The organism is Blastococcus sp. CT_GayMR20 (genome assembly GCF_004570345.1).
The window spans coordinates 1-96822 of sequence record NZ_SPQM01000004.1 but is presented as its reverse complement, the minus strand read 5'-3'; the positions used below and the strand labels follow the sequence as shown (position 1 = coordinate 96822).

Here is a 96822-nt window from a genome sequence, read left to right as displayed (position 1 = left end):
CGCCAGGTGTGCTTCCAGTTGCGCCACGCCTTGCTTGTCGAGGGCGGTGAACGGCTCATCGAGAATCCACAGCGGCGGCCCGGCCAGGTGCAAGCGGGCCAGGGCCACGCGGCGCTGCTGGCCGGCCGACAGGGTGTGGCAAGGCACGTCTTCGAACCCGCGCAGGCCCACCGCCGCCAGCGCCGCGGCGGTGACCGCGGTGTGCTGCGGACGGCGGCCGAGCGCGGCATCGGCCCGCTTCCGCCAGTCGGGTCCGTGCAGCCGGCGCATCAGGACGTCGTCGGCGTTGCCCGCCTGCACCCGCACGCTCACCCAGCGGTCGGTGGGCCGCACCGGGTGGGTGATCCAGCGCTGCCCGCGGACCAGTCGCGCCCCCGTGTCCATCACGCGCAGCGCCAGGTCGGAGTCCTCGCGGAAGGCGCGGGGGAAGCGCTCGTCGAAGCCGCCGACGGCCGACAGGGCCGCCCGTCGGTAGGCGAGGTCGGCGGTGATCCAGCTGCTGGTGGCCAGCCCCGCGGTGCCGCGTTCCCAGTCGGTGGGCCGGCGGTCCTCCGGCAGGGGAACCCGCACCCGGCCCTGGCTGCCGGCGACGTCGGCCGGGAGGTCGGCGAGGTCGCGCTCGAGCTGCTCGTACCAGTCGGGGTCGGGGACGACGTCGTCGTCGAGGAAGGCGATCCACTCGGTGCGGGCCGTGCGCCAGCCGAGGTTGCGCGCCCCCGCCGGTCCACCACCGCCGGTACGGACGACGCGGACGGGCGGCAGACCCGGGCGCTCGGGGCGCAGTGGCTCACCGGACGGGCGGTCGTCGACCAGGATCAGCTCGGCCGGGCGGGGCCCGGAGGCGGCGGCCAGCACGTCGAGCAGGGCATGGAGTGATGGCCGGCCGACGGTCGGCACGACGATGCTGCTCCTCGGGAGCGCCCCCAGCACGATCAACTCGTGCCCGCAGCTGTTCCGGCGGAAACACTACGGGCTCGAAGCGTTCCCCGCGGGCGGCCGGATGATGATCAGGTCACCTGATCATCAGGGGTCCTGGCTCAGTGTCGACGGTGACCCAGGACCCCACCAGGTGAGCCAGGTGGGGGAACCGACCGTCAGGGGCGCGAGCGGGTGGCTGACGACACCCGCGCCAGGGCGTCGGTGACCACCGGGGCGTCGTCCCCGAGCCGGGAGAGCAGGTGGGCGACGAGGTCGTCGTGCGTCCGCGCGGCCTGGCCCACCTTCTGCCGCCCCGCCGGTGTGAGGCGGGCGTGCAGCAATCGGCGGTCGCCCCCGCCGCGCTCCCGCAGGACGAGTCCGTCGGCCACCAGGCGGTCCACCGTGCTGGTGACCCCGGCCCGCGACAGCCCGACCGCGTCGGCGACCTCACTCATGGAGGCGCGCTCCCCCGGCGACTCCGCGATGCGGCGCAGCGCCTCGAAGCCGGTGAGCGAGAGAGAGTGCTCGCGATGGAGCGCCGAGTCGACACGCCGCGTGATGCGGTCGTGCACCTCCACGATCCGCAGCCACGTCTCGGCGGCGCGGGGAGCGACTCCGGGAAGGTCGCCGGCGTCCCTGGGGACGCCGCGCGCGAGCGCGTCCTCGATCGGCTGCACGGAACCGTGGTCCCCGCTTCCCGAGCGGCCGAAACCGGGATTCAGGCGTGCCGGAAGGGCCGGGAACCGCGCACCGTCGACCGCTGCCGGCCGGCGACGGAGACCAGCCCGGCCATGGTCGCGACGAGCGCCACGGCGGCCGCGGTCAGGGGCACCAGGTCGCCGATTCCGTCGTCCGTCACCGGCGTCTCGGAGCCCGCCACCTGCAGCTGGAGGGGAGCGACGACCTCCGACTCGTTGCCGACCAGGTCGAGCGTCGCCGCGCCGGACGACGTCCGGGCGGGGATGCGGACCTCCGCCTGCACGGTGCCGTCGGCTCCGGCGGTCGCCGTCCCCAGGACGTCGTCGCTGCCGTGCAGCTGGAAGGTCACCAGCTCGCCGGGCAGAAAGCCCGCCATCTCGACCGTGAAGGTTCCGCCGGGGCTCACCTCGCGGGTCCCCGCACCCGTTCCGCCGCCGTCGGCCGGTCCGGGGACCGCCGTGCCGGAGGGGCTTCCGGAGGGCTGGGGCGTCGTCGACGGAGCCGAAGGGGTCTGGCCCCCTGCGCTGCCGGTCGGGGTGGGCGGGGCGACGGTCCCCGACGGCGTCGGCTCGGGGTTCGTCGGCGCCGCGACGGCCTCGCAGTCCTCGAAGGTGGGCCGGGTGAAGCTGTACTCCTCGAGCTCGTCGACGTAGCTGAACCCGGAGCCGTCGCGGGCGCTGTACTCGAGGCGGCCGTCGATGGTCTCGCCCCAGTCGACGTCGTCCGTGCGCAGGACCACCGTCTCCCCGGGCGCGAGAACGGCCTCGTCCTCCCCCGAAGGGTTCCGCGTGGTCGCGAGGCGGACGGCGTACGGCGCGGTGCCGGCGACGACCTCGACGACCAGCCCGCCCGGGCGGCAGCTGGGCCCGTGGGTGACGCGCGCGTCGGGCCGGGAGGGGTCGTCGATCGCGGCGGCGGGCGCGGCGGTGACGACCGCGGCGCCGAAGAGAAGGAGGACGAAGTTGCCGACGATGACGCCGGAGACGGTCATCCGAGACGTTCTGGCCGACACCGCCCGGGTCTGGACGGCGCCGCGCTGGATGGTGCTGATGCTTGCTCCCCCGGACCGCAGTACTGCTGTGCGCACAGGATGACGGAAGTGACGCATCGTTGCTAGCCCGTTACAGGTGTGGCGGGCGTGTCGTCCGGCGTGTCGCGAAATTGTCCCCTGCGGACCGGACATGCTCCCCGCCACGGGTCTCACTACGGTGTCCGGGTGACCGAACCAGGAGCGGGCCGGCGTCGGCAGAACGAGGTCTACAGCGCGGGCGTGTACGGCCACCTCCCGCGGGTCCCGGTCGCCGCGCGGAAGCTTCAGCGGGCGGCGAAGAAGGCGCTGAACGCGCGCGCATACTCCTACGTCGCGGGTGGTGCCGGCGACGAGGTGACGCAGCGGGCCAACGAGGCGGCGTTCGACCGGTGGGCCGTCGTCCCCCGTGTGCTGCGGGACGTGAGCCGCCGCGACACATCCGTCGAGCTCTTCGGACGCCGTCTCCCCGCGCCGCTGCTGCTCGGCCCCGTCGGGGCGCTCGAGCTGGTGCACGACGAGGCCGACCTCGCCGTCGCGCGGGCCGCGGCCTCCGTCGGCGTGCCCACGGTCTTCTCCAACCAGGCGTCGGTCTCGATGGAGGAGTGCGCGGCCGCGATGGGCGACGCCCCGCGCTGGTTCCAGCTCTACTGGTCGACGTCCGACGAGCTGGTCGAGAGCCTGGTGGGACGGGCCGAGGCGGCAGGCTGCGAGGCGCTCGTCGTCACGCTGGACACGACGATGCTCGGCTGGCGGCCGCGCGACCTCGACCTCGGGCACCTGCCGTTCGCGCTGGGGAAGGGCATCGCGCAGTACACGTCGGACCCGGTGTTCCGTGGGCTCGTCGAGCAGCGGGCTGCGTCGGCAGGTGCGCGGGAGCCGCAGCCCCGCCCGACGCCGGCGGCGGTGCGGGCGCTGATCGGCATGGCGAAGGCCTGGCCGGGCTCGTTCCGCGACAACCTGCGGTCGCCGCTGCCCCGGGCCGCGGTGGAGACGTTCCTGGGGATCTACTCCCGGCCGTCGATCACCTGGGCGGACCTGGCGTGGCTGCGGTCGAGGACGCGGCTGCCGATCCTGCTCAAGGGCGTCCTGCACCCGGACGACGCGCGGCGGGCGCTCGACGAGGGCGTGGACGGCGTCGTGGTGAGCACGCACGGCGGCCGGCAGGTCGACCGCTCGATCTCGGCGCTGGACGCCCTGCCCGACGTGGTGGCGGCCATCGACGAGCGGGCGCCGGTGCTGCTCGACAGCGGCGTCCGCACCGGCGCCGACGTCTTCACCGCGGTGGCGCTCGGGGCGCGCGCGGTGCTGCTGGGCCGGCCGTTCGCGTGGGGACTGGCGCTGGCGGGCGAGGAGGGCGTGCGGCAGGTGATCTCCGACGTCATGGGCGAGTTCGACCTGACGCTGGGGCTGACCGGGCACACCGCCGTCGACCAGCTGTCACCGGAGATCCTGCGCCGCGTCGGCTGAGCCCGGCCGACCTGGGGTGACACGCCCGGGGAGGATCGACACACCGGTCCGGGTTGACGCGACGGTGTGGCCGGGGTCACAGTTCGGAGGGGCGGGAGAGCCGGCAACAGAGTGGCTATCCACTGCTGGATAGACCGACCAACGCGGCCAGACCGTCAGGCCCGGCCTCCCGCCCCCACAATCTCTCCCGACGCCCGCATCGCGGGCGTCGTTCGTGCTCTACGGGTGCTGCGGGACCCCCGAAGCGCGAACAACACCCCCGAAGCACTCCGCGTCCGGACGACGAAGCGGCCCCGCACTTCCGTCGAAGTGCGGGGCCGCTCGGTGTCTCAACCAGACGTGCACCCGAAGGGATTCGAACCCCTAACCTTCTGATCCGTAGTCAGATGCTCTATCCGTTGAGCTACGGGTGCCTGTGTTTAGTTGTCGTGCGCGGAGGCTCCGGGATTTGAACCCGGGATGGGGATTAACCCAAACCGCATTAGCAGTGCGGCGCCATAGACCGGACTAGGCGAAGCCTCCCGGGGTCCGAGTCGCCTCGTAACCACCGAGGAGAAAGACTACCAGCGGCCCGGAGCCCCCTCCGAGCCCGGGTCCGAGCTCCCGCGAGCTGCGTCAGGCGGCGATCGGCTGTCGCGGACCCCGGGCCGGCACGTCACGACGACGGCCGGGGACCAGCGTGATCGCGACCGCGCCGGCCGCACCCGCCGCAGCGAGCGCCAGGCTGCCGCTCACGCCGAACGGACCCTCGATGAGTCCGCCGCCGACCGCCGCGCCGATCGCCGAGGCGCCGACCGCGATCGTCGACAGCCAGGTGAACGCCTCCGTCGTGGCGTGCTCGGGCGCCATTGCCCCGACCAGCGTGTTCTGCACGGTCAGCGTCGGGGCGATCGCCGTCCCACCGAGGAACAGCAGCACGCCCAGCGCCCACGGGCTGGAGATCCACGCCAGCGGCGCGAGGCCGATCGTCACCCCGAGCAACAGCAGCCGGTACTGCCGGGGCAGGGAGATGCTCAGCACGCGCGCCCCGAACCACAGTCCGCCCACGACCGAGCCCAGCGACCACACCGCGAGGAGGACGCCGGACATGCCCGGCGACCCGGTCTCGTCCGCGAACGCCGGGATCGCGACCTCGAGGGCACCGAACCCCAGCATCAGGGCCGACCCGCTGAGCAGCAGCCGCGGCATGCCGGGTGAGAGGACCGTCGAGAACAGGCCGCTCCGCGGCCCGGCGACCGGCACGTAGGCGCGGGTGGTTCGCGACGTCGCGATTCCCAGGGCGCCACCGACGCCGAGCGCCGCGGCCAGGCCCAGCGCCAGCGCCGGGGTGGCGAGCACCGCGAGGACGGCGACCAGCGACGGCCCGACGACGAAGACGAGCTCGGTCGCGGTGGCGTCGAGGGCGAAGGCCGTCGGCCGCACCCGGACGTCGACCCGCGACCACAGCGCCCGCACCGTGCCCGACACCAGCGGCGTGGCGGTGCCGGCCAGACCGGACGCGGCGATCACCGCGAGGGTCGGCGCCCCGCCGAGGACGACGGCGACGAGCAGCGCGAGCAGGAGCGGGTAGGCCGCGGCCTGGGCGAGCAGGATGGTGCGGGGGCCGCGGCGGTCGGCCAGCCGCCCCAGGACCGGGGCCATGACCGCCGACGCGATCCCCAATGTGGCTGACGCGAGCCCGGCGACGGCGTAGGAGCCGGTCTGCTGCTGCACCATGAGGAGCAGCGCCAGCGGCACCATGGCAGAAGGGAGCCGCCCGGCGAAGCCGGACAGCAGGAGCACCGGGGCGGAGGGAAGCCGCCACACGGTCAGGTACGCACGCACGTCAGTACTCGTCTCACCTTGCAGGGAAAGGAATTCGTAGGGGGTGTAACACAGTTGACCCCCTACGCAGTCCCGAGGCTATCACCCATCGGTAGGGAGTCACATGGATTACGACACCTACGGGTCGAGCGCGATCGAGCTGGCCATCGAACTGGCCAACGTCGAGCGCACGGATCCGGAGTGGGCACGTGCCTTCCTCAGCTCCCACGACGACTGGTTCACGCCCGGGACGAACTTCGACCTCTCCCCCGGCGAGACGCACCGGGCGGCGACCACGGCCCAGTTGGTGCGCGCCGTCGCCCTGGCACGGACCCAGGACGAGGTCCTCGAGCGGCTCAACGAACTGCTGGCCCTCGCCCGGCCGCGGCCTTACGCGACCGACCACGACGGCGAGCTGCACCTGCACTACGCGCGTCCCGACGCCCCGGTGCTCGAGCAGCTCACGACGACGGTCGCGATGGGCCTCTCGCAGGTCGTCGTCCAGCACGGCTGGCAGCGCCTCGGCGTCTGCTCGGCGGAGAACTGCGACGACGTCTACGTGGACACCTCGCGCAACGCCAGCCGTAGGTACTGCTCCAACACCTGCGCCAGCCGGTCGACGGTCGCCGCCTACCGCGCCCGCCAGAAGGCCTGACGGGCCGCCTGATGATCAGGTGACCTGATCATCAGGGCTCCTGGCTCACCATCGACACTGAGCCAGGACCCCCCACGATCAGGTGACCTGATCATCAGCGGGCACCCGCAGCGAGCACTAACGTCCGGCGGGTGTCGAACCCCCGGCTCTGGGATGCGCGCCTGCACGCGTTCATCGGCCGTCTGCCCATGACACGGGCCGACCACTGGCTCCGGCGCCTCTCCACCGCCGCGAACCACGGCCGGCTCTGGATCGTCCTCGGCGTCCTCCTGGGTGCACGGAAGGGCCCGTTGCGGCGGGGTGCGGTGCGCGGGCTGGGCTCGATGGCGTTCTCGAGCTTCGTCGTCAACGCCGTCCTCAAGCGGTTCTTCGGCCGGGTGCGGCCGGACCTGGAGAACCTGCAGACCCACCGCCGGCTCCGCCGGGAGCCGGGCAGCCTCTCCTTCCCCAGCGGGCACTCGTCGTCGGCGGCGGCGTTCGTCACCGGCCTGGCGATGGAGAGCCCGCTCGCCGGCGCTGCGCTGGCGCCCGTGGCTCTGGGCGTCGGCTACTCCCGCGTGCACGTGGGCGTGCACTACCCGGGCGACGTGGTCGCCGGGCTCGCCGTGGGCGGCGCCGTGGCGGTCGCGACCCAGCACTGGTGGCGGGTACGGCCGAAGGACCCCGCGCGGGTGCGCAACGCCCACGAGGCACCCGCTCTGCCGGAGGGCGAGGGGCTCGTCGTCGCGGTCAATCCGCGCTCGGGTCCCGACGACTACGACCCGAAGGCCGACATCGAGCGGATCCTGCCGCGGGCGGAGGTGCTCGAGACGACGCCGGACGTCGGCGTCGACGAACTGCTCCGCGAGGCAGCGGAGTCCGGCCGGGCGAAGGCGCTCGGGGTCGCCGGCGGCGACGGCAGCGTCGCGTCGGCCGCCACGGTGGCCCTGGAGCACGGGCTCCCGCTGGCGGTCATCGCGGCGGGGACCCTCAACCACTTCGCCCGGGACGTCGGCCTGGAGACCCCGCAGGACACCGCGGACGCCGTGGTCTCGGGGCAGGCGGTCAGCGTGGACGTCGCCGACGTCAACGGCACGCCGTTCCTCAACACCTCGAGCATCGGCGCCTACCCCGACATGGTCGACCGCCGTGACCGGTTGTCGGGCCGCATGGGCAAGTGGCTGGCGCTGACCGTCGCGGCGGCACAGGTGCTGCGCACCCAGGCACCGGTGTCCCTTCAGGTGAACGGCCGGCCGCTGAAGGTGTGGATCATCTTCATCGGCAACTGCCTCTACACACCCCGCGGGCTCTCCCCTGCCTGGCGGCCGCGGCTGGAGGACGGGCTGCTCGACGTCCAGTACCTGCGCGCGGACCTGAGGTTCGGCCGCACCCGCGCGGTCCTGGCCACGCTGCTCGGGGTCAGCGAGCACACCCGCAGCTACGGCCACTTCACCGCCGAGGAGGTGCGGATCGTCTCGCGCTCCGGGCCCCAGGTCGTGGCTTTCGACGGCGAGATGGGTGAGAAGGCAACGGAGTTCAGCTTCCGGAAGCGCACCCGGCTGACCGTCTACTGCTGCCGGACCGACTGAACGCCGCCTGCCACACGGGTGGGATTTCGGCACGCAATCGACCGTTCAGGTCACGGACGGTGAGGCCTTGCCGCGCTGCGTCGTGGCGGTCGGTTGGCAGGGACAACAGGTCTTGTCGATGGCCTCCGCGACGGTCAGGGTCCGACTTCCTGAAGCCCTCGGGGGGAACGTGTCCGTCCACGCCAGCACGGAGCAGGCGCCCGGTCGAGCAACCCGGCCGGTCACGCCTCTCGCTGGCTGGGGCCCCGGTACTTCTCCCACCTGGCACCGGCGGGCCCTGCTCGTCGCCGCCCTGCTGCTCGGCGTGTGGGCACTGCTCGCCACCTGGGACGCACCGGCCCACGCCGACGAGCCGGTCGCGCAGGCCTGCGACAGCCACACCCCACCGCCGTTCGACCAACCGCCCGCCGCCGACCCGGCGCCCGGGCACGGATCTCCCCCCGTGGACGGGCCCCCGGGGAAGCCCGCCCCGCAGTGCGGCACACCCGACCAGCCCCAGCCGCAGCCCGAGCCCCGGCCCCAGCCGCCCCTGTCCGACCCGGCCCCGAACGACACCGAGCCGGTCGCACCTCCCGAGGTCCCGGTCGAGGCCCCGGAGCAGCCACCGCCGCCTGCGCTGCCTCCGGCACCGCAGCCCGCGCCCGAGACCGGCGGAACGACGGACCCCCCGGCGGTGCCCGCAGGCCAGAAGAAGCCGGCGGACCCCCCCGCGGAGGACGACGGAACCGGCGTGATCGCCCCCGCAGCGGACACGGTCACTCCCCCTGCGGGCACCGTCACCGGGAGCACACCCACTGTCGATCCGACAGCCGACGCGGCGGTCACGGAGCAGGCCGCCCCAGCAGTGGCGGGGGCTGCTGCGGTCGCCGAGACGGCAACCCCCGCGGAGACGGCAGCCCCCGCGGAGACGGCGACCCCCGCGGAGACGGTCGCCCCGACGGTGCCAGCGGTGTCCACCCCGCCCGCGGTCCCGGTCGTCGGACCGGAGATGCCGTCCCCGTCCGACGTGTGCAACATCGGGCAGCCGGCCGCCGAGGAATTCGTCGGCCTCCTGACGAGAGCATCGGTCTCCCCGACAGCCTCGGCCGCCGGGAGCACCTCGACCAGCACCGGGACCGTCGAGCCCGTGGCGACCGTCGCGCCCAGCGGCACACCGGTCGGGTCCTCCGTCCCGCTGTCCCCGGTGAACCTGCCGGCACCCGCCCCGGCACCGGCGTCCGCCGCCTCGGCCTCGGCGTCCGCGGGCACGACCGGGTGCGGCAACGGCCACAGCGAGCACGTCGACGTCACCTACGCCGTCGTGGACGGCGGATCCGTGATCGCGGATGCGCAGGCATCCGTCGGCACGAGCAAGGGTGTCGCAGGAGCGGTCGTCGGCGGCTCCGACGACCCGGGAGTGCGCCCCGACTGACGGCGGTGACCGGCGCCCTCGCGCGTCGGCATCCCCTGCCGCTCCCCTCGGCCACGGGCCGCCTCACCACGGCGTCCTTCTCCCCTTGCACCCCCGCGCTCGCGGACCCCCAGCGCATGCACGTCGAGGAACACTCAGATGAGTTCAGCCAACTTCTCGCAGGACAGCCTGCTCCCGCTGAGAGCGGTGGCGGACGCCACGTCCGCCGTCAGCCGCGCGGCGCGCGGTGCCGGGGCACTCGAACGGCACGCGTGGCGCGACGCCTACGTGAGCCGCCTCGTCCTCTTCGACCTCGGCTGCGCCTTGGTGGCCATCGCGGCGGCCTACCTGGTCCGCTTCGGGCCACCGGAGGCCTGGACGGCGCCCGCGACCCTCATCCTCACCGTCGCGCTCCCGGGTGTCTGGCTCCTCGCCCTGCTCCTCCTGCGCTGCTACGAGGAGAAGTTCCTGTGGGAGGGGATGGAGGAGTTCCGCCGGGTCATCGTCGCGGCCCTCCTGCTCCTGGGCGGCATCGCCCTGGTCTCGTGGGCTGCGGTCCTCGAGCTGTCCCGCGGCTTCGTCCTCGTCGCGCTGCCGCTGGCGACCGCGCTGACCCTGGTGCACCGCGGGCTGCAGCGGGAACGACTGCGCCGGCAGCGGGCGAAGGGGCGGTTCCTGCAGACCACGCTCCTCGTCGGCCGGCCCGAGGGCATCGCGGCGCTGCACGAGCAACTGCGGCGTGAGTCCCACTACGGCTACCGGGTCGTCGGCTGCTGCCTGCCCGCCACGGGGGCGGGCAGTCGGTCGTTCGACGGACTCCCGGTACTGGGAGGGCCGGACGACGTCGCCGACGTCGTCCGGCGGTTCGGCGTGGACACGGTGGCGGTCCAGCCCTCCCCCGAACTGGACGGCGCGGCGCTGCGCCACCTGGGCTGGGAGCTGGAGAAGGACCGGGCCAATCTCCTGCTCGCCCCCGCGGCGACCGAGCTGGTCGGACCGCGGTTCCGGATCCGGCCGGTTTGCGGGTTGTCCCTGCTGCAGATGGAACGGCCCGAGCTGCGGGGAGCCCGCCGCCTGGTCAAGTCGACGTTCGACCGCACGGGCGCGGCGGTGCTGCTCCTCCTGCTGGCCCCGGTCCTGGTCGCGAGCGCCCTGGCCGTGAAGCTCGAGAGCCCGGGACCGGTCTTCTTCAAGCAGCAGCGAGTGGGCCGCGACGGGCGGCTCTTCCCGATGGTGAAGTTCCGCAGCATGGAGGTCGGTGCCGATCGCGTGCTCGACCGGCTGGCGCCGATGAGCGACGGCAACGGGGTGCTGTTCAAGCTGGTCCGCGACCCGCGGGTGACCCGCGCCGGCAAGATCCTCCGGCGCTACTCCCTGGACGAGCTGCCGCAGCTGTTCAACGTGCTGAAGGGCGACATGTCGCTGGTCGGCCCTCGTCCGCCCCTGCCGACGGAGGTGGCGAGCTACGGCGTCGACATGCGCCGGCGCCTCCTCGTCAAGCCGGGCCTGACCGGCCTGTGGCAGGTGAGCGGCCGCTCGAACCTCTCCTGGGACGAGTCGGTCCGTCTCGACGTCCACTACGTGGAGAACTGGTCGCTGCTCCTCGACCTGATGATCCTGTGGCGGACCGTGGGCGCCGTGCTCCGCGGGGAGGGCGCCTACTGACTCTGCCGGGCGAGCGTCCGCGCAGGTGGCTACGGTCGTCGCAGGGATTGCCCGGGCGGTCGTCCGGGCAGTGCACGTCCGATGCACGCCAGGTCATCGAGGGAAAGAGGTCACCATGCTGGTCCGCCGGATCGCCCGGCCGTTGCTCGCCGCCCCCTTCGTCTACGGCGGGATCAGCACCCTGCGCAAGCCGCAGGACCGCGTCCCGGGCGCGCGCCCGGTCGTGGAGAAGATCGCCGAGACGGCCGACAAGCAGCTGCCCGTCCAGGTGCCCCGCGACGTCCAGCAGTGGGTGCAGGCCGACGCCGCCGTCAAGGTCGCCGCCGGCGCCCTCTTCGGGCTCGGCAAGCTGCCCCGGCTGACCGCGCTGGTCCTGTCGGCCTCGGTCGTGCCGACGACGCTCGCCGGGCACCGCTTCTGGGAGCACACCGACCCGACCGAGCGCTTCGGGCAGATCTCGAACTTCCTGAAGAACGCCGGCCTGCTCGGTGGTCTGCTGCTCGCCGCCGTCGACACCGAGGGCAAGCCGTCGGTCGGCTATCGCGCCCGCCGGGCGGCCAAGAAGGCGGCCAGCTCGACCGAGAAGAGCTTCGAGAAGGCGCAGCAGCGCGCAGCCAAGGCCCAGAAGAAGGCCCAGAAGCGGGCGAAGAAGGCCAAGAGCTGAGCACTCCGCTCCCGCCCGCGGCCGCGCTCCGGAGGATCGCCTTCCTCCTGGAGCGCGCCCGCGAGCCCAGCTACCGCGTCTCGGCGTTCCGCACGGCCGCCGCGGTGGTCGACGGCATGAGCGACGACCAGCTCGACCTGAAGATCCGCACGAACACGCTCAAAGACCTCAAGGGCGTCGGCCCGAAGACGGCGGCCGTCGTCGTCCAGGCGCACAAGGGCCAGGTGCCCGAGTACCTCGCGAAGCTGGAGGAGGCGCACGCCGAACTCGTCCCGATGGCGGACGACGTCGCGGAGTTCCGGGCCGCCCTGCGCGGCGACCTGCACACGCACTCGGACTGGTCCGACGGCGGCAGCCCGATCCGCGAGATGGCCGAGGCCGCGATGGCGCTGGGTCACGAGTACCTGGCGCTCACCGACCACTCCCCGCGGCTGACCGTCGCGAACGGGCTCTCCCCCGAGCGGCTGGAGAAGCAGCTCGACGTCGTGGCCGCCCTCAACGAGGAGCTCGCCCCGTTCCGGATCCTCACCGGCATCGAGGTCGACATCAACGTCGACGGCAGCCTCGACCAGACCGACGAGCTGCTCGGCCGCCTGGACGTCGTCGTCGCGAGCGTGCACTCCGACCTGCGCGCGGACGCGAAGAGCATGACCGCGCGGATGCTCACCGCGGTCGCGAACCCGCACACCGACGTCCTCGGGCACTGCACCGGCCGGCTGGTCATCGGACGGCGGCAGCGCGACGGCACGCAGAAGCCCCGGCCGGAGAGTCAGTTCGACGCCGAGGCCGTGTTCAGCGCCTGCATCGAGTTCGGCACCGCCGTCGAGATCAACTCCCGCCCCGAGCGCCTCGATCCGCCGAAGCGGCTGCTGTCCCTCGCCGTCGACCTCGGCTGCGAGTTCGCCATCGACACCGACGCGCACGCCCCCGGTCAGCTGGACTGGCAGTACAACGGCGTCGAGCGTGCGATCGAGACCGGGGTGCCGGTCGAGCGGGTCGTCAACAGCCGGACCGCCGACGATCTGCTCGCCTGGACCCGCGCGTAGCTGTCCCGCTCGGCTGCACCGGCCTCCGCGCCGCCGTCGGGCCGGCCCACCCCCCTACGAGTGACGACAAGGACGTCGTCCGACGACGAAGATCCCTGCTCACAGCAGGAACGACCCAGTATCGGCACCGAGTCGTCTACGGCCGCCCCGCTGACGCGCAGCTGACGGACCGGTCTGGTCCGGGCGAGCGCGAGGTCATCTACGGGGAGAAGCGTGACAACCAAGACTGCCGCCGACTCGCAGGCGCGTCCTCAGGACGCTGCCGCCACCCGGCGGCCGAGCCACTTCCGGCGCGACATCGAGGGTCTGCGGGCTGTCGCGGTCGGCCTGGTGCTCCTCGACCACGTGCTCGGCTGGCCCGCCGGGGGCTTCATCGGCGTCGACGTCTTCTTCGTCATCTCCGGCTTCCTGATCACCGGTCTGCTCGTGCGCGAGCGACGCAAGACCGGCGGGATCTCCTTCCGCGACTTCTACCGGCGCCGCGCCCGACGCCTGATGCCGGCGGCCGTCGCCACCCTGGTCGTCACGAACCTGGCGATGTGGACGCTGTTCCTGGACTTCCGCGCGCTCCAGGCCACCAAGGACTCGATCTGGGCCCTGCTGTTCGGGGCGAACATCCGCTTCGCGCAGGTGGGCACCGACTACTTCCAGACCACGTCACCGCCCTCTCCGGTCCAGCACTTCTGGTCGCTGGCGGTCGAGGAGCAGTTCTACCTCGTCTGGCCGCTGCTCATCCTCGCCGTGTTCGCCGTGGCCGCCCGACGTCGGCGATCGGCGGTGCGGCTGCTGGGCGGGGTGGTGCTCGTCGCGGCCGCGGCCTCGTTCGCCTGGTCGGTGTACGCCACGGACGTCTCCGCCACCACGGCGTACTTCTCCACGTTCGCCCGGGCGTGGGAGCTCGCCGTGGGCGCGGCCGTGGCCCTGGCCGCGGCCCGGCTGCACCGGCTCCCGCACGCACTGCAGGTGGTCGGGGCCTGGGTCGGGCTGGCCGGTGTCATCGCCTCGGCATTCGTCATCGACGTGGCCACGCCGTTCCCGGGCTGGGCGGCCGCGCTCCCCGTCCTGTCCACCGCCCTGATCATCGCCTTCGGCCACGTGCGACAGGGCCCGGGGACGACGTGGGCCCTCGGCAGCGGCGTGATGCGGTACCTCGGCCGCATCTCCTACTCGCTGTACCTGTGGCACTGGCCGGTCGTGGTGATCCTCCGGGACCTCTTCGCCGACTCCCCGGCCCTCTACTACCCGGCGGCGATCGGCGGCGCCCTGTTCCTGGCGAGCGTCTCCTACTACGTCATCGAGCAGCCGGTCCTGCACTCGGGATGGCTGCTCGGCAAGGAACGTGACACGCCGATCCGAGGTTCGGATCGGGTGTTCCGCCGGGCCCGGGCGGTGGCCTTCGGGACGCTGCTGGCCGTCGGCGTGCCGGCGATCGCCCTCGGCGTGCTGTTCCCCCCGGGTCAGCTCAGCCCCCAGCAGGTCGCCGCCGCCGAGCTCGCCGTCGAGGTCTCGCCCGCCGGCGACTCGAGCGACGAACCGGCCGAGGACCCGCTGATCACCGAGATCCGCCAGTCGATCGGGGCGGCCACCTGGCCGACCCTCGACCCGCCGCTCGAGCGGCTGTCCGGCGCCCGGGCGCCGGAGTGGGTCGACGACGAGTGCCTGAACGTCACGCCCTCGCGCGAGGACGAGTGCCGCTACGGTCCGGCGGACGCCGCGAGCACCGCCGTGCTGCTCGGCGACTCCGTCGCGATCAGCTGGCTGCCCGGACTCCGGGAGGCGATGGAGCCGAAGGGGTGGTCTATCCAGCCGCTCACGTTCGAGGAGTGCCCGAACATCGCCGCCGAGGTGAAGCACGGCACGAGCAGCTCGGCCTATCCGGAGTGCACCGAGCACCGGACGTGGGCGCTGCAGCGGATCGCCGAGCTCCGGCCCGACATGGTGATCCTGAGCAACTCCTACGGCGCCCAGCTCCTCGACGAGGACGCCGACGTCTACTCCACCTGGGGCGACGGCCTGGAAGAGGTCGCCGGGCAGATCACGGCCACGGGGGCCAAGGTCGTCGTCCTGGGCATGCCGCCCAGTGGCAAGAGCCTGCAGGAGTGCGTCACCGCCATCAGCGACCCCAGCGACTGCAACGGCCCGCCCTCGGAGGAGTCGCGCCGCCACATCCGCGTGGAGAAGGCGGGAGCCGAGGCCGCCGGAGCCACGTACGTGGACCCGACGCCGTGGTTCTGCTTCCGGAACACCTGCCCGGCGGTCGTGGGGAGCACCCCGGTGTTCAGCGAGGGTGTGCACCTGACCCCGCAGTACTCCCGGAAGCTGGCTCCGCAGCTGGAGAGGTCGCTGCTGGGCGACCCGGCGGCGCCTGCATCTCCGGCAGGTTGACCGACACTCACGCCACGCGGCCCGCCGGTCAGAGGGCCGTGCTCGTGTGACCGGTGAACACGAATCCGGCCCACGCGTCCGTTCCCCCGAAGTCGCGGCCGTCGGGCTCCAGAGCGCTCAGCTCTGCGTCCAGGAGGCGGTGGGCTGCATCCGGCACCCGCCCGTCCGCGCGCATCCGCCGCAGTCGGTTGCGCAGCTCCACATTCGTGGCGTCGCGCATCTGATCCTGGGCGTCGGCGAGTGCCGCAGCCGGGTCCTGGCCGAGTGTCGGCTGACCGTAGAGCAGGGTGACGAGAATCAAGGTCGACAGATCCGGAACCTGCCACAAGGACGAGATGACGCCATCTACTCCGGCGGCGAAGAACGTCGAGCCCAGGGCGATGACTTCGTCGGGCGCCCCGGCGCCGGGGACACCGGTCTCGCACGCAGACAGGACAGCTAGACGCACGGCGCTGAGGTCCATGCCGGCGAGCCGTTCGACGGTGAGCATGGCGTCATCGCGAAGCACGACTCCACTCGCGCTCGGTCGAAAGAGGTCGGCGCGGCCATGACAGGCGATGTGCACCGTGCGGTGCGTCGGCAGCGCCTCGAGCACTGCGTCGAGCGTGGCCTGAGTGCCGGGAAGTAGCAGGGCACCGTCTGCCCCCGCCGCGGCCACCGCCACCGCCGCCTCCGCAGCCGCGAACGGCAGCGCCGGCTCGCTGGTGGGATGGGGGTCGACGATTGCGAGAACCGTGCTGGGCCCGGCAGGGGTCGGTTGCCGTCGGGCGGTGACGACGGACAGCGCGGTGGGGGCGTACTCCACCACATGCTTGCCGACGAAGCTCCACTCCCCCGCGACCGTGCGTGCGGCGTGCACCGGGAGAAACGCCAGCGCGCCCGTGGGAACGACGGTCAATCGGCCGGGAGGCAGAGCGGCCACGGCTGGCGAGATCGCCTCACCGAGCCATGCACCGATGCGGTCCAGCGTGCGCTGCCACGCCTTGGGGTTCGCCGACGCCCCGGTGGCCGCCATGTGGAGCGCCCGCGCCCGCCCTCCGACCGCCTCCTCGCTCAGGCCTGCCAGTTCCACTGTCGTCACGTTGCGCCCGGCCGGGTCGATGAGCAGACCGAGCCCGTCACCCGGAGCCGGCACGAGGTAGAGCAGGGGCTGCGTCATCGCCGATGCGACGACCTCGAACCCGACCCCGGCCAGTGCCGCACTCTGCGACCCCCTGCTCAGAGAATCGAGCAGGAGCAGCCCGCGCGCCCGCTCCAGAGCCATGACGGCCTCCTCGGCGCGGCCACACCGGGTCAGCGCTTGCGCGGCTCGGGTCGCGACGCCAAAGCCTTCGGCCAGCCAGTTCTCCTTCGCGGAGACGGCCCGGTTTCCCTCGACCAGGTCGCGCAGGGCCCCGATCGCGGCGCCGTACGCGGTGGCGGCGGACTCCCAGTCCTCGACCGCCGCCGCCCGATGTCCCCAGTCCCAGGCAACGCGCAGCTGGGCTTCCGGGGACGAGTTCGAGGCCCACCTGACGGCGCGTGCACTCCAGCGGGCCGCCCGACGGAGCTCGGACGACCTGACGGACTCCGATCCCCGCCGCAGGGCGCGGCGTTGAACGGCGGCCGCGAGCTGGTTCGCTGCATAGACCCGGTTGGGAAGGGTGCGTTCGAGATGGCGGACGGCGACGCACAGCAGGCGGATCGACTCCTCGATGGCCTCCCCGTCGTCCCCGAGACGCAGCAGGGCCATCCCGAGGTTGAGGGACGCCACACCCCGCTGAATCGGCGCATCGAGCGCGAGCACCTGGCGCCAGTCCAACATCGCCGCCTCGAGATCTGCGAGGTCTGAGGACCTTTTCCAGAGATCGTCGCGGACCGAGGCCCGGATGCTCAGTGCCGCAGCCAGCGTCTCGGGATCGGTTCCGACGGCGAGGGAAACCGCCTCCTCTGCCATGCGTCGGGCGGTGGCGAGATCTTCGCCGTCAGGAAGGCGCTGCGCTCGCATGCGGAGTGCGGCGATGGAGTTGCTCAGCGTGCGCACGCGCTGCTCGGGGGGCGCCTCGCCGGACTCGCCGACCGCGTCCAGCGACGCCGCAACCGCGGCACTGAGCGCCTCGAGATCTCCGTACGTCTCGTAGTAGAGCAACAGGAGTGCACCCACCGAACTCCACGCGGTCGCTCGGTCGAGCTTGTCGATGCCTGGCTGGTTCACGGCCGTCCGTGCCGCATCGAGAGCGACATCGAGATCCGTCCTGTTCCCTCGCGCGACGAAGCGCTCGTACAGGGCCACAGCGAGTTCGTTGCTGCGCCTGCTGAGCGCTGGTCCGTCGTCCAGAGCAACCGCGGCGCGCAGGAGCGAGATGCGCACATCGAGTCGCCGGTCGGGCTCCAGACCGGACGCGGGCTCGACCACGGCACCGGCCAGCCCGTGGAGCCGCTCCGCCACTGCGCGGGCCTCGGGGTCACCAGTGAGCCGGCGCAGTGCCTCGACCCCGAGATCGACAAGATCCGAGGCGCGGCGGCTCACCTCCGGCTCGAGCGCGTCCAGCAGCCGGGCAGCCACGGAACCGGCCCCCGGCTCGATCATGGTGTTCGTCGCCGAGACGACGTCGTCGAGGCTCCCCCGCTCGATGTAGCGGGCCAGCAGGGCGGTGGCCAGCCCGGCGCGGACCTCCGGCGGCACGGGCTCCGCCTCCGCCAGCGCTCGCTGGAAGGCCTCGGTGGCGACGTCCAGCCAGGAGGGTGACGGTGCCTGCAGGGACGCCAGATGGCCGGTCCAGGCAGCCCGACCTCGCAGCTCGAGAGCCCGTACCCGGAGGCTCGTCCCCGGCGGCTCGGCCGCCGCGACCTCGCTGAGCTGAGTCGCTACCTGCTCGAGCGAGTCAGGGCCCTCGTACCCCATGAGGACCGCGGCCTCGAGTTTCCAGGCCGGGAAGTCCGGAGCCGACGGATGGGTGAGGCCTAGCGTGCCGTCCAACAGGGTCTTGGCTCGTTGGAGATCAGCGGGCTGGCCGAAGACGTCGTAGCGCTGCCTGAGCGCTACGGCGAGCCGCCCGGCGAACCGGGACAGGCGAGGATCGAGATGCAGGCGGCAGTGCGTCGGCCGGGCGTCGTCGCTACGGAAGGCCGCGAAGACCTGCTCGAGCAGACCGATCAGGTGATCCAAGGTCTGCGGATCCGGCCGCTCGACGAGCGCCGCATCGTGCAGCGCCACACCGTCGCTCAGTAGGCTGAGCCGCAGTGCGGTCGGCAAGCGCTCGAGCCGGTCGGACATCGCCTCGGTGATCCACGCCTCCTCGGCCTGGAACAACGCCTCGGCGTCGCCTCCCAGCCATCCGGCGAACGCTGTGTCGATGCCGGCCAGTCCTGGCGCGAGGTCAGCGGGCGCGGCCTCGCGAAGCGCTCGGGCGTGGGTCGCGAACGCCTGCTCGACGCCACGCGCCGCAGCCGACGACAGCGCCTCGGCGAGACTCCGGTGTGCGTCGGCGCCAGCCACGTCACCCGAGGACTCGTCGAGCGTGGCCCACGCCTGGAGGCCGGCCGCGGCGCCTGAGAGCGAGAGCAGCATGGGCAGGTCGTGCCACGTAGTGACGTCGCGCGCTACGCACAGGTCAGGATGCGAGAGCGCCAGTGGCGCACTCATCCGAGCAGAGCGTCGTGGATCCTCTTAGCCACCACGCGATCGGAGAGATAGCCGGAGATGCCGTGCTGGTTCGGGGTGCCGTTGTCGACTCCGCCGTAGTTCTCCACCTCTGGCTGGACCGGGAAATGCCCAGGGTCGAGCGGGTGCAGCGCCACGACATCGTGCTCGTCGTAGGCGTTGAACCAGTCGATGACACCCTCCGGCCTGCTTACGGGAGCCAACGCTTCCACGACCGGACGGACGCCCAACGGGGACCCCACCGTGATGAGGCTCGGTACGGTCCACTTCTCGGCGGCGGCCCTCCGCTGCAGCACGTTGTAGGCGATGACCGAACCGAGGGAGTGACCGACGACCACGCACTCTTCGGCGTCCGCGAAGGCCTCCAGCACACCCTGCTCGATCCGGGTCTGGATTCCAGGGCTGTTGAGATAGTCGTAGACGTCGCGGGTGGCCAAGGCCAAGGTTGCTGCGCCGGCGCCGGGAACCTTCTCGATGACCCGCAGGGCAGCAAGGACCCAGGGCCAGTTCTGCGGTCCCATCTCCACAAGCTCGCCGTCCGGCATGTGCGCTCTGATGTCCTCGTCGCTGATGTTGTATGTCGCGACAGCGTCCTCCACGACCGCTCCGAGGAAGGCCTTCTCCGCGGCGTCCGCGTCCCCCGCGCTCTGGATGACGACCTGGGCCGAGACCGCCTCCGGGTCTGCCGACAGATCTCTCAAGGCGTCGCCGTAGAAGGGGAAACGGACCGAGTCCTCGAGGACCTTCAACTCGAGGTCTGCACGGCGGAATCCCTCCTGGAGGGCGTCCAGCCACTGCAACTTGAGCTGCTCGTCCCTCCGTCCCTGCTGGGAACGGCCGTGGACGAACACCAGGGTTCGCATCAGAGGCTTCCTTCCGTGTCGATGTACTCCCGGAGTTGCTCGAAGCTCCCCGGACCGAACAAGGTCCATGGAGATTGCACCCGCCGCGGAACAGCAGGCCGGTCGGCGATGCCATCCGCCCCCAGCAGCGCCCACCCGCGGGAGAGGAGCGGCAGTGGGGGGACTGGCGGGGCGGTGAGGTCCTCGGCAAGCAGCGCCACGTCGAAAGGCGTCTCGCCGTCCTCGGTCATGGCGAGCAGTTGCGGCAAGAGATCCCGCCGACCGCTGTCGACCAGGCCATACGCGACGTAGACCGCAAAGGCAGGATCGTCTCGAACAGCCGGCCGCCAAGTGCCCAGGGCGCCGGCCGGTGGATACTCCTGCCACCAAGGGACACCGAACCGGGTGGTCCCCGCTATTCGCGCCCGGACCGCATCGAATGCATCGCCCATTGGCTGCGTCGCCGGTTCCGCGCTCGACGACACCGGTCTGTAGCGGACGTCCACCAGCACGCCCTCCTCCAGAGTCAGCGTTGCGGTTCGCCCACGGAAGACGGGGAGGACGGCGCATCGGCCCGTGGAGAAGGACAACAGCATCGAGCCGGCCTGGGCATCGTCGGGCAGGAGCACCTGGACGCCGCCGCCTTCCGCTTCCCAGAGAATGCCCGCGCTGTAGACGCTGACGAGGTCGTCACCGACGACGTGCAGGGCCGCCGAGATCTCAACCTCCGGCGGTGGGCGCATCTGCACGAGACGCCCTTCGGCCTTCGCTGCCGCGCTCTCCGCTGGGGCCACGACCCTCCGGAGGCGCATGATCCAGTCCACAACTGCCGGGCCACGGCGACCGGGGGACTCCGGCGGCGCCTCGAGCCGTGACACCCACCGGTCGGGATCGGACACGATGGCCGCGTCGGGAACCTGTATGACCGCGTCCGCTGTGCCCAGCTCGTCCATCCGGGAGGCGACGAGGGCGGGAAGTGCCCGGCTCAGGGTCCGCGCTCGCACGACGTCGTACGACTCTTGCCCCATGTCGACGCGTTCCAGGAGGTCCGCGTAGTCCCCGGCGAGTGCCTCTGCCACCACCTCCGAATAGACCGGGCGGAACCCGGTCGGGTCCGTCGAGGGAGCAATCTGCCTGGCTACTTCAGCCAGTCGGCACGCATACATGAAGTCGACCTCATTGCGACGACCCACGTTGAGAGGACTGGGGAAGATCACCGAGCCATCCATGTCGCTCATCTGCACGGTCGTCGTGGCGGAACGACACGCATCGGAGATGAATACGACGTGCGGAATCGTGCCGCGCTCAGCCAGCCGCCTGCTCTTCTCGAGGTTGACTGCCTCGTTGGGGTTCTGCGGGGCGCCGGACAGGAGCCACATGTCGCCGTCGTTGTAGACGCCGTGTCCGCAGAAGTAGACGATCAACTGCCTGACGGTCAGCAGGCGCGTCAGCTTGTCCACAGCGTTGTAGACGTCGACGGTTCTTACCGGCTCCCCGTCCGTGTCGGTCAACGTGATGACGAGCTCGTCCGGAAGACTCTGCGTCCTGGCCCATTCCTGCATGGCCTTGATGCCATCGGGCACAGCAGGAAGCTCCGGAAGACCGGACTTCTGCACGCCGATCAACAGCACAGCGCGGTCCATACGCCCCCCATGGCGCTGCCAATCTCAGCAGTCCTCCGCAATGCGACTGACTCCGTGGGCTTGAGGACATCGGCCAGCCTGTAATCCAATTCCTCAGTGCCGTGCCGCGACCGTAGGGCCGATCGCTGGAACGAGGAAGCCGTTCTCGCACGGTGGTTTCCATGTCGAGCCTGGACCACATCGCACTGATTCGGCTCGACGCCCTGAGTAGCCGCGCCCTACCGGTGGTCGGTCCTCTCCAGAGTCGGAGCCTTCTGCCGACACCTCAGCGGAGGTAGTCGGCGAGCGCGATCCGCCAGTCGCGCGGTAGGAAGCCGGCGGCCTTGATCCTCGCCAGGTCCAGGACGCTGTTGAGCGGACGCGCGGCGGCCTGCGGCTTGTCGGCGAAGTACGTCTCGGTGCTCGTGCGGCTCACGTCCGACGCGGAGCGTCCCCGCGCCTCGAAGACCGCGGCTGCGACGTCAGCCCAGGACCCGGGGTCGCCGTCGTTGGTCAGGTTGTACGTGCCGTAGGGGGCCCGCGTTTCCAGCAGATGGGCAATTCCGGCAGCGAGGTCGCGGGTGAAGGTCGGCCGCCCGATCTGGTCGTCGACGACCGTGGGTGAGACACCGCGGTCGGCCAGGTCCGCCATGGTGCGCACGAAGTTGCCGCCGTCCCCGACGACCCACGTCGTGCGCACGAGGTAGTGCTTGGTCACGTACGAGGCCTGGGCGTCGCCATCGGCCTTGGTCCGGCCGTAGACGGACAGCGGGTTGGGCGGCCAGTCCTCCGGGTGCGGGCCCTCGTGCCTTCCGTCGAAGACGTACTCGCTGGAGATGTGCACGAGGGTGGCGCCGCAGGTCCGGACGGCGCGCGCGAGGTACCCGACGGCGTCGACGTTGGCCGCGCGGACGGCGTCGAGGTTGGCGGGGTCCTCGGCTGCATCCACCGCCGTCCAAGCCGCGGCGTTGAGGACGACGTCGACGTCGGCCCACCGGTAATCGCGAACAGCACGCGCGTCGGTGACGTCGAGCTTCGAGCGGTCGAGCGCAACCGCGTCGGGGAACTGCTGCTGCAGGGCCCGGCCGAGCTGGCCGTCCGCCCCGACGATGACGGTGGTCACTGGCCGCGGGCTGCGTATTTCGCCTCGACCTGCTCCTTGAGCGGGCCCCACCAGGCCTCGTTCTCGCGGTACCAGTCGATCGTGGCGGCCAGGCCGTCGCGGAAGTCGGTGTACTGCGGCTTCCAGCCCAGCTCGTCGCGCAGCTTGGTGGCGTCGATGGCGTAGCGCAGGTCGTGACCGGCGCGGTCGGTGACGTGGTCGAACGCGTCGGCCGGCTGGCCCAGCAGTCGCAGGATCAGCGTGAGCACCTCGAGGTTGTTCTTCTCGCCGTCGGCGCCGATCAGGTAGGTCTCGCCGCTGCGGCCGCGCTCGAGGATCGCGTGGACGGCGGAGTTGTGGTCGTCGACGTGGATCCAGTCGCGGACGTTCTCGCCCTTGCCGTACAGCTTGGGCCGCAGCCCGGACAGCACGTTGGTGATCTGCCGCGGGATGAACTTCTCCACGTGCTGGTACGGCCCGTAGTTGTTGGAGCAGTTCGAAATGGTGGCGTGGATGCCGAAGGAGCGCACCCAGGCCCGAACGAGCAGATCCGAGCCGGCCTTGGTCGAGGAGTACGGGCTCGACGGGTTGTACGGCGTCTCGGGCGTGAACTTCTTCGGGTCGTGGAGCTCGAGGTCGCCGTAGACCTCGTCGGTGGAGATGTGGTGCAGCCGGACGCCGTGCTTCCGGACCGCCTCGAGGATCGTGTACGTGCCGATGATGTTGGTCTGCAGGAACGGCGAGGGGTCGGCGAGGGAGTTGTCGTTGTGGCTCTCGGCCGCGAAGTGCACGACGACGTCGGAACGGCTCACCAGCTCGTCGACGAGCGGCGCGTCGGCGACCGATCCGTGCACGAACTCGATCCCCTCCCGCACCGGTGCCAGCGACGCCTCGTTGCCCGCGTAGGTCAGCGCGTCCAGGACGGTGATCTCGTGCTCGGGGTGGTGGCGGCGCGTGTAGTGGACGAAGTTCGCGCCGATGAACCCGGCGCCTCCGGTGACGAGCATGCGCATCGTCGTTGCAACCTCCGCTGTCGGGTGAGAGCTCGAGGTTAGTTCCCCTGCACGGGTCACCCCGCGCGACGCCCCAGGGCGCGGTAGGACCAGCCGGCGGCCAGCCACGCCTCGCGGTCGAGCGCGTTTCGCCCGTCGAGCACCCGCTTCTGCGCCACGACCGTGCCGAAGGCGACGGGGTCCAGTTCCCGGTACTCCCGCCACTCGGTGAGCACGAGAACGGCGTCGGCACGCTCGGCGGCTTCCTCGGCGGTGTCCGCGTAGTCGAGCTGCGGCCACTGCCTCCGGCTGTTCTCCACGGCGGCGGGATCGGTCACGCGGACAACCGCACCTTGCAACTGCAGCTGTGCGGCCACGTTGAGCGCCGGAGAGTCGCGGATGTCGTCGCTGTCGGGCTTGAAGGCGGCACCGAGGACGGCGACCCGCTTGCCCAGCAAGGATCCGTCGCAGACCTCGCGGGCCAGTTCGACCATGCGGATGCGTCGGCGCATGTTGATGTTGTCGACCTCGCGCAGGAACGTCAGCGCCTGGTCCGCGCCCAGCTCCCCCGCGCGTGCCATGAAGGCGCGGATGTCCTTGGGCAGGCAGCCGCCGCCGAAGCCGAGGCCGGCATTGAGGAACTTCCGCCCGATCCGGTCGTCGTAGCCGATGGCGTCGGCGAGCTGCTTCACGTCGGCACCGGTCGCCTCGCAGAGCTCGGCCATCGCGTTGATGAAGGAGATCTTGGTGGCGAGGAAGGAATTGGCGGCCGTCTTGACCATCTCCGCCGTCGCGTAGTCCGTCTCGACCTTCGGCACCCCCCTCGCGACGATCGGGGCGTACACCTCGTCCAGCAGCGCCTGGGCGGCTCCGGCGTCCCTCCCGGCGGGAAGTCCGTAGACCAGCCGGTCGGGGTGCAGGGTGTCCCGGACGGCGAAGCCCTCGCGCAGGAACTCAGGGTTCCAGGCGAGCAACGACCCGGGCACCTTCTCCTGGAACATCGCCGCCAGCCGCGCGGCCGTGCCGACGGGCACGGTGGACTTGCCGGCGACGAGCTCTCCCGGCTCCAGGACCTCGAGCAGGGACTCGGCGGCAGTCTGCACGAACCGCAGGTCGGCTCCGTACTCCCCGTGCTTCTGTGGGGTCCCGACGCAGACGAAGTGCACGCGCGCACCGGCGGCCGCGTTGATGTCCGTGCTGAAGCTGAGACTGCCCGAGGCCAGGCTGTGCTCCAACAGGTCCTGGAAGCCGGGCTCGTAGAAGGGTGATCGACCGCGCGAGAGCGCCTGCACCTTGCGCTCGTCGACATCGACGCCGACGACCTCGTGCCCCAGCTCGACGAGTGAGGCGGCGTGGACGGCGCCGAGGTATCCGCAACCGACGACTGAGATGCGCATACCCACCTCCCCCACGGCTTCCGAGGCCTCGCTACGAGTGGATCACGCTCGAATGTCCTCCGCAGGTCAACGAGCGCCGCTGCACCGCAGCACAGTTGCATCCAGATCCCGCCGAAATTTTTCCAAAGACCAGGAGTGAACAACGGCACTCCGGGGCATAACGGGCCGTTAACGGAACAACCACCTACTTCGCATCCCCCGGGACCGACAGGTGCCGGGCAGTCACGAGGATCGGGCAGATGACCTGGGTCGTGGTCGCAGCGGTGAGCTGGGTGGTCGTCGGCGCCGTCGTCGCCCTGATCATCGGTCGCTCCGTCCGCCTGGCGGACGCCAGAGCCGCCGCGGCCTCTGAGGCCGGCGCGGCCCTCACCGCGGCGGACGAGGAGTTCCTGTCGCGGCCTGAAGCCGTCACCGCGGGCGAACCGGTGCAGCCACCGCGACCGCCGGCGGAACGTCCCCGAGGCGGCATCCACGAGACCGCCCATGGTCACGGCGGGGCCGGCCTTCCGCCCACTCGGCGCACGAGGCCCACGCAACAGCGCGTCCCCCTGGTGGGGCAGCCGGCGAGCGCCCGGAAGCACGGACGGTCCTGAACCGGCTGCCGGGACGCTGAGCGAGCCTCACCCGGGCGGGTGGCAGCCACCCGCCGCCTGAGCTGCACACACGTACCCTCGAACCGACAGTTCGGCAGACGGGGGTCCGGCCATGCGCAGCGACGACGCGGGGGTTTCCGCGCGCCCCGGGCCGGACGACCTGCCCGACACGAATGCGCCGGAGCGCTCTCGCCGCCGCCATGTCCTGCGCAGGGCCCTCATCAGCCTCGGCGTCCTGAGTCTCGTCCTGGCCGTCGCCATCGGCGGTGGGCTGTGGTTCCTCAGCGAGCGGTACGTCGGGAACATCGACCGCATCGCGAACGTCTTCGAGGACCTGGACGAGGAGGCCCGCCCCGCGCCGGCGACTCCCGCGGCCCCGGTGGCCGAGGAGCCGGTGACGTTCTTGCTCATCGGCTCGGACACGCGTGGGGAGACGCTGGCCGGTGAGGATCCGGACGGCCGATCGGACGCGATCATGCTGGCCCGCTTCAGCGGCGACCGGCAGCACGCGCAGCTGGTGTCCATCCCTCGGGACTCGTGGGTCGACATCCCCGGCCACGGCCGCAACAAGATCAATGCCGCGTACGCGTTCGGTGGCCCCACCTTGTTGATCCAGACCATCGAGCAGCTCACCCAGGTGCGCATCGACCACTACGTGGCGATCGACTTCGACGGCATCACCCAGGTGACCGACGACCTCGGCGGCGTCGACGTGATGGTCGCGGAGACGACGACGCACGGTCCGTACACCTTTCCTGCTGGCATGAACCACCTCAACGGTGACCAGGCGCGCTGGTACCTCGGGCAGCGCTACGGCCTGGAGGGCGGCGACTTCGACCGGGTGAAGCGCCAGCAGCAGTACCTGCGCTCGATGTTCAGCAAGCTGTTCAGCGCCGACACGTTCACCGACCCGGGTCGGCTGGACTCGGCGATGATCGCCGTCACCAGCGCCGTGAGCATCGACGACACCCTCGGCAACGGCGACCTGCTCGCCCTCGCCTATTCGATGCGGAACGTGACGCCGGAGAACGTCGAGTTCTTCACCGCGCCGGTGCTGGGCACCGGCATGGAGGGTCCGGCCAGCGTGGTCTACCTCGACATGGTCACCGCTGAGCGCATGTGGACCTACCTGCGCACCGACTCGCTCGCGGCGAACGCGGCCGAGTTCGGAAACCAGGCGCTTCCCGACGTGCCTCGCTGAGCGGCGCTGCCGTGCGCAGCACCGACGGCGTTACGCGGGCTGGAAAACCTGAGCGTTCGCCTTCGCGCCGCACGCTTGGCACCGGTGGTAGCTGCGAACAACGGGACGCCACCGCGGGTTGAGTCGGTCGAGTCCGGTCCGCAACTGCGTCGATTCCATGACGACGACGTGGTCGCTGGCACACAGGCCGCACGGCTGGTCACTCGTCCCGATCTGCGCTCGACGCCACATACGGTCAGGATGCCTCAACAGAGTGTCAACGGATCGATAGCCGAGGTGTGTCTGCGACGTCCTGGGTCGTCAGTGACTGTTGCAGTGCGACGTCAGCGAATCTCAGGCGCTGACCCGCCCGGGACGCGCTCCGGCAGTTCAAGGGTGAGCACGTCGGCGGACCGGCGCAGGGCCCAGGCTCCCGGAAGCACGAGGCGCGGCGCCACACCCGCAAGAACCGCGAGGAGGAAGGCGACCCCGGCGAGCGCCTCGCCGGATTCCTCGATGAACGTCGCTCCCACTGCCCAGCTACTGGCGACCCCGGCGGCACCGGCGGCGACGCCGGAGAGCGCCGAGAGTCCGACGGACGCGATGCCATAGAAGGCGAGTACTCCGAGGACCCGGCGCCGGTCACGGCGCTCGGTCCGGCTGAGGAAGCCGAGAACCGCGAGGACGGCGCCGGCGAGGAGGACGCTCACGAGGAGGGCGCCCCGCCCCCCGACCGCGCCGGAGAGAGCGCTGAAGGCGTCGGCGTGCACAGTTCCACCGGCCTTGACCGCGGCGATCCCGCCGCCGACCAGCGCGACCGTGGTCCACCACGTGCGGCGGCCAGGATGCACTCCCGCGCCGGCGACCGCGGCCATTGCGGCGGCGGCGAAGAGGGCCGCGACGTACATCCGCGGCAGTGAGAAGGGCGCGTCCATCGACAAGGCGCGGAGAGAGTTCTCCGCGCCGGTCAGGCGGACGACGTAGCCGCCGGTCTCCAGGACGACGGCGAGGCCGAACAAGGCGAGCCCGAACGTCGGCACGGGAATGGCCCGACGGCGTAATACGGGAGCCGGCTGCGGTGCAGTCGAACGCTTACCGGCGATGAGACCGGAGAGCGGTTCCGTCCGTCCCTCGAGCATGTCGGCCCGCCGGATCCCACGACCGATCAGCACACCGAAGACGACGGCGACGACCATCCACACCGCGAGGCCACCCAGGACCCAGACCCACCACACAGGTGCTCCATCGGCAGGCGGAGCGGCGAACGTGAACACACCGTCACGATGTCCTGACAACCGTTCCGCCGAACCTCGACACGCGCGGCCGGTCGTGGGTCGTGGGCACTGGAAACCTCACGGATCCCAAGCGTCGCGCGCGACCGTCCTCGCCGACCGGTGTTTGTCCGGACGCCAAGACGGAGGTGGGCTCAGCCGACGGGAGCGGGTGTCTCCGTCGGAGTCGTAGTCTCCGTGGCCGTCGTCTCGGCCGCAGTGGCCTCGGTCGGCGTGGACGTCTCGGTCGGCGTCGAAGTCTCCGTTGGAGCGGCCGTCTCCGTCGGAGTGCTTGTCTCCGCCGGCGGCGTCGTGGTGACGGGGGTGCTCGTCTCCACAGGCGGCGTGGTCGTCTCAGCCGGCGGCGTCGTGGTCTCGGCGGGCGGCGTCGTCGTCTGAGCGGGCGGCGTCGTGGTGACAGTTTCGGTGGCTGTCTGAGTGACCGTCTCGGTAGCGGTCTGCGTCGTCGTCTCGCCTGAAGGTGCGGGAGCCCCCGTAGTCGTGGCAGCCGTTGGGGCGCTGGTTCCGGTCGCTCGGGGAGTTCCCGGAAGACCCGACGGGGCCGCCGTCGACGTCGAAGCCGCCGTGCTTGCGCCAGCGAAGAGCGCGCTGCGCCCAGGGGCTGCGGGGCCGTCTGGCTGTCTGACATCGATCGTCGCACCGGCCGGATCAGGGGCCCTCGATGCACCACCCGGTGTGAGCGCCGCTGCTGTGCCCCCTGCGGCGCTCGACGCAAGGTCGTCCAGCGCTCCGTATCCACCGAGCGGGTGATCGCCGAGCACACCACGGTTCAGCGCGAGGGGAAGAAGCGCGAGAAAGATCGCCAGGGAGGTGCCGATCAGCGCCACGGCCCAACGCGGTGCGCCGCTTCGCCCCCGTGGTCTCATGGCGGGAGAGGCTATGGGACAAATGGTGCCTATGGGGTTCCGGTCGCTCCGCTGATTTCGACGAGAGCCAGATCCGCCGGCCTGCAGGTAACCAGCAGATACCGCCCGTGAGCGGTCAGATGCCGTCCGCGTTGTCCACGTCCGCTTTGGCCGATGACCTGTCGCCCAGCACCGACTCCTGACCCCCTAACCGTCGGAGCAACGGCAGCAGCGCCGCCACGATCAGTTCAGCCACTTCCTCATGAACTTCGACGGGTTGCCCGATCGGATCACGAATGTCGTCGCCTTCGTCGCTAGCCCGGTGCCGTCGGGCGGTCGTCAACCGTTGCACAACCTGTCGGGCACGCTCACCCGATGGCGCCCCTGAGAACTCGACCTCTGGGACATCGGCCTCCTCCGATCGTGAGAGCAGCGCGGCGGCCTCACGTAGCGCAAAGGTTCGAGCCATCGCCCGAGGGGCGAGGGTGAGCACGGCATTCCGATGCGCGCGGGTCATGGTCAGCACGAGATCGGCCCGATCCACATGCTCCGCCCTGAGCTGCCGGGCTCGGAAGTCCCCGGCCTCGACGCCGAAGCCACGCAGCACCAGAGCGCTGTCGGGATGCATGGCCGATCCGACGACCGCCCGAGTCCCTGCGCTGGCGACGTGGAGGATGCCGACGTCCTGCCCTAGCGTCTCCTCCAGCCACGCGCGCCCCAGCCGCTCGGCGAACGCCGACCGGCAGATGTTGCCGGTGCAGACGAGCAGGATCCTGAACGGGTCCTGATGGGCGGCTGGCACCTGACCAGTGTGGGCGAGTGCTCGACTCACCGTCCGGTCGGCCTACCCCGCAGGGTGACCAGTGACGAGCCGTTCCGTTCGGCAGGTTCTGCCTGCGTGGCGAACGGTGGGACGGCTGCCTCGCTCCGTAGAACTACCGACATGACCTGGCTGCTGCTCGTCGCGCTCGCCTGGACGGCGCTGGCGCTGCCATTCGGCCTGCTGCTCGGTCGCGGCATGCGGGTCGCCGACCGCCGCGACGCCGTGCGGCTGCAGAGCCGCATCCCCGACTTCATTCCCGCAGAGCTCCTGGCGGCAGTTGCTGCTCAGCAACGCCAGCGCGGCTGACCGCGTCTGCCTCAAGCGCCACATCGCCCGCGAGATCCACCACGCCCTCGTCGCTCGGCGGGGCATCGAAGCATCTCAGTCGACCGTCAGAGTCGGTCGACGCTCTCGCCGCGCAGGACCCCTCGGGTATCGAAGACTGCGACGCCGTCGAGTGCACCAGCGATGCACTCGTCGTGGGCCTGCAGCAGAACGACGATGTCGGCGTCCCGCATCGCCTGCCGCAGATCCGACTCCCCCTTGAGCAGCCGCTCCGGGTCACCGTGCTCCGCGGCATTCCTGACGGTTACGTACGGGTCGTGGAACCGCAGGTCGGCGCCCCTGTCCAAGAGCTTCATGGCAAGCGGCACCGCGGGCGACTCGCGCTCGTCGGCGATGTTGGTCTTGTAGGTGACCCCGAGGAGCAGGACGGTCGACCCTCGGACGGCTTTGCCGTCGTCGTTGAGCCGGTCCTGGATGCGGCGGGCCACGTAGGCCGGCATGCCCGCGTTGACCTCCTGTGCCAGCTCCACGAACCGGAACGGGTAGTGCAGTCGTGCCTGAACGGTGTGCGACAGGTAGTTCGGGTCGATCGGGATGCAATGGCCACCCACCCCCGGCCCCGGGTAGAACGCCTGGAAACCGAACGGCTTGGTCTTGGCGCACTCGATGACGTTCCACAGGTCGATGCCGAGCTCGTGGGAGAACCGGGCCATCTCGTTCACCAGCGCGATGTTGATGTGCCGGTAGGTGTTCTCCAGCAGTTTGGCCATCTCGGCCTCGCGAGTGCCCTTGGCCGGGACCACGGTGTCGATGAAACTGGCGTAGAAGTCGACAGCGCGCCGCGTGCAGTCGGGCGTGACGCCGCCGACGACCTTCGGGGTGTTCTTGATGCCGTAGACCTTGTTGCCGGGGTCGACGCGCTCGGGCGAGAAGGCCAGGTTCAGCACCGCGCCCACCCGGAGGCCGCCGACCTCGATCAACGGCTGGAAGAACTCCTTGGTCGTGCCGGGGTAGGTCGTGGACTCCATGGAGAGGCACGCGGGTGGACGAGGGTCGCCGGTTCACCCCCCCAACCGCTGGTCAGGCGGTCACTTCGGCTCGCCCAGTCGAGTCGCCGATGCCGACGACGCAGCGGACGTCCATGTCAGCCAGCGCCGAGACCGGTCCCAGACGTCGCCGCCCGCTGCGGCAGGAGTGACGGGTCCGGGCGGACGTCGTCCAGGAACCCGACGAACGTCCATGTCGGTGTGATGCTGTCGTTGCCGTGACGATGTCGAGCATCTCGTGCCCATGGCCGCCGGTCCCAATGATGCGGGCGTCCGCGGGCGTCGCTGCGGCCCTCCGGCGAGCTCAGCCAGTGGTCCAGAGTCGCGCGTAGCGGTCCCAGACGACGCGCTGGTTGAACTCATGCACCACGCGGGCCCGCGCTGCGGCGCCCATGTCGGCCCGGAGCCCGGGATCGTCCACGAGGCGATGCAGCGCCGCGTCGAGCGCTTCAGCGTCGCCTCGGGGCACCACGAGACCGGTGATGCCGTCGATCACGCTGTCCCGCGCGCCGGTGGCGTCTGTCGTGACGACTGGCAAGCCGCTCGCTGCAGCCTCGAGGACCACGTTGGGGAAGCCCTCCCTGCGGGTCGGCAGCACGAGGACGTCCATGGCTTCGTACCACGGGCGCGTGTCGCTCACGAACCCCGTCACGTGGACGCTGCTCGCCGCCAGTCGAGCCTCGTGCTGCTGCCTCAGGCTGATGTCTTCGAAGTCCCCGACGACGACCAGCGTGACGTCTGCCCGCCGGCCGACACCTCCGGCTACGGCGAGCAGGTCCTCGAGGCCCTTGTCCGGGGCGAGCCTGCCGACGAAACCGATGACCACGGTGTCCGGTGGCGCGCCGACGCTCTCCCGCGCGGCAGTTCTCGCCTCCTGAGTGGGCGGGCGGAAGCGCTCGCAGTCCACGCCGTTGCTGCTCCCGGACCCCAGCACGGATACCCGCTCGCTCGACACCGCCCGCAGCTCTCGCAGCTCGCCGGCGAGGCTCGGGCTGACGGCGACGACGTGGTGTGCGGCTCGGCAGCTCACGACCTCCAGCGCAGTGAGCAGGAGCCGTGTCGCGCCGGTGGCTCCTTCCAGTCGCAGTCCGCGCTGGAGGTAGAACCTGCGCGGGACTCCAGCGAGGGCGGCAGCGAGGCCGACCAGGAGGCCGGCCTTGGGCGTGCTGACGACGGTGACCTCGGGGCGAACACGGCGCAGGAGGCGCACGAGGCGCACGAGCGCCAGCGCATCGCGCCACGCCTGCGGCTCGCGGCGCATGGCCACGGCGTGGATCGTCACCCGTGGGTCGATGGAGGCCAGCGCCTCCCCTGGCGAGCACACCAGGTGGACGTCATGGCCCTTGTCGACGAGATCGGAGAGCTGGCCGGCGAGGAAGGCCTTCGCTGTCACCGGCGCCGTGACAGCGTGGAGTATCCGCACACGGGCACGCTAGCGGGTGCGACTCCCGGCCCCCGAGCCCCCGCTCACCACCAGTCGAGCGGCTAACGCCTGACGCCTGCTCTGGGCGACGCTGCTCGAGCGGAGCCGGAGGGACTCGGAGTGGCTCGATGCGCTCACGACGAAGTTGCAACGGCCGCGTCTCGTCACCTTCGAGGGTGAGATCGTCCTCGGCGCTGAGGCACGAACGCGTGGGACCGGCCACTACAGCGCAGGCTCGGTCCGGCGCCTACCTTGGGCGGATTCTCGACGACTAGCACCACGTCAACCTCGCCTTCGCCGCAGCTCGCGAGGCCGCGCCGTTCCCAGCGCTCTGGACGTTCACGAGGACCCGTCTGATCTATCGATCTTCGAGTTGCCATGTCGCGACCGCGACGCTTCCGACCGCCGAACGCCCGACCCAGTACCGACGGATGACCGCGAGCGGTCGGACAGGCGCCGGCTCGGTGCAGCAGACCCACCCGGTCCAGCGGGTCGTGCGGCGAGTTTCGGCGGCAAGTCCTCGGAGTCGACCACCGCCAACTCCCGGTCGCGGAGCAAGAAGATGGCCAGCATGAGCGGCAGCAGGAAGCCCCGGGGGTACATGTAAGTGGTGGTCAAGTTGATGCCGACGAACGCGGTCAGCACGCCGAGGGCACACACCGCCGCGACAGGGGCCTTCCTGCGACTCGCCAGGGCCACCGCCGCAACTGCAACGATGAAGACGATCCAGCCCAGAAGGGGCAGGATCCCGGTCTCGGCCCACAGCAGCAGTGGCACCACGTGCACACCTTGGGCGTAGATCGACTCTGGTATGAACAGGCCGGGACCGATGCCCGTCAGCATGTGGTCGCCAACGACCCGCCAACCCTCATCGATCAGGTCGAGCCGGATCTCGGCACTCCCCACTGAGTCGACACCGCCTTGGCGCAACGGAGACGTCACCCGCTCCGTGAACGCCTGTCCATACGTGCTGGCTGTGCGACGGTCCACCTCGCTAACCACCCCGTACATCAGCGCCAGGCCCGCGACGAGGGCCGACGCCACTCGAACCGTGACTCCGCGCTGCAGTTGGTCGCGAAGGAGCGGCAGAGACAGCAGGTGGAGGACTGCGACGACGGCGACAGCGGCGATCGCTATCAGGCTCCCGGAGCCCGAGCGCGTGATGATGAGCGCCACCCCAACGGTTCCCAGCAGCAGCATGGCCTTCCGGATCGTGATGTGCCGCCGGACTGTGAGGTAGTAGACGATCGGCACAGCCGCCGCGGCCATCCTGGACAACTCCCCGATGCCCGAGAACAAGCCCTGCCGTCCCGCGTACGTCGAAATCAGCCAGCCTTGCTCGGTAAGGGTGGCAGCGAGCGAAGGCAAGAACACCAGGATGCCCAGGCCGAGCATGACCGACGCCGCGAGGCCGTAGAGGAACGCCTTCGCAGCGCTGACGATCTCCCGCTCGCTCTGCTGGGTGAGCACTGCCGGCAACAGCCAGAAGCCGACCGCGTACTGGCTGGTCAGAGCGATTGTGGCTGCCGACGACGCCATTTGGTTGAACAGGGCGGAGGCGAGCGTCCCAACGACCAGCAAGGCGCCAGGGATCGCGAAGACCGTGAACCACACGCCGCTGCGGCGCCGTGGCGGTCGCCTGGGCACCCGCTTGAACAGGACCACAAGCGCACCGGCGATAAGAAGAGCGTCCCCGACGCTGAACCCCACACCGGGCAGAACGAGCACCCGCATGAACGGCGTGAGGAACACCCCGGCCAAGAAGATCCGCTGCCCTGTCATCCCGGCACCGTAGCCCGAGGTCATCGCGAAACGTCTGTGGACGCCGCTCCGGTCTCCGGCTGTCGTTGCTCGAGGGACGACCGTTGCCACAGGGCCCGAGGCTGAGCTGACGGCGCGGTCAGGCCGTCTGAGGGGTCGCGCGCCGGTGCCGGCGCTGCCTCATGTGGCCGAGCGTCCTTGGCGAGTCGATAGGCCGTCTGGTATGCGCGACCTACGGGGTAGGCTGACACTCTCCCAGAGGACGCGCCCGGCACGTCGAGCGCGTAGCGGTTCGACATGCTGCCGAGCGAACCGAGCCACGCGAAGAGTAGATCGAGACGCGTGTAGTCGGAGGTCTTCGTCCTCCGCCAGTTGCGAAGTCCCGCCCGGAGTGGGCGCGCGTATGCGCTGTGCCTGCCCAGGGGAGAGTCCACGACCAGTGACTCGACGGTCGAGCCGGTCTCGCCGCGCAGCCACTCGCCGTACTTGTGTTGCCTCGAGCGCAGGCGATCAGCACTTGTGTCCCGGACTCCGTCGTACCGCGTGCCTGTGCGGGACCACGGGACGTCCCTCAAGGCAGGGTGCAGCTCGGCGAGCAGCGTGCGGTAGTGCACGTCACCGCGCTGCTGCGGCGGCAGCTGCCACATGGCCGAGTACACCGGAGGGGCGGTGAACGCCTGGTACAGCGAAAAGGGGATGGAGCGCGGACGACATGGTGACCTGCAGCAGCCGGCGCAAGTAGTGCCGTTGCTGCTCCAGCTCCCGGGGCTGCCACTCCTCTCGAGTCCCGGCTGACGGTCGCCACGCGGTCGACTCGCCGCGCAGGGCCGTGCGCAGCGACCGGGTGTTGAGGGCTGGAAAGACTCCGAAGGGATCCACGACCCGCGGCTTGGTCGCTGGCAGGGCCGAGATGTGCCTCCCGGAGTACTCAACCCGGCCGATGGAGTCCCCGTAGGTGCCCGCGACGACCAGGTGCAGGTCATCCATCTGAGCGACGTCAGGCAGACCGTGCAGGTGCAGGGGCGAAACCTCGGCGCCAGCGTCCGCCATGAGCAGGAGGTTCCGTCGCAGCAGGGCGGGTGTCAGCTCGATGTGCCGCCACTGCCAGCCGAGAGCGCGGGCCAGGGACTCGGCGTAGACAGCTGCCCGGCTTCCAGCCGCCCCTCCCACGTGTTACTCACCATGCGAGGCAGCCTCTCACCTCGACGTGGGGTGTGGCTCATCACGTCTCTGCGCGTGCTGCGGGCGCGACCGGGCGTTCGCCCAGACCCCGACGAGCACGGCCACCGAAGCGGACAGGGCCGCCGAGGCAGCGGCACCACGCAGACCGAAGGACGGAATCAAGACGCTGTTGGCGGCCACGCTCGTTGCCAGGGCGAGGGCCGTGACGCGTGTCTGCACGTTCGTGTTGTGGTGCAGCTGAGCCACGATGTTGACGTACTGGTAGCGATAGGCCGTCAAGCCGAACGCCCCGATGAGCAGCCCGACCGTCAGCGGGTCACCCAGACGGAGGTCCTCTCCGATCATCACCACGGAGAGCGCCGGCCAGGCTGCGAACAGCAGCACGCACACGGCCGCACTCGACAGGGCCGCCCGGCGGCGGAGCAAGCGCAGATGCGCCTGCCGATCTTGGGACTCCAGCTGGGCGAAGAGCCTGGGGACGGCGACCAGGCCCACCAGACCCGTCACCAGGGTGATGACGCCGCACAGGATGTCGAACGTCGGGGCGTAGAGGGCAACCTCCTCCTTGCCGCGCAACGCCAGCAGGATGAACCGGTCGACGTAGAGCATCGAGAGGCTGAGCCCGTAGTTGAGGATGAGCGGGCGGCCGTACTGCCACCAGGGCTGCAGGTCCGCGCGCCGGGAGTGGGGCCCCGACACGGCCCGCCACGTCGACGCCGTCGCCAACAGGCTCGAGGCCAGGATCCCGCCCAGGATCCAGCTGAGCTGGACGTCATCGGCGAGTGCACCCGTCAGGGCGACGATGAGGACGAACGCCCCGTTCCGCAGCACGCCTGCGACGATGAACGCTCGCGGGAGGATGCGGGCTCTCAGGAGGATCCACCTGGTGGTGAAGGCGGATTCCGCGAGCGCGTAGGCGACGCAGAAGGCGACGGTCAGCCATGCGCTGCCAAGCGTGACGGCAGCGATGGCACCTGTCAGCAACGCCACGACGGGAGCGTTGCGCAACCAGGCGGTGACCGTCGCCCGGTGCAGCCGACTGGGATCCTCCGCTGGCGCGAAGCGGAGCACCGCCGCGTCGAGCCACTGCGACGGCACGGTCGAGCCGATCGATACGGCGGTGATCACGAGGACGAACGTCCCGTACTCCACCGGGCTAAGAAGGCGCGTGAGCAGCGGGGTCGCGGCGAGGCCCAACGCGGCGACCACAAGCCGCCCGGCGCCCATCGTGAACCCGGCGCGTCTTGTCGCCTGGAGCAGCTTCGAGGCGGCGGGCCGTCCGGCAACTGGTTCTCGCCGGTTCCGCTCCATCAGCGGAGCGTCCCGCGCGACTTCTCCTCGACGAGGCGCTGCAGCGCCTCGTGCCATCGCTGCATCACCGGAGTGAGGTCGTGGCGCGCGCATGTCGCCTGCTGCGCCGCGAGTGCCTCCTCGGTGCGCAGCGCCGCGTCGGTGCCCATAAGGGCGCGCATGCGCTCAGCCAACGCGGCGCTGTCTCCCGGTGGCGCCAACCGGCCCTCGGGCAGGAGCTCGGCCAGGTCCCCGACGTCGCTGGCGACCATGGGCATGCCGCACGCCAGGGCTTCCAGAGCAGCGTTGGGGGAGCCCTCCCACCGCGAGCTGAGGACGAAGCCGTCGTAGTCGTCGAGGGAGCTGTGCCAGTCGAAGGTGAAACCGCGCAGGTGGATCGCGTGGCCCAATTGCCGGTCTTCGATCAGGCGCTCCAGTGCCTGGGCGCCCGGGCCCTCGCCGAAGATGTCCAGGGTGGCGAGATGACCGGCCTGGATCAGCTGGGACATCGACTCGACCAGCAGGTCGTAGCCCTTGGCGTCCGTCAGCCGGCCCACCGCGATCCATCGGAAGGGGCTAGCCGCCTGCCTCGGCCTGACCGTCGCCGGGACGGTGTCTGCGAGGGCGTTGTGGATCACTTGCGACCGCTGCGGATCGCTGAGGCCCGCCGCGGCGTACTTCTCCAGCGACTGGGAGGCGTTGAACACCGTCATGGCATCCGCCCGCCGGCTGATCCGCATCAGGAGACGACGCGGTCCACTGGGCAGGGCGGAGGTCCCGACGCAGGAGATCAGCGGGAGGCGAGTGCCGACGGTCGTGACGCGAGCAGCGAGCACCGCTGGTCCGTTGAAGGCGAGAAGCGCGTCAGCCCGCCAGGTGCGCAGGAAGCGGCGCAGTTTCGCGGGGCTGGACAGGAGTTGGCGGCCCGTGAAGTCGAGCCGGATCCGCTGGGTGCCGGTCGGCAAGGGGTGCTCGACGCTCCCCTGCCCCAGCGAGCGCATCGTGATGACGCAGACGTCATGGCCGAAGGCGGGCAGGTGCTCGGTGAGCAGCTGGATCTGGCGTTCCGCGCCGCCGCCGCCCATCGTGGGCACCAGCACGGCAATCCTCATCGATGTCCTTCCGGAAGCGCGAGCCTCCGGTGCTCGAACGCCTGGGCGCTCACAGCGTCCGGAACCATTCTACCGTCTGGTGCAGGCCGTCCTTCAGCGGGACGGCGTCGACGTCCGGGAACAGCGACTGCACCTGGCTGCTGCTCGCCTGACTGTCCCGGACGTCGCCGACACGCGGCTCGAGGTGGTCCACGGTGAGCTTCCGACCCAGCTCCGCCTCGAGCAGCTCGATCACGGTCAGCAGGGATGTCCGCGTGCCGAACGCCAAGTTGGTGGGCCCTGCGGTGACGGAACCGACGACGGCTGCGCGGAGGACTTCCACGACGGTGCCCACGAAGGTGAAGTCACGCGTCTGGTGGCCGTCTCCGAACACCTGGAGCGGTTTCCCTGCCAGCGCCGCGCTGACGAAGGCGGGCACCACAGCCGCGTACGCGTGCCCAGCCGCCTGGAGCGGGCCGAAGACGTTGAAGAAGCGGAACGGCAGCACTGGCAGCTGGTAACACTCGGCGTACGCCACCGCGTACTGCTCTGCGGCGAGCTTGGAGACGGCGTACGGACTCATGGGACGTGCCTGGAGGTCCTCCGACTTCGGAATGGCCGGATTCGATCCGTACACGCTCGAGGAGCTCGCGAGGGACACGTGGAGCCCGCCGTGCCTGCGGGCAGCCTCCAGGACTCGGAGGGTGCCGGTGGCGTTCGCCTCGTGGCTGCGCACCGGGTCGACGATGCTCCTGGGCACGGAGGGGACGGCTGCCAGGTGGACTATGTGGCTGCAGCCGGCCGTCGCGGCGTCCAGCGCATCGGTGTCCAGGATGGACCCCCGGTGCACTCGGACCGGCAGTCCGTCCAGGTTGCTCAGGGAACCTGAGGAGAGGTCGTCCAGCACGCGGACCTCTGCGATGTCGGGGTCCTCGCAGAGCCGGCGGCAGAGGTTCGCTCCGATGAAGCCGGCCCCGCCCGTGACCAGGACCGACTCGCCGCTCACAGCACGCTCCAGCGCGGGTCACGCTGCGTCCGTCGCGTGTCGAGGACGAGGGCCTCGCTCAGCAGGTCGAGCTTCAGTACGTCGTGGTCGACCAACAGGACGACGACGTCGGCGGCGCCCACCTGAGCCGCGTCCAGGTCCACCTGTTGCGCCGGAAGGGGCTCGTGCAGCTGCACGACCTCGAGATCGACGAGCGGATCAGCGAAGCGGACGTCGGCCCCGAGAGCGGCGAGCAGCTGAGCCACCCGGACCGAAGGTGACTCGCGGGCGTCGCTGGTGTTCTTCTTGTAGGCCAGACCGACCAGGAGCACGGTCGATCCGTTCACGGCCTTGCGCTCCCGGTTGAGCAGCTCGGTCACGCGCTGGACCACGTAGTCGGGCATGTGGTCGTTGACGTCGTTGGCGAGCTCCACGAAGCGGAACGGCTGGCCCAGCGTGCGCTTCACCTGCCAGGACAGGTACGAGGGATCGATTGGCAGGCAGTGACCGCCGACCCCGGGGCCCGGCGTGAATCTCATGTACCCGAACGGCTTGGTGGACGCGGCGTCGATGGCCTCCCACACATCGATGCCGAGGCCGTGGGCGAAGACCGCCAGCTCGTTCACCAGCGCGATGTTGACGTGGCGGAAGGTGTTCTCGAGCAGCTTGGTCAGCTCTGCCTCCTTCGGGGACCGGACGGGAACCGTCTGCTCCACGATGTCGTCGTAGAAGGCCTTCACCGCCGCTGACGACGGGCCGTCGATCCCGGAGACCACCTTGGGGGTGTTGACCAGCCCGAACACGGGGTTGCCGGGGTCGATGCGCTCGGGGCTGTAACCGAGGCTGAAGTCGCGTCCAGCCACCAGGCCGGACCCCGCTTCAAGGATGGGGGCCAGCAGTTCCTCGGTGGTCCCGGGGTACGTCGTCGACTCGAGGACGACCGTCGCACCCGCCTTCAGCATCGGGGCGAGCGTCCGACCGGACCGCTCGATGTAGGACAGGTCGGGGTTGCCCTCACGCAGCGGCGTCGGGACCGTGATGACCGCGACGTCGAAGTCCTTCGCTGCCCCGTAGTCGTGGCTGGGCCGGTAGCGACCTGTCGCCAGGGCCGACTGGAGCTGCTGCGACGGAATGTCCTCGACGTAGGAGTCGCCGGCCGCCAGCCGATCCATGCGACTGACGTCGACTTCCAGCCCGATGACGTCGTAGCCGACCTCCACCGCCCGCATGGCAAGCGGCAGGCCCACGTACCCCTGTCCGATGACGACGAGCTTTTTGTTCTTCATGACGATCCCCTCAAGTGGTCGCGGAGTCACGCCGCGCCAGACCCGTTTAGTGGCTTTGCGGGAATGCCAACAGCCGTAACATCGGACGGCAAATCTCGCGCCACGACCGCACCTGCCCCGACTGTTGTTCGAGCACCCACGCGTTTCCCTTGGATAACGCACGAGCATGTTCCCAGATTCACCGACTGCTCCAGCAAGACGCTTCCCGAGATGGAGGCGTTCGGATTGACCGTTACATAGTCTTGAAGCACGGCATCGTGCCCGACGGTGACGCCGAGGTTGAGGTGGACATGCCGTCCGAGTCGAACGTTCGTCGTGACAGCAGCACCGGCACAGATGACAACTCCTGGCCCCAACGAGACTAAGTGCTTGCCGAGGGTGGCCGCGGGGTGGACGAGCACCGGAGAGAGCCGACCTGCGGACCGCGCCCAGGTATCGATTTTTCGCCGGACCTCACCGGAGCCGATCGCTATGATGTACTGGACGTCCACTGCGAGCTGATCGAGCTTCTCGACACCACCCCAAAGACGAAGGCCACGTTCCGCGATGAGAGTTTCGTCGGCTGGGCCGTCGTCGAGGAAGCCCACAGGCTCGAACAGTTGCCCGTCCTGGCCGCCGGCGTCGTTGACGGCCTCGATGACGTCATGTACCTCTCGCCCGAAACCACCGGCCCCAATGATTGCGACAGGGATGGCAGTCACGCGTCCTTCTCTAGCGATCGAATGGTCGGATGCTTCCGTGTCGACTCCATCGCAGCGCCCTGTCCCGCGAATTCTGGCATTGTCTCCGTATCACTGGCTGAGATGCCGTGGCGTGTGAGGACGGCGCTGATGGTCGCTCCCAGGATCTGAAGGTCGAGTCGGAGGCTTAGCCGTTCCACGTACTCCACATCGGCCGCGAATTTCTCCTCCCATGTGAGGGCGTTTCGCCCCCTCACCTGCGCAAGCCCAGTAATGCCCGGCCTGACCTCATGGCGTCTCATCTGCGTCGGCGAGTACCGCTCCAGGTATCGCATAAGCAGCGGTCGTGGCCCGACGAGGCTCATCTCCCCACGGAACACATTCCATAAAGTGGGGAGTTCGTCGAGGCTGGTGCTTCTGAGGGTCCGACCCAGCGGTGTCATGCGCTCGACGTCGCTTTCGATTCCCCGGGGTTCTCGCATCGTCCGGAACTTCACGAGTTGGAACGGCTCGCCGTTGCGCCCGGGCCGCTCCTGCCGGAACAGCACTGGTGAACCAACGTCACGACGCACCGCGACTGCGATGGCTGCCATGACTGGAGCGCCAATCAGCAACCCCACGCTCGCCACGACTAGGTCGATGACTCGTTTGACGGGGAGGTAGGCCGAGGGACAAGGGCTCACGCGCACTCCAGGAACTCCGTGACGGCCGCCAGAACGCGATCCACCTGCTCGGGGCCGAGCGCCGAGCCGCTGGGCAGGGTGAGCCCACGCTTGAACAACTGGTCGGCAGCCCCGGTGACCAGCGACCGAGCCTGCGCGAACACCGGCTGGCGGTGCATGGGCTTCCAGAGGGGGCGAGACTCGATGTTCGCGGCGTCCAGGGCCTTGCGGAGATCCTCGGTGGACCACCCTGCCTCGGTCTCGTCGACGAGCACGGCGGTCAGCCAGCAGTTGTCCTGCTCGTCGTTCGCGCGCTGGAAGACGGTCACTCCGGGCACGCCGGCGAATGCCTCGATGTACATCGCGCGCAGCGCGCGGCGCCGGCCGATCATCTCGTCCAGCCGCTCCAACTGCGCGAGACCGAGCGCGGCCAGCACGTTGCTGAGCCGGTAGTTGTAGCCGATCTCGGTGTGCTCGTAGTGCACCGCCGGCTGCCGCGCCTGCGTACTGAGGTAGCGGATCCGGTCTGCCGTCACAGCGTCGTCGGTGAGCAACATCCCGCCGCCGCTGGTCGTCATGATCTTGTTGCCGTTAAATGACAGCGCGGCCATCACGCCGAACGACCCGGCCGGGCGGCCGGCATGGGATGCGCAGAGCGACTCGGCGGCATCGGAGAGCACCGGTACGCCGAACCGCTCGCACAGCGGGTCGATCCGCGTGTAGTCGGCGCAGCGGCCCAGCAGGTCGACCGGTATGACACCAGCAACCGTCGCGCCCTCCGACTGCAACTGGGTGAGCGCCTGCTCCAAGAGGGCTAGGTCGAGGTTGCCGCTGTCGTCGCAGTCGACGAAGAACGGGTCGGCCCCGGTGTAGACCACCGCGTTCGCCGTCGCCGCGAACGTCAGAGTCGGGACGATGACCACGGTCCCCGGCTTCGCGCCGAGCTCCAGCAGCGCCAGGTGCAGCGCCGCCGTTCCCGAGGAGAGGGCTACCGCATGCTGCCGGCCGCACCGCTCGGCGATGGCGGCCTCGAACGCGTCCACCATCGGGCCGAGCGGCGCGATCCAGCCGGAGCGGACCGCCGCGACGACCATCTCCTCCTCGCGCTCGCCGACGTCCGGAGGAGAGAGCAGGACGCGCGTGCGTGCGTCGGGAGTGCCGATCACTGCTGCCCCGCCTGAGCCAGGCGCGTTTCGATGGCATCCACCTGCAGGACCGCCTCGAGCGGCGGGAACGGCCGGGCGAGCCACGACTCCAGGTCGCCCTCGACAGGCGGAACCGGAACGTGGCTGATCAGCGGGTGCACGGGGCGGCTGTCCCGCTCCTCCCTGCCGAACAGCTCCTCGTGCAGCTTTTCGCCCGGCCGCAGGCCGGTGAAGCGGATCTGGATCGGACGGCCCTCCATGGCGATGAGCTGAGCGGCGACATCCGCGATCCGCACCGGCTCGCCCATGTCCAGCACGAGCGCCTCACCGCCGGCGCCCACGGCGCCGGCCTGGATGACCAGCTCCACCGCCTCGGGGATGGTCATGAAGAAGCGCGTCACGTCGGGGTGCGTCACCGTCACCGGGCCGCCGCGCGCGATCTGCGCGGCGAAGGTCTCCAGCACGGAGCCACGGCTACCCAGCACGTTCCCGAACCGCACCGAGAGGAACCGGCCCTCGTTGCGCTGCGCGTAGGTGGCCGTCAGCCGCTCGGCCATCCGCTTCGTGCGCCCCAGCACGTTGACCGGGTCGGCGGCCTTGTCGGTCGAGACATTGATGAAATGGCTCACCCCGACCGCGGTCGCCGCGTCGAGCACGTTGCGGGTGCCGAGGACGTTGGTCTTCCAGCCCTCGCTCGGGTACTGCTCGAGCATGTTGACGTGCTTCAGCGCGGCTGCGTGGAAGACGACGTCGGGCATCCGGCGCAGGAACAGCTCCCGCAGCGCTTCCCCGTCGCGGATGTCGGCGAGGATCGCTTCCGGCAGGTGCAGCTGCGCCTCGCCGTGGATGCTCAGGCTCACCGCGTGCAGGGCCGACTCGTCGCGGTCGAGCATCATGAGCTCGGCCGGCCCGAACTGGTGGATCTGCCGGCAGAGTTCGGAGCCGATCGAGCCGCCGGCGCCGGTGACCAGCACCCGCTTGCCCTTGAGAAAGCCCGCGATCTCGCTGATGTTCGTGTCGATCTGGTGGCGGCCCAGCAGGTCGGCGATGTCGATGTCGCGGACATCGCGGATGCCGATGCGCCGGCTGAGCAGGTCCGACAGTGACGGCAGTACCTTGACCGTGAGGCCTGCTTCGGTGGCGCGCTGGGAGATGTCCCGCACGAGCGCCGAATCTGCCGACGGGAGCGCGAGCACGAGCACCTCGGCATCGGTCGCAACCGCCGCCGGCCCGATGTGCTCCCGGCCGCCGAGCATCCGAACGCCCCGGACGCGGACATGGCGCTTCGCCGGGTCGTCGTCCAACAGACCCACGGGTACATACGGGCTCGCTGGATCGGCGAGCATCGAACGGACCAGCTGGTGCCCGGCGTTGCCGGCGCCGAAGACCAGCGTCGGCTGACCCTGGCGCGGACGCACCGCCCCCTCGCGCTGACTACGGATGGCGAGCCGGTAGGTCAGCATCAGCACGAACGCAACGATGGCGCCGATGAGCGGGACGGACAGCGGCAGCAACCGAGGCATGCCGGCGAAGAGGTCAGCGGCGAAGGCCGCCATGGCAGCAGTAGCCGTCGCTGCCGCGAGGGCCTTGAACTCCTCCGCACTCCCTACCGCATAGCGGCCCTGGTGCAGCCGGAGGACCACCGAGACGGCCAGGAACGCGGCGCCGGCCACCGCGGTGACGGTGAGCAGTCCCGCGAGGCTCACGCGGTCGAGGTCACCGTCGTAGCGTGCCGACGCGAGGAGGGTGAAGCCGACGAGTACGGAGAGCAGGTCGGCCATGACCATGGCGAGGCGAGCGAGCTTCCAGAACGCTCCGGACCTCGAGATCACGGGGCCGACCTCCCACCGGGGCGCAGACCAACGCCGAAGCGCTGAAGGTTGGAACGGCGGACGCATGTAGAACGGATGGGTCCGCCAAAGGTGACGGCGATGATGACGTCGCTCAGAACGGCGCACCCCCGTCGGGGCTCGTCAGTGGGGAGTCGAGCGGGGAGTGGCGCCGCCGGCCGGTGCGCCGGCCGGGGCGGCCACGCTTCGGCTCCGGGATGGGCGCGCGACCCGGGTCCGCCCCGTATCCGTATCCGTAGCCGTAGCCGCGTGCGATGGACGCGGCCTGCGGCACCCGGTTGAGGACGACACCCAGCAGCTTCGCGTCGATCCGGGCCAGTACGGCGGCTGCCTCTTCCAGCTGCTCGCGACGGGTCGAGCCGTATCGGGTCGTGATGACACAGCCGTCCGCTGCCACGCTGAGCACGGCTGCGTCGGTGACCGGCAGGAGCGGCGGGGTGTCGATGACGACGAAGTCGTACTCCTCGCGCAGCGTCGCGAGCACGCCGCGCATGTGGGCGGAGCCCAGCATCTCGCTGGGGTTCGGCGGCATCGGCCCAGCCGCCAGCACCGAGAGCTTGCCGTCCCCCCAGGGCTGCAGCACCTCGTGCAGCTCCGCCGTCCCGGCCAGGACGTTCGTCAGGCCGGCGCCGCCGACGAGCCCCATGTAGCGGGTGACCCGCGGCCGACGCAGGTCGGCCTCGAGCAGGACCACACGGCTGCCCGACTGCGCCAGCGCCGTGGACAGGTTGACTGCGAGCGTCGATTTGCCCTCGCCGGGCACCGAGCTGGCGACGACGATCACCTTGGGCGGGTTGTCGACGTCGAGGAACTGCAGGTTCGTCCGGATGGCACGGAAGGACTCCGCCGTCGGCGAGTGCTCGTCCGCAGCCGTGACGACGTGCTTCTCGTCCAGGCGCGGGTCCTCGAGGACGGTGCCGATGACCCCCATCCCGGTCAGCGCCTGGACGTCGTCGTTCGACTTGACCGTGTTGTCCAGCCGGCTTCGGAGCAGCGCCAGTCCCAGGCCGATGAGTAGACCAAGAACCGCACCCAGCGCGAGATTGCGAGTGACGCTCGGGCTGACTGCAGCTGGTCGAAGCTCTGCGGCTTGGACGATGGTGACCTTGACCGTGGACGCGTCGGCGCCCTCGGGCGTCTCCAACTCGGTCACCTGCTCCGTGAACTGCTCGCTCAGCGACGCGGCGATGTCGCGGGCCCGCTCTGCCGAGGTGTCGGTGACCGTGACTTCGAGGATGACGGTGTCGGGCAGCGCACGCGCAGCGACCTTCGCCGCAACTGCGTCCGGGCTGAGGTCCAGACCGAGGTCGTCGACGACCTGGGCGGCCAGCTGCTCACCGGTCAGGAGCTCGGCATAGGAGGTGACGCGCTGCTGGGAGAAGAGGTTGCCCTGGTAGGCGGCTGAGGTGTCCGTCGTGCCGGCGACCGAGACGAACAACCGCGTCGACGACGAGTACAGCGGCGTCGCTGCCCAGCTGAGCGCGCCCGCGATGACCAGGCCCAGGAGGGTCCCGCTGACGAGGAGCCACCAGCCAGAACGCACCACGTTGAGCACGTCCTTCAGATCCAACTGAGCCCCCGCTCCCAATGAACAGGCCTACCCCCGTTGGAGACCCGCGTCGCCCCGTCGAGCTCAGATGTTTGAGTATCGAACGGCATGCAACGGTACCCGCCAGCACCCATTGGGCGGCACCCCTCAGATGCTTGAAAGTGACGCAATCAACCCGGTCCAGTGAGTGCCGCGGTCCCGATCTCATGCACCGTGATGGGGGCACTACGGAACGCAGTCGTCCGTTTGGAGTCATGCACCCTGCGCTCAACGCTCACCGGGTGACCGAGCGAGCCTCGCTGCTCCCGGCTGCCAGTCGCTCCCGTTGGGGGACGACGGTGTATTTCGGGTCGCGGGCGCTGGCCATGCCGGCGTCGAAGACGCCGAACCGGGTGAGCAGGGAGCCGGCCGCCAAAAGCGTTCCAGACGCAACGGCCCCCAGCCGGGTGCGCCCGGCCACGACGGTCAAGCCGGCGCCAGCAGCGGTGCACGCCTTCGCCGCTCGCATGAAGGTCCCGGCCCGGCCCTCGTGGTACGGCTCGGCCACGATGCTCTCGTCGTTCTCGACCTGGTGCACCACGGCCAGCTCGACCAGAGCCCCCGCGACCGCCATCTTCCGCGCCGGGCCGGCCTCGGCCACCGGAGTGAACACCATGTTCAGGCCCCCGCCCGCGGCCAGCGCCGAGCCGGCGAAGACGAACGGCAGCTTGGTGTGGAAGTCGCGCCACGACGGCACCGCGGTGTTCGCCAGCAGCACCGCGGTGTAGGTCGCCATCGGGCCACCGAACATCGCGCCGACGATGCCGCCGAAGCGCTTGAGCCGCGGGAACCAGCCGAGCAGCTCGACCGCGGCGGTCGCAGCCGTGGCCGCGCTGAACGGCGACAGGATGTAGGTGCCCATCGACAGCGCGGACGTCGGCTTGAACACCCGCAGCATGTGCAGGAACCGCTCGGGCCGCCCGAGGTCGTGCACGAGGAAGAAGACCGATGCGAGCGAGCCCCCACCCGCGATGAGCCGGCCGGCACGGGTGAGCCTCGGGCGTCCGCTGAGGTCAGCCATCGCGGCGAGGATCGCAGAAGTACCCGACGCTCCGCCGAGGAACAGGTAGAGCGGCACGTCCGGGGTCTTCCACACCGGCGCCTTGATGATCGGGCGCCCGTAGTACGAGGTGAACTCGGCGTCGTCGACCATCGCGACCTCGCCGACGGCCCGCCGTCCGCTGCGCCGGCCGTTCTTCTTCCGCTTCGGCGCAGTCCAGCCGTCCGCCCGGCGCCAGCCTGCGCCAGGGGTCATGAGGCCTTCCGTCATGCCGTCACCGCCTCCGCGACCCGAGGACGGCGGTCAGCGCCACCCCGACGATCATCGCGGCGCCCTGGGCGGCCGCCTTCCACATCGCGGGCATGTCCCGGGCGGGAACGATCGGGTCCGGCGGCAGGCCGTAGACCTCCGGCTCGTCGAGCAGCAGGAAGAACGCGCCGTTGCCCCCCACGCCGTCGTTCTCGTCCCGCCCGTAGAGCCGCGCCGTCTCCACGCCCTGCGACTTCAGCGTCGCGAGCCGGGCGTCCGCCCGTGCCTGCAGCTCGTCGAGGTCGCCGAACTGGATCGACTGCGTGGGGCACGCCGTCGCGCAGGCCGGCTGCAGCCCGTCGGTCAGGCGGTCGTAGCACATCGTGCACTTGAAGACCCGGCCGTCGTCCTTGCGCTGGTCGATGACCCCGTACGGGCAGGACGGCACGCAGTAGCCGCAGCCGTTGCAGATGTCGCCCTGCACGACCACCGTGCCGAACTCGGTGCGGAACAGCGCCCCCGTCGGGCAGGCGTCCAGGCAACCGGCGTGCGTGCAGTGCTTGCACACGTCCGAGCTCATCAGCCAACGGATCTCCCGATCCCCCGACTGCGATGTCTGCGGGTCGAACTCGCTCAGCGCCTCGGCGTTGAGCACGCTGGCCTGTGCCTTGGCCAGGCTGTCGTCCTCCCGCACGTCGACGGCGGGGTCCAGGGTGTCCTGGCGGGCGGCGGGCAGCCCGACGGCCGGCATGGGCAGGTCGACCGTGCGCACCTGCTCGATGAAGGCCACGTGCCGCCAGGTGTTGGCCCCGAGCTGACCGGTGTTGTCGTACGACATCCCGGACAACCCGATCGCGTCGCGCTTGCCGTGCGAGTCGTCCATCGGGAGCGTGTTCCACTCCTTGCAGGCGACCTCGCACGACTTGCAGCCGATGCAGACCGACGTGTCGGTGAAGAAGCCCACCCGCGGCGGGTGCTCCGGCTCGTAGCCGTCCACCGCCTGGACGTCGGGCAGCGGCCCGAACAGCCGGTTGTTCGGGTCGTTCTCTTTGAGACCAGGGCTCGCCGAGCTCACGGTGGTCATGCCAGCTCCCCTGCCGTCGTCGGCTCCGGTTCGACGGGTGCCCGGCCGCCCACCGGGATGGCGCCGGACTGCATCCCGGCCCGCCGGCGGTACTCCTCGAGGAACTCCAGGAGCTCGGGGCCGCGCGGGCGGCGTCCCGGTCGGATGTCGCAGGTCGACACCTTGCTCTCCTGGATGTGGGTGTTCGGATCCAGGACGATGCCCAGCAGGTCGTTGCCCGAGTCGCCGGTCGAGACTCCCCGCGGGCCCCGAGCTCCTGGAGTTCCTCGAGGAGTACCGCCGGCGGGCCGGGATGCAGTCCGGCGCCATCCCGGTGGGCGGCCGGGCACCCGTCGAACCGGAGCCGACGACGGCAGGGGAGCTGGCATGACCACCGTGAGCTCGGCGAGCCCTGGTCTCAAAGAGAACGACCCGAACAACCGGCTGTTCGGGCCGCTGCCCGACGTCCAGGCGGTGGACGGCTACGAGCCGGAGCACCCGCCGCGGGTGGGCTTCTTCACCGACACGTCGGTCTGCATCGGCTGCAAGTCGTGCGAGGTCGCCTGCAAGGAGTGGAACACGCTCCCGATGGACGACTCGCACGGCAAGCGCGACGCGATCGGGTTGTCCGGGATGTCGTACGACAACACCGGTCAGCTCGGGGCCAACACCTGGCGGCACGTGGCCTTCATCGAGCAGGTGCGCACGGTCGACCTGCCCATGCCGGCCGTCGGGCTGCCCGCCGCCCGCCAGGACACCCTGGACCCCGCCGTCGACGTGCGGGAGGACGACAGCCTGGCCAAGGCACAGGCCAGCGTGCTCAACGCCGAGGCGCTGAGCGAGTTCGACCCGCAGACATCGCAGTCGGGGGATCGGGAGATCCGTTGGCTGATGAGCTCGGACGTGTGCAAGCACTGCACGCACGCCGGTTGCCTGGACGCCTGCCCGACGGGGGCGCTGTTCCGCACCGAGTTCGGCACGGTGGTCGTGCAGGGCGACATCTGCAACGGCTGCGGCTACTGCGTGCCGTCCTGCCCGTACGGGGTCATCGACCAGCGCAAGGACGACGGCCGGGTCTTCAAGTGCACGATGTGCTACGACCGCCTGACCGACGGGCTGCAGCCGGCCTGCGCGACGGCGTGCCCCACGCAGTCGATCCAGTTCGGCGACCTCGACGAGCTGCAGGCACGGGCGGACGCCCGGCTCGCGACGCTGAAGTCGCAGGGCGTGGAGACGGCGCGGCTCTACGGGCGGGACGAGAACGACGGCGTGGGGGGCAACGGCGCGTTCTTCCTGCTGCTCGACGAGCCGGAGGTCTACGGCCTGCCGCCGGACCCGATCGTTCCCGCCCGGGACATGCCCGCGATGTGGAAGGCGGCCGCCCAGGGCGCCGCGATGATCGTCGGGGTGGCGCTGACCGCCGTCCTCGGGTCGCGGAGGCGGTGACGGCATGACGGAAGGCCTCATGACCCCTGGCGCAGGCTGGCGCCGGGCGGACGGCTGGACTGCGCCGAAGCGGAAGAAGAACGGCCGGCGCAGCGGACGGCGGGCCGTCGGCGAGGTCGCGATGGTCGACGACGCCGAGTTCACCTCGTACTACGGGCGCCCGATCATCAAGGCGCCGGTGTGGAAGACCCCGGACGTGCCGCTCTACCTGTTCCTCGGCGGAGCGTCGGGTACTTCTGCGATCCTCGCCGCGATGGCTGACCTCAGCGGACGCCCGAGGCTCACCCGTGCCGGCCGGCTCATCGCGGGTGGGGGCTCGCTCGCATCGGTCTTCTTCCTCGTGCACGACCTCGGGCGGCCCGAGCGGTTCCTGCACATGCTGCGGGTGTTCAAGCCGACGTCCGCGCTGTCGATGGGCACCTACATCCTGTCGCCGTTCAGCGCGGCCACGGCTGCGACCGCCGCGGTCGAGCTGCTCGGCTGGTTCCCGCGGCTCAAGCGCTTCGGCGGCATCGTCGGCGCGATGTTCGGTGGCCCGATGGCGACCTACACCGCGGTGCTGCTGGCGAACACCGCGGTGCCGTCGTGGCGCGACTTCCACACCAAGCTGCCGTTCGTCTTCGCCGGCTCGGCGCTGGCCGCGGGCGGGGGCCTGAACATGGTGTTCACTCCGGTGGCCGAGGCCGGCCCGGCGCGGAAGATGGCGGTCGCGGGGGCTCTGGTCGAGCTGGCCGTGGTGCACCAGGTCGAGAACGACGAGAGCATCGTGGCCGAGCCGTACCACGAGGGCCGGGCCGGGACCTTCATGCGAGCGGCGAAGGCGTGCACCGCTGCTGGCGCCGGCTTGACCGTCGTGGCCGGGCGCACCCGGCTGGGGGCCGTTGCGTCTGGAACGCTTTTGGCGGCCGGCTCCCTGCTCACCCGGTTCGGCGTCTTCGACGCCGGCATGGCCAGCGCCCGCGACCCGAAATACACCGTCGTCCCCCAACGGGAGCGACTGGCAGCCGGGAGCAGCGAGGCTCGCTCGGTCACCCGGTGAGCGTTGAGCGCAGGGTGCATGACTCCAAACGGACGACTGCGTTCCGTAGTGCCCCCATCACGGTGCATGAGATCGGGACCGCGGCACTCACTGGACCGGGTTGATTGCGTCACTTTCAAGCATCTGAGGGGTGCCGCCCAATGGGTGCTGGCGGGTACCGTTGCATGCCGTTCGATACTCAAACATCTGAGCTCGACGGGGCGACGCGGGTCTCCAACGGGGGTAGGCCTGTTCATTGGGAGCGGGGGCTCAGTTGGATCTGAAGGACGTGCTCAACGTGGTGCGTTCTGGCTGGTGGCTCCTCGTCAGCGGGACCCTCCTGGGCCTGGTCATCGCGGGCGCGCTCAGCTGGGCAGCGACGCCGCTGTACTCGTCGTCGACGCGGTTGTTCGTCTCGGTCGCCGGCACGACGGACACCTCAGCCGCCTACCAGGGCAACCTCTTCTCCCAGCAGCGCGTCACCTCCTATGCCGAGCTCCTGACCGGTGAGCAGCTGGCCGCCCAGGTCGTCGACGACCTCGGTCTGGACCTCAGCCCGGACGCAGTTGCGGCGAAGGTCGCTGCGCGTGCGCTGCCCGACACCGTCATCCTCGAAGTCACGGTCACCGACACCTCGGCAGAGCGGGCCCGCGACATCGCCGCGTCGCTGAGCGAGCAGTTCACGGAGCAGGTGACCGAGTTGGAGACGCCCGAGGGCGCCGACGCGTCCACGGTCAAGGTCACCATCGTCCAAGCCGCAGAGCTTCGACCAGCTGCAGTCAGCCCGAGCGTCACTCGCAATCTCGCGCTGGGTGCGGTTCTTGGTCTACTCATCGGCCTGGGACTGGCGCTGCTCCGAAGCCGGCTGGACAACACGGTCAAGTCGAACGACGACGTCCAGGCGCTGACCGGGATGGGGGTCATCGGCACCGTCCTCGAGGACCCGCGCCTGGACGAGAAGCACGTCGTCACGGCTGCGGACGAGCACTCGCCGACGGCGGAGTCCTTCCGTGCCATCCGGACGAACCTGCAGTTCCTCGACGTCGACAACCCGCCCAAGGTGATCGTCGTCGCCAGCTCGGTGCCCGGCGAGGGCAAATCGACGCTCGCAGTCAACCTGTCCACGGCGCTGGCGCAGTCGGGCAGCCGTGTGGTCCTGCTCGAGGCCGACCTGCGTCGGCCGCGGGTCACCCGCTACATGGGGCTCGTCGGCGGCGCCGGCCTGACGAACGTCCTGGCCGGGACGGCGGAGCTGCACGAGGTGCTGCAGCCCTGGGGGGACGGCAAGCTCTCGGTGCTGGCGGCTGGGCCGATGCCGCCGAACCCCAGCGAGATGCTGGGCTCCGCCCACATGCGCGGCGTGCTCGCGACGCTGCGCGAGGAGTACGACTTCGTCGTCATCGACACCCCGCCGCTCCTGCCGGTCACCGACGCAGCCGTGCTCAGCGTGGCAGCGGACGGCTGTGTCATCACGACCCGATACGGCTCGACCCGTCGCGAGCAGCTGGAAGAGGCAGCCGCCGTACTGGCCCGGATCGACGCGAAGCTGCTGGGTGTCGTCCTCAACCGGGTGCCGCAGGCCGCGTCCATCGCACGCGGCTACGGCTACGGATACGGATACGGGGCGGACCCGGGTCGCGCGCCCATCCCGGAGCCGAAGCGTGGCCGCCCCGGCCGGCGCACCGGCCGGCGGCGCCACTCCCCGCTCGACTCCCCACTGACGAGCCCCGACGGGGGTGCGCCGTTCTGAGCGACGTCATCATCGCCGTCACCTTTGGCGGACCCATCCGTTCTACATGCGTCCGCCGTTCCAACCTTCAGCGCTTCGGCGTTGGTCTGCGCCCCGGTGGGAGGTCGGCCCCGTGATCTCGAGGTCCGGAGCGTTCTGGAAGCTCGCTCGCCTCGCCATGGTCATGGCCGACCTGCTCTCCGTACTCGTCGGCTTCACCCTCCTCGCGTCGGCACGCTACGACGGTGACCTCGACCGCGTGAGCCTCGCGGGACTGCTCACCGTCACCGCGGTGGCCGGCGCCGCGTTCCTGGCCGTCTCGGTGGTCCTCCGGCTGCACCAGGGCCGCTATGCGGTAGGGAGTGCGGAGGAGTTCAAGGCCCTCGCGGCAGCGACGGCTACTGCTGCCATGGCGGCCTTCGCCGCTGACCTCTTCGCCGGCATGCCTCGGTTGCTGCCGCTGTCCGTCCCGCTCATCGGCGCCATCGTTGCGTTCGTGCTGATGCTGACCTACCGGCTCGCCATCCGTAGTCAGCGCGAGGGGGCGGTGCGTCCGCGCCAGGGTCAGCCGACGCTGGTCTTCGGCGCCGGCAACGCCGGGCACCAGCTGGTCCGTTCGATGCTCGCCGATCCAGCGAGCCCGTATGTACCCGTGGGTCTGTTGGACGACGACCCGGCGAAGCGCCATGTCCGCGTCCGGGGCGTTCGGATGCTCGGCGGCCGGGAGCACATCGGGCCGGCGGCGGTTGCGACCGATGCCGAGGTGCTCGTGCTCGCGCTCCCGTCGGCAGATTCGGCGCTCGTGCGGGACATCTCCCAGCGCGCCACCGAAGCAGGCCTCACGGTCAAGGTACTGCCGTCACTGTCGGACCTGCTCAGCCGGCGCATCGGCATCCGCGATGTCCGCGACATCGACATCGCCGACCTGCTGGGCCGCCACCAGATCGACACGAACATCAGCGAGATCGCGGGCTTTCTCAAGGGCAAGCGGGTGCTGGTCACCGGCGCCGGCGGCTCGATCGGCTCCGAACTCTGCCGGCAGATCCACCAGTTCGGGCCGGCCGAGCTCATGATGCTCGACCGCGACGAGTCGGCCCTGCACGCGGTGAGCCTGAGCATCCACGGCGAGGCGCAGCTGCACCTGCCGGAAGCGATCCTCGCCGACATCCGCGACGGGGAAGCGCTGCGGGAGCTGTTCCTGCGCCGGATGCCCGACGTCGTCTTCCACGCAGCCGCGCTGAAGCACGTCAACATGCTCGAGCAGTACCCGAGCGAGGGCTGGAAGACCAACGTCCTCGGCACCCGCAACGTGCTCGACGCGGCGACCGCGGTCGGGGTGAGCCATTTCATCAATGTCTCGACCGACAAGGCCGCCGACCCGGTCAACGTGCTGGGGCGCACGAAGCGGATGGCCGAGCGGCTGACGGCCACCTACGCGCAGCGCAACGAGGGCCGGTTCCTCTCGGTGCGGTTCGGGAACGTGCTGGGTAGCCGTGGCTCCGTGCTGGAGACCTTCGCCGCGCAGATCGCGCGCGGCGGCCCGGTGACGGTGACGCACCCCGACGTGACGCGCTTCTTCATGACCATCCCCGAGGCGGTGGAGCTGGTCATCCAGGCCGGCGCCGTGGGCGCCGGCGGTGAGGCGCTCGTGCTGGACATGGGCGAGCCGGTGCGGATCGCGGATGTCGCCGCTCAGCTCATCGCCATGGAGGGCCGTCCGATCCAGATCCGCTTCACCGGCCTGCGGCCGGGCGAAAAGCTGCACGAGGAGCTGTTCGGCAGGGAGGAGCGGGACAGCCGCCCCGTGCACCCGCTGATCAGCCACGTTCCGGTTCCGCCTGTCGAGGGCGACCTGGAGTCGTGGCTCGCCCGGCCGTTCCCGCCGCTCGAGGCGGTCCTGCAGGTGGATGCCATCGAAACGCGCCTGGCTCAGGCGGGGCAGCAGTGATCGGCACTCCCGACGCACGCACGCGCGTCCTGCTCTCTCCTCCGGACGTCGGCGAGCGCGAGGAGGAGATGGTCGTCGCGGCGGTCCGCTCCGGCTGGATCGCGCCGCTCGGCCCGATGGTGGACGCGTTCGAGGCCGCCATCGCCGAGCGGTGCGGCCGGCAGCATGCGGTAGCCCTCTCCTCGGGAACGGCGGCGCTGCACCTGGCGCTGCTGGAGCTCGGCGCGAAGCCGGGGACCGTGGTCATCGTCCCGACTCTGACGTTCGCGGCGACGGCGAACGCGGTGGTCTACACCGGGGCCGACCCGTTCTTCGTCGACTGCGACGACAGCGGCAACCTCGACCTAGCCCTCTTGGAGCAGGCGCTCACCCAGTTGCAGTCGGAGGGCGCGACGGTTGCTGGTGTCATACCGGTCGACCTGCTGGGCCGCTGCGCCGACTACACGCGGATCGACCCGCTGTGCGAGCGGTTCGGCGTACCGGTGCTCTCCGATGCCGCCGAGTCGCTCTGCGCATCCCATGCCGGCCGCCCGGCCGGGTCGTTCGGCGTGATGGCCGCGCTGTCATTTAACGGCAACAAGATCATGACGACCAGCGGCGGCGGGATGTTGCTCACCGACGACGCTGTGACGGCAGACCGGATCCGCTACCTCAGTACGCAGGCGCGGCAGCCGGCGGTGCACTACGAGCACACCGAGATCGGCTACAACTACCGGCTCAGCAACGTGCTGGCCGCGCTCGGTCTCGCGCAGTTGGAGCGGCTGGACGAGATGATCGGCCGGCGCCGCGCGCTGCGCGCGATGTACATCGAGGCATTCGCCGGCGTGCCCGGAGTGACCGTCTTCCAGCGCGCGAACGACGAGCAGGACAACTGCTGGCTGACCGCCGTGCTCGTCGACGAGACCGAGGCAGGGTGGTCCACCGAGGATCTCCGCAAGGCCCTGGACGCCGCGAACATCGAGTCTCGCCCCCTCTGGAAGCCCATGCACCGCCAGCCGGTGTTCGCGCAGGCTCGGTCGCTGGTCACCGGGGCTGCCGACCAGTTGTTCAAGCGTGGGCTCACCCTGCCCAGCGGCTCGGCGCTCGGCCCCGAGCAGGTGGATCGCGTTCTGGCGGCCGTCACGGAGTTCCTGGAGTGCGCGTGAGCCCTTGTCCCTCGGCCTACCTCCCCGTCAAACGAGTCATCGACCTAGTCGTGGCGAGCGTGGGGTTGCTGATTGGCGCTCCAGTCATGGCAGCCATCGCAGTCGCGGTGCGTCGTGACGTTGGTTCACCAGTGCTGTTCCGGCAGGAGCGGCCCGGGCGCAACGGCGAGCCGTTCCAACTCGTGAAGTTCCGGACGATGCGAGAACCCCGGGGAATCGAAAGCGACGTCGAGCGCATGACACCGCTGGGTCGGACCCTCAGAAGCACCAGCCTCGACGAACTCCCCACTTTATGGAATGTGTTCCGTGGGGAGATGAGCCTCGTCGGGCCACGACCGCTGCTTATGCGATACCTGGAGCGGTACTCGCCGACGCAGATGAGACGCCATGAGGTCAGGCCGGGCATTACTGGGCTTGCGCAGGTGAGGGGGCGAAACGCCCTCACATGGGAGGAGAAATTCGCGGCCGATGTGGAGTACGTGGAACGGCTAAGCCTCCGACTCGACCTTCAGATCCTGGGAGCGACCATCAGCGCCGTCCTCACACGCCACGGCATCTCAGCCAGTGATACGGAGACAATGCCAGAATTCGCGGGACAGGGCGCTGCGATGGAGTCGACACGGAAGCATCCGACCATTCGATCGCTAGAGAAGGACGCGTGACTGCCATCCCTGTCGCAATCATTGGGGCCGGTGGTTTCGGGCGAGAGGTACATGACGTCATCGAGGCCGTCAACGACGCCGGCGGCCAGGACGGGCAACTGTTCGAGCCTGTGGGCTTCCTCGACGACGGCCCAGCCGACGAAACTCTCATCGCGGAACGTGGCCTTCGTCTTTGGGGTGGTGTCGAGAAGCTCGATCAGCTCGCAGTGGACGTCCAGTACATCATAGCGATCGGCTCCGGTGAGGTCCGGCGAAAAATCGATACCTGGGCGCGGTCCGCAGGTCGGCTCTCTCCGGTGCTCGTCCACCCCGCGGCCACCCTCGGCAAGCACTTAGTCTCGTTGGGGCCAGGAGTTGTCATCTGTGCCGGTGCTGCTGTCACGACGAACGTTCGACTCGGACGGCATGTCCACCTCAACCTCGGCGTCACCGTCGGGCACGATGCCGTGCTTCAAGACTATGTAACGGTCAATCCGAACGCCTCCATCTCGGGAAGCGTCTTGCTGGAGCAGTCGGTGAATCTGGGAACATGCTCGTGCGTTATCCAAGGGAAACGCGTGGGTGCTCGAACAACAGTCGGGGCAGGTGCGGTCGTGGCGCGAGATTTGCCGTCCGATGTTACGGCTGTTGGCATTCCCGCAAAGCCACTAAACGGGTCTGGCGCGGCGTGACTCCGCGACCACTTGAGGGGATCGTCATGAAGAACAAAAAGCTCGTCGTCATCGGACAGGGGTACGTGGGCCTGCCGCTTGCCATGCGGGCGGTGGAGGTCGGCTACGACGTCATCGGGCTGGAAGTCGACGTCAGTCGCATGGATCGGCTGGCGGCCGGCGACTCCTACGTCGAGGACATTCCGTCGCAGCAGCTCCAGTCGGCCCTGGCGACAGGTCGCTACCGGCCCAGCCACGACTACGGGGCAGCGAAGGACTTCGACGTCGCGGTCATCACGGTCCCGACGCCGCTGCGTGAGGGCAACCCCGACCTGTCCTACATCGAGCGGTCCGGTCGGACGCTCGCCCCGATGCTGAAGGCGGGTGCGACGGTCGTCCTCGAGTCGACGACGTACCCCGGGACCACCGAGGAACTGCTGGCCCCCATCCTTGAAGCGGGGTCCGGCCTGGTGGCTGGACGCGACTTCAGCCTCGGTTACAGCCCCGAGCGCATCGACCCCGGCAACCCCGTGTTCGGGCTGGTCAACACCCCCAAGGTGGTCTCCGGGATCGACGGCCCGTCGTCAGCGGCGGTGAAGGCCTTCTACGACGACATCGTGGAGCAGACGGTTCCCGTCCGGTCCCCGAAGGAGGCAGAGCTGACCAAGCTGCTCGAGAACACCTTCCGCCACGTCAACATCGCGCTGGTGAACGAGCTGGCGGTCTTCGCCCACGGCCTCGGCATCGATGTGTGGGAGGCCATCGACGCCGCGTCCACCAAGCCGTTCGGGTACATGAGATTCACGCCGGGCCCCGGGGTCGGCGGTCACTGCCTGCCAATCGATCCCTCGTACCTGTCCTGGCAGGTGAAGCGCACGCTGGGCCAGCCGTTCCGCTTCGTGGAGCTCGCCAACGACGTCAACGACCACATGCCCGACTACGTGGTCCAGCGCGTGACCGAGCTGCTCAACCGGGAGCGCAAGGCCGTGAACGGATCGACCGTGCTCCTGGTCGGTCTGGCCTACAAGAAGAACACCAGCGACGCCCGCGAGTCACCTTCGGTCCGGGTGGCTCAGCTGCTCGCCGCTCTCGGGGCCGACGTCCGCTTCGCTGATCCGCTCGTCGATCTCGAGGTCGTGCAGCTGCACGAGCCCCTTCCGGCGCAACAGGTGGACCTGGACGCGGCTCAGGTGGGCGCCGCCGACGTCGTCGTCCTGTTGGTCGACCACGACGTACTGAAGCTCGACCTGCTGAGCGAGGCCCTCGTCCTCGACACGCGACGGACGCAGCGTGACCCGCGCTGGAGCGTGCTGTGAGCGGCGAGTCGGTCCTGGTCACGGGCGGGGCCGGCTTCATCGGAGCGAACCTCTGCCGCCGGCTCTGCGAGGACCCCGACATCGCAGAGGTCCGCGTGCTGGACGACCTCTCCTCAGGTTCCCTGAGCAACCTGGACGGACTGCCGGTCCGAGTGCACCGGGGGTCCATCCTGGACACCGATGCGCTGGACGCCGCGACGGCCGGCTGCAGCCACATAGTCCACCTGGCAGCCGTCCCCTCCGTGCCCAGGAGCATCGTCGACCCGGTGCGCAGCCACGAGGCGAACGCCACCGGCACCCTCCGAGTCCTGGAGGCTGCCCGCAGGCACGGCGGGCTCCACGTGTCCCTCGCGAGCTCCTCGAGCGTGTACGGATCGAATCCGGCCATTCCGAAGTCGGAGGACCTCCAGGCACGTCCCATGAGTCCGTACGCCGTCTCCAAGCTCGCCGCAGAGCAGTACGCGGTGGCGTACGCCGAGTGTTACCAGCTGCCAGTGCTGCCGTTCCGCTTCTTCAACGTCTTCGGCCCGCTCCAGGCGGCTGGGCACGCGTACGCGGCTGTGGTGCCCGCCTTCGTCAGCGCGGCGCTGGCAGGGAAACCGCTCCAGGTGTTCGGAGACGGCCACCAGACGCGTGACTTCACCTTCGTGGGCACCGTCGTGGAAGTCCTCCGCGCAGCCGTCGTCGGTTCCGTCACCGCAGGGCCCACCAACTTGGCGTTCGGCACGCGGACATCCCTGCTGACCGTGATCGAGCTGCTCGAGGCGGAGCTGGGTCGGAAGCTCACCGTGGACCACCTCGAGCCGCGTGTCGGCGACGTCCGGGACAGTCAGGCGAGCAGCAGCCAGGTGCAGTCGCTGTTCCCGGACGTCGACGCCGTCCCGCTGAAGGACGGCCTGCACCAGACGGTAGAATGGTTCCGGACGCTGTGAGCGCCCAGGCGTTCGAGCACCGGAGGCTCGCGCTTCCGGAAGGACATCGATGAGGATTGCCGTGCTGGTGCCCACGATGGGCGGCGGCGGCGCGGAACGCCAGATCCAGCTGCTCACCGAGCACCTGCCCGCCTTCGGCCATGACGTCTGCGTCATCACGATGCGCTCGCTGGGGCAGGGGAGCGTCGAGCACCCCTTGCCGACCGGCACCCAGCGGATCCGGCTCGACTTCACGGGCCGCCAACTCCTGTCCAGCCCCGCGAAACTGCGCCGCTTCCTGCGCACCTGGCGGGCTGACGCGCTTCTCGCCTTCAACGGACCAGCGGTGCTCGCTGCTCGCGTCACGACCGTCGGCACTCGCCTCCCGCTGATCTCCTGCGTCGGGACCTCCGCCCTGCCCAGTGGACCGCGTCGTCTCCTGATGCGGATCAGCCGGCGGGCGGATGCCATGACGGTGTTCAACGCCTCCCAGTCGCTGGAGAAGTACGCCGCGGCGGGCCTCAGCGATCCGCAGCGGTCGCAAGTGATCCACAACGCCCTCGCAGACACCGTCCCGGCGACGGTCAGGCCGAGGCAGGCGGCTAGCCCCTTCCGATGGATCGCGGTGGGCCGGCTGACGGACGCCAAGGGCTACGACCTGCTGGTCGAGTCGATGTCCCAGCTGATCCAGGCCGGTCATCTCGCCACCCTGGACATCTTCGGCGAGGGCCCGGGCGCCCAGGCACTGGAGCGCCTGATCGAAGACCGGCAATTGGGCCACGCGATCCACCTGCGCGGTTTCACCTTCGACTGGCACAGCTCCCTCGACGACTACGACGGCTTCGTCCTCAGCTCGCGGTGGGAGGGCTCCCCCAACGCTGCTCTGGAAGCCCTGGCGTGCGGCATGCCCATGGTCGCCAGCGACGTCGGGGACCTGGCCGAGCTCCTGCCCGAGGGCCGGTTGGCGCCACCGGGAGACAGCGCCGCGTTGGCTGAGCGCATGCGCGCCCTTATGGGCACCGACGCGGCGCTGCGCACCGAGGAGGCACTCGCGGCGCAGCAGGCGACATGCGCGCGCCACGACCTCACTCCGGTGATGCAGCGATGGCACGAGGCGCTGCAGCGCCTCGTCGAGGAGAAGTCGCGCGGGACGCTCCGCTGATGGAGCGGAACCGGCGAGAACCAGTTGCCGGACGGCCCGCCGCCTCGAAGCTGCTCCAGGCGACAAGACGCGCCGGGTTCACGATGGGCGCCGGGCGGCTTGTGGTCGCCGCGTTGGGCCTCGCCGCGACCCCGCTGCTCACGCGCCTTCTTAGCCCGGTGGAGTACGGGACGTTCGTCCTCGTGATCACCGCCGTATCGATCGGCTCGACCGTGCCGTCGCAGTGGCTCGACGCGGCGGTGCTCCGCTTCGCGCCAGCGGAGGATCCCAGTCGGCTGCACCGGGCGACGGTCACCGCCTGGTTGCGCAACGCTCCCGTCGTGGCGTTGCTGACAGGTGCCATCGCTGCCGTCACGCTTGGCAGCGCATGGCTGACCGTCGCCTTCTGCGTCGCCTACGCGCTCGCGGAATCCGCCTTCACCACCAGGTGGATCCTCCTGAGAGCCCGCATCCTCCCGCGAGCGTTCATCGTCGCAGGCGTGCTGCGGAACGGGGCGTTCGTCCTCATCGTCGCCCTGACGGGTGCACTCGCCGATGACGTCCAGCTCAGCTGGATCCTGGGCGGGATCCTGGCCTCGAGCCTGTTGGCGACGGCGTCGACGTGGCGGGCCGTGTCGGGGCCCCACTCCCGGCGCGCGGACCTGCAGCCCTGGTGGCAGTACGGCCGCCCGCTCATCCTCAACTACGGGCTCAGCCTCTCGATGCTCTACGTCGACCGGTTCATCCTGCTGGCGTTGCGCGGCAAGGAGGAGGTTGCCCTCTACGCCCCGACGTTCGACATCCTGTGCGGCGTCATCACCCTGGTGACGGGTCTGGTGGGCCTGGTCGCCGTCCCCAGGCTCTTCGCCCAGCTGGAGTCCCAAGATCGGCAGGCGCATCTGCGCTTGCTCCGCCGCCGGGCGGCCCTGTCGAGTGCGGCCGTGTGCGTGCTGCTGTTCGCAGCCTGGCCGGCGCTCTCCGTGGTGATGATCGGAGAGGACCTCCGTCTGGGTGACCCGCTGACGGTCGGGCTGCTCATCGGGGCGTTCGGCTTGACGGCCTATCGCTACCAGTACGTCAACATCGTGGCTCAGCTGCACCACAACACGAACGTGCAGACACGCGTCACGGCCCTCGCCCTGGCAACGAGCGTGGCCGCCAACAGCGTCTTGATTCCGTCCTTCGGTCTGCGTGGTGCCGCTGCCTCGGCGGCCCTGTCCGCTTCGGTGGCCGTGCTCGTCGGGGTCTGGGCGAACGCCCGGTCGCGCCCGCAGCACGCGCAGAGACGTGATGAGCCACACCCCACGTCGAGGTGAGAGGCTGCCTCGCATGGTGAGTAACACGTGGGAGGGGCGGCTGGAAGCCGGGCAGCTGTCTACGCCGAGTCCCTGGCCCGCGCTCTCGGCTGGCAGTGGCGGCACATCGAGCTGACACCCGCCCTGCTGCGACGGAACCTCCTGCTCATGGCGGACGCTGGCGCCGAGGTTTCGCCCCTGCACCTGCACGGTCTGCCTGACGTCGCTCAGATGGATGACCTGCACCTGGTCGTCGCGGGCACCTACGGGGACTCCATCGGCCGGGTTGAGTACTCCGGGAGGCACATCTCGGCCCTGCCAGCGACCAAGCCGCGGGTCGTGGATCCCTTCGGAGTCTTTCCAGCCCTCAACACCCGGTCGCTGCGCACGGCCCTGCGCGGCGAGTCGACCGCGTGGCGACCGTCAGCCGGGACTCGAGAGGAGTGGCAGCCCCGGGAGCTGGAGCAGCAACGGCACTACTTGCGCCGGCTGCTGCAGGTCACCATGTCGTCCGCGCTCCATCCCCTTTTCGCTGTACCAGGCGTTCACCGCCCCTCCGGTGTACTCGGCCATGTGGCAGCTGCCGCCGCAGCAGCGCGGTGACGTGCACTACCGCACGCTGCTCGCCGAGCTGCACCCTGCCTTGAGGGACGTCCCGTGGTCCCGCACAGGCACGCGGTACGACGGAGTCCGGGACACAAGTGCTGATCGCCTGCGCTCGAGGCAACACAAGTACGGCGAGTGGCTGCGCGGCGAGACCGGCTCGACCGTCGAGTCACTGGTCGTGGACTCTCCCCTGGGCAGGCACAGCGCATACGCGCGCCCACTCCGGGCGGGACTTCGCAACTGGCGGAGGACGAAGACCTCCGACTACACGCGTCTCGATCTACTCTTCGCGTGGCTCGGTTCGCTCGGCAGCATGTCGAACCGCTACGCGCTCGACGTGCCGGGCGCGTCCTCTGGGAGAGTGTCAGCCTACCCCGTAGGTCGCGCATACCAGACGGCCTATCGACTCGCCAAGGACGCTCGGCCACATGAGGCAGCGCCGGCACCGGCGCGCGACCCCTCAGACGGCCTGACCGCGCCGTCAGCTCAGCCTCGGGCCCTGTGGCAACGGTCGTCCCTCGAGCAACGACAGCCGGAGACCGGAGCGGCGTCCACAGACGTTTCGCGATGACCTCGGGCTACGGTGCCGGGATGACAGGGCAGCGGATCTTCTTGGCCGGGGTGTTCCTCACGCCGTTCATGCGGGTGCTCGTTCTGCCCGGTGTGGGGTTCAGCGTCGGGGACGCTCTTCTTATCGCCGGTGCGCTTGTGGTCCTGTTCAAGCGGGTGCCCAGGCGACCGCCACGGCGCCGCAGCGGCGTGTGGTTCACGGTCTTCGCGATCCCTGGCGCCTTGCTGGTCGTTGGGACGCTCGCCTCCGCCCTGTTCAACCAAATGGCGTCGTCGGCAGCCACAATCGCTCTGACCAGCCAGTACGCGGTCGGCTTCTGGCTGTTGCCGGCAGTGCTCACCCAGCAGAGCGAGCGGGAGATCGTCAGCGCTGCGAAGGCGTTCCTCTACGGCCTCGCGGCGTCGGTCATGCTCGGCCTGGGCATCCTGGTGTTCTTGCCTTCGCTCGCTGCCACCCTTACCGAGCAAGGCTGGCTGATTTCGACGTACGCGGGACGGCAGGGCTTGTTCTCGGGCATCGGGGAGTTGTCCAGGATGGCCGCGGCGGCTGTGCCGATCGTCTACTACCTCACAGTCCGGCGGCACATCACGATCCGGAAGGCCATGCTGCTGCTGGGAACCGTTGGGGTGGCGCTCATCATCACGCGCTCGGGCTCCGGGAGCCTGATAGCGATCGCCGCTGTCGCCGTCGTCGCAGTCCTCCACCTGCTGTCTCTGCCGCTCCTTCGCGACCAACTGCAGCGCGGAGTCACGGTTCGAGTGGCGTCGGCCCTCGTCGCGGGCCTGGCGCTGATGTACGGGGTGGTTAGCGAGGTGGACCGTCGCACAGCCAGCACGTATGGACAGGCGTTCACGGAGCGGGTGACGTCTCCGTTGCGCCAAGGCGGTGTCGACTCAGTGGGGAGTGCCGAGATCCGGCTCGACCTGATCGATGAGGGTTGGCGGGTCGTTGGCGACCACATGCTGACGGGCATCGGTCCCGGCCTGTTCATACCAGAGTCGATCTACGCCCAAGGTGTGCACGTGGTGCCACTGCTGCTGTGGGCCGAGACCGGGATCCTGCCCCTTCTGGGCTGGATCGTCTTCATCGTTGCAGTTGCGGCGGTGGCCCTGGCGAGTCGCAGGAAGGCCCCTGTCGCGGCGGTGTGTGCCCTCGGCGTGCTGACCGCGTTCGTCGGCATCAACTTGACCACCACTTACATGTACCCCCGGGGCTTCCTGCTGCCGCTCATGCTGGCCATCTTCTTGCTCCGCGACCGGGAGTTGGCGGTGGTCGACTCCGAGGACTTGCCGCCGAAACTCGCCGCACGACCCGCTGGACCGGGTGGGTCTGCTGCACCGAGCCGGCGCCTGTCCGACCGCTCGCGGTCATCCGTCGGTACTGGGTCGGGCGTTCGGCGGTCGGAAGCGTCGCGGTCGCGACATGGCAACTCGAAGATCGATAGATCAGACGGGTCCTCGTGAACGTCCAGAGCGCTGGGAACGGCGCGGCCTCGCGAGCTGCGGCGAAGGCGAGGTTGACGTGGTGCTAGTCGTCGAGAATCCGCCCAAGGTAGGCGCCGGACCGAGCCTGCGCTGTAGTGGCCGGTCCCACGCGTTCGTGCCTCAGCGCCGAGGACGATCTCACCCTCGAAGGTGACGAGACGCGGCCGTTGCAACTTCGTCGTGAGCGCATCGAGCCACTCCGAGTCCCTCCGGCTCCGCTCGAGCAGCGTCGCCCAGAGCAGGCGTCAGGCGTTAGCCGCTCGACTGGTGGTGAGCGGGGGCTCGGGGGCCGGGAGTCGCACCCGCTAGCGTGCCCGTGTGCGGATACTCCACGCTGTCACGGCGCCGGTGACAGCGAAGGCCTTCCTCGCCGGCCAGCTCTCCGATCTCGTCGACAAGGGCCATGACGTCCACCTGGTGTGCTCGCCAGGGGAGGCGCTGGCCTCCATCGACCCACGGGTGACGATCCACGCCGTGGCCATGCGCCGCGAGCCGCAGGCGTGGCGCGATGCGCTGGCGCTCGTGCGCCTCGTGCGCCTCCTGCGCCGTGTTCGCCCCGAGGTCACCGTCGTCAGCACGCCCAAGGCCGGCCTCCTGGTCGGCCTCGCTGCCGCCCTCGCTGGAGTCCCGCGCAGGTTCTACCTCCAGCGCGGACTGCGACTGGAAGGAGCCACCGGCGCGACACGGCTCCTGCTCACTGCGCTGGAGGTCGTGAGCTGCCGAGCCGCACACCACGTCGTCGCCGTCAGCCCGAGCCTCGCCGGCGAGCTGCGAGAGCTGCGGGCGGTGTCGAGCGAGCGGGTATCCGTGCTGGGGTCCGGGAGCAGCAACGGCGTGGACTGCGAGCGCTTCCGCCCGCCCACTCAGGAGGCGAGAACTGCCGCGCGGGAGAGCGTCGGCGCGCCACCGGACACCGTGGTCATCGGTTTCGTCGGCAGGCTCGCCCCGGACAAGGGCCTCGAGGACCTGCTCGCCGTAGCCGGAGGTGTCGGCCGGCGGGCAGACGTCACGCTGGTCGTCGTCGGGGACTTCGAAGACATCAGCCTGAGGCAGCAGCACGAGGCTCGACTGGCGGCGAGCAGCGTCCACGTGACGGGGTTCGTGAGCGACACGCGCCCGTGGTACGAAGCCATGGACGTCCTCGTGCTGCCGACCCGCAGGGAGGGCTTCCCCAACGTGGTCCTCGAGGCTGCAGCGAGCGGCTTGCCAGTCGTCACGACAGACGCCACCGGCGCGCGGGACAGCGTGATCGACGGCATCACCGGTCTCGTGGTGCCCCGAGGCGACGCTGAAGCGCTCGACGCGGCGCTGCATCGCCTCGTGGACGATCCCGGGCTCCGGGCCGACATGGGCGCCGCAGCGCGGGCCCGCGTGGTGCATGAGTTCAACCAGCGCGTCGTCTGGGACCGCTACGCGCGACTCTGGACCACTGGCTGAGCTCGCCGGAGGGCCGCAGCGACGCCCGCGGACGCCCGCATCATTGGGACCGGCGGCCATGGGCACGAGATGCTCGACATCGTCACGGCAACGACAGCATCACACCGACATGGACGTTCGTCGGGTTCCTGGACGACGTCCGCCCGGACCCGTCACTCCTGCCGCAGCGGGCGGCGACGTCTGGGACCGGTCTCGGCGCTGGCTGACATGGACGTCCGCTGCGTCGTCGGCATCGGCGACTCGACTGGGCGAGCCGAAGTGACCGCCTGACCAGCGGTTGGGGGGGTGAACCGGCGACCCTCGTCCACCCGCGTGCCTCTCCATGGAGTCCACGACCTACCCCGGCACGACCAAGGAGTTCTTCCAGCCGTTGATCGAGGTCGGCGGCCTCCGGGTGGGCGCGGTGCTGAACCTGGCCTTCTCGCCCGAGCGCGTCGACCCCGGCAACAAGGTCTACGGCATCAAGAACACCCCGAAGGTCGTCGGCGGCGTCACGCCCGACTGCACGCGGCGCGCTGTCGACTTCTACGCCAGTTTCATCGACACCGTGGTCCCGGCCAAGGGCACTCGCGAGGCCGAGATGGCCAAACTGCTGGAGAACACCTACCGGCACATCAACATCGCGCTGGTGAACGAGATGGCCCGGTTCTCCCACGAGCTCGGCATCGACCTGTGGAACGTCATCGAGTGCGCCAAGACCAAGCCGTTCGGTTTCCAGGCGTTCTACCCGGGGCCGGGGGTGGGTGGCCATTGCATCCCGATCGACCCGAACTACCTGTCGCACACCGTTCAGGCACGACTGCACTACCCGTTCCGGTTCGTGGAGCTGGCACAGGAGGTCAACGCGGGCATGCCGGCCTACGTGGCCCGCCGCATCCAGGACCGGCTCAACGACGACGGCAAAGCCGTCCGAGGGTCGACCGTCCTGCTCCTCGGGGTCACCTACAAGACCAACATCGCCGACGAGCGCGAGTCGCCCGCGGTGCCGCTTGCCATGAAGCTCTTGGACAGGGGCGCCGACCTGCGGTTCCACGACCCGTACGTAACCGTCAGGAATGCCGCGGAGCACGGTGACCCGGAGCGGCTGCTCAAGGGGGAGTCGGATCTGCGGCAGGCGATGCGGGACGCCGACATCGTCGTTCTGCTGCAGGCCCACGACGAGTGCATCGCTGGTGCACTCGACGGCGTCGCAGTCTTCGATACCCGAGGGGTCCTGCGCGGCGAGAGCGTCGACCGACTCTGACGGTCGACTGAGATGCTTCGATGCCCCGCCGAGCGACGAGGGCGTGGTGGATCTCGCGGGCGATGTGGCGCTTGAGGCAGACGCGGTCAGCCGCGCTGGCGTTGCTGAGCAGCAACTGCCGCCAGGAGCTCTGCGGGAATGAAGTCGGGGATGCGGCTCTGCAGCCGCACGGCGTCGCGGCGGTCGGCGACCCGCATGCCGCGACCGAGCAGCAGGCCGAATGGCAGCGCCAGCGCCGTCCAGGCGAGCGCGACGAGCAGCAGCCAGGTCATGTCGGTAGTTCTACGGAGCGAGGCAGCCGTCCCACCGTTCGCCACGCAGGCAGAACCTGCCGAACGGAACGGCTCGTCACTGGTCACCCTGCGGGGTAGGCCGACCGGACGGTGAGTCGAGCACTCGCCCACACTGGTCAGGTGCCAGCCGCCCATCAGGACCCGTTCAGGATCCTGCTCGTCTGCACCGGCAACATCTGCCGGTCGGCGTTCGCCGAGCGGCTGGGGCGCGCGTGGCTGGAGGAGACGCTAGGGCAGGACGTCGGCATCCTCCACGTCGCCAGCGCAGGGACTCGGGCGGTCGTCGGATCGGCCATGCATCCCGACAGCGCTCTGGTGCTGCGTGGCTTCGGCGTCGAGGCCGGGGACTTCCGAGCCCGGCAGCTCAGGGCGGAGCATGTGGATCGGGCCGATCTCGTGCTGACCATGACCCGCGCGCATCGGAATGCCGTGCTCACCCTCGCCCCTCGGGCGATGGCTCGAACCTTTGCGCTACGTGAGGCCGCCGCGCTGCTCTCACGATCGGAGGAGGCCGATGTCCCAGAGGTCGAGTTCTCAGGGGCGCCATCGGGTGAGCGTGCCCGACAGGTTGTGCAACGGTTGACGACCGCCCGACGGCACCGGGCTAGCGACGAAGGCGACGACATTCGTGATCCGATCGGGCAACCCGTCGAAGTTCATGAGGAAGTGGCTGAACTGATCGTGGCGGCGCTGCTGCCGTTGCTCCGACGGTTAGGGGGTCAGGAGTCGGTGCTGGGCGACAGGTCATCGGCCAAAGCGGACGTGGACAACGCGGACGGCATCTGACCGCTCACGGGCGGTATCTGCTGGTTACCTGCAGGCCGGCGGATCTGGCTCTCGTCGAAATCAGCGGAGCGACCGGAACCCCATAGGCACCATTTGTCCCATAGCCTCTCCCGCCATGAGACCACGGGGGCGAAGCGGCGCACCGCGTTGGGCCGTGGCGCTGATCGGCACCTCCCTGGCGATCTTTCTCGCGCTTCTTCCCCTCGCGCTGAACCGTGGTGTGCTCGGCGATCACCCGCTCGGTGGATACGGAGCGCTGGACGACCTTGCGTCGAGCGCCGCAGGGGGCACAGCAGCGGCGCTCACACCGGGTGGTGCATCGAGGGCCCCTGATCCGGCCGGTGCGACGATCGATGTCAGACAGCCAGACGGCCCCGCAGCCCCTGGGCGCAGCGCGCTCTTCGCTGGCGCAAGCACGGCGGCTTCGACGTCGACGGCGGCCCCGTCGGGTCTTCCGGGAACTCCCCGAGCGACCGGAACCAGCGCCCCAACGGCTGCCACGACTACGGGGGCTCCCGCACCTTCAGGCGAGACGACGACGCAGACCGCTACCGAGACGGTCACTCAGACAGCCACCGAAACTGTCACCACGACGCCGCCCGCTCAGACGACGACGCCGCCCGCCGAGACCACGACGCCGCCGGCTGAGACGACCACGCCGCCTGTGGAGACGAGCACCCCCGTCACCACGACGCCGCCGGCGGAGACAAGCACTCCGACGGAGACGGCCGCTCCAACGGAGACTTCGACGCCGACCGAGACGTCCACGCCGACCGAGGCCACTGCGGCCGAGACGACGGCCACGGAGACTACGACTCCGACGGAGACACCCGCTCCCGTCGGCTGAGCCCACCTCCGTCTTGGCGTCCGGACAAACACCGGTCGGCGAGGACGGTCGCGCGCGACGCTTGGGATCCGTGAGGTTTCCAGTGCCCACGACCCACGACCGGCCGCGCGTGTCGAGGTTCGGCGGAACGGTTGTCAGGACATCGTGACGGTGTGTTCACGTTCGCCGCTCCGCCTGCCGATGGAGCACCTGTGTGGTGGGTCTGGGTCCTGGGTGGCCTCGCGGTGTGGATGGTCGTCGCCGTCGTCTTCGGTGTGCTGATCGGTCGTGGGATCCGGCGGGCCGACATGCTCGAGGGACGGACGGAACCGCTCTCCGGTCTCATCGCCGGTAAGCGTTCGACTGCACCGCAGCCGGCTCCCGTATTACGCCGTCGGGCCATTCCCGTGCCGACGTTCGGGCTCGCCTTGTTCGGCCTCGCCGTCGTCCTGGAGACCGGCGGCTACGTCGTCCGCCTGACCGGCGCGGAGAACTCTCTCCGCGCCTTGTCGATGGACGCGCCCTTCTCACTGCCGCGGATGTACGTCGCGGCCCTCTTCGCCGCCGCCGCAATGGCCGCGGTCGCCGGCGCGGGAGTGCATCCTGGCCGCCGCACGTGGTGGACCACGGTCGCGCTGGTCGGCGGCGGGATCGCCGCGGTCAAGGCCGGTGGAACTGTGCACGCCGACGCCTTCAGCGCTCTCTCCGGCGCGGTCGGGGGGCGGGGCGCCCTCCTCGTGAGCGTCCTCCTCGCCGGCGCCGTCCTCGCGGTTCTCGGCTTCCTCAGCCGGACCGAGCGCCGTGACCGGCGCCGGGTCCTCGGAGTACTCGCCTTCTATGGCATCGCGTCCGTCGGACTCTCGGCGCTCTCCGGCGTCGCCGCCGGTGCCGCCGGGGTCGCCAGTAGCTGGGCAGTGGGAGCGACGTTCATCGAGGAATCCGGCGAGGCGCTCGCCGGGGTCGCCTTCCTCCTCGCGGTTCTTGCGGGTGTGGCGCCGCGCCTCGTGCTTCCGGGAGCCTGGGCCCTGCGCCGGTCCGCCGACGTGCTCACCCTTGAACTGCCGGAGCGCGTCCCGGGCGGGTCAGCGCCTGAGATTCGCTGACGTCGCACTGCAACAGTCACTGACGACCCAGGACGTCGCAGACACACCTCGGCTATCGATCCGTTGACACTCTGTTGAGGCATCCTGACCGTATGTGGCGTCGAGCGCAGATCGGGACGAGTGACCAGCCGTGCGGCCTGTGTGCCAGCGACCACGTCGTCGTCATGGAATCGACGCAGTTGCGGACCGGACTCGACCGACTCAACCCGCGGTGGCGTCCCGTTGTTCGCAGCTACCACCGGTGCCAAGCGTGCGGCGCGAAGGCGAACGCTCAGGTTTTCCAGCCCGCGTAACGCCGTCGGTGCTGCGCACGGCAGCGCCGCTCAGCGAGGCACGTCGGGAAGCGCCTGGTTTCCGAACTCGGCCGCGTTCGCCGCGAGCGAGTCGGTGCGCAGGTAGGTCCACATGCGCTCAGCGGTGACCATGTCGAGGTAGACCACGCTGGCCGGACCCTCCATGCCGGTGCCCAGCACCGGCGCGGTGAAGAACTCGACGTTCTCCGGCGTCACGTTCCGCATCGAATAGGCGAGGGCGAGCAGGTCGCCGTTGCCGAGGGTGTCGTCGATGCTCACGGCGCTGGTGACGGCGATCATCGCCGAGTCCAGCCGACCCGGGTCGGTGAACGTGTCGGCGCTGAACAGCTTGCTGAACATCGAGCGCAGGTACTGCTGCTGGCGCTTCACCCGGTCGAAGTCGCCGCCCTCCAGGCCGTAGCGCTGCCCGAGGTACCAGCGCGCCTGGTCACCGTTGAGGTGGTTCATGCCAGCAGGAAAGGTGTACGGACCGTGCGTCGTCGTCTCCGCGACCATCACGTCGACGCCGCCGAGGTCGTCGGTCACCTGGGTGATGCCGTCGAAGTCGATCGCCACGTAGTGGTCGATGCGCACCTGGGTGAGCTGCTCGATGGTCTGGATCAACAAGGTGGGGCCACCGAACGCGTACGCGGCATTGATCTTGTTGCGGCCGTGGCCGGGGATGTCGACCCACGAGTCCCGAGGGATGGACACCAGCTGCGCGTGCTGCCGGTCGCCGCTGAAGCGGGCCAGCATGATCGCGTCCGATCGGCCGTCCGGATCCTCACCGGCCAGCGTCTCCCCACGCGTGTCCGAGCCGATGAGCAAGAACGTCACCGGCTCCTCGGCCACCGGGGCCGCGGGAGTCGCCGGCGCGGGGCGGGCCTCCTCGTCCAGGTCCTCGAAGACGTTCGCGATGCGGTCGATGTTCCCGACGTACCGCTCGCTGAGGAACCACAGCCCACCGCCGATGGCGACGGCCAGGACGAGACTCAGGACGCCGAGGCTGATGAGGGCCCTGCGCAGGACATGGCGGCGGCGAGAGCGCTCCGGCGCATTCGTGTCGGGCAGGTCGTCCGGCCCGGGGCGCGCGGAAACCCCCGCGTCGTCGCTGCGCATGGCCGGACCCCCGTCTGCCGAACTGTCGGTTCGAGGGTACGTGTGTGCAGCTCAGGCGGCGGGTGGCTGCCACCCGCCCGGGTGAGGCTCGCTCAGCGTCCCGGCAGCCGGTTCAGGACCGTCCGTGCTTCCGGGCGCTCGCCGGCTGCCCCACCAGGGGGACGCGCTGTTGCGTGGGCCTCGTGCGCCGAGTGGGCGGAAGGCCGGCCCCGCCGTGACCATGGGCGGTCTCGTGGATGCCGCCTCGGGGACGTTCCGCCGGCGGTCGCGGTGGCTGCACCGGTTCGCCCGCGGTGACGGCTTCAGGCCGCGACAGGAACTCCTCGTCCGCCGCGGTGAGGGCCGCGCCGGCCTCAGAGGCCGCGGCGGCTCTGGCGTCCGCCAGGCGGACGGAGCGACCGATGATCAGGGCGACGACGGCGCCGACGACCACCCAGCTCACCGCTGCGACCACGACCCAGGTCATCTGCCCGATCCTCGTGACTGCCCGGCACCTGTCGGTCCCGGGGGATGCGAAGTAGGTGGTTGTTCCGTTAACGGCCCGTTATGCCCCGGAGTGCCGTTGTTCACTCCTGGTCTTTGGAAAAATTTCGGCGGGATCTGGATGCAACTGTGCTGCGGTGCAGCGGCGCTCGTTGACCTGCGGAGGACATTCGAGCGTGATCCACTCGTAGCGAGGCCTCGGAAGCCGTGGGGGAGGTGGGTATGCGCATCTCAGTCGTCGGTTGCGGATACCTCGGCGCCGTCCACGCCGCCTCACTCGTCGAGCTGGGGCACGAGGTCGTCGGCGTCGATGTCGACGAGCGCAAGGTGCAGGCGCTCTCGCGCGGTCGATCACCCTTCTACGAGCCCGGCTTCCAGGACCTGTTGGAGCACAGCCTGGCCTCGGGCAGTCTCAGCTTCAGCACGGACATCAACGCGGCCGCCGGTGCGCGCGTGCACTTCGTCTGCGTCGGGACCCCACAGAAGCACGGGGAGTACGGAGCCGACCTGCGGTTCGTGCAGACTGCCGCCGAGTCCCTGCTCGAGGTCCTGGAGCCGGGAGAGCTCGTCGCCGGCAAGTCCACCGTGCCCGTCGGCACGGCCGCGCGGCTGGCGGCGATGTTCCAGGAGAAGGTGCCCGGGTCGTTGCTCGCCTGGAACCCTGAGTTCCTGCGCGAGGGCTTCGCCGTCCGGGACACCCTGCACCCCGACCGGCTGGTCTACGGACTTCCCGCCGGGAGGGACGCCGGAGCCGCCCAGGCGCTGCTGGACGAGGTGTACGCCCCGATCGTCGCGAGGGGGGTGCCGAAGGTCGAGACGGACTACGCGACGGCGGAGATGGTCAAGACGGCCGCCAATTCCTTCCTCGCCACCAAGATCTCCTTCATCAACGCGATGGCCGAGCTCTGCGAGGCGACCGGTGCCGACGTGAAGCAGCTCGCCGACGCCATCGGCTACGACGACCGGATCGGGCGGAAGTTCCTCAATGCCGGCCTCGGCTTCGGCGGCGGCTGCCTGCCCAAGGACATCCGCGCCTTCATGGCACGCGCGGGGGAGCTGGGCGCGGACCAGGCGCTGACGTTCCTGCGCGAGGTCGACAACATCAACATGCGCCGACGCATCCGCATGGTCGAACTGGCCCGCGAGGTCTGCGACGGATCCTTGCTGGGCAAGCGGGTCGCCGTCCTCGGTGCCGCCTTCAAGCCCGACAGCGACGACATCCGCGACTCTCCGGCGCTCAACGTGGCCGCACAGCTGCAGTTGCAAGGTGCGGTTGTCCGCGTGACCGATCCCGCCGCCGTGGAGAACAGCCGGAGGCAGTGGCCGCAGCTCGACTACGCGGACACCGCCGAGGAAGCCGCCGAGCGTGCCGACGCCGTTCTCGTGCTCACCGAGTGGCGGGAGTACCGGGAACTGGACCCCGTCGCCTTCGGCACGGTCGTGGCGCAGAAGCGGGTGCTCGACGGGCGAAACGCGCTCGACCGCGAGGCGTGGCTGGCCGCCGGCTGGTCCTACCGCGCCCTGGGGCGTCGCGCGGGGTGACCCGTGCAGGGGAACTAACCTCGAGCTCTCACCCGACAGCGGAGGTTGCAACGACGATGCGCATGCTCGTCACCGGAGGCGCCGGGTTCATCGGCGCGAACTTCGTCCACTACACGCGCCGCCACCACCCCGAGCACGAGATCACCGTCCTGGACGCGCTGACCTACGCGGGCAACGAGGCGTCGCTGGCACCGGTGCGGGAGGGGATCGAGTTCGTGCACGGATCGGTCGCCGACGCGCCGCTCGTCGACGAGCTGGTGAGCCGTTCCGACGTCGTCGTGCACTTCGCGGCCGAGAGCCACAACGACAACTCCCTCGCCGACCCCTCGCCGTTCCTGCAGACCAACATCATCGGCACGTACACGATCCTCGAGGCGGTCCGGAAGCACGGCGTCCGGCTGCACCACATCTCCACCGACGAGGTCTACGGCGACCTCGAGCTCCACGACCCGAAGAAGTTCACGCCCGAGACGCCGTACAACCCGTCGAGCCCGTACTCCTCGACCAAGGCCGGCTCGGATCTGCTCGTTCGGGCCTGGGTGCGCTCCTTCGGCATCCACGCCACCATTTCGAACTGCTCCAACAACTACGGGCCGTACCAGCACGTGGAGAAGTTCATCCCGCGGCAGATCACCAACGTGCTGTCCGGGCTGCGGCCCAAGCTGTACGGCAAGGGCGAGAACGTCCGCGACTGGATCCACGTCGACGACCACAACTCCGCCGTCCACGCGATCCTCGAGCGCGGCCGCAGCGGCGAGACCTACCTGATCGGCGCCGACGGCGAGAAGAACAACCTCGAGGTGCTCACGCTGATCCTGCGACTGCTGGGCCAGCCGGCCGACGCGTTCGACCACGTCACCGACCGCGCCGGTCACGACCTGCGCTACGCCATCGACGCCACCAAGCTGCGCGACGAGCTGGGCTGGAAGCCGCAGTACACCGACTTCCGCGACGGCCTGGCCGCCACGATCGACTGGTACCGCGAGAACGAGGCCTGGTGGGGCCCGCTCAAGGAGCAGGTCGAGGCGAAATACGCAGCCCGCGGCCAGTGACCACCGTCATCGTCGGGGCGGACGGCCAGCTCGGCCGGGCCCTGCAGCAGCAGTTCCCCGACGCGGTTGCGCTCGACCGCTCGAAGCTCGACGTCACCGACGCGCGTGCTGTTCGCGATTACCGGTGGGCCGACGTCGACGTCGTCCTCAACGCCGCGGCTTGGACGGCGGTGGATGCAGCCGAGGACCCCGCCAACCTCGACGCCGTCCGCGCGGCCAACGTCGACGCCGTCGGGTACCTCGCGCGCGCCGTCCGGACCTGCGGCGCCACCCTCGTGCACATCTCCAGCGAGTACGTCTTCGACGGAAGGCACGAGGGCCCGCACCCGGAGGACTGGCCGCCCAACCCGCTGTCCGTCTACGGCCGGACCAAGGCCGATGGCGACGCCCAGGCCTCGTACGTGACCAAGCACTACCTCGTGCGCACGACGTGGGTCGTCGGGGACGGCGGCAACTTCGTGCGCACCATGGCGGACCTGGCCGACCGCGGTGTCTCACCCACGGTCGTCGACGACCAGATCGGGCGGCCGACCTTCACCCGCGACCTCGCTGCCGGAATTGCCCATCTGCTGGAAACGCGGGCCCCCTACGGCACGTACAACCTGACCAACGACGGCGACCCCGGGTCCTGGGCTGACGTCGCAGCCGCGGTCTTCGAGGCGCGGGGACGCTCCGCGTCGGACGTGAGCCGCACGAGCACCGAGACGTACTTCGCCGACAAGCCGCAGGCCGCCGCGCGTCCGCTCAACAGCGTCCTGGACCTGGCGAGGATCAAGGCCGCCGGCTTCCTACCGCGCGACTGGCGGATCGCGCTCGCCGACTACCTCCGCTGAGGTGTCGGCAGAAGGCTCCGACTCTGGAGAGGACCGACCACCGGTAGGGCGCGGCTACTCAGGGCGTCGAGCCGAATCAGTGCGATGTGGTCCAGGCTCGACATGGAAACCACCGTGCGAGAACGGCTTCCTCGTTCCAGCGATCGGCCCTACGGTCGCGGCACGGCACTGAGGAATTGGATTACAGGCTGGCCGATGTCCTCAAGCCCACGGAGTCAGTCGCATTGCGGAGGACTGCTGAGATTGGCAGCGCCATGGGGGGCGTATGGACCGCGCTGTGCTGTTGATCGGCGTGCAGAAGTCCGGTCTTCCGGAGCTTCCTGCTGTGCCCGATGGCATCAAGGCCATGCAGGAATGGGCCAGGACGCAGAGTCTTCCGGACGAGCTCGTCATCACGTTGACCGACACGGACGGGGAGCCGGTAAGAACCGTCGACGTCTACAACGCTGTGGACAAGCTGACGCGCCTGCTGACCGTCAGGCAGTTGATCGTCTACTTCTGCGGACACGGCGTCTACAACGACGGCGACATGTGGCTCCTGTCCGGCGCCCCGCAGAACCCCAACGAGGCAGTCAACCTCGAGAAGAGCAGGCGGCTGGCTGAGCGCGGCACGATTCCGCACGTCGTATTCATCTCCGATGCGTGTCGTTCCGCCACGACGACCGTGCAGATGAGCGACATGGATGGCTCGGTGATCTTCCCCAGTCCTCTCAACGTGGGTCGTCGCAATGAGGTCGACTTCATGTATGCGTGCCGACTGGCTGAAGTAGCCAGGCAGATTGCTCCCTCGACGGACCCGACCGGGTTCCGCCCGGTCTATTCGGAGGTGGTGGCAGAGGCACTCGCCGGGGACTACGCGGACCTCCTGGAACGCGTCGACATGGGGCAAGAGTCGTACGACGTCGTGCGAGCGCGGACCCTGAGCCGGGCACTTCCCGCCCTCGTCGCCTCCCGGATGGACGAGCTGGGCACAGCGGACGCGGTCATACAGGTTCCCGACGCGGCCATCGTGTCCGATCCCGACCGGTGGGTGTCACGGCTCGAGGCGCCGCCGGAGTCCCCCGGTCGCCGTGGCCCGGCAGTTGTGGACTGGATCATGCGCCTCCGGAGGGTCGTGGCCCCAGCGGAGAGCGCGGCAGCGAAGGCCGAAGGGCGTCTCGTGCAGATGCGCCCACCGCCGGAGGTTGAGATCTCGGCGGCCCTGCACGTCGTCGGTGACGACCTCGTCAGCGTCTACAGCGCGGGCATTCTCTGGGAAGCGGAAGGCGGCGGCGTCCAGGTGCTCCTGCCCGACGATGCCCAGGCCGGCTCGATGCTGTTGTCCTTCTCCACGGGCCGATGCGCCGTCCTCCCCGTCTTCCGTGGGCGAACCGCAACGCTGACTCTGGAGGAGGGCGTGCTGGTGGACGTCCGCTACAGACCGGTGTCGTCGAGCGCGGAACCGGCGACGCAGCCAATGGGCGATGCATTCGATGCGGTCCGGGCGCGAATAGCGGGGACCACCCGGTTCGGTGTCCCTTGGTGGCAGGAGTATCCACCGGCCGGCGCCCTGGGCACTTGGCGGCCGGCTGTTCGAGACGATCCTGCCTTTGCGGTCTACGTCGCGTATGGCCTGGTCGACAGCGGTCGGCGGGATCTCTTGCCGCAACTGCTCGCCATGACCGAGGACGGCGAGACGCCTTTCGACGTGGCGCTGCTTGCCGAGGACCTCACCGCCCCGCCAGTCCCCCCACTGCCGCTCCTCTCCCGCGGGTGGGCGCTGCTGGGGGCGGATGGCATCGCCGACCGGCCTGCTGTTCCGCGGCGGGTGCAATCTCCATGGACCTTGTTCGGTCCGGGGAGCTTCGAGCAACTCCGGGAGTACATCGACACGGAAGGAAGCCTCTGATGCGAACCCTGGTGTTCGTCCACGGCCGTTCCCAGCAGGGACGGAGGGACGAGCAGCTCAAGTTGCAGTGGCTGGACGCCCTCCAGGAGGGATTCCGCCGTGCAGACCTCGAGTTGAAGGTCCTCGAGGACTCGGTCCGTTTCCCCTTCTACGGCGACGCCTTGAGAGATCTGTCGGCAGACCCGGAGGCGGTCTCGGCCCAGGTCGTCATCCAGAGCGCGGGGGACGCGGACGCCGCGGAGAAGGCCTTCCTCGGAGCGGTCGTGGAGGACGCTGTCGCGACATACAACATCAGCGACGAGGACATCAGAGCGCACATGCCGGACGGCGAGCTTGTGGAGATGGGACCGCAGAACTGGCCCTGGGTCCTTGCTGCCCTGCGGGTCATCGAGAAGGTTCCCGGCGCCGGCGCAGCAACCTTGGCCTTGGCCACCCGCGACGTCTACGACTATCTCAACAGCCCTGGAATCCAGACCCGGATCGAGCAGGGTGTGCTGGAGGCCTTCGCGGACGCCGAAGAGTGCGTGGTCGTCGGTCACTCCCTCGGTTCGGTCATCGCCTACAACGTGCTGCAGCGGAGGGCCGCCGCCGAGAAGTGGACCGTACCGAGCCTCATCACGGTGGGGTCCCCGTTGGGCGTCCGTCCGGTCGTGGAAGCGTTGGCTCCCGTAAGCAGGCCGGAGGGTGTCATCGACTGGTTCAACGCCTACGACGAGCACGATGTCGTGGCGCTGCACCCGCTCGACCCTGGGCATTTCCCGGTCCAGCCAGAGGTGGAGAACTACGGCGGAGTCGACAACGGCACCCCGAACCAGCACGGCATCTCCGGCTATCTCTCCGATCGCGTGGTGGCTAAGAGGATCCACGACGCTCTGCTCGGATGAGTGCGCCACTGGCGCTCTCGCATCCTGACCTGTGCGTAGCGCGCGACGTCACTACGTGGCACGACCTGCCCATGCTGCTCTCGCTCTCAGGCGCCGCGGCCGGCCTCCAGGCGTGGGCCACGCTCGACGAGTCCTCGGGTGACGTGGCTGGCGCCGACGCACACCGGAGTCTCGCCGAGGCGCTGTCGTCGGCTGCGGCGCGTGGCGTCGAGCAGGCGTTCGCGACCCACGCCCGAGCGCTTCGCGAGGCCGCGCCCGCTGACCTCGCGCCAGGACTGGCCGGCATCGACACAGCGTTCGCCGGATGGCTGGGAGGCGACGCCGAGGCGTTGTTCCAGGCCGAGGAGGCGTGGATCACCGAGGCGATGTCCGACCGGCTCGAGCGCTTGCCGACCGCACTGCGGCTCAGCCTACTGAGCGACGGTGTGGCGCTGCACGATGCGGCGCTCGTCGAGCGGCCGGATCCGCAGACCTTGGATCACCTGATCGGTCTGCTCGAGCAGGTCTTCGCGGCCTTCCGTAGCGACGACGCCCGGCCGACGCACTGCCGCCTGCATCTCGATCCTCGCCTGTCCCGGTTCGCCGGGCGGCTCGCCGTAGCGCTCAGGCAGCGCTACGACGTCTTCGGCCAGCCCGCTGATCTCCAACGAGCCAAGACCCTGTTGGACGGCACGCTAGGCCTCACCCATCCGTCGGCTCCGGACTTCCCGGCCTGGAAACTCGAGGCCGCGGTCCTCATGGGGTACGAGGGCCCTGACTCGCTCGAGCAGGTAGCGACTCAGCTCAGCGAGGTCGCGGCGGCCGAGCCGCCGGGGACGAGCCTCCGGGTACGGGCTCTCGAGCTGCGAGGTCGGGCTGCCTGGACCGGCCATCTGGCGTCCCTGCAGGCACCGTCACCCTCCTGGCTGGACGTCGCCACCGAGGCCTTCCAGCGAGCGCTGGCGGAGGCGGAGCCCGTGCCGCCGGAGGTCCGCGCCGGGCTGGCCACCGCCCTGCTGGCCCGCTACATCGAGCGGGGGAGCCTCGACGACGTCGTCTCGGCGACGAACACCATGATCGAGCCGGGGGCCGGTTCCGTGGCTGCCCGGCTGCTGGACGCGCTCGAGCCGGAGGTGAGCCGCCGCGCCTCGGATCTTGTCGATCTCGGGGTCGAGGCACTGCGCCGGCTCACTGGTGACCCCGAGGCCCGCGCAGTGGCGGAGCGGCTCCACGGGCTGGCCGGTGCCGTGGTCGAGCCCGCGTCCGGTCTGGAGCCCGACCGGCGACTCGATGTGCGCATCTCGCTCCTGCGCGCCGCGGTTGCTCTGGACGACGGACCAGCGCTCAGCAGGCGCAGCAACGAACTCGCTGTGGCCCTGTACGAGCGCTTCGTCGCGCGAGGGAACAGGACGGATCTCGATGTCGCTCTCGATGCGGCACGGACGGCCGTGAACCAGCCAGGCATCGACAAGCTCGACCGAGCGACCGCGTGGAGTTCGGTGGGTGCACTCCTGTTGCTCTACTACGAGACGTACGGAGATCTCGAGGCGCTCAGTGCCGCGGTTGCGGCGTCGCTGGACGCGGTCGGCGAGTCCGGCGAGGCGCCCCCCGAGCAGCGCGTGCGCACGCTGAGCAACTCCATCGCCGCACTCCGCATGCGAGCGCAGCGCCTTCCTGACGGCGAAGATCTCGCCACCGCCCGACGCATGGCAGAGGAGGCGGTTTCCCTCGCCGTCGGAACCGATCCCGAGACGCTGGCTGCGGCACTGAGCATCCGGGCCTCGGTCCGCGACGATCTCTGGAAAAGGTCCTCAGACCTCGCAGATCTCGAGGCGGCGATGTTGGACTGGCGCCAGGTGCTCGCGCTCGATGCGCCGATTCAGCGGGGTGTGGCGTCCCTCAACCTCGGGATGGCCCTGCTGCGTCTCGGGGACGACGGGGAGGCCATCGAGGAGTCGATCCGCCTGCTGTGCGTCGCCGTCCGCCATCTCGAACGCACCCTTCCCAACCGGGTCTATGCAGCGAACCAGCTCGCGGCCGCCGTTCAACGCCGCGCCCTGCGGCGGGGATCGGAGTCCGTCAGGTCGTCCGAGCTCCGTCGGGCGGCCCGCTGGAGTGCACGCGCCGTCAGGTGGGCCTCGAACTCGTCCCCGGAAGCCCAGCTGCGCGTTGCCTGGGACTGGGGACATCGGGCGGCGGCGGTCGAGGACTGGGAGTCCGCCGCCACCGCGTACGGCGCCGCGATCGGGGCCCTGCGCGACCTGGTCGAGGGAAACCGGGCCGTCTCCGCGAAGGAGAACTGGCTGGCCGAAGGCTTTGGCGTCGCGACCCGAGCCGCGCAAGCGCTGACCCGGTGTGGCCGCGCCGAGGAGGCCGTCATGGCTCTGGAGCGGGCGCGCGGGCTGCTCCTGCTCGATTCTCTGAGCAGGGGGTCGCAGAGTGCGGCACTGGCCGGGGTCGGGTTCGAGGTCGTCGCATCGGCGATGACGCAGCCCCTGCTCTACCTCGTGCCGGCTCCGGGTGACGGGCTCGGTCTGCTCATCGACCCGGCCGGGCGCAACGTGACGACAGTGGAACTGGCAGGCCTGAGCGAGGAGGCGGTCGGAGGGCGGGCGCGGGCGCTCCACATGGCGGCCACCGGGGCGTCGGCGAACCCCAAGGCGTGGCAGCGCACGCTGGACCGCATCGGTGCATGGCTCGGTGAGGCGATCTCGCCAGCCGTGGCCGCTCTGCCTCCCGGCCGATTGACCGTCGTTCCCACGGGCGCGCTGGCGTTTCTCCCGGTGCACGCCGCACGCACGGTCGCGGGGGAGTGGAGCTTCGTCGGCAAGCATGTGGTGGAGTACGCCCCCACCGCGCTGTCCGTCGTCACCGCCCGACGGCAACCGACCCCTGCCGGGCCCAGCACGGTTCTCGCAATCGTCGACCCCCATCCCACCAGCGAGCCGGCGCTGCCGTTCGCGGCTGCGGAGGCGGCGGTGGCGGTGGCCGCGGCGGGGGCAGACGGTGCCCTGCTACTTCCCGGCACTCAGGCCACGCTCGACGCAGTGCTCGAGGCGCTGCCGACGCACCGCACGGTGCACATCGCCTGTCATGGCCGCGCCGACCTCTTTCGACCGAGCGCGAGTGGAGTCGTGCTTCGCGATGACGCCATGCTCACCGTCGAACGGCTCGCCGGCATGGACCTCAGCGCCGTGCGTCTAGCTGTCCTGTCTGCGTGCGAGACCGGTGTCCCCGGCGCCGGGGCGCCCGACGAAGTCATCGCCCTGGGCTCGACGTTCTTCGCCGCCGGAGTAGATGGCGTCATCTCGTCCTTGTGGCAGGTTCCGGATCTGTCGACCTTGATTCTCGTCACCCTGCTCTACGGTCAGCCGACACTCGGCCAGGACCCGGCTGCGGCACTCGCCGACGCCCAGGATCAGATGCGCGACGCCACGAATGTGGAGCTGCGCAACCGACTGCGGCGGATGCGCGCGGACGGGCGGGTGCCGGATGCAGCCCACCGCCTCCTGGACGCAGAGCTGAGCGCTCTGGAGCCCGACGGCCGCGACTTCGGGGGAACGGACGCGTGGGCCGGATTCGTGTTCACCGGTCACACGAGCACGGCCCTCTGACCGGCGGGCCGCGTGGCGTGAGTGTCGGTCAACCTGCCGGAGATGCAGGCGCCGCCGGGTCGCCCAGCAGCGACCTCTCCAGCTGCGGAGCCAGCTTCCGGGAGTACTGCGGGGTCAGGTGCACACCCTCGCTGAACACCGGGGTGCTCCCCACGACCGCCGGGCAGGTGTTCCGGAAGCAGAACCACGGCGTCGGGTCCACGTACGTGGCTCCGGCGGCCTCGGCTCCCGCCTTCTCCACGCGGATGTGGCGGCGCGACTCCTCCGAGGGCGGGCCGTTGCAGTCGCTGGGGTCGCTGATGGCGGTGACGCACTCCTGCAGGCTCTTGCCACTGGGCGGCATGCCCAGGACGACGACCTTGGCCCCCGTGGCCGTGATCTGCCCGGCGACCTCTTCCAGGCCGTCGCCCCAGGTGGAGTAGACGTCGGCGTCCTCGTCGAGGAGCTGGGCGCCGTAGGAGTTGCTCAGGATCACCATGTCGGGCCGGAGCTCGGCGATCCGCTGCAGCGCCCACGTCCGGTGCTCGGTGCACTCCGGATAGGCCGAGCTGCTCGTGCCGTGCTTCACCTCGGCGGCGATGTTCGGGCACTCCTCGAACGTGAGCGGCTGGATAGACCACCCCTTCGGCTCCATCGCCTCCCGGAGTCCGGGCAGCCAGCTGATCGCGACGGAGTCGCCGAGCAGCACGGCGGTGCTCGCGGCGTCCGCCGGACCGTAGCGGCACTCGTCCTCGCGCGAGGGCGTGACGTTCAGGCACTCGTCGTCGACCCACTCCGGCGCCCGGGCGCCGGACAGCCGCTCGAGCGGCGGGTCGAGGGTCGGCCAGGTGGCCGCCCCGATCGACTGGCGGATCTCGGTGATCAGCGGGTCCTCGGCCGGTTCGTCGCTCGAGTCGCCGGCGGGCGAGACCTCGACGGCGAGCTCGGCGGCGGCGACCTGCTGGGGGCTGAGCTGACCCGGGGGGAACAGCACGCCGAGGGCGATCGCCGGCACGCCGACGGCCAGCAGCGTCCCGAAGGCCACCGCCCGGGCCCGGCGGAACACCCGATCCGAACCTCGGATCGGCGTGTCACGTTCCTTGCCGAGCAGCCATCCCGAGTGCAGGACCGGCTGCTCGATGACGTAGTAGGAGACGCTCGCCAGGAACAGGGCGCCGCCGATCGCCGCCGGGTAGTAGAGGGCCGGGGAGTCGGCGAAGAGGTCCCGGAGGATCACCACGACCGGCCAGTGCCACAGGTACAGCGAGTAGGAGATGCGGCCGAGGTACCGCATCACGCCGCTGCCGAGGGCCCACGTCGTCCCCGGGCCCTGTCGCACGTGGCCGAAGGCGATGATCAGGGCGGTGGACAGGACGGGGAGCGCGGCCGCCCAGCCCGGGAACGGCGTGGCCACGTCGATGACGAATGCCGAGGCGATGACACCGGCCAGCCCGACCCAGGCCCCGACCACCTGCAGTGCGTGCGGGAGCCGGTGCAGCCGGGCCGCGGCCAGGGCCACGGCCGCGCCCACGGCGAGCTCCCACGCCCGGGCGAACGTGGAGAAGTACGCCGTGGTGGCGGAGACGTCCGTGGCGTACACCGACCAGGCGAACGAGGCCGCGGCCGCGACGAGCACCACCCCGCCCAGCAGCCGCACCGCCGATCGCCGACGTCGGGCGGCCACGGCGAACACGGCGAGGATGAGCAGCGGCCAGACGAGGTAGAACTGCTCCTCGACCGCCAGCGACCAGAAGTGCTGGACCGGAGAGGGCGGTGACGTGGTCTGGAAGTAGTCGGTGCCCACCTGCGCGAAGCGGATGTTCGCCCCGAACAGCAGGGCCCAGATCGAGTCCTTGGTGGCCTGGAGCGCGCGGAAGTCCAGGAACAGCGTCCACATCGCCAGGTTCGTGACGACCAGGGTGGCGACGGCCGCCGGCATCAGGCGTCGGGCGCGGCGCCGGTAGAAGTCGCGGAAGGAGATCCCGCCGGTCTTGCGTCGCTCGCGCACGAGCAGACCGGTGATCAGGAAGCCGGAGATGACGAAGAAGACGTCGACGCCGATGAAGCCCCCGGCGGGCCAGCCGAGCACGTGGTCGAGGAGCACCAGGCCGACCGCGACAGCCCGCAGACCCTCGATGTCGCGCCGGAAGTGGCTCGGCCGCCGGGTGGCGGCAGCGTCCTGAGGACGCGCCTGCGAGTCGGCGGCAGTCTTGGTTGTCACGCTTCTCCCCGTAGATGACCTCGCGCTCGCCCGGACCAGACCGGTCCGTCAGCTGCGCGTCAGCGGGGCGGCCGTAGACGACTCGGTGCCGATACTGGGTCGTTCCTGCTGTGAGCAGGGATCTTCGTCGTCGGACGACGTCCTTGTCGTCACTCGTAGGGGGGTGGGCCGGCCCGACGGCGGCGCGGAGGCCGGTGCAGCCGAGCGGGACAGCTACGCGCGGGTCCAGGCGAGCAGATCGTCGGCGGTCCGGCTGTTGACGACCCGCTCGACCGGCACCCCGGTCTCGATCGCACGCTCGACGCCGTTGTACTGCCAGTCCAGCTGACCGGGGGCGTGCGCGTCGGTGTCGATGGCGAACTCGCAGCCGAGGTCGACGGCGAGGGACAGCAGCCGCTTCGGCGGATCGAGGCGCTCGGGGCGGGAGTTGATCTCGACGGCGGTGCCGAACTCGATGCAGGCGCTGAACACGGCCTCGGCGTCGAACTGACTCTCCGGCCGGGGCTTCTGCGTGCCGTCGCGCTGCCGCCGTCCGATGACCAGCCGGCCGGTGCAGTGCCCGAGGACGTCGGTGTGCGGGTTCGCGACCGCGGTGAGCATCCGCGCGGTCATGCTCTTCGCGTCCGCGCGCAGGTCGGAGTGCACGCTCGCGACGACGACGTCCAGGCGGCCGAGCAGCTCGTCGGTCTGGTCGAGGCTGCCGTCGACGTTGATGTCGACCTCGATGCCGGTGAGGATCCGGAACGGGGCGAGCTCCTCGTTGAGGGCGGCCACGACGTCGAGCTGCTTCTCCAGCCGCTCGGGGGAGAGCCCGTTCGCGACGGTCAGCCGCGGGGAGTGGTCGGTGAGCGCCAGGTACTCGTGACCCAGCGCCATCGCGGCCTCGGCCATCTCGCGGATCGGGCTGCCGCCGTCGGACCAGTCCGAGTGCGTGTGCAGGTCGCCGCGCAGGGCGGCCCGGAACTCCGCGACGTCGTCCGCCATCGGGACGAGTTCGGCGTGCGCCTCCTCCAGCTTCGCGAGGTACTCGGGCACCTGGCCCTTGTGCGCCTGGACGACGACGGCCGCCGTCTTCGGGCCGACGCCCTTGAGGTCTTTGAGCGTGTTCGTGCGGATCTTCAGGTCGAGCTGGTCGTCGCTCATGCCGTCGACCACCGCGGCGGCCGTGCGGAACGCCGAGACGCGGTAGCTGGGCTCGCGGGCGCGCTCCAGGAGGAAGGCGATCCTCCGGAGCGCGGCCGCGGGCGGGAGCGGAGTGCTCAGCTCTTGGCCTTCTTCGCCCGCTTCTGGGCCTTCTTCTGGGCCTTGGCTGCGCGCTGCTGCGCCTTCTCGAAGCTCTTCTCGGTCGAGCTGGCCGCCTTCTTGGCCGCCCGGCGGGCGCGATAGCCGACCGACGGCTTGCCCTCGGTGTCGACGGCGGCGAGCAGCAGACCACCGAGCAGGCCGGCGTTCTTCAGGAAGTTCGAGATCTGCCCGAAGCGCTCGGTCGGGTCGGTGTGCTCCCAGAAGCGGTGCCCGGCGAGCGTCGTCGGCACGACCGAGGCCGACAGGACCAGCGCGGTCAGCCGGGGCAGCTTGCCGAGCCCGAAGAGGGCGCCGGCGGCGACCTTGACGGCGGCGTCGGCCTGCACCCACTGCTGGACGTCGCGGGGCACCTGGACGGGCAGCTGCTTGTCGGCCGTCTCGGCGATCTTCTCCACGACCGGGCGCGCGCCCGGGACGCGGTCCTGCGGCTTGCGCAGGGTGCTGATCCCGCCGTAGACGAAGGGGGCGGCGAGCAACGGCCGGGCGATCCGGCGGACCAGCATGGTGACCTCTTTCCCTCGATGACCTGGCGTGCATCGGACGTGCACTGCCCGGACGACCGCCCGGGCAATCCCTGCGACGACCGTAGCCACCTGCGCGGACGCTCGCCCGGCAGAGTCAGTAGGCGCCCTCCCCGCGGAGCACGGCGCCCACGGTCCGCCACAGGATCATCAGGTCGAGGAGCAGCGACCAGTTCTCCACGTAGTGGACGTCGAGACGGACCGACTCGTCCCAGGAGAGGTTCGAGCGGCCGCTCACCTGCCACAGGCCGGTCAGGCCCGGCTTGACGAGGAGGCGCCGGCGCATGTCGACGCCGTAGCTCGCCACCTCCGTCGGCAGGGGCGGACGAGGGCCGACCAGCGACATGTCGCCCTTCAGCACGTTGAACAGCTGCGGCAGCTCGTCCAGGGAGTAGCGCCGGAGGATCTTGCCGGCGCGGGTCACCCGCGGGTCGCGGACCAGCTTGAACAGCACCCCGTTGCCGTCGCTCATCGGCGCCAGCCGGTCGAGCACGCGATCGGCACCGACCTCCATGCTGCGGAACTTCACCATCGGGAAGAGCCGCCCGTCGCGGCCCACTCGCTGCTGCTTGAAGAAGACCGGTCCCGGGCTCTCGAGCTTCACGGCCAGGGCGCTCGCGACCAGGACCGGGGCCAGCAGGAGGAGCAGCACCGCCGCGCCCGTGCGGTCGAACGTCGACTTGACCAGGCGGCGGGCTCCCCGCAGCTCGGGCCGTTCCATCTGCAGCAGGGACAACCCGCAAACCGGCCGGATCCGGAACCGCGGTCCGACCAGCTCGGTCGCCGCGGGGGCGAGCAGGAGATTGGCCCGGTCCTTCTCCAGCTCCCAGCCCAGGTGGCGCAGCGCCGCGCCGTCCAGTTCGGGGGAGGGCTGGACCGCCACCGTGTCCACGCCGAACCGCCGGACGACGTCGGCGACGTCGTCCGGCCCTCCCAGTACCGGGAGTCCGTCGAACGACCGACTGCCCGCCCCCGTGGCGGGCAGGCAGCAGCCGACGACCCGGTAGCCGTAGTGGGACTCACGCCGCAGTTGCTCGTGCAGCGCCGCGATGCCCTCGGGCCGGCCGACGAGGAGCGTGGTCTGCAGGAACCGCCCCTTCGCCCGCTGCCGGCGCAGTCGTTCCCGCTGCAGCCCGCGGTGCACCAGGGTCAGCGCGGTCGCCAGCGGCAGCGCGACGAGGACGAAGCCGCGGGACAGCTCGAGGACCGCAGCCCACGAGACCAGGGCGATGCCGCCCAGGAGCAGGAGGGCCGCGACGATGACCCGGCGGAACTCCTCCATCCCCTCCCACAGGAACTTCTCCTCGTAGCAGCGCAGGAGGAGCAGGGCGAGGAGCCAGACACCCGGGAGCGCGACGGTGAGGATGAGGGTCGCGGGCGCCGTCCAGGCCTCCGGTGGCCCGAAGCGGACCAGGTAGGCCGCCGCGATGGCCACCAAGGCGCAGCCGAGGTCGAAGAGGACGAGGCGGCTCACGTAGGCGTCGCGCCACGCGTGCCGTTCGAGTGCCCCGGCACCGCGCGCCGCGCGGCTGACGGCGGACGTGGCGTCCGCCACCGCTCTCAGCGGGAGCAGGCTGTCCTGCGAGAAGTTGGCTGAACTCATCTGAGTGTTCCTCGACGTGCATGCGCTGGGGGTCCGCGAGCGCGGGGGTGCAAGGGGAGAAGGACGCCGTGGTGAGGCGGCCCGTGGCCGAGGGGAGCGGCAGGGGATGCCGACGCGCGAGGGCGCCGGTCACCGCCGTCAGTCGGGGCGCACTCCCGGGTCGTCGGAGCCGCCGACGACCGCTCCTGCGACACCCTTGCTCGTGCCGACGGATGCCTGCGCATCCGCGATCACGGATCCGCCGTCCACGACGGCGTAGGTGACGTCGACGTGCTCGCTGTGGCCGTTGCCGCACCCGGTCGTGCCCGCGGACGCCGAGGCCGAGGCGGCGGACGCCGGTGCCGGGGCGGGTGCCGGCAGGTTCACCGGGGACAGCGGGACGGAGGACCCGACCGGTGTGCCGCTGGGCGCGACGGTCGCCACGGGCTCGACGGTCCCGGTGCTGGTCGAGGTGCTCCCGGCGGCCGAGGCTGTCGGGGAGACCGATGCTCTCGTCAGGAGGCCGACGAATTCCTCGGCGGCCGGCTGCCCGATGTTGCACACGTCGGACGGGGACGGCATCTCCGGTCCGACGACCGGGACCGCGGGCGGGGTGGACACCGCTGGCACCGTCGGGGCGACCGTCTCCGCGGGGGTCGCCGTCTCCGCGGGGGCTGCCGTCTCCGCGGGGGTTGCCGTCTCGGCGACCGCAGCAGCCCCCGCCACTGCTGGGGCGGCCTGCTCCGTGACCGCCGCGTCGGCTGTCGGATCGACAGTGGGTGTGCTCCCGGTGACGGTGCCCGCAGGGGGAGTGACCGTGTCCGCTGCGGGGGCGATCACGCCGGTTCCGTCGTCCTCCGCGGGGGGGTCCGCCGGCTTCTTCTGGCCTGCGGGCACCGCCGGGGGGTCCGTCGTTCCGCCGGTCTCGGGCGCGGGCTGCGGTGCCGGAGGCAGCGCAGGCGGCGGTGGCTGCTCCGGGGCCTCGACCGGGACCTCGGGAGGTGCGACCGGCTCGGTGTCGTTCGGGGCCGGGTCGGACAGGGGCGGCTGGGGCCGGGGCTCGGGCTGCGGCTGGGGCTGGTCGGGTGTGCCGCACTGCGGGGCGGGCTTCCCCGGGGGCCCGTCCACGGGGGGAGATCCGTGCCCGGGCGCCGGGTCGGCGGCGGGCGGTTGGTCGAACGGCGGTGGGGTGTGGCTGTCGCAGGCCTGCGCGACCGGCTCGTCGGCGTGGGCCGGTGCGTCCCAGGTGGCGAGCAGTGCCCACACGCCGAGCAGCAGGGCGGCGACGAGCAGGGCCCGCCGGTGCCAGGTGGGAGAAGTACCGGGGCCCCAGCCAGCGAGAGGCGTGACCGGCCGGGTTGCTCGACCGGGCGCCTGCTCCGTGCTGGCGTGGACGGACACGTTCCCCCCGAGGGCTTCAGGAAGTCGGACCCTGACCGTCGCGGAGGCCATCGACAAGACCTGTTGTCCCTGCCAACCGACCGCCACGACGCAGCGCGGCAAGGCCTCACCGTCCGTGACCTGAACGGTCGATTGCGTGCCGAAATCCCACCCGTGTGGCAGGCGGCGTTCAGTCGGTCCGGCAGCAGTAGACGGTCAGCCGGGTGCGCTTCCGGAAGCTGAACTCCGTTGCCTTCTCACCCATCTCGCCGTCGAAAGCCACGACCTGGGGCCCGGAGCGCGAGACGATCCGCACCTCCTCGGCGGTGAAGTGGCCGTAGCTGCGGGTGTGCTCGCTGACCCCGAGCAGCGTGGCCAGGACCGCGCGGGTGCGGCCGAACCTCAGGTCCGCGCGCAGGTACTGGACGTCGAGCAGCCCGTCCTCCAGCCGCGGCCGCCAGGCAGGGGAGAGCCCGCGGGGTGTGTAGAGGCAGTTGCCGATGAAGATGATCCACACCTTCAGCGGCCGGCCGTTCACCTGAAGGGACACCGGTGCCTGGGTGCGCAGCACCTGTGCCGCCGCGACGGTCAGCGCCAGCCACTTGCCCATGCGGCCCGACAACCGGTCACGGCGGTCGACCATGTCGGGGTAGGCGCCGATGCTCGAGGTGTTGAGGAACGGCGTGCCGTTGACGTCGGCGACGTCCACGCTGACCGCCTGCCCCGAGACCACGGCGTCCGCGGTGTCCTGCGGGGTCTCCAGGCCGACGTCCCGGGCGAAGTGGTTGAGGGTCCCCGCCGCGATGACCGCCAGCGGGAGCCCGTGCTCCAGGGCCACCGTGGCGGCCGACGCGACGCTGCCGTCGCCGCCGGCGACCCCGAGCGCCTTCGCCCGGCCGGACTCCGCTGCCTCGCGGAGCAGTTCGTCGACGCCGACGTCCGGCGTCGTCTCGAGCACCTCCGCCCGCGGCAGGATCCGCTCGATGTCGGCCTTCGGGTCGTAGTCGTCGGGACCCGAGCGCGGATTGACCGCGACGACGAGCCCCTCGCCCTCCGGCAGAGCGGGTGCCTCGTGGGCGTTGCGCACCCGCGCGGGGTCCTTCGGCCGTACCCGCCACCAGTGCTGGGTCGCGACCGCCACGGCGCCGCCCACGGCGAGCCCGGCGACCACGTCGCCCGGGTAGTGCACGCCCACGTGCACGCGGGAGTAGCCGACGCCCAGAGCCACGGGCGCCAGCGCAGCGCCGGCGAGCGGGCTCTCCATCGCCAGGCCGGTGACGAACGCCGCCGCCGACGACGAGTGCCCGCTGGGGAAGGAGAGGCTGCCCGGCTCCCGGCGGAGCCGGCGGTGGGTCTGCAGGTTCTCCAGGTCCGGCCGCACCCGGCCGAAGAACCGCTTGAGGACGGCGTTGACGACGAAGCTCGAGAACGCCATCGAGCCCAGCCCGCGCACCGCACCCCGCCGCAACGGGCCCTTCCGTGCACCCAGGAGGACGCCGAGGACGATCCAGAGCCGGCCGTGGTTCGCGGCGGTGGAGAGGCGCCGGAGCCAGTGGTCGGCCCGTGTCATGGGCAGACGGCCGATGAACGCGTGCAGGCGCGCATCCCAGAGCCGGGGGTTCGACACCCGCCGGACGTTAGTGCTCGCTGCGGGTGCCCGCTGATGATCAGGTCACCTGATCGTGGGGGGTCCTGGCTCAGTGTCGATGGTGAGCCAGGAGCCCTGATGATCAGGTCACCTGATCATCAGGCGGCCCGTCAGGCCTTCTGGCGGGCGCGGTAGGCGGCGACCGTCGACCGGCTGGCGCAGGTGTTGGAGCAGTACCTACGGCTGGCGTTGCGCGAGGTGTCCACGTAGACGTCGTCGCAGTTCTCCGCCGAGCAGACGCCGAGGCGCTGCCAGCCGTGCTGGACGACGACCTGCGAGAGGCCCATCGCGACCGTCGTCGTGAGCTGCTCGAGCACCGGGGCGTCGGGACGCGCGTAGTGCAGGTGCAGCTCGCCGTCGTGGTCGGTCGCGTAAGGCCGCGGCCGGGCGAGGGCCAGCAGTTCGTTGAGCCGCTCGAGGACCTCGTCCTGGGTCCGTGCCAGGGCGACGGCGCGCACCAACTGGGCCGTGGTCGCCGCCCGGTGCGTCTCGCCGGGGGAGAGGTCGAAGTTCGTCCCGGGCGTGAACCAGTCGTCGTGGGAGCTGAGGAAGGCACGTGCCCACTCCGGATCCGTGCGCTCGACGTTGGCCAGTTCGATGGCCAGCTCGATCGCGCTCGACCCGTAGGTGTCGTAATCCATGTGACTCCCTACCGATGGGTGATAGCCTCGGGACTGCGTAGGGGGTCAACTGTGTTACACCCCCTACGAATTCCTTTCCCTGCAAGGTGAGACGAGTACTGACGTGCGTGCGTACCTGACCGTGTGGCGGCTTCCCTCCGCCCCGGTGCTCCTGCTGTCCGGCTTCGCCGGGCGGCTCCCTTCTGCCATGGTGCCGCTGGCGCTGCTCCTCATGGTGCAGCAGCAGACCGGCTCCTACGCCGTCGCCGGGCTCGCGTCAGCCACATTGGGGATCGCGTCGGCGGTCATGGCCCCGGTCCTGGGGCGGCTGGCCGACCGCCGCGGCCCCCGCACCATCCTGCTCGCCCAGGCCGCGGCCTACCCGCTCCTGCTCGCGCTGCTCGTCGCCGTCGTCCTCGGCGGGGCGCCGACCCTCGCGGTGATCGCCGCGTCCGGTCTGGCCGGCACCGCCACGCCGCTGGTGTCGGGCACGGTGCGGGCGCTGTGGTCGCGGGTCGACGTCCGGGTGCGGCCGACGGCCTTCGCCCTCGACGCCACCGCGACCGAGCTCGTCTTCGTCGTCGGGCCGTCGCTGGTCGCCGTCCTCGCGGTGCTCGCCACCCCGGCGCTGGCGCTGGGCCTGGCCGCGGCGCTCGGCGTCGGTGGCGCCCTGGGAATCGCGACGTCGCGAACCACCCGCGCCTACGTGCCGGTCGCCGGGCCGCGGAGCGGCCTGTTCTCGACGGTCCTCTCACCCGGCATGCCGCGGCTGCTGCTCAGCGGGTCGGCCCTGATGCTGGGGTTCGGTGCCCTCGAGGTCGCGATCCCGGCGTTCGCGGACGAGACCGGGTCGCCGGGCATGTCCGGCGTCCTCCTCGCGGTGTGGTCGCTGGGCTCGGTCGTGGGCGGACTGTGGTTCGGGGCGCGCGTGCTGAGCATCTCCCTGCCCCGGCAGTACCGGCTGCTGTTGCTCGGGGTGACGATCGGCCTCGCGCCGCTGGCGTGGATCTCCAGCCCGTGGGCGCTGGGCGTGCTGCTGTTCCTCGGTGGGACGGCGATCGCCCCGACGCTGACCGTGCAGAACACGCTGGTCGGGGCAATGGCGCCCGAGCACGCCACGACGGAGGCGTTCACCTGGCTGTCGACGATCGCGGTCGGCGCCTCGGCGATCGGCGCGGCGGTCGGCGGCGGACTCATCGAGGGTCCGTTCGGCGTGAGCGGCAGCCTGGCGCTCGCTGCGGCGGGTGCGGCCGGCGCGGTCGCGATCACGCTGGTCCCCGGCCGTCGTCGTGACGTGCCGGCCCGGGGTCCGCGACAGCCGATCGCCGCCTGACGCAGCTCGCGGGAGCTCGGACCCGGGCTCGGAGGGGGCTCCGGGCCGCTGGTAGTCTTTCTCCTCGGTGGTTACGAGGCGACTCGGACCCCGGGAGGCTTCGCCTAGTCCGGTCTATGGCGCCGCACTGCTAATGCGGTTTGGGTTAATCCCCATCCCGGGTTCAAATCCCGGAGCCTCCGCGCACGACAACTAAACACAGGCACCCGTAGCTCAACGGATAGAGCATCTGACTACGGATCAGAAGGTTAGGGGTTCGAATCCCTTCGGGTGCACGTCTGGTTGAGACACCGAGCGGCCCCGCACTTCGACGGAAGTGCGGGGCCGCTTCGTCGTCCGGACGCGGAGTGCTTCGGGGGTGTTGTTCGCGCTTCGGGGGTCCCGCAGCACCCGTAGAGCACGAACGACGCCCGCGATGCGGGCGTCGGGAGAGATTGTGGGGGCGGGAGGCCGGGCCTGACGGTCTGGCCGCGTTGGTCGGTCTATCCAGCAGTGGATAGCCACTCTGTTGCCGGCTCTCCCGCCCCTCCGAACTGTGACCCCGGCCACACCGTCGCGTCAACCCGGACCGGTGTGTCGATCCTCCCCGGGCGTGTCACCCCAGGTCGGCCGGGCTCAGCCGACGCGGCGCAGGATCTCCGGTGACAGCTGGTCGACGGCGGTGTGCCCGGTCAGCCCCAGCGTCAGGTCGAACTCGCCCATGACGTCGGAGATCACCTGCCGCACGCCCTCCTCGCCCGCCAGCGCCAGTCCCCACGCGAACGGCCGGCCCAGCAGCACCGCGCGCGCCCCGAGCGCCACCGCGGTGAAGACGTCGGCGCCGGTGCGGACGCCGCTGTCGAGCAGCACCGGCGCCCGCTCGTCGATGGCCGCCACCACGTCGGGCAGGGCGTCCAGCGCCGAGATCGAGCGGTCGACCTGCCGGCCGCCGTGCGTGCTCACCACGACGCCGTCCACGCCCTCGTCGAGCGCCCGCCGCGCGTCGTCCGGGTGCAGGACGCCCTTGAGCAGGATCGGCAGCCGCGTCCTCGACCGCAGCCACGCCAGGTCCGCCCAGGTGATCGACGGCCGGGAGTAGATCCCCAGGAACGTCTCCACCGCGGCCCGGGGCAGCGGCGACCGCAGGTTGTCGCGGAACGAGCCCGGCCAGGCCTTCGCCATGCCGATCAGCGCCCGCACCGCCGCCGGCGTCGGGCGGGGCTGCGGCTCCCGCGCACCTGCCGACGCAGCCCGCTGCTCGACGAGCCCACGGAACACCGGGTCCGACGTGTACTGCGCGATGCCCTTCCCCAGCGCGAACGGCAGGTGCCCGAGGTCGAGGTCGCGCGGCCGCCAGCCGAGCATCGTCGTGTCCAGCGTGACGACGAGCGCCTCGCAGCCTGCCGCCTCGGCCCGTCCCACCAGGCTCTCGACCAGCTCGTCGGACGTCGACCAGTAGAGCTGGAACCAGCGCGGGGCGTCGCCCATCGCGGCCGCGCACTCCTCCATCGAGACCGACGCCTGGTTGGAGAAGACCGTGGGCACGCCGACGGAGGCCGCGGCCCGCGCGACGGCGAGGTCGGCCTCGTCGTGCACCAGCTCGAGCGCCCCGACGGGGCCGAGCAGCAGCGGCGCGGGGAGACGGCGTCCGAAGAGCTCGACGGATGTGTCGCGGCGGCTCACGTCCCGCAGCACACGGGGGACGACGGCCCACCGGTCGAACGCCGCCTCGTTGGCCCGCTGCGTCACCTCGTCGCCGGCACCACCCGCGACGTAGGAGTATGCGCGCGCGTTCAGCGCCTTCTTCGCCGCCCGCTGAAGCTTCCGCGCGGCGACCGGGACCCGCGGGAGGTGGCCGTACACGCCCGCGCTGTAGACCTCGTTCTGCCGACGCCGGCCCGCTCCTGGTTCGGTCACCCGGACACCGTAGTGAGACCCGTGGCGGGGAGCATGTCCGGTCCGCAGGGGACAATTTCGCGACACGCCGGACGACACGCCCGCCACACCTGTAACGGGCTAGCAACGATGCGTCACTTCCGTCATCCTGTGCGCACAGCAGTACTGCGGTCCGGGGGAGCAAGCATCAGCACCATCCAGCGCGGCGCCGTCCAGACCCGGGCGGTGTCGGCCAGAACGTCTCGGATGACCGTCTCCGGCGTCATCGTCGGCAACTTCGTCCTCCTTCTCTTCGGCGCCGCGGTCGTCACCGCCGCGCCCGCCGCCGCGATCGACGACCCCTCCCGGCCCGACGCGCGCGTCACCCACGGGCCCAGCTGCCGCCCGGGCGGGCTGGTCGTCGAGGTCGTCGCCGGCACCGCGCCGTACGCCGTCCGCCTCGCGACCACGCGGAACCCTTCGGGGGAGGACGAGGCCGTTCTCGCGCCCGGGGAGACGGTGGTCCTGCGCACGGACGACGTCGACTGGGGCGAGACCATCGACGGCCGCCTCGAGTACAGCGCCCGCGACGGCTCCGGGTTCAGCTACGTCGACGAGCTCGAGGAGTACAGCTTCACCCGGCCCACCTTCGAGGACTGCGAGGCCGTCGCGGCGCCGACGAACCCCGAGCCGACGCCGTCGGGGACCGTCGCCCCGCCCACCCCGACCGGCAGCGCAGGGGGCCAGACCCCTTCGGCTCCGTCGACGACGCCCCAGCCCTCCGGAAGCCCCTCCGGCACGGCGGTCCCCGGACCGGCCGACGGCGGCGGAACGGGTGCGGGGACCCGCGAGGTGAGCCCCGGCGGAACCTTCACGGTCGAGATGGCGGGCTTTCTGCCCGGCGAGCTGGTGACCTTCCAGCTGCACGGCAGCGACGACGTCCTGGGGACGGCGACCGCCGGAGCCGACGGCACCGTGCAGGCGGAGGTCCGCATCCCCGCCCGGACGTCGTCCGGCGCGGCGACGCTCGACCTGGTCGGCAACGAGTCGGAGGTCGTCGCTCCCCTCCAGCTGCAGGTGGCGGGCTCCGAGACGCCGGTGACGGACGACGGAATCGGCGACCTGGTGCCCCTGACCGCGGCCGCCGTGGCGCTCGTCGCGACCATGGCCGGGCTGGTCTCCGTCGCCGGCCGGCAGCGGTCGACGGTGCGCGGTTCCCGGCCCTTCCGGCACGCCTGAATCCCGGTTTCGGCCGCTCGGGAAGCGGGGACCACGGTTCCGTGCAGCCGATCGAGGACGCGCTCGCGCGCGGCGTCCCCAGGGACGCCGGCGACCTTCCCGGAGTCGCTCCCCGCGCCGCCGAGACGTGGCTGCGGATCGTGGAGGTGCACGACCGCATCACGCGGCGTGTCGACTCGGCGCTCCATCGCGAGCACTCTCTCTCGCTCACCGGCTTCGAGGCGCTGCGCCGCATCGCGGAGTCGCCGGGGGAGCGCGCCTCCATGAGTGAGGTCGCCGACGCGGTCGGGCTGTCGCGGGCCGGGGTCACCAGCACGGTGGACCGCCTGGTGGCCGACGGACTCGTCCTGCGGGAGCGCGGCGGGGGCGACCGCCGATTGCTGCACGCCCGCCTCACACCGGCGGGGCGGCAGAAGGTGGGCCAGGCCGCGCGGACGCACGACGACCTCGTCGCCCACCTGCTCTCCCGGCTCGGGGACGACGCCCCGGTGGTCACCGACGCCCTGGCGCGGGTGTCGTCAGCCACCCGCTCGCGCCCCTGACGGTCGGTTCCCCCACCTGGCTCACCTGGTGGGGTCCTGGGTCACCGTCGACACTGAGCCAGGACCCCTGATGATCAGGTGACCTGATCATCATCCGGCCGCCCGCGGGGAACGCTTCGAGCCCGTAGTGTTTCCGCCGGAACAGCTGCGGGCACGAGTTGATCGTGCTGGGGGCGCTCCCGAGGAGCAGCATCGTCGTGCCGACCGTCGGCCGGCCATCACTCCATGCCCTGCTCGACGTGCTGGCCGCCGCCTCCGGGCCCCGCCCGGCCGAGCTGATCCTGGTCGACGACCGCCCGTCCGGTGAGCCACTGCGCCCCGAGCGCCCGGGTCTGCCGCCCGTCCGCGTCGTCCGTACCGGCGGTGGTGGACCGGCGGGGGCGCGCAACCTCGGCTGGCGCACGGCCCGCACCGAGTGGATCGCCTTCCTCGACGACGACGTCGTCCCCGACCCCGACTGGTACGAGCAGCTCGAGCGCGACCTCGCCGACCTCCCGGCCGACGTCGCCGGCAGCCAGGGCCGGGTGCGGGTTCCCCTGCCGGAGGACCGCCGGCCCACCGACTGGGAACGCGGCACCGCGGGGCTGGCCACCAGCAGCTGGATCACCGCCGACCTCGCCTACCGACGGGCGGCCCTGTCGGCCGTCGGCGGCTTCGACGAGCGCTTCCCCCGCGCCTTCCGCGAGGACTCCGACCTGGCGCTGCGCGTGATGGACACGGGGGCGCGACTGGTCCGCGGGCAGCGCTGGATCACCCACCCGGTGCGGCCCACCGACCGCTGGGTGAGCGTGCGGGTGCAGGCGGGCAACGCCGACGACGTCCTGATGCGCCGGCTGCACGGACCCGACTGGCGGAAGCGGGCCGATGCCGCGCTCGGCCGCCGTCCGCAGCACACCGCGGTCACCGCCGCGGCGCTGGCGGCGGTGGGCCTGCGCGGGTTCGAAGACGTGCCTTGCCACACCCTGTCGGCCGGCCAGCAGCGCCGCGTGGCCCTGGCCCGCTTGCACCTGGCCGGGCCGCCGCTGTGGATTCTCGATGAGCCGTTCACCGCCCTCGACAAGCAAGGCGTGGCGCAACTGGAAGCACACCTGGCG

74 protein-coding genes, 4 tRNA genes and 3 pseudogenes are annotated in these 96822 nt (G+C 70.5%); 40 read left to right on the top strand and 41 right to left on the bottom strand.

The genetic code is table 11. The features are described 5' to 3' along the window. From E4P40_RS29475 to E4P40_RS02115, 4 genes and pseudogenes are all read right to left on the bottom strand, one after another. The coding region (locus E4P40_RS29475) for an ATP-binding cassette domain-containing protein (RefSeq protein WP_348519634.1) at positions 1 to 270 on the bottom strand (270 nt) is incomplete at its 3' end. 297 nt (positions 271 to 567) lie between these two features. Next, positions 568 to 897 (bottom strand): annotated as a pseudogene (locus E4P40_RS29470) (glycosyltransferase); the annotation flags it as partial. 197 nt (positions 898 to 1094) lie between these two features. Next, positions 1095 to 1595 carry a MarR family transcriptional regulator gene (locus E4P40_RS02120; RefSeq protein ID WP_135156926.1) on the bottom strand — a complete coding sequence of 167 codons (501 nt, stop codon included), beginning with the start codon at positions 1593 to 1595 and terminating at the stop codon, positions 1095 to 1097. Positions 1596 to 1636: 41 nt separating this feature from the next. Continuing rightward, positions 1637 to 2608 (bottom strand): hypothetical protein, encoded by a 972-nt coding sequence (locus tag E4P40_RS02115; protein WP_135156928.1) that lies wholly within the window; start codon positions 2606 to 2608, stop codon positions 1637 to 1639. Between the two features lie 225 nt (positions 2609 to 2833). Here E4P40_RS02115 and E4P40_RS02110 point away from each other — a divergent pair, with 225 nt between their 5' ends. Continuing rightward, a complete protein-coding gene (locus tag E4P40_RS02110) occupies positions 2834 to 4114 on the top strand; it encodes an alpha-hydroxy-acid oxidizing protein (protein WP_135156930.1) in 1281 nt (426 codons plus the stop codon). A gap of 340 nt (positions 4115 to 4454) precedes the next feature. Here E4P40_RS02110 and E4P40_RS02105 read toward each other — a convergent pair. From E4P40_RS02105 to E4P40_RS02095, 3 genes are all read right to left on the bottom strand, one after another. Beyond that, positions 4455 to 4527 (bottom strand) — tRNA-Arg (locus E4P40_RS02105). A gap of 20 nt (positions 4528 to 4547) precedes the next feature. Next, a tRNA-Ser gene (locus E4P40_RS02100) sits at positions 4548 to 4636 on the bottom strand. A gap of 93 nt (positions 4637 to 4729) precedes the next feature. Next, complete coding sequence (locus E4P40_RS02095; protein ID WP_135156932.1) at positions 4730 to 5938, bottom strand: MFS transporter; 1209 nt, start codon at positions 5936 to 5938, stop codon at positions 4730 to 4732. A 103-nt stretch (positions 5939 to 6041) separates the two neighbouring features. Between E4P40_RS02095 and E4P40_RS02090 the strand changes: the two genes are divergently transcribed. The 7 genes from E4P40_RS02090 to E4P40_RS02060 all read left to right on the top strand — a co-directional run bounded on the left by E4P40_RS02090 (position 6042) and on the right by E4P40_RS02060 (position 15290). Beyond that, complete coding sequence (locus E4P40_RS02090) at positions 6042 to 6572, top strand: CGNR zinc finger domain-containing protein (protein ID WP_135156934.1); 531 nt, start codon at positions 6042 to 6044, stop codon at positions 6570 to 6572. A 131-nt stretch (positions 6573 to 6703) separates the two neighbouring features. Then, entirely contained in the window at positions 6704 to 8140 is a 1437-nt protein-coding gene (locus tag E4P40_RS02085; RefSeq protein ID WP_135156936.1) for a phosphatase PAP2 family protein, read from the top strand. Between the two features lie 169 nt (positions 8141 to 8309). Beyond that, positions 8310 to 9551: a hypothetical protein gene (locus E4P40_RS02080; RefSeq protein WP_135156938.1), complete on the top strand. Its 1242-nt coding sequence runs from the start codon at positions 8310 to 8312 to the stop codon at positions 9549 to 9551. A gap of 138 nt (positions 9552 to 9689) precedes the next feature. Beyond that, positions 9690 to 11195 carry a sugar transferase gene (locus E4P40_RS02075; protein WP_135156940.1) on the top strand — a complete coding sequence of 502 codons (1506 nt, stop codon included), beginning with the start codon at positions 9690 to 9692 and terminating at the stop codon, positions 11193 to 11195. 115 nt (positions 11196 to 11310) lie between these two features. Then, on the top strand, positions 11311 to 11859 hold the full coding sequence (locus tag E4P40_RS02070; RefSeq protein ID WP_135156942.1) for a DoxX family membrane protein: 549 nt from the start codon (positions 11311 to 11313) through the stop codon (positions 11857 to 11859). Next, the gene (locus E4P40_RS02065; protein WP_135156990.1) at positions 11856 to 12905 is read left to right on the top strand and encodes a PHP domain-containing protein; all 1050 of its coding nucleotides are present in this window, start codon (positions 11856 to 11858) and stop codon (positions 12903 to 12905) included. Before E4P40_RS02070 ends, E4P40_RS02065 begins: the two co-directional genes overlap by 4 nt. A gap of 213 nt (positions 12906 to 13118) precedes the next feature. Beyond that, positions 13119 to 15290 (top strand): acyltransferase family protein, encoded by a 2172-nt coding sequence (locus E4P40_RS02060; RefSeq protein ID WP_135156944.1) that lies wholly within the window; start codon positions 13119 to 13121, stop codon positions 15288 to 15290. A 28-nt stretch (positions 15291 to 15318) separates the two neighbouring features. On the opposite strand, the gene E4P40_RS02055 is transcribed toward E4P40_RS02060, so the two are convergent. The 6 genes from E4P40_RS02055 to E4P40_RS02030 form a co-directional block, all read right to left on the bottom strand. After that, positions 15319 to 18840, bottom strand: a complete 3522-nt coding sequence (locus tag E4P40_RS02055; RefSeq protein ID WP_135156946.1) for a CHAT domain-containing protein — start codon at positions 18838 to 18840, stop codon at positions 15319 to 15321. Between the two features lie 71 nt (positions 18841 to 18911). Then, positions 18912 to 19796, bottom strand: coding sequence for an alpha/beta hydrolase (locus E4P40_RS02050; protein WP_135156948.1), 885 nt, complete (start codon positions 19794 to 19796; stop codon positions 18912 to 18914). Then, entirely contained in the window at positions 19796 to 21406 is a 1611-nt protein-coding gene (locus E4P40_RS02045) for a hypothetical protein (RefSeq protein ID WP_135156950.1), read from the bottom strand. Before E4P40_RS02045 ends, E4P40_RS02050 begins: the two co-directional genes overlap by 1 nt. A 277-nt stretch (positions 21407 to 21683) precedes the next feature. Continuing rightward, positions 21684 to 22520 carry an NAD(P)-dependent oxidoreductase gene (locus tag E4P40_RS02040; protein ID WP_167762078.1) on the bottom strand — a complete coding sequence of 279 codons (837 nt, stop codon included), beginning with the start codon at positions 22518 to 22520 and terminating at the stop codon, positions 21684 to 21686. Then, complete coding sequence (rfbB, locus tag E4P40_RS02035) at positions 22517 to 23506, bottom strand: dTDP-glucose 4,6-dehydratase (RefSeq protein WP_245160087.1); 990 nt, start codon at positions 23504 to 23506, stop codon at positions 22517 to 22519. The genes E4P40_RS02040 and rfbB (E4P40_RS02035) overlap by 4 nt, the downstream gene beginning before the upstream one ends. Positions 23507 to 23568: 62 nt before the next feature. Next, complete coding sequence (locus tag E4P40_RS02030) at positions 23569 to 24888, bottom strand: UDP-glucose/GDP-mannose dehydrogenase family protein (RefSeq protein WP_135156954.1); 1320 nt, start codon at positions 24886 to 24888, stop codon at positions 23569 to 23571. A gap of 705 nt (positions 24889 to 25593) precedes the next feature. Here E4P40_RS02030 and E4P40_RS02025 point away from each other — a divergent pair. Continuing rightward, a complete protein-coding gene (locus E4P40_RS02025) occupies positions 25594 to 26682 on the top strand; it encodes an LCP family protein (RefSeq protein WP_135156956.1) in 1089 nt (362 codons plus the stop codon). Between the two features lie 323 nt (positions 26683 to 27005). Here the strand turns inward: E4P40_RS02025 and E4P40_RS02020 are convergent, their stop codons facing one another. Next, positions 27006 to 27896 (bottom strand): hypothetical protein, encoded by an 891-nt coding sequence (locus E4P40_RS02020; RefSeq protein WP_135156958.1) that lies wholly within the window; start codon positions 27894 to 27896, stop codon positions 27006 to 27008. Between the two features lie 234 nt (positions 27897 to 28130). Here E4P40_RS02020 and E4P40_RS02015 point away from each other — a divergent pair, with 234 nt between their 5' ends. Further along, positions 28131 to 28331, top strand: coding sequence for a hypothetical protein (locus tag E4P40_RS02015; RefSeq protein ID WP_135156960.1), 201 nt, complete (start codon positions 28131 to 28133; stop codon positions 28329 to 28331). A gap of 603 nt (positions 28332 to 28934) precedes the next feature. Here the strand turns inward: E4P40_RS02015 and E4P40_RS02010 are convergent. Continuing rightward, a complete protein-coding gene (locus tag E4P40_RS02010; RefSeq protein WP_167762079.1) occupies positions 28935 to 29600 on the bottom strand; it encodes a hypothetical protein in 666 nt (221 codons plus the stop codon). Between the two features lie 141 nt (positions 29601 to 29741). On the opposite strand from E4P40_RS02010, the gene E4P40_RS02005 reads away from it, so the two are divergent. After that, positions 29742 to 29927: a hypothetical protein gene (locus tag E4P40_RS02005; RefSeq protein WP_135156964.1), complete on the top strand. Its 186-nt coding sequence runs from the start codon at positions 29742 to 29744 to the stop codon at positions 29925 to 29927. A gap of 86 nt (positions 29928 to 30013) precedes the next feature. On the opposite strand, the gene E4P40_RS02000 is transcribed toward E4P40_RS02005, so the two are convergent. The 15 genes and pseudogenes from E4P40_RS02000 to E4P40_RS01930 form a co-directional block, all read right to left on the bottom strand. Continuing rightward, a complete protein-coding gene (locus E4P40_RS02000) occupies positions 30014 to 30934 on the bottom strand; it encodes a nucleotide sugar dehydrogenase (RefSeq protein WP_135156965.1) in 921 nt (306 codons plus the stop codon). Between the two features lie 322 nt (positions 30935 to 31256). Further along, positions 31257 to 32375: a glycosyltransferase family 4 protein gene (locus E4P40_RS01995; RefSeq protein WP_135156967.1), complete on the bottom strand. Its 1119-nt coding sequence runs from the start codon at positions 32373 to 32375 to the stop codon at positions 31257 to 31259. 339 nt (positions 32376 to 32714) lie between these two features. Continuing rightward, entirely contained in the window at positions 32715 to 34181 is a 1467-nt protein-coding gene (locus tag E4P40_RS01990; RefSeq protein WP_135156969.1) for an O-antigen ligase family protein, read from the bottom strand. A gap of 1152 nt (positions 34182 to 35333) precedes the next feature. Then, the gene (locus tag E4P40_RS01985; RefSeq protein WP_135156971.1) at positions 35334 to 36629 is read right to left on the bottom strand and encodes a lipopolysaccharide biosynthesis protein; all 1296 of its coding nucleotides are present in this window, start codon (positions 36627 to 36629) and stop codon (positions 35334 to 35336) included. Continuing rightward, the gene (locus E4P40_RS01980) at positions 36629 to 37720 is read right to left on the bottom strand and encodes a glycosyltransferase (RefSeq protein WP_135156973.1); all 1092 of its coding nucleotides are present in this window, start codon (positions 37718 to 37720) and stop codon (positions 36629 to 36631) included. The genes E4P40_RS01985 and E4P40_RS01980 overlap by 1 nt, the downstream gene beginning before the upstream one ends. Before the next feature lie 49 nt (positions 37721 to 37769). Then, positions 37770 to 38705: an NAD-dependent epimerase/dehydratase family protein gene (locus E4P40_RS01975; RefSeq protein WP_135156975.1), complete on the bottom strand. Its 936-nt coding sequence runs from the start codon at positions 38703 to 38705 to the stop codon at positions 37770 to 37772. Beyond that, positions 38702 to 39970 carry a nucleotide sugar dehydrogenase gene (locus E4P40_RS01970; protein WP_135156977.1) on the bottom strand — a complete coding sequence of 423 codons (1269 nt, stop codon included), beginning with the start codon at positions 39968 to 39970 and terminating at the stop codon, positions 38702 to 38704. The genes E4P40_RS01975 and E4P40_RS01970 overlap by 4 nt, the downstream gene beginning before the upstream one ends. Positions 39971 to 39996: 26 nt before the next feature. After that, positions 39997 to 40671, bottom strand: a complete 675-nt coding sequence (locus E4P40_RS01965; RefSeq protein ID WP_209305165.1) for a NeuD/PglB/VioB family sugar acetyltransferase — start codon at positions 40669 to 40671, stop codon at positions 39997 to 39999. Further along, entirely contained in the window at positions 40668 to 41333 is a 666-nt protein-coding gene (locus E4P40_RS01960) for a sugar transferase (protein ID WP_135156980.1), read from the bottom strand. Before E4P40_RS01960 ends, E4P40_RS01965 begins: the two co-directional genes overlap by 4 nt. Then, positions 41330 to 42478, bottom strand: a complete 1149-nt coding sequence (locus E4P40_RS01955) for an aminotransferase class I/II-fold pyridoxal phosphate-dependent enzyme (RefSeq protein WP_245160088.1) — start codon at positions 42476 to 42478, stop codon at positions 41330 to 41332. Before E4P40_RS01955 ends, E4P40_RS01960 begins: the two co-directional genes overlap by 4 nt. Continuing rightward, the gene (locus tag E4P40_RS01950) at positions 42475 to 44289 is read right to left on the bottom strand and encodes a nucleoside-diphosphate sugar epimerase/dehydratase (protein ID WP_245160089.1); all 1815 of its coding nucleotides are present in this window, start codon (positions 44287 to 44289) and stop codon (positions 42475 to 42477) included. The genes E4P40_RS01955 and E4P40_RS01950 overlap by 4 nt, the downstream gene beginning before the upstream one ends. 112 nt (positions 44290 to 44401) lie before the next feature. Continuing rightward, positions 44402 to 45877, bottom strand: coding sequence for a polysaccharide biosynthesis tyrosine autokinase (locus tag E4P40_RS01945; protein WP_135156984.1), 1476 nt, complete (start codon positions 45875 to 45877; stop codon positions 44402 to 44404). A 253-nt stretch (positions 45878 to 46130) separates the two neighbouring features. After that, on the bottom strand, positions 46131 to 47150 hold the full coding sequence (gene nrfD, locus E4P40_RS01940) for an NrfD/PsrC family molybdoenzyme membrane anchor subunit (protein WP_245160090.1): 1020 nt from the start codon (positions 47148 to 47150) through the stop codon (positions 46131 to 46133). Between the two features lie 19 nt (positions 47151 to 47169). After that, positions 47170 to 48228 (bottom strand): 4Fe-4S dicluster domain-containing protein, encoded by a 1059-nt coding sequence (locus E4P40_RS01935; RefSeq protein WP_135156988.1) that lies wholly within the window; start codon positions 48226 to 48228, stop codon positions 47170 to 47172. Further along, positions 48225 to 48467, bottom strand: a pseudogene (locus tag E4P40_RS01930) (hypothetical protein); the annotation flags it as partial. The pseudogene E4P40_RS01930 and the gene E4P40_RS01935, both read right to left, overlap by 4 nt. 127 nt (positions 48468 to 48594) lie before the next feature. Between E4P40_RS01930 and E4P40_RS01925 the strand changes: the two are divergent. The 14 genes from E4P40_RS01925 (at position 48595) to E4P40_RS01860 (ending at position 66809) form a co-directional block, all read left to right on the top strand. Further along, the gene (locus tag E4P40_RS01925; protein WP_135156988.1) at positions 48595 to 49653 is read left to right on the top strand and encodes a 4Fe-4S dicluster domain-containing protein; all 1059 of its coding nucleotides are present in this window, start codon (positions 48595 to 48597) and stop codon (positions 49651 to 49653) included. Positions 49654 to 49672: 19 nt separating this feature from the next. Next, positions 49673 to 50692 carry an NrfD/PsrC family molybdoenzyme membrane anchor subunit gene (nrfD, locus tag E4P40_RS01920; RefSeq protein ID WP_245160090.1) on the top strand — a complete coding sequence of 340 codons (1020 nt, stop codon included), beginning with the start codon at positions 49673 to 49675 and terminating at the stop codon, positions 50690 to 50692. A 253-nt stretch (positions 50693 to 50945) separates the two neighbouring features. Then, entirely contained in the window at positions 50946 to 52421 is a 1476-nt protein-coding gene (locus E4P40_RS01915; RefSeq protein WP_135156984.1) for a polysaccharide biosynthesis tyrosine autokinase, read from the top strand. A gap of 112 nt (positions 52422 to 52533) precedes the next feature. After that, positions 52534 to 54348, top strand: coding sequence for a nucleoside-diphosphate sugar epimerase/dehydratase (locus E4P40_RS01910; RefSeq protein ID WP_245160089.1), 1815 nt, complete (start codon positions 52534 to 52536; stop codon positions 54346 to 54348). After that, positions 54345 to 55493 carry an aminotransferase class I/II-fold pyridoxal phosphate-dependent enzyme gene (locus E4P40_RS01905; RefSeq protein ID WP_245160088.1) on the top strand — a complete coding sequence of 383 codons (1149 nt, stop codon included), beginning with the start codon at positions 54345 to 54347 and terminating at the stop codon, positions 55491 to 55493. Before E4P40_RS01910 ends, E4P40_RS01905 begins: the two co-directional genes overlap by 4 nt. Beyond that, on the top strand, positions 55484 to 56155 hold the full coding sequence (locus E4P40_RS01900) for a sugar transferase (RefSeq protein WP_348519632.1): 672 nt from the start codon (positions 55484 to 55486) through the stop codon (positions 56153 to 56155). The genes E4P40_RS01905 and E4P40_RS01900 overlap by 10 nt, the downstream gene beginning before the upstream one ends. Continuing rightward, positions 56152 to 56826 (top strand): NeuD/PglB/VioB family sugar acetyltransferase, encoded by a 675-nt coding sequence (locus E4P40_RS01895; protein ID WP_209305165.1) that lies wholly within the window; start codon positions 56152 to 56154, stop codon positions 56824 to 56826. Before E4P40_RS01900 ends, E4P40_RS01895 begins: the two co-directional genes overlap by 4 nt. 26 nt (positions 56827 to 56852) lie before the next feature. Beyond that, positions 56853 to 58121, top strand: a complete 1269-nt coding sequence (locus E4P40_RS01890) for a nucleotide sugar dehydrogenase (RefSeq protein WP_135156977.1) — start codon at positions 56853 to 56855, stop codon at positions 58119 to 58121. Beyond that, positions 58118 to 59053 carry an NAD-dependent epimerase/dehydratase family protein gene (locus tag E4P40_RS01885; protein ID WP_135156975.1) on the top strand — a complete coding sequence of 312 codons (936 nt, stop codon included), beginning with the start codon at positions 58118 to 58120 and terminating at the stop codon, positions 59051 to 59053. Before E4P40_RS01890 ends, E4P40_RS01885 begins: the two co-directional genes overlap by 4 nt. Before the next feature lie 49 nt (positions 59054 to 59102). Continuing rightward, positions 59103 to 60194, top strand: a complete 1092-nt coding sequence (locus E4P40_RS01880) for a glycosyltransferase (RefSeq protein ID WP_135156973.1) — start codon at positions 59103 to 59105, stop codon at positions 60192 to 60194. Further along, positions 60194 to 61489 (top strand): lipopolysaccharide biosynthesis protein, encoded by a 1296-nt coding sequence (locus tag E4P40_RS01875; protein ID WP_135156971.1) that lies wholly within the window; start codon positions 60194 to 60196, stop codon positions 61487 to 61489. The genes E4P40_RS01880 and E4P40_RS01875 overlap by 1 nt, the downstream gene beginning before the upstream one ends. Before the next feature lie 1152 nt (positions 61490 to 62641). After that, complete coding sequence (locus E4P40_RS01870) at positions 62642 to 64108, top strand: O-antigen ligase family protein (protein ID WP_135156969.1); 1467 nt, start codon at positions 62642 to 62644, stop codon at positions 64106 to 64108. A gap of 339 nt (positions 64109 to 64447) precedes the next feature. Beyond that, positions 64448 to 65566: a glycosyltransferase family 4 protein gene (locus E4P40_RS01865; RefSeq protein WP_135156967.1), complete on the top strand. Its 1119-nt coding sequence runs from the start codon at positions 64448 to 64450 to the stop codon at positions 65564 to 65566. A gap of 322 nt (positions 65567 to 65888) precedes the next feature. Next, positions 65889 to 66809, top strand: coding sequence for a nucleotide sugar dehydrogenase (locus E4P40_RS01860; protein ID WP_135156965.1), 921 nt, complete (start codon positions 65889 to 65891; stop codon positions 66807 to 66809). Positions 66810 to 66895: 86 nt separating this feature from the next. On the opposite strand, the gene E4P40_RS01855 is transcribed toward E4P40_RS01860, so the two are convergent. Beyond that, positions 66896 to 67081 carry a hypothetical protein gene (locus E4P40_RS01855; RefSeq protein ID WP_135156964.1) on the bottom strand — a complete coding sequence of 62 codons (186 nt, stop codon included), beginning with the start codon at positions 67079 to 67081 and terminating at the stop codon, positions 66896 to 66898. 141 nt (positions 67082 to 67222) lie between these two features. On the opposite strand from E4P40_RS01855, the gene E4P40_RS01850 reads away from it, so the two are divergent. Beyond that, positions 67223 to 67888 carry a hypothetical protein gene (locus E4P40_RS01850; RefSeq protein ID WP_167762079.1) on the top strand — a complete coding sequence of 222 codons (666 nt, stop codon included), beginning with the start codon at positions 67223 to 67225 and terminating at the stop codon, positions 67886 to 67888. Between the two features lie 603 nt (positions 67889 to 68491). Here E4P40_RS01850 and E4P40_RS01845 read toward each other — a convergent pair. Next, entirely contained in the window at positions 68492 to 68692 is a 201-nt protein-coding gene (locus E4P40_RS01845) for a hypothetical protein (protein WP_135156960.1), read from the bottom strand. A 234-nt stretch (positions 68693 to 68926) separates the two neighbouring features. Between E4P40_RS01845 and E4P40_RS01840 the strand changes: the two genes are divergently transcribed. After that, entirely contained in the window at positions 68927 to 69817 is an 891-nt protein-coding gene (locus tag E4P40_RS01840) for a hypothetical protein (RefSeq protein WP_135156958.1), read from the top strand. 323 nt (positions 69818 to 70140) lie between these two features. Here E4P40_RS01840 and E4P40_RS01835 read toward each other — a convergent pair whose 3' ends face one another. Beyond that, positions 70141 to 71229: an LCP family protein gene (locus E4P40_RS01835; RefSeq protein ID WP_135156956.1), complete on the bottom strand. Its 1089-nt coding sequence runs from the start codon at positions 71227 to 71229 to the stop codon at positions 70141 to 70143. Between the two features lie 705 nt (positions 71230 to 71934). Here E4P40_RS01835 and E4P40_RS01830 point away from each other — a divergent pair. The 6 genes from E4P40_RS01830 (at position 71935) to E4P40_RS01805 (ending at position 81504) form a co-directional block, all read left to right on the top strand. Next, positions 71935 to 73254, top strand: a complete 1320-nt coding sequence (locus E4P40_RS01830; RefSeq protein WP_135156954.1) for a UDP-glucose/GDP-mannose dehydrogenase family protein — start codon at positions 71935 to 71937, stop codon at positions 73252 to 73254. A 62-nt stretch (positions 73255 to 73316) separates the two neighbouring features. Further along, a complete protein-coding gene (gene rfbB / locus E4P40_RS01825) occupies positions 73317 to 74306 on the top strand; it encodes a dTDP-glucose 4,6-dehydratase (RefSeq protein WP_245160087.1) in 990 nt (329 codons plus the stop codon). Beyond that, entirely contained in the window at positions 74303 to 75139 is an 837-nt protein-coding gene (locus E4P40_RS01820) for an NAD(P)-dependent oxidoreductase (RefSeq protein WP_167762078.1), read from the top strand. The genes rfbB (E4P40_RS01825) and E4P40_RS01820 overlap by 4 nt, the downstream gene beginning before the upstream one ends. 277 nt (positions 75140 to 75416) lie before the next feature. Further along, entirely contained in the window at positions 75417 to 77027 is a 1611-nt protein-coding gene (locus E4P40_RS01815) for a hypothetical protein (RefSeq protein ID WP_135156950.1), read from the top strand. Continuing rightward, a complete protein-coding gene (locus E4P40_RS01810; protein ID WP_135156948.1) occupies positions 77027 to 77911 on the top strand; it encodes an alpha/beta hydrolase in 885 nt (294 codons plus the stop codon). Before E4P40_RS01815 ends, E4P40_RS01810 begins: the two co-directional genes overlap by 1 nt. Positions 77912 to 77982: 71 nt before the next feature. After that, entirely contained in the window at positions 77983 to 81504 is a 3522-nt protein-coding gene (locus E4P40_RS01805; RefSeq protein WP_135156946.1) for a CHAT domain-containing protein, read from the top strand. A gap of 28 nt (positions 81505 to 81532) precedes the next feature. On the opposite strand, the gene E4P40_RS01800 is transcribed toward E4P40_RS01805, so the two are convergent. From E4P40_RS01800 to E4P40_RS01770, 7 genes are all read right to left on the bottom strand, one after another. Next, positions 81533 to 83704: an acyltransferase family protein gene (locus E4P40_RS01800; protein WP_135156944.1), complete on the bottom strand. Its 2172-nt coding sequence runs from the start codon at positions 83702 to 83704 to the stop codon at positions 81533 to 81535. Positions 83705 to 83917: 213 nt separating this feature from the next. After that, positions 83918 to 84967, bottom strand: a complete 1050-nt coding sequence (locus E4P40_RS01795; protein WP_135156990.1) for a PHP domain-containing protein — start codon at positions 84965 to 84967, stop codon at positions 83918 to 83920. Continuing rightward, positions 84964 to 85512, bottom strand: a complete 549-nt coding sequence (locus E4P40_RS01790) for a DoxX family membrane protein (RefSeq protein ID WP_135156942.1) — start codon at positions 85510 to 85512, stop codon at positions 84964 to 84966. Before E4P40_RS01790 ends, E4P40_RS01795 begins: the two co-directional genes overlap by 4 nt. A 115-nt stretch (positions 85513 to 85627) precedes the next feature. Then, positions 85628 to 87133: a sugar transferase gene (locus E4P40_RS01785; protein WP_135156940.1), complete on the bottom strand. Its 1506-nt coding sequence runs from the start codon at positions 87131 to 87133 to the stop codon at positions 85628 to 85630. A gap of 138 nt (positions 87134 to 87271) precedes the next feature. After that, the gene (locus tag E4P40_RS01780) at positions 87272 to 88513 is read right to left on the bottom strand and encodes a hypothetical protein (RefSeq protein ID WP_135156938.1); all 1242 of its coding nucleotides are present in this window, start codon (positions 88511 to 88513) and stop codon (positions 87272 to 87274) included. Positions 88514 to 88682: 169 nt separating this feature from the next. Continuing rightward, positions 88683 to 90119: a phosphatase PAP2 family protein gene (locus tag E4P40_RS01775; protein ID WP_135156936.1), complete on the bottom strand. Its 1437-nt coding sequence runs from the start codon at positions 90117 to 90119 to the stop codon at positions 88683 to 88685. 131 nt (positions 90120 to 90250) lie between these two features. Continuing rightward, a complete protein-coding gene (locus tag E4P40_RS01770) occupies positions 90251 to 90781 on the bottom strand; it encodes a CGNR zinc finger domain-containing protein (RefSeq protein ID WP_135156934.1) in 531 nt (176 codons plus the stop codon). A 103-nt stretch (positions 90782 to 90884) separates the two neighbouring features. Here E4P40_RS01770 and E4P40_RS01765 point away from each other — a divergent pair, with 103 nt between their 5' ends. The 3 genes from E4P40_RS01765 (at position 90885) to E4P40_RS01755 (ending at position 92368) form a co-directional block, all read left to right on the top strand. Next, a complete protein-coding gene (locus E4P40_RS01765; RefSeq protein WP_135156932.1) occupies positions 90885 to 92093 on the top strand; it encodes an MFS transporter in 1209 nt (402 codons plus the stop codon). 93 nt (positions 92094 to 92186) lie between these two features. After that, positions 92187 to 92275 (top strand) — tRNA-Ser (locus tag E4P40_RS01760). A 20-nt stretch (positions 92276 to 92295) separates the two neighbouring features. Beyond that, positions 92296 to 92368: transfer RNA gene (locus E4P40_RS01755), tRNA-Arg, on the top strand. A gap of 340 nt (positions 92369 to 92708) precedes the next feature. Here E4P40_RS01755 and E4P40_RS01750 read toward each other — a convergent pair. Continuing rightward, positions 92709 to 93989 (bottom strand): alpha-hydroxy-acid oxidizing protein, encoded by a 1281-nt coding sequence (locus E4P40_RS01750; protein ID WP_135156930.1) that lies wholly within the window; start codon positions 93987 to 93989, stop codon positions 92709 to 92711. Positions 93990 to 94214: 225 nt separating this feature from the next. Here E4P40_RS01750 and E4P40_RS01745 point away from each other — a divergent pair, with 225 nt between their 5' ends. The 4 genes and pseudogenes from E4P40_RS01745 to E4P40_RS29460 all read left to right on the top strand — a co-directional run. After that, complete coding sequence (locus E4P40_RS01745) at positions 94215 to 95186, top strand: hypothetical protein (protein WP_135156928.1); 972 nt, start codon at positions 94215 to 94217, stop codon at positions 95184 to 95186. Positions 95187 to 95227: 41 nt separating this feature from the next. Next, complete coding sequence (locus E4P40_RS01740) at positions 95228 to 95728, top strand: MarR family transcriptional regulator (protein WP_135156926.1); 501 nt, start codon at positions 95228 to 95230, stop codon at positions 95726 to 95728. Between the two features lie 164 nt (positions 95729 to 95892). Further along, positions 95893 to 96255, top strand: a pseudogene (locus tag E4P40_RS29465) (glycosyltransferase); the annotation flags it as partial. A 183-nt stretch (positions 96256 to 96438) separates the two neighbouring features. After that, positions 96439 to 96822: ATP-binding cassette domain-containing protein (locus tag E4P40_RS29460; protein WP_348519633.1), on the top strand; the 384-nt coding region annotated here is incomplete at its 3' end.

Excerpts from the sequence above, each read along its gene's own strand:
- E4P40_RS01890 (WP_135156977.1), top strand. The coding sequence starts at position 56,853 with ATGAAGAACAAAAAGCTCGTCGTCATCGGACAGGGGTACGTGGGCCTG.
- E4P40_RS02090 (WP_135156934.1), top strand. The coding sequence starts at position 6,042 with ATGGATTACGACACCTACGGGTCGAGCGCGATCGAGCTGGCCATCGAA.
- E4P40_RS02005 (WP_135156964.1), top strand. The coding sequence starts at position 29,742 with ATGACCTGGCTGCTGCTCGTCGCGCTCGCCTGGACGGCGCTGGCGCTG.
- E4P40_RS01925 (WP_135156988.1), top strand. The coding sequence starts at position 48,595 with ATGACCACCGTGAGCTCGGCGAGCCCTGGTCTCAAAGAGAACGACCCG.
- E4P40_RS01770 (WP_135156934.1), bottom strand. The coding sequence starts at position 90,781 with ATGGATTACGACACCTACGGGTCGAGCGCGATCGAGCTGGCCATCGAA.
- E4P40_RS01855 (WP_135156964.1), bottom strand. The coding sequence starts at position 67,081 with ATGACCTGGCTGCTGCTCGTCGCGCTCGCCTGGACGGCGCTGGCGCTG.
- E4P40_RS01790 (WP_135156942.1), bottom strand. The coding sequence starts at position 85,512 with ATGCTGGTCCGCCGGATCGCCCGGCCGTTGCTCGCCGCCCCCTTCGTC.
- E4P40_RS01810 (WP_135156948.1), top strand. The coding sequence starts at position 77,027 with ATGCGAACCCTGGTGTTCGTCCACGGCCGTTCCCAGCAGGGACGGAGG.
- E4P40_RS02075 (WP_135156940.1), top strand. The coding sequence starts at position 9,690 with ATGAGTTCAGCCAACTTCTCGCAGGACAGCCTGCTCCCGCTGAGAGCG.
- E4P40_RS01830 (WP_135156954.1), top strand. The coding sequence starts at position 71,935 with ATGCGCATCTCAGTCGTCGGTTGCGGATACCTCGGCGCCGTCCACGCC.
- E4P40_RS01805 (WP_135156946.1), top strand. The coding sequence starts at position 77,983 with ATGCTGCTCTCGCTCTCAGGCGCCGCGGCCGGCCTCCAGGCGTGGGCC.
- E4P40_RS01935 (WP_135156988.1), bottom strand. The coding sequence starts at position 48,228 with ATGACCACCGTGAGCTCGGCGAGCCCTGGTCTCAAAGAGAACGACCCG.
- E4P40_RS02030 (WP_135156954.1), bottom strand. The coding sequence starts at position 24,888 with ATGCGCATCTCAGTCGTCGGTTGCGGATACCTCGGCGCCGTCCACGCC.
- E4P40_RS01985 (WP_135156971.1), bottom strand. The coding sequence starts at position 36,629 with ATGGAGCGGAACCGGCGAGAACCAGTTGCCGGACGGCCCGCCGCCTCG.
- E4P40_RS02055 (WP_135156946.1), bottom strand. The coding sequence starts at position 18,840 with ATGCTGCTCTCGCTCTCAGGCGCCGCGGCCGGCCTCCAGGCGTGGGCC.
- E4P40_RS02070 (WP_135156942.1), top strand. The coding sequence starts at position 11,311 with ATGCTGGTCCGCCGGATCGCCCGGCCGTTGCTCGCCGCCCCCTTCGTC.
- E4P40_RS02115 (WP_135156928.1), bottom strand. The coding sequence starts at position 2,608 with ATGACCGTCTCCGGCGTCATCGTCGGCAACTTCGTCCTCCTTCTCTTC.
- E4P40_RS01980 (WP_135156973.1), bottom strand. The coding sequence starts at position 37,720 with ATGAGGATTGCCGTGCTGGTGCCCACGATGGGCGGCGGCGGCGCGGAA.
- E4P40_RS01875 (WP_135156971.1), top strand. The coding sequence starts at position 60,194 with ATGGAGCGGAACCGGCGAGAACCAGTTGCCGGACGGCCCGCCGCCTCG.
- rfbB (WP_245160087.1), bottom strand. The coding sequence starts at position 23,506 with ATGCTCGTCACCGGAGGCGCCGGGTTCATCGGCGCGAACTTCGTCCAC.
- E4P40_RS01745 (WP_135156928.1), top strand. The coding sequence starts at position 94,215 with ATGACCGTCTCCGGCGTCATCGTCGGCAACTTCGTCCTCCTTCTCTTC.
- E4P40_RS01970 (WP_135156977.1), bottom strand. The coding sequence starts at position 39,970 with ATGAAGAACAAAAAGCTCGTCGTCATCGGACAGGGGTACGTGGGCCTG.
- E4P40_RS01860 (WP_135156965.1), top strand. The coding sequence starts at position 65,889 with ATGGAGTCCACGACCTACCCCGGCACGACCAAGGAGTTCTTCCAGCCG.
- E4P40_RS01835 (WP_135156956.1), bottom strand. The coding sequence starts at position 71,229 with ATGCGCAGCGACGACGCGGGGGTTTCCGCGCGCCCCGGGCCGGACGAC.
- nrfD (WP_245160090.1), bottom strand. The coding sequence starts at position 47,150 with ATGACCCCTGGCGCAGGCTGGCGCCGGGCGGACGGCTGGACTGCGCCG.
- E4P40_RS01870 (WP_135156969.1), top strand. The coding sequence starts at position 62,642 with ATGACCTCGGGCTACGGTGCCGGGATGACAGGGCAGCGGATCTTCTTG.
- E4P40_RS01880 (WP_135156973.1), top strand. The coding sequence starts at position 59,103 with ATGAGGATTGCCGTGCTGGTGCCCACGATGGGCGGCGGCGGCGCGGAA.
- E4P40_RS01990 (WP_135156969.1), bottom strand. The coding sequence starts at position 34,181 with ATGACCTCGGGCTACGGTGCCGGGATGACAGGGCAGCGGATCTTCTTG.
- nrfD (WP_245160090.1), top strand. The coding sequence starts at position 49,673 with ATGACCCCTGGCGCAGGCTGGCGCCGGGCGGACGGCTGGACTGCGCCG.
- rfbB (WP_245160087.1), top strand. The coding sequence starts at position 73,317 with ATGCTCGTCACCGGAGGCGCCGGGTTCATCGGCGCGAACTTCGTCCAC.
- E4P40_RS02050 (WP_135156948.1), bottom strand. The coding sequence starts at position 19,796 with ATGCGAACCCTGGTGTTCGTCCACGGCCGTTCCCAGCAGGGACGGAGG.
- E4P40_RS01785 (WP_135156940.1), bottom strand. The coding sequence starts at position 87,133 with ATGAGTTCAGCCAACTTCTCGCAGGACAGCCTGCTCCCGCTGAGAGCG.
- E4P40_RS02000 (WP_135156965.1), bottom strand. The coding sequence starts at position 30,934 with ATGGAGTCCACGACCTACCCCGGCACGACCAAGGAGTTCTTCCAGCCG.
- E4P40_RS02025 (WP_135156956.1), top strand. The coding sequence starts at position 25,594 with ATGCGCAGCGACGACGCGGGGGTTTCCGCGCGCCCCGGGCCGGACGAC.